The 114194-nt window shown below is 65.4% G+C and carries 105 protein-coding genes and 1 pseudogene (1 of these 106 only partly in view); 42 read left to right on the forward strand and 64 right to left on the reverse strand.

What is annotated here, in order from left to right:
* The first annotated feature begins 258 nt into the window (after positions 1–258).
* Positions 259–435, forward strand: a complete 177-nt coding sequence (locus BSQ44_RS27945; protein WP_418202146.1) for a DUF982 domain-containing protein — start codon at positions 259–261, stop codon at positions 433–435.
* A 347-nt stretch (positions 436–782) separates the two neighbouring features.
* On the opposite strand, the gene BSQ44_RS24640 is transcribed toward BSQ44_RS27945, so the two are convergent.
* Positions 783–1118: a DUF982 domain-containing protein gene (locus BSQ44_RS24640; protein WP_072607652.1), complete on the reverse strand. Its 336-nt coding sequence runs from the start codon at positions 1116–1118 to the stop codon at positions 783–785.
* A gap of 732 nt (positions 1119–1850) precedes the next feature.
* Here BSQ44_RS24640 and BSQ44_RS27095 point away from each other — a divergent pair.
* The gene (locus BSQ44_RS27095) at positions 1851–2009 is read left to right on the forward strand and encodes a hypothetical protein (protein WP_157894688.1); all 159 of its coding nucleotides are present in this window, start codon (positions 1851–1853) and stop codon (positions 2007–2009) included.
* A gap of 536 nt (positions 2010–2545) precedes the next feature.
* On the opposite strand, the gene BSQ44_RS24645 is transcribed toward BSQ44_RS27095, so the two are convergent.
* The 4 genes from BSQ44_RS24645 to BSQ44_RS24660 all read right to left on the reverse strand — a co-directional run bounded on the left by BSQ44_RS24645 (position 2546) and on the right by BSQ44_RS24660 (position 7184).
* A complete protein-coding gene (locus BSQ44_RS24645) occupies positions 2546–2965 on the reverse strand; it encodes a tripartite tricarboxylate transporter TctB family protein (RefSeq protein WP_157894689.1) in 420 nt (139 codons plus the stop codon).
* Between the two features lie 20 nt (positions 2966–2985).
* Positions 2986–4488 carry a tripartite tricarboxylate transporter permease gene (locus BSQ44_RS24650; protein ID WP_335622614.1) on the reverse strand — a complete coding sequence of 501 codons (1503 nt, stop codon included), beginning with the start codon at positions 4486–4488 and terminating at the stop codon, positions 2986–2988.
* Positions 4489–4506: 18 nt separating this feature from the next.
* The gene (locus BSQ44_RS24655; RefSeq protein ID WP_072607655.1) at positions 4507–6105 is read right to left on the reverse strand and encodes a thiamine pyrophosphate-binding protein; all 1599 of its coding nucleotides are present in this window, start codon (positions 6103–6105) and stop codon (positions 4507–4509) included.
* Positions 6106–6191: 86 nt separating this feature from the next.
* Positions 6192–7184: a Bug family tripartite tricarboxylate transporter substrate binding protein gene (locus BSQ44_RS24660; protein WP_072607656.1), complete on the reverse strand. Its 993-nt coding sequence runs from the start codon at positions 7182–7184 to the stop codon at positions 6192–6194.
* 316 nt (positions 7185–7500) lie between these two features.
* Between BSQ44_RS24660 and BSQ44_RS24665 the strand changes: the two genes are divergently transcribed.
* The 3 genes and pseudogenes from BSQ44_RS24665 to BSQ44_RS24670 all read left to right on the forward strand — a co-directional run bounded on the left by BSQ44_RS24665 (position 7501) and on the right by BSQ44_RS24670 (position 9725).
* Complete coding sequence (locus BSQ44_RS24665; protein WP_083534913.1) at positions 7501–8409, forward strand: TauD/TfdA dioxygenase family protein; 909 nt, start codon at positions 7501–7503, stop codon at positions 8407–8409.
* Positions 8410–8747: 338 nt separating this feature from the next.
* A pseudogene (locus BSQ44_RS27950) lies at positions 8748–8876 on the forward strand (LysR family transcriptional regulator); the annotation flags it as partial.
* A 39-nt stretch (positions 8877–8915) separates the two neighbouring features.
* Positions 8916–9725 (forward strand): LysR substrate-binding domain-containing protein, encoded by an 810-nt coding sequence (locus BSQ44_RS24670; RefSeq protein WP_235633306.1) that lies wholly within the window; start codon positions 8916–8918, stop codon positions 9723–9725.
* 140 nt (positions 9726–9865) lie between these two features.
* Here the strand turns inward: BSQ44_RS24670 and acnA are convergent, their stop codons facing one another.
* From acnA to tcuA (BSQ44_RS24690), 4 genes are all read right to left on the reverse strand, one after another.
* Positions 9866–12571 (reverse strand): aconitate hydratase AcnA, encoded by a 2706-nt coding sequence (gene acnA, locus BSQ44_RS24675; RefSeq protein WP_072607659.1) that lies wholly within the window; start codon positions 12569–12571, stop codon positions 9866–9868.
* Between the two features lie 15 nt (positions 12572–12586).
* Entirely contained in the window at positions 12587–13975 is a 1389-nt protein-coding gene (locus BSQ44_RS24680) for an MmgE/PrpD family protein (RefSeq protein ID WP_157894690.1), read from the reverse strand.
* Positions 13976–14123: 148 nt separating this feature from the next.
* Complete coding sequence (locus BSQ44_RS24685) at positions 14124–15086, reverse strand: LysR substrate-binding domain-containing protein (RefSeq protein WP_072607660.1); 963 nt, start codon at positions 15084–15086, stop codon at positions 14124–14126.
* Between the two features lie 161 nt (positions 15087–15247).
* Complete coding sequence (gene tcuA / locus BSQ44_RS24690; RefSeq protein WP_072607661.1) at positions 15248–16765, reverse strand: FAD-dependent tricarballylate dehydrogenase TcuA; 1518 nt, start codon at positions 16763–16765, stop codon at positions 15248–15250.
* Positions 16766–17191: 426 nt separating this feature from the next.
* Between tcuA (BSQ44_RS24690) and BSQ44_RS24695 the strand changes: the two genes are divergently transcribed.
* The 5 genes from BSQ44_RS24695 to BSQ44_RS24715 all read left to right on the forward strand — a co-directional run bounded on the left by BSQ44_RS24695 (position 17192) and on the right by BSQ44_RS24715 (position 21694).
* Positions 17192–18625: a serine dehydratase alpha family protein gene (locus BSQ44_RS24695; RefSeq protein WP_072607662.1), complete on the forward strand. Its 1434-nt coding sequence runs from the start codon at positions 17192–17194 to the stop codon at positions 18623–18625.
* 14 nt (positions 18626–18639) lie between these two features.
* Positions 18640–19287, forward strand: a complete 648-nt coding sequence (locus BSQ44_RS24700; protein WP_072607663.1) for a 4-carboxy-4-hydroxy-2-oxoadipate aldolase/oxaloacetate decarboxylase — start codon at positions 18640–18642, stop codon at positions 19285–19287.
* Positions 19284–19958: an RraA family protein gene (locus tag BSQ44_RS24705; RefSeq protein WP_210187905.1), complete on the forward strand. Its 675-nt coding sequence runs from the start codon at positions 19284–19286 to the stop codon at positions 19956–19958. Before BSQ44_RS24700 ends, BSQ44_RS24705 begins: the two co-directional genes overlap by 4 nt.
* Positions 19955–20617 carry an RraA family protein gene (locus BSQ44_RS24710; protein ID WP_072607664.1) on the forward strand — a complete coding sequence of 221 codons (663 nt, stop codon included), beginning with the start codon at positions 19955–19957 and terminating at the stop codon, positions 20615–20617. Before BSQ44_RS24705 ends, BSQ44_RS24710 begins: the two co-directional genes overlap by 4 nt.
* Before the next feature lie 93 nt (positions 20618–20710).
* Positions 20711–21694, forward strand: a complete 984-nt coding sequence (locus tag BSQ44_RS24715; RefSeq protein WP_072607665.1) for a MurR/RpiR family transcriptional regulator — start codon at positions 20711–20713, stop codon at positions 21692–21694.
* Here BSQ44_RS24715 and BSQ44_RS24720 read toward each other — a convergent pair.
* From BSQ44_RS24720 to BSQ44_RS24730, 3 genes are all read right to left on the reverse strand, one after another.
* Positions 21663–22649 carry an NAD-dependent epimerase/dehydratase family protein gene (locus BSQ44_RS24720; RefSeq protein ID WP_072607666.1) on the reverse strand — a complete coding sequence of 329 codons (987 nt, stop codon included), beginning with the start codon at positions 22647–22649 and terminating at the stop codon, positions 21663–21665. The genes BSQ44_RS24715 and BSQ44_RS24720 overlap by 32 nt on opposite strands.
* 83 nt (positions 22650–22732) lie before the next feature.
* A complete protein-coding gene (locus BSQ44_RS24725) occupies positions 22733–24241 on the reverse strand; it encodes an aldehyde dehydrogenase family protein (protein WP_083534914.1) in 1509 nt (502 codons plus the stop codon).
* A gap of 187 nt (positions 24242–24428) precedes the next feature.
* Positions 24429–25235 carry an N-acyl homoserine lactonase family protein gene (locus BSQ44_RS24730; protein ID WP_072607667.1) on the reverse strand — a complete coding sequence of 269 codons (807 nt, stop codon included), beginning with the start codon at positions 25233–25235 and terminating at the stop codon, positions 24429–24431.
* A gap of 171 nt (positions 25236–25406) precedes the next feature.
* Between BSQ44_RS24730 and BSQ44_RS24735 the strand changes: the two genes are divergently transcribed.
* Entirely contained in the window at positions 25407–26114 is a 708-nt protein-coding gene (locus tag BSQ44_RS24735; RefSeq protein ID WP_072607668.1) for a 4-carboxy-4-hydroxy-2-oxoadipate aldolase/oxaloacetate decarboxylase, read from the forward strand.
* Positions 26115–26153: 39 nt separating this feature from the next.
* Here BSQ44_RS24735 and BSQ44_RS24740 read toward each other — a convergent pair whose 3' ends face one another.
* The 5 genes from BSQ44_RS24740 to BSQ44_RS24760 all read right to left on the reverse strand — a co-directional run bounded on the left by BSQ44_RS24740 (position 26154) and on the right by BSQ44_RS24760 (position 31128).
* Positions 26154–27473, reverse strand: a complete 1320-nt coding sequence (locus tag BSQ44_RS24740) for a TRAP transporter large permease (RefSeq protein WP_072607669.1) — start codon at positions 27471–27473, stop codon at positions 26154–26156.
* Positions 27470–27964, reverse strand: coding sequence for a TRAP transporter small permease subunit (locus BSQ44_RS24745; RefSeq protein ID WP_072607670.1), 495 nt, complete (start codon positions 27962–27964; stop codon positions 27470–27472). Before BSQ44_RS24745 ends, BSQ44_RS24740 begins: the two co-directional genes overlap by 4 nt.
* Before the next feature lie 138 nt (positions 27965–28102).
* Positions 28103–29182 carry a type 2 periplasmic-binding domain-containing protein gene (locus BSQ44_RS24750; protein ID WP_072607671.1) on the reverse strand — a complete coding sequence of 360 codons (1080 nt, stop codon included), beginning with the start codon at positions 29180–29182 and terminating at the stop codon, positions 28103–28105.
* A gap of 227 nt (positions 29183–29409) precedes the next feature.
* Positions 29410–30147, reverse strand: a complete 738-nt coding sequence (locus tag BSQ44_RS24755; protein ID WP_072607672.1) for a cyclase family protein — start codon at positions 30145–30147, stop codon at positions 29410–29412.
* Between the two features lie 51 nt (positions 30148–30198).
* Complete coding sequence (locus BSQ44_RS24760; protein WP_210187906.1) at positions 30199–31128, reverse strand: LysR substrate-binding domain-containing protein; 930 nt, start codon at positions 31126–31128, stop codon at positions 30199–30201.
* Positions 31129–31246: 118 nt separating this feature from the next.
* Between BSQ44_RS24760 and tcuA (BSQ44_RS24765) the strand changes: the two genes are divergently transcribed.
* Positions 31247–32743, forward strand: a complete 1497-nt coding sequence (gene tcuA / locus BSQ44_RS24765; RefSeq protein WP_072607674.1) for an FAD-dependent tricarballylate dehydrogenase TcuA — start codon at positions 31247–31249, stop codon at positions 32741–32743.
* A 56-nt stretch (positions 32744–32799) separates the two neighbouring features.
* Here tcuA (BSQ44_RS24765) and BSQ44_RS24770 read toward each other — a convergent pair whose 3' ends face one another.
* The 5 genes from BSQ44_RS24770 to BSQ44_RS24790 form a co-directional block, all read right to left on the reverse strand.
* Positions 32800–34284 carry an aldehyde dehydrogenase family protein gene (locus tag BSQ44_RS24770; RefSeq protein WP_072607675.1) on the reverse strand — a complete coding sequence of 495 codons (1485 nt, stop codon included), beginning with the start codon at positions 34282–34284 and terminating at the stop codon, positions 32800–32802.
* A complete protein-coding gene (locus tag BSQ44_RS24775) occupies positions 34281–35702 on the reverse strand; it encodes an MmgE/PrpD family protein (RefSeq protein ID WP_072607676.1) in 1422 nt (473 codons plus the stop codon). The genes BSQ44_RS24770 and BSQ44_RS24775 overlap by 4 nt, the downstream gene beginning before the upstream one ends.
* A gap of 108 nt (positions 35703–35810) precedes the next feature.
* Complete coding sequence (locus tag BSQ44_RS24780) at positions 35811–37238, reverse strand: MmgE/PrpD family protein (RefSeq protein WP_072607677.1); 1428 nt, start codon at positions 37236–37238, stop codon at positions 35811–35813.
* Positions 37239–37385: 147 nt separating this feature from the next.
* On the reverse strand, positions 37386–38561 hold the full coding sequence (locus BSQ44_RS24785; RefSeq protein WP_072607678.1) for a mandelate racemase/muconate lactonizing enzyme family protein: 1176 nt from the start codon (positions 38559–38561) through the stop codon (positions 37386–37388).
* Positions 38558–40282 (reverse strand): GMC family oxidoreductase, encoded by a 1725-nt coding sequence (locus BSQ44_RS24790; RefSeq protein WP_162276753.1) that lies wholly within the window; start codon positions 40280–40282, stop codon positions 38558–38560. The genes BSQ44_RS24785 and BSQ44_RS24790 overlap by 4 nt, the downstream gene beginning before the upstream one ends.
* Before the next feature lie 316 nt (positions 40283–40598).
* Here BSQ44_RS24790 and BSQ44_RS24795 point away from each other — a divergent pair, with 316 nt between their 5' ends.
* The 4 genes from BSQ44_RS24795 (at position 40599) to BSQ44_RS24810 (ending at position 45440) form a co-directional block, all read left to right on the forward strand.
* Positions 40599–42086 carry an aldehyde dehydrogenase gene (locus tag BSQ44_RS24795; protein WP_072607680.1) on the forward strand — a complete coding sequence of 496 codons (1488 nt, stop codon included), beginning with the start codon at positions 40599–40601 and terminating at the stop codon, positions 42084–42086.
* Between the two features lie 125 nt (positions 42087–42211).
* On the forward strand, positions 42212–43825 hold the full coding sequence (locus BSQ44_RS24800) for a flavin-containing monooxygenase (protein ID WP_072607681.1): 1614 nt from the start codon (positions 42212–42214) through the stop codon (positions 43823–43825).
* Positions 43826–43852: 27 nt separating this feature from the next.
* Complete coding sequence (locus BSQ44_RS24805) at positions 43853–44626, forward strand: SDR family oxidoreductase (RefSeq protein ID WP_072607682.1); 774 nt, start codon at positions 43853–43855, stop codon at positions 44624–44626.
* 61 nt (positions 44627–44687) lie between these two features.
* Entirely contained in the window at positions 44688–45440 is a 753-nt protein-coding gene (locus tag BSQ44_RS24810) for an SDR family NAD(P)-dependent oxidoreductase (RefSeq protein ID WP_072607683.1), read from the forward strand.
* A 19-nt stretch (positions 45441–45459) separates the two neighbouring features.
* Here the strand turns inward: BSQ44_RS24810 and BSQ44_RS24815 are convergent, their stop codons facing one another.
* From BSQ44_RS24815 to BSQ44_RS24845, 7 genes are all read right to left on the reverse strand, one after another.
* Entirely contained in the window at positions 45460–46284 is an 825-nt protein-coding gene (locus tag BSQ44_RS24815; RefSeq protein WP_083534918.1) for an alpha/beta hydrolase, read from the reverse strand.
* A gap of 140 nt (positions 46285–46424) precedes the next feature.
* A complete protein-coding gene (locus BSQ44_RS24820) occupies positions 46425–48305 on the reverse strand; it encodes a flavin-containing monooxygenase (RefSeq protein WP_072608276.1) in 1881 nt (626 codons plus the stop codon).
* Between the two features lie 13 nt (positions 48306–48318).
* A complete protein-coding gene (locus BSQ44_RS24825; protein ID WP_072607684.1) occupies positions 48319–49638 on the reverse strand; it encodes a TRAP transporter large permease in 1320 nt (439 codons plus the stop codon).
* Positions 49635–50141, reverse strand: coding sequence for a TRAP transporter small permease subunit (locus BSQ44_RS24830; RefSeq protein ID WP_157894691.1), 507 nt, complete (start codon positions 50139–50141; stop codon positions 49635–49637). Before BSQ44_RS24830 ends, BSQ44_RS24825 begins: the two co-directional genes overlap by 4 nt.
* A 138-nt stretch (positions 50142–50279) precedes the next feature.
* Positions 50280–51380: a TRAP transporter substrate-binding protein DctP gene (gene dctP / locus BSQ44_RS24835; protein ID WP_210187907.1), complete on the reverse strand. Its 1101-nt coding sequence runs from the start codon at positions 51378–51380 to the stop codon at positions 50280–50282.
* Between the two features lie 372 nt (positions 51381–51752).
* Entirely contained in the window at positions 51753–52307 is a 555-nt protein-coding gene (locus BSQ44_RS24840) for a nuclear transport factor 2 family protein (RefSeq protein ID WP_072607687.1), read from the reverse strand.
* 213 nt (positions 52308–52520) lie between these two features.
* Positions 52521–53288, reverse strand: coding sequence for an SDR family NAD(P)-dependent oxidoreductase (locus BSQ44_RS24845; protein WP_072607688.1), 768 nt, complete (start codon positions 53286–53288; stop codon positions 52521–52523).
* 184 nt (positions 53289–53472) lie between these two features.
* Between BSQ44_RS24845 and BSQ44_RS24850 the strand changes: the two genes are divergently transcribed.
* Both BSQ44_RS24850 and BSQ44_RS24855 read left to right on the forward strand, forming a co-directional pair.
* Entirely contained in the window at positions 53473–54225 is a 753-nt protein-coding gene (locus BSQ44_RS24850; protein ID WP_072607689.1) for an SDR family NAD(P)-dependent oxidoreductase, read from the forward strand.
* Positions 54226–54346: 121 nt separating this feature from the next.
* Positions 54347–55084, forward strand: a complete 738-nt coding sequence (locus BSQ44_RS24855; protein ID WP_072607690.1) for an SDR family NAD(P)-dependent oxidoreductase — start codon at positions 54347–54349, stop codon at positions 55082–55084.
* Between the two features lie 330 nt (positions 55085–55414).
* Here BSQ44_RS24855 and BSQ44_RS24860 read toward each other — a convergent pair whose 3' ends face one another.
* The 3 genes from BSQ44_RS24860 to BSQ44_RS24870 all read right to left on the reverse strand — a co-directional run bounded on the left by BSQ44_RS24860 (position 55415) and on the right by BSQ44_RS24870 (position 58770).
* The gene (locus BSQ44_RS24860) at positions 55415–56683 is read right to left on the reverse strand and encodes an MFS transporter (protein ID WP_072607691.1); all 1269 of its coding nucleotides are present in this window, start codon (positions 56681–56683) and stop codon (positions 55415–55417) included.
* Between the two features lie 403 nt (positions 56684–57086).
* Complete coding sequence (locus BSQ44_RS24865; protein ID WP_072607692.1) at positions 57087–57509, reverse strand: FKBP-type peptidyl-prolyl cis-trans isomerase; 423 nt, start codon at positions 57507–57509, stop codon at positions 57087–57089.
* 283 nt (positions 57510–57792) lie between these two features.
* Complete coding sequence (locus BSQ44_RS24870; protein ID WP_072607693.1) at positions 57793–58770, reverse strand: calcium/sodium antiporter; 978 nt, start codon at positions 58768–58770, stop codon at positions 57793–57795.
* Positions 58771–58953: 183 nt separating this feature from the next.
* Here BSQ44_RS24870 and BSQ44_RS24875 point away from each other — a divergent pair, with 183 nt between their 5' ends.
* The gene (locus BSQ44_RS24875) at positions 58954–59928 is read left to right on the forward strand and encodes a L,D-transpeptidase family protein (RefSeq protein ID WP_072608277.1); all 975 of its coding nucleotides are present in this window, start codon (positions 58954–58956) and stop codon (positions 59926–59928) included.
* 4 nt (positions 59929–59932) lie between these two features.
* Positions 59933–60778, forward strand: coding sequence for an extensin family protein (locus BSQ44_RS24880; RefSeq protein WP_072607694.1), 846 nt, complete (start codon positions 59933–59935; stop codon positions 60776–60778).
* A 66-nt stretch (positions 60779–60844) separates the two neighbouring features.
* On the opposite strand, the gene ftsH is transcribed toward BSQ44_RS24880, so the two are convergent.
* The 9 genes from ftsH to ybgC form a co-directional block, all read right to left on the reverse strand.
* A complete protein-coding gene (gene ftsH / locus BSQ44_RS24885; RefSeq protein WP_072607695.1) occupies positions 60845–62779 on the reverse strand; it encodes an ATP-dependent zinc metalloprotease FtsH in 1935 nt (644 codons plus the stop codon).
* A gap of 115 nt (positions 62780–62894) precedes the next feature.
* Entirely contained in the window at positions 62895–64250 is a 1356-nt protein-coding gene (gene tilS, locus BSQ44_RS24890) for a tRNA lysidine(34) synthetase TilS (RefSeq protein WP_072608278.1), read from the reverse strand.
* Positions 64251–64341: 91 nt separating this feature from the next.
* Positions 64342–65328, reverse strand: coding sequence for a tol-pal system protein YbgF (gene ybgF, locus BSQ44_RS24895; protein ID WP_072607696.1), 987 nt, complete (start codon positions 65326–65328; stop codon positions 64342–64344).
* Positions 65329–65494: 166 nt separating this feature from the next.
* Positions 65495–66001, reverse strand: a complete 507-nt coding sequence (gene pal, locus BSQ44_RS24900; protein WP_072608279.1) for a peptidoglycan-associated lipoprotein Pal — start codon at positions 65999–66001, stop codon at positions 65495–65497.
* 239 nt (positions 66002–66240) lie between these two features.
* Complete coding sequence (gene tolB, locus BSQ44_RS24905; RefSeq protein ID WP_235633448.1) at positions 66241–67518, reverse strand: Tol-Pal system beta propeller repeat protein TolB; 1278 nt, start codon at positions 67516–67518, stop codon at positions 66241–66243.
* Between the two features lie 114 nt (positions 67519–67632).
* Positions 67633–68739 carry a TonB family protein gene (locus tag BSQ44_RS24910; RefSeq protein ID WP_072607698.1) on the reverse strand — a complete coding sequence of 369 codons (1107 nt, stop codon included), beginning with the start codon at positions 68737–68739 and terminating at the stop codon, positions 67633–67635.
* A gap of 5 nt (positions 68740–68744) precedes the next feature.
* Positions 68745–69200, reverse strand: coding sequence for a protein TolR (gene tolR, locus BSQ44_RS24915; RefSeq protein WP_072607699.1), 456 nt, complete (start codon positions 69198–69200; stop codon positions 68745–68747).
* 15 nt (positions 69201–69215) lie between these two features.
* The gene (tolQ, locus tag BSQ44_RS24920; protein WP_072607700.1) at positions 69216–69926 is read right to left on the reverse strand and encodes a protein TolQ; all 711 of its coding nucleotides are present in this window, start codon (positions 69924–69926) and stop codon (positions 69216–69218) included.
* A 218-nt stretch (positions 69927–70144) separates the two neighbouring features.
* Positions 70145–70609 carry a tol-pal system-associated acyl-CoA thioesterase gene (ybgC, locus tag BSQ44_RS24925; protein WP_072607701.1) on the reverse strand — a complete coding sequence of 155 codons (465 nt, stop codon included), beginning with the start codon at positions 70607–70609 and terminating at the stop codon, positions 70145–70147.
* Positions 70610–70638: 29 nt separating this feature from the next.
* Here ybgC and BSQ44_RS24930 point away from each other — a divergent pair, with 29 nt between their 5' ends.
* A complete protein-coding gene (locus BSQ44_RS24930) occupies positions 70639–71961 on the forward strand; it encodes a glycoside hydrolase family 5 protein (RefSeq protein ID WP_235633307.1) in 1323 nt (440 codons plus the stop codon).
* A gap of 117 nt (positions 71962–72078) precedes the next feature.
* Here BSQ44_RS24930 and BSQ44_RS27350 read toward each other — a convergent pair whose 3' ends face one another.
* The 6 genes from BSQ44_RS27350 to ruvC all read right to left on the reverse strand — a co-directional run bounded on the left by BSQ44_RS27350 (position 72079) and on the right by ruvC (position 76949).
* Entirely contained in the window at positions 72079–73860 is a 1782-nt protein-coding gene (locus BSQ44_RS27350) for a pentapeptide repeat-containing protein (protein ID WP_169858334.1), read from the reverse strand.
* A gap of 150 nt (positions 73861–74010) precedes the next feature.
* Positions 74011–75048: a Holliday junction branch migration DNA helicase RuvB gene (gene ruvB / locus BSQ44_RS24940; RefSeq protein ID WP_072607703.1), complete on the reverse strand. Its 1038-nt coding sequence runs from the start codon at positions 75046–75048 to the stop codon at positions 74011–74013.
* 37 nt (positions 75049–75085) lie between these two features.
* Positions 75086–75706, reverse strand: a complete 621-nt coding sequence (gene ruvA / locus BSQ44_RS24945; RefSeq protein WP_072607704.1) for a Holliday junction branch migration protein RuvA — start codon at positions 75704–75706, stop codon at positions 75086–75088.
* Positions 75703–76116: a type II toxin-antitoxin system VapC family toxin gene (locus BSQ44_RS24950; RefSeq protein WP_072607705.1), complete on the reverse strand. Its 414-nt coding sequence runs from the start codon at positions 76114–76116 to the stop codon at positions 75703–75705. Before BSQ44_RS24950 ends, ruvA begins: the two co-directional genes overlap by 4 nt.
* Positions 76097–76369: an AbrB/MazE/SpoVT family DNA-binding domain-containing protein gene (locus BSQ44_RS24955; protein WP_072607706.1), complete on the reverse strand. Its 273-nt coding sequence runs from the start codon at positions 76367–76369 to the stop codon at positions 76097–76099. Before BSQ44_RS24955 ends, BSQ44_RS24950 begins: the two co-directional genes overlap by 20 nt.
* 58 nt (positions 76370–76427) lie before the next feature.
* The gene (gene ruvC, locus BSQ44_RS24960) at positions 76428–76949 is read right to left on the reverse strand and encodes a crossover junction endodeoxyribonuclease RuvC (protein ID WP_072607707.1); all 522 of its coding nucleotides are present in this window, start codon (positions 76947–76949) and stop codon (positions 76428–76430) included.
* A gap of 41 nt (positions 76950–76990) precedes the next feature.
* On the opposite strand from ruvC, the gene BSQ44_RS24965 reads away from it, so the two are divergent.
* Positions 76991–77878, forward strand: a complete 888-nt coding sequence (locus tag BSQ44_RS24965) for a sulfite exporter TauE/SafE family protein (protein WP_235633308.1) — start codon at positions 76991–76993, stop codon at positions 77876–77878.
* On the opposite strand, the gene rcdA is transcribed toward BSQ44_RS24965, so the two are convergent.
* The 3 genes from rcdA to BSQ44_RS24980 form a co-directional block, all read right to left on the reverse strand.
* Complete coding sequence (rcdA, locus tag BSQ44_RS24970) at positions 77875–78402, reverse strand: protease adaptor protein RcdA (protein ID WP_072607708.1); 528 nt, start codon at positions 78400–78402, stop codon at positions 77875–77877. The two genes, BSQ44_RS24965 and rcdA, sit on opposite strands and share 4 nt — an antisense overlap.
* Positions 78403–78733: 331 nt before the next feature.
* On the reverse strand, positions 78734–79147 hold the full coding sequence (locus BSQ44_RS24975; protein WP_072607709.1) for a hypothetical protein: 414 nt from the start codon (positions 79145–79147) through the stop codon (positions 78734–78736).
* Positions 79148–79323: 176 nt separating this feature from the next.
* Complete coding sequence (locus BSQ44_RS24980; protein ID WP_235633309.1) at positions 79324–80994, reverse strand: acyl-CoA synthetase; 1671 nt, start codon at positions 80992–80994, stop codon at positions 79324–79326.
* Between the two features lie 100 nt (positions 80995–81094).
* Between BSQ44_RS24980 and BSQ44_RS24985 the strand changes: the two genes are divergently transcribed.
* Both BSQ44_RS24985 and BSQ44_RS24990 read left to right on the forward strand, forming a co-directional pair.
* On the forward strand, positions 81095–81379 hold the full coding sequence (locus tag BSQ44_RS24985; protein WP_072607710.1) for a hypothetical protein: 285 nt from the start codon (positions 81095–81097) through the stop codon (positions 81377–81379).
* Positions 81380–81465: 86 nt separating this feature from the next.
* Positions 81466–82203, forward strand: coding sequence for an undecaprenyl diphosphate synthase family protein (locus tag BSQ44_RS24990; RefSeq protein WP_157894692.1), 738 nt, complete (start codon positions 81466–81468; stop codon positions 82201–82203).
* Between the two features lie 20 nt (positions 82204–82223).
* Here the strand turns inward: BSQ44_RS24990 and BSQ44_RS24995 are convergent, their stop codons facing one another.
* Positions 82224–82991 (reverse strand): sulfite exporter TauE/SafE family protein, encoded by a 768-nt coding sequence (locus BSQ44_RS24995; RefSeq protein ID WP_072607712.1) that lies wholly within the window; start codon positions 82989–82991, stop codon positions 82224–82226.
* A gap of 168 nt (positions 82992–83159) precedes the next feature.
* Between BSQ44_RS24995 and BSQ44_RS25000 the strand changes: the two genes are divergently transcribed.
* The 5 genes from BSQ44_RS25000 to BSQ44_RS25020 all read left to right on the forward strand — a co-directional run bounded on the left by BSQ44_RS25000 (position 83160) and on the right by BSQ44_RS25020 (position 86898).
* Positions 83160–83822, forward strand: a complete 663-nt coding sequence (locus BSQ44_RS25000; RefSeq protein ID WP_378215127.1) for a thiamine phosphate synthase — start codon at positions 83160–83162, stop codon at positions 83820–83822.
* A complete protein-coding gene (locus BSQ44_RS25005; protein WP_072607714.1) occupies positions 83819–84811 on the forward strand; it encodes an SEL1-like repeat protein in 993 nt (330 codons plus the stop codon). Before BSQ44_RS25000 ends, BSQ44_RS25005 begins: the two co-directional genes overlap by 4 nt.
* A 106-nt stretch (positions 84812–84917) precedes the next feature.
* Positions 84918–85316: a VOC family protein gene (locus tag BSQ44_RS25010; RefSeq protein ID WP_072607715.1), complete on the forward strand. Its 399-nt coding sequence runs from the start codon at positions 84918–84920 to the stop codon at positions 85314–85316.
* A gap of 181 nt (positions 85317–85497) precedes the next feature.
* Positions 85498–86064, forward strand: coding sequence for an elongation factor P (efp, locus tag BSQ44_RS25015; RefSeq protein ID WP_072607716.1), 567 nt, complete (start codon positions 85498–85500; stop codon positions 86062–86064).
* 30 nt (positions 86065–86094) lie between these two features.
* Entirely contained in the window at positions 86095–86898 is an 804-nt protein-coding gene (locus BSQ44_RS25020; RefSeq protein ID WP_072607717.1) for an inositol monophosphatase family protein, read from the forward strand.
* Positions 86899–86928: 30 nt separating this feature from the next.
* On the opposite strand, the gene BSQ44_RS25025 is transcribed toward BSQ44_RS25020, so the two are convergent.
* Complete coding sequence (locus BSQ44_RS25025) at positions 86929–87723, reverse strand: 3-hydroxybutyrate dehydrogenase (RefSeq protein WP_072607718.1); 795 nt, start codon at positions 87721–87723, stop codon at positions 86929–86931.
* A 194-nt stretch (positions 87724–87917) separates the two neighbouring features.
* Between BSQ44_RS25025 and BSQ44_RS25030 the strand changes: the two genes are divergently transcribed.
* Entirely contained in the window at positions 87918–89546 is a 1629-nt protein-coding gene (locus BSQ44_RS25030; protein ID WP_072607719.1) for an MFS transporter, read from the forward strand.
* A gap of 68 nt (positions 89547–89614) precedes the next feature.
* Here the strand turns inward: BSQ44_RS25030 and BSQ44_RS25035 are convergent, their stop codons facing one another.
* Both BSQ44_RS25035 and BSQ44_RS25040 read right to left on the reverse strand, forming a co-directional pair.
* Positions 89615–92695: an efflux RND transporter permease subunit gene (locus tag BSQ44_RS25035; RefSeq protein ID WP_072607720.1), complete on the reverse strand. Its 3081-nt coding sequence runs from the start codon at positions 92693–92695 to the stop codon at positions 89615–89617.
* On the reverse strand, positions 92692–93819 hold the full coding sequence (locus BSQ44_RS25040; protein WP_072608283.1) for an efflux RND transporter periplasmic adaptor subunit: 1128 nt from the start codon (positions 93817–93819) through the stop codon (positions 92692–92694). Before BSQ44_RS25040 ends, BSQ44_RS25035 begins: the two co-directional genes overlap by 4 nt.
* 132 nt (positions 93820–93951) lie before the next feature.
* Here BSQ44_RS25040 and BSQ44_RS25045 point away from each other — a divergent pair, with 132 nt between their 5' ends.
* From BSQ44_RS25045 to BSQ44_RS25055, 3 genes are all read left to right on the forward strand, one after another.
* Positions 93952–94488: a TetR/AcrR family transcriptional regulator gene (locus BSQ44_RS25045; RefSeq protein ID WP_235633310.1), complete on the forward strand. Its 537-nt coding sequence runs from the start codon at positions 93952–93954 to the stop codon at positions 94486–94488.
* Between the two features lie 113 nt (positions 94489–94601).
* Positions 94602–95873: a flavodoxin-dependent (E)-4-hydroxy-3-methylbut-2-enyl-diphosphate synthase gene (ispG, locus tag BSQ44_RS25050; RefSeq protein WP_072607722.1), complete on the forward strand. Its 1272-nt coding sequence runs from the start codon at positions 94602–94604 to the stop codon at positions 95871–95873.
* Positions 95874–95904: 31 nt separating this feature from the next.
* On the forward strand, positions 95905–96747 hold the full coding sequence (locus tag BSQ44_RS25055) for a lytic transglycosylase domain-containing protein (RefSeq protein ID WP_072608284.1): 843 nt from the start codon (positions 95905–95907) through the stop codon (positions 96745–96747).
* A gap of 10 nt (positions 96748–96757) precedes the next feature.
* Here the strand turns inward: BSQ44_RS25055 and BSQ44_RS25060 are convergent, their stop codons facing one another.
* On the reverse strand, positions 96758–99286 hold the full coding sequence (locus BSQ44_RS25060; RefSeq protein ID WP_072607723.1) for a response regulator: 2529 nt from the start codon (positions 99284–99286) through the stop codon (positions 96758–96760).
* 95 nt (positions 99287–99381) lie between these two features.
* Positions 99382–100260: a polyprenyl synthetase family protein gene (locus BSQ44_RS25065; RefSeq protein ID WP_072608285.1), complete on the reverse strand. Its 879-nt coding sequence runs from the start codon at positions 100258–100260 to the stop codon at positions 99382–99384.
* Positions 100261–100445: 185 nt separating this feature from the next.
* On the opposite strand from BSQ44_RS25065, the gene mtgA reads away from it, so the two are divergent.
* The 5 genes from mtgA to BSQ44_RS25090 all read left to right on the forward strand — a co-directional run bounded on the left by mtgA (position 100446) and on the right by BSQ44_RS25090 (position 104736).
* Complete coding sequence (mtgA, locus tag BSQ44_RS25070; RefSeq protein WP_114580030.1) at positions 100446–101159, forward strand: monofunctional biosynthetic peptidoglycan transglycosylase; 714 nt, start codon at positions 100446–100448, stop codon at positions 101157–101159.
* A gap of 159 nt (positions 101160–101318) precedes the next feature.
* A complete protein-coding gene (gene rpmF / locus BSQ44_RS25075; protein ID WP_072607725.1) occupies positions 101319–101501 on the forward strand; it encodes a 50S ribosomal protein L32 in 183 nt (60 codons plus the stop codon).
* A 133-nt stretch (positions 101502–101634) separates the two neighbouring features.
* On the forward strand, positions 101635–102036 hold the full coding sequence (locus BSQ44_RS25080) for a hypothetical protein (protein WP_072607726.1): 402 nt from the start codon (positions 101635–101637) through the stop codon (positions 102034–102036).
* 44 nt (positions 102037–102080) lie between these two features.
* Positions 102081–103667, forward strand: a complete 1587-nt coding sequence (locus BSQ44_RS25085) for a gamma-glutamyltransferase family protein (RefSeq protein ID WP_072607727.1) — start codon at positions 102081–102083, stop codon at positions 103665–103667.
* 148 nt (positions 103668–103815) lie between these two features.
* On the forward strand, positions 103816–104736 hold the full coding sequence (locus tag BSQ44_RS25090) for a class I SAM-dependent methyltransferase (protein WP_072607728.1): 921 nt from the start codon (positions 103816–103818) through the stop codon (positions 104734–104736).
* Positions 104737–104921: 185 nt separating this feature from the next.
* Here the strand turns inward: BSQ44_RS25090 and phaR are convergent, their stop codons facing one another.
* Complete coding sequence (gene phaR / locus BSQ44_RS25095; protein WP_072607729.1) at positions 104922–105530, reverse strand: polyhydroxyalkanoate synthesis repressor PhaR; 609 nt, start codon at positions 105528–105530, stop codon at positions 104922–104924.
* A gap of 294 nt (positions 105531–105824) precedes the next feature.
* Between phaR and BSQ44_RS25100 the strand changes: the two genes are divergently transcribed.
* Both BSQ44_RS25100 and phbB read left to right on the forward strand, forming a co-directional pair.
* Positions 105825–107009, forward strand: coding sequence for an acetyl-CoA C-acetyltransferase (locus BSQ44_RS25100; RefSeq protein WP_072607730.1), 1185 nt, complete (start codon positions 105825–105827; stop codon positions 107007–107009).
* Positions 107010–107114: 105 nt separating this feature from the next.
* Complete coding sequence (phbB, locus tag BSQ44_RS25105) at positions 107115–107837, forward strand: acetoacetyl-CoA reductase (RefSeq protein ID WP_072607731.1); 723 nt, start codon at positions 107115–107117, stop codon at positions 107835–107837.
* 27 nt (positions 107838–107864) lie between these two features.
* Here phbB and BSQ44_RS25110 read toward each other — a convergent pair whose 3' ends face one another.
* From BSQ44_RS25110 to BSQ44_RS25140, 7 genes are all read right to left on the reverse strand, one after another.
* Positions 107865–108374, reverse strand: coding sequence for a hypothetical protein (locus BSQ44_RS25110; protein WP_072607732.1), 510 nt, complete (start codon positions 108372–108374; stop codon positions 107865–107867).
* Complete coding sequence (gene rlmN, locus BSQ44_RS25115) at positions 108371–109600, reverse strand: dual-specificity RNA methyltransferase RlmN (protein ID WP_072607733.1); 1230 nt, start codon at positions 109598–109600, stop codon at positions 108371–108373. The genes BSQ44_RS25110 and rlmN overlap by 4 nt, the downstream gene beginning before the upstream one ends.
* A 183-nt stretch (positions 109601–109783) precedes the next feature.
* A complete protein-coding gene (locus tag BSQ44_RS25120) occupies positions 109784–110287 on the reverse strand; it encodes an invasion associated locus B family protein (protein ID WP_072607734.1) in 504 nt (167 codons plus the stop codon).
* 278 nt (positions 110288–110565) lie between these two features.
* Complete coding sequence (locus tag BSQ44_RS25125; RefSeq protein WP_072608286.1) at positions 110566–110931, reverse strand: YkvA family protein; 366 nt, start codon at positions 110929–110931, stop codon at positions 110566–110568.
* A 56-nt stretch (positions 110932–110987) separates the two neighbouring features.
* The gene (locus BSQ44_RS25130) at positions 110988–111281 is read right to left on the reverse strand and encodes a 4a-hydroxytetrahydrobiopterin dehydratase (RefSeq protein WP_072607735.1); all 294 of its coding nucleotides are present in this window, start codon (positions 111279–111281) and stop codon (positions 110988–110990) included.
* A gap of 106 nt (positions 111282–111387) precedes the next feature.
* Positions 111388–111984: an RNA 2',3'-cyclic phosphodiesterase gene (gene thpR / locus BSQ44_RS25135; RefSeq protein ID WP_072608287.1), complete on the reverse strand. Its 597-nt coding sequence runs from the start codon at positions 111982–111984 to the stop codon at positions 111388–111390.
* Positions 111985–112111: 127 nt separating this feature from the next.
* Positions 112112–112747, reverse strand: coding sequence for an arylesterase (locus BSQ44_RS25140; protein WP_072608288.1), 636 nt, complete (start codon positions 112745–112747; stop codon positions 112112–112114).
* A gap of 87 nt (positions 112748–112834) precedes the next feature.
* Here BSQ44_RS25140 and BSQ44_RS25145 point away from each other — a divergent pair, with 87 nt between their 5' ends.
* On the forward strand, positions 112835–113533 hold the full coding sequence (locus BSQ44_RS25145) for an ABC transporter ATP-binding protein (RefSeq protein ID WP_072607736.1): 699 nt from the start codon (positions 112835–112837) through the stop codon (positions 113531–113533).
* A 10-nt stretch (positions 113534–113543) separates the two neighbouring features.
* Positions 113544–114194 carry the 5' end (the start) of an ABC transporter permease gene (locus tag BSQ44_RS25150; protein ID WP_072607737.1) on the forward strand. 1899 nt of this gene lie beyond the right edge of the window, so only the first 651 of its 2550 coding nucleotides appear in the window; the start codon lies at positions 113544–113546; its stop codon lies beyond the right edge, outside the window.

The raw sequence follows: 114194 nt of genomic DNA on the forward strand, positions 1-114194 counted from the left end.
TGCCTGCTTCTGACCATAGACGACTGACACGCGCCAGTAAGGCATACCGGCGAGCGCTGCCGATCCCGTATAGTATCTAGTTCCTAACGGTGCAGATAGTCGTCGGACGACCAAGATGCCCGACAATGGCAGACCACCAGACCATGCAAGCCTATGGCCGGCTCGTAACAGATCGAAAAGATGATATCTAATGGAGACAGGTTGGTTCGATATTCCGCGGTTATGATCGCGATCAAAGGTGTCGGCATTAGGTGTATCATGAGCGCGAGGGAGGCCGCTGTCATTCTTGGGGAACAATGGCCGGCGGAAAGCGGGCGGAAAAATGAAATCGCGCTGAAGGCATGCTACAGCGTCATACACGGCTACGTTGCACCCGTCATTTGCCGGCGCGCATTCGAAGCTGCCGCGCGAGAAGCAGGCTTCTTGCTGGAGTAGCGCCGATAGAGAGGGGTCAGGAGGCCTCCGGATGCCATTAGCAGCGCTGGCCGGCCGGAAGGTCGCCGTTCCTAACAATTCGTGTTATGATCGGCCATCGTCGGAAGTTGCGTTGGCAGCCGGCGATAGAGAGACGCCTTCATCCCTGTGAGCGCTCCCGCCGAACAGCCTGAGGAGCATCCCATGCTGGATATCAGGGCAAATTGCACTCATTGCGGAGCTAGCAACCATCTCACGGTGGAAGGCGCGATCTTCTCTATCGAGGAAGTATGTTGTTCGAGGTGCCTAGCGCCCCTTGAATCCTGGGGAAGCCTGAAGTTTGCGTGTGATGACCCTGGGCCTCAGGTCTATGGACCTGATACCGATCTTATTTTGCCCCCCTTAGGCCAGTTCTTCTTGAAGCCCTCTCGCGCTACTGACTTCGGCGGTTCGCTGAGAAGGATACCAGCTTCGTCTGCGGCATCTGCGAACGCCTTCCTTGCGCGTGTCAGGGTGCCAACGGTGAAGGCACTTTCCATGGACTGCAGGACGGCTTTGCGCGCGGCCAGGTGCTTTTTGGTCCAGTTGGTCGGCCAGTCGGTGAGAAGGATCTCCGCCGCCTTTTCTGGCGACGTTACGGCATGTGCGACGTTGCCGGCGCGGCCGAGAGAAACGCGGACGGGCGGTGAAAACTGGCCGGGCATACGCACACCTCACTAGACGGCGACTCAACCCGGCACGCGCCGCCGGGTTCCCGCCGATCGATTGCGATGGTCACATCCCCGCCGGGAAAAAATGCCCGCCGAGCGATGGCGAGCTCGGCGGGCGCAACGCAGACAACCTTTAGGGGGAGGTTGTTCGATCATGTTCGCTCGAGAAAGTTAAGCAATCGTTCGCAAGTCCTTTACCATCATCGCATGCGGCCTCTCGGAAAGCAGGAACGTTGATCTCGTCACCCTATTTCATTCTCTATCCATAGGGGTATGGAATGAACGTGCTTGCCGCCTTATCGCTGTCATTCGTCGTGGGCTTCCTTGTCATGTCGTCGCTACTGGGGTTTCCGTGAAGCCCGCTGGATCCTATGGGTTTGAGGCAAGTTAATGCCGGCCGTCGCTTGCGAACCTTAAGTGGGGAAACCACCTGATGCCCCATCAACTGGTGGGAGACTGGCGGCCTGCACGTGGTATGCTGCTGGTCGCTTGATTTCGCACCAGGCGCGCGTGACTTTGGCGCTCGGTGCAACCTCCATAACATCACGAAAGGTCCGCACGCGATCCTTGAGTTTACCCGCGCAATGCTTAACGACGCGGGCACTCTGGCGCCCGGCGACGTCTATCCGGACTATTCTGCGGCTATCGTGTACTGTTAGAAGAAGAGGTGGAGCTTTGTCCTCGAATATGTGATGTAGACACTGCCTTGCTAACGGGATTAAGAGGATGCTACGTTCCCTCGGCAACTTACTCTTTAAAGCGGTGGTCGGTCTTACTAGCGGCATAGCCATTTTATTGATGATCTTTTTGAACTACAGCGGAGAGCAGGCTACCCATACCGGCGGCGATGAGTCGGGCTCGGTCGCTCCGCAAGAAGGTGACTGAACAGCGCATCCGGTTCGTCGGGCGCTGCACAGAAGCGCGGGGGAGCCTCGTTCTGAAGTAGGGAAACGTGGTAGCGCTCTAACTTTGATCGTGGCTGACCCGCGCTGGCAGTGGCGTGCAGCACATATGTTCGTTGCGCCATCATGACACAGCTAAACCGGATTTAGCGATTGGTAGGGCTCCGCCAGCGGCCGGCGGTGAGAACCACTTTCCGAGGATAAGACTGTTCGAAGCTCGCTGTCAGCAATCTGTTAGACATCGCGCAAGAAAGCCCAATAAAGGCAAAACAGCCAGTATCGATGGTCAGACAACCTTCACCGTTGATTTCGCTGTAGAATGCTACTCCCCTTGGGCGTACCAATCTCCCGCTTTCACCGAATGACCTCGATGACTTTAAGCGAGTCCGTTTCACGGATCTCGTGTCGCCGGCAGTTTTCGCCCCTCGATGCGTACATCACCACATCCGCCCAACGCGGTGCCATGATCGGGCACGAGGTGCCGATGCGCCGATACTTCTCCGCCACGATGCCGTGCTGTCAATCAAGCCCTACGAAAGGGACGAACGGGAGGCCGAGCGCCTTGATGAAGATCAGGTAGCTGAACACCGATAGCACCGCGGCTGTCACGAGCAGCGGTACCGGGCGAAACCTCGCCTCGGCGAACCCTGCGATCAACACGAGCGCGAACGTGGCGGGGACCAGGCCGGCGCTACGGATGAGGACGGCAAATGCAAGAAGGCTTCCGAATATTCCCGCCAAGGCTTTCAGCGGCGCCGTCAGTTCGCCCTCCGGCGAGCTCTTCTCGATTCCGATGAAGATGCCGAAGCCGATCATCACTACACCGAGCAAGATTGGCAGGACCCCTGGTCCAACGCTCATGAGATTGCCGAGCTCGAATTGGCTGCCCTCGACGGCGGCGAAGAGGCCGATGGATCCGAGACACGCGCCCGCAGCCAAGCTCTGGCTTCGCTGATTCGTCATGCGCCTGCTCCAAGACGCCGCTCGCGCATACGCTGACGAGGCGCAGCCGTCAGGCTCCAGATTGTCAGGAAGATGGCCATGCATAGAAAGGCGCCGCTGACCGGCTGCGTGAAGAAAACCGACAGATCGCCCCGGGCGATCAGCAGGGCGCGGCGCAGATGCTCCTCGATGAGCGGGCCGAGAATGAATCCGAGCAGAACCGGCGCCGCCGGCAGGCGCATGCGCATCATGGCCACTCCGACTGCACCAAAGACGATGACGAGGAACACGTCGAAGGAAAGATTGCGGATGCTGAACGCGCCGATGCACATGAAGAAGAGGATAGACGGCGCCAGCACGTGGTAGGGAATTGACAGCATCCGCACCCAGATGCCGATGAGCGGGATGTTGAGTATCAGGAGCAGCAGGTTTCCGATCCAGAAACTCGCGATCAAGCCCCAGAAGAGTTCGGGATTGGACGTGATCACGCCTGGACCGGGAATGATGCCGTGGATCATCAGCGCGGCAAGCATGAGCGCCATGACCCCGTCCCCGGGAATTCCGAGCGTCATCGTGGGGATAAAAGCGGCCTGCGCGGCCGCGTTGTTGGAGGCTTCGGGAGCGACGACTCCTTCGATCGCCCCCCTGCCGAAGCGCGACGGATCCTTGGACACCCGCTTTTCCAGCGCGTAGGCGATGAAGGAGGCGATCGCGGAGCCGGTGCCCGGAAGTATGCCGAACCCCACACCCACGGCGGTGCCTCTCAGCGCCGGCCCCACCGACGATTTCATCTCGGATCTGCTCGGTACCATCGAGCGCCATGAAATCCTGCGCGCCGTCGCGGCCTCGCGCGGACGCGCATAGTTCGCCACGACCTCGGCGACGCCGAACAGCCCCATCGCGATGGGAACCAGGCTGATGCCGTCGAAAAGCGGCTGGAGGCCGAACACGAACCGCCGCTCGCCGGACATGACGTCGGTTCCCACCATGCCCAGCAACAGACCGAAGACCACCATTGCCAGCCCCCGCAAGGGCGATTCCGCCGATATGGTGGACGCGGCGACCAGCCCGAGCACCATCATCGAGAAATACTCGGGAGAGCCGAAACCCAGCGCCACACGGGCGAGCAGCGGAGCGCAGATGGTCATCACGATGATGGCGATGGTAGCTCCGAAGAAGGACGCTATCGTCGTGATGAACAGGGCGAGCCCCGCGCGGCCCTGCTGCGCCATGGGATAGCCGTCGAGACAGGTGACCACCGAGGTCGACGTGCCGGGCAGGTTCAGCAGGATCGACGCCGTCGAACCGCCATACTGCGTTCCGTAGTAGATGCCGGCCAGCATCACCAGGGCATCCGTCGGCTGGAGGTAGAAGGTCAGCGGCAGCAGGATGGAGATCGCCGCCATTGGACCCATGCCGGGAAGGACGCCGATGAAGGTACCGAGCAGGACTCCGGCCATGCAGGCCAGAAGCGTGCTCAGCCCCAGGGCGGTTTGGAAACCGAGCGCTATGTTTGCCATGCTGTCCATCGGCCCGGCTCAGCCTCTTAGCGACAGAAGCTGCTTGCGATAGCCATGCGGGTTCACAACGACGTCGACCACCGCCGGCCTGTCGCTCGCGAACGCCGCCTTAAAAGCACCGTCCAGTTCTTCGGGCGCCTCGACGCGGAACCCCGCACAGCCGTAGCCCTCCGCGACCTTCGCGAAGTTCGAGGGCGAAAAGTCCACGCCCTTGTTGGCGAACTGCCGGCGCTCCTGCTTTGCGCTGATCAGCGTAAGCGAGGAATCGTTGAAAACGACGGTCACGGGACGGCAGTCGTGCTGGACCGCCGTCGCGAGCTCACCTGCGCACATCATGAGGCCGCCGTCGCCGGTGAAGGCGATGGCACGGCGGGAAGGATCGACGAGGCACGAGCCGAGTGCGGCGGGCAGGGCAAAGCCCATCGTCGCGAGGCCGCGCGACAGAAGTGTTTGTCGAGGCTCGTCACAGACCCAGTGATGCAGGACCGGCAGCATGTGTGCCCCCGCGTCGAGCGCGATCCTGGAATTCGACGGCGCATGGCGCCGGGCGGCGTCGACCACCATCTGCGGCGAGATCGGCCCCTCCCCCGAGGAATCACCCGCGGCGTGGAGATGCCTCTTGGTGGCCGCCAAGGCGTCCGCGTCCCAATCGGCCGCAACGCGTTGACCGGAAAGTTCCTCGACGATGGCAGCGATGTCGCCGATCAGGCTGACTTCGGGCTCCACGACGCGCCGGTCAACCACGTAGCGCGCGACCTCGATCACGGGCGCGTCGTAGCGCCATCGCGCCGGCGGAAACTCGATGGCGTCGAAGCCTATCATGACCATAAGGTCGGCCTCTCGCAAAGCCGCCTCCTCCGCCACGCCGCCGATATAGTGGCCCATGGTCAGCGGATGGCTGTCGGCCACCACGCCCTTGGCGCGATAGGTGGTGTAGACGGGCACGTTCCAGGCGTCGACAAGCGAACGCACCGCGCGCGAAGAGCCGTCGTCGCAAGTCTGGGAACCGACGATGATCACCGGGCGCCGGGCATCGGCCAGGCGTTTGCGCGCGGCCTCGACGGCGGCTGCCTCCGCACGGACAGGAGCCGGCGGGGCCGCGGACGGCACGTCCCTCACCGGAGCGGTCATGCCCTTGTTCGTCACTTCCAGATAGATCGGGCCGTTCGGCTGTCCGAAGGCCCGGTCGAGAAGTGCCCGCAGGTCCGGCCGGAATCCGTCCCCGTCGAGCCGACCCGCGCCACGCAGAAGCGGCTGCAGGATCGCCGTCTGGTCGATACGCTGATGCGACGAGAAATCCATCTCGGGGTCGAAGTGATCGGCGATCAGCAGCAGAGCCGCGCGATCGAGATGGGCATAGGCCACCGCATTGACGGCGCTGGTGAGACCCGGCCCCCGGGTGGTCATGATGGCGCCGAGGCCGCCGGTGATCTCCGCCGTCACCGCGGCGGAGATACCGCCGGCATTCTCGGTGCGGCAAAGGACGAACCGGATCCCCGCCTTCTCGGCGGCATCGATGATGTCCAGCGCGCAATCGCCTCCAGGGATGCCGAAGATATGTCGAACCCCACGGTCTTTGAGGCCGCTGATGAGCGCACCCAGCCCTTGCTCGGTCATGAAACCTGCTCGAATGTTGAGAAATGAGGGAGAAAACCGACCCGCAACCGGTTGTAGGCGGCGGGTCGGCGCGATCCGTTTCCGACCTACTTCGGTTCGACGCCCGCGGCTGCGATGATCGCCTTCCAGCGCGTCGTCTCGTCGGCGATGAACGCTTTCGCGTCCTCTTGGCTGCCGCCCATCGGAATTGCATGGAGGTTCTTCATCTTCTCCGCGATGTCCTCACGCGACATGATCTCGTTCGTCGCCGCGTTCAGCTTGTCGGAGATGTCCTCAGGCGTTCCGGCAGGTCCTGCCAGCGCATACCAGACGATCGCCTGGAAGCCTTCGAGATTGCCGGCCTCCTCGATCGTCGGAGTATCCGGAAAGTCTTCCAGACGCTCACGCGTCCCGACACCCAGCATTTTGACGGACCCGTCCTCGAACGAAGCCATGTAGCCGGGAATGTTGTCCACGACCACCTGCACCCGTCCGGCGGAGAGGTCGACCCGCGTCGGCGCGGCGCCCTGGTAGGGCACGTGCACGATGTCGAGCCCGGCCATTGATTTCAGGAGTTCCAGTGACAGATGGCCGGAAGACCCGACGCCAGACGATGCGCCGCTGAGTTCCCCAGGATGCGCCTTGGCGTATTCGATGAATTCTGAGACCGTATTGGCCGGCACGTCCTTGTGTACGATCAGCGCGTTCGGGAACTTGGCCACGGTAACGATCACGTCCAGGTCGTCGGGCGAAAAGGCCATGTTCTTGTAGAGGAAGTGATTGGTAACGAAGGCACCGGGATTGGTCATCAGCAGCGTGTAGCCGTCCGCTTCGGCGTTCGCGACCGTCTCTGCACCGATGTTGCCCGATGCACCTGGCTGGTTCTCGACGACGAACTGTTGGCCGAAGGTATCCGAATAGGCCTGGGCCAGGATACGGGCGACCGTGTCGGTGATTCCTCCCGGCGACCACGGCACGATGATCTTCACCGGCTTTTCGGGCCACGCGGCCTGCGCCTGGCCGGCGCTCAATGCGGCGGGGACTGCAAGCGCGAGAGCCATCGTAGCCGATGCGAACCAGCCCAACATCTTCTTTTTCATGTGTATCCTCCCACTGTCGGCAGGTTGACCTGCCGGATTTCGAAGCAGCAACCCGGCCTGCTAGAAAGCTGACCGTGCCCTGTCTGCCGAGCGCTTCAGTTTTTAGTTCAGTCTCCTCCCAGGAAACTGAAGGGGCGTTGCTGAGAACGTGCACTTCGGCACTGCAAAGCCTAGTCCGGGGTGCTGGCTTAGGGAATGAAGATACCCAGAATCATCTGGAATGCTGCTATGGCCTATAAGCACTTCCAATCGTTATCCCGCCGCCTAACTTTTCCGCCCAGTTCGGCTGAATTGCTCGTCCCGGGAGGAACCAAAGATGAGTCTAAAGCTTCGCCCACTGTGTGATAGTTTCGGCGCGGAAGTGCTTGATATCGATCTCTCCAAGCCTTTGGATAACGAGACCTTCTCCGAGATCGAAAACGCCTTCGACTCGACGTCCCTGCTGCTGTTTCGCGGGCAGACACTGTCGGAAGACGACCATGTCGCCTTGAGCCGCCGTTTCGGACCGTTGCAGGCGCATGTGCTGAAGCCTTACCTTTCCAACACGCACCCGGACCTGCTTGTCCTGTCGAACATCAAGGACAAGGGCCAGGCGGCCGGTATCGGCGACGCGGGCCAGATCTGGCACTCCGACACATCATATACGGAAACGCCTTGCCGATGCTCACTGCTGCTCGGCCGCGAGATACCGGAACCGGATGGTGACCGGACGTTTGGCGACACGATCTTCCGCAGCGCCTGCGCCGCCTTCGATGCGCTCCCGGCCGACCGCCAGGCGCAGCTCGAAAAGCTGACGGCGCCTCACTCCTACATCCATTATTACAAGCGCAAACAGGCCGAGGGCTCGGCCCGGCCCGATCTCACCTCGGAGCAGGTGAAGGAGGTCCCACCCGTGGACCATCCCGTCGTGATGAAACACCCGATCACCGGTCGCAAGGCGATCTATGTCAATCCGGGCTACACGATGAAGATCAACGAACTGCCGGAGAGCGAAAGCCAGTCGCTGCTCGCCGAACTCTTCGACTACCTGAACGAGCCGAGATTCGTCTACCGGCACAAGTGGCGTCCGGGCGACCTCATCATCTGGGACAATTACGCGACGCAGCACCTCGCCGTCGGCGACTATGCCCTTCCGCAGCGCCGGCTCATGCACCGGACCACCGTACTTCTTGGCGAGGATGCCAGGCGCCGCTTGACGGAATCCCGCCAGCGCCAGGCCGCCTGATCAGCCACACCGTCGCCTGGACGAATGGCAAGCCGCGATCAGGTAGCGGGCGGACGTACCGGGCGATCGAAGCAGCACATCCGAGCCTGTTGCATGCGGGCGAAGGTGAACGCCGCTCGCGGCCGTGCCCCATGATATGCGGGCGGAGCGAGCGGCATCTCCGGGAGCACGAAACTTTCTGATCACGGATCCGCCTTTGCGAGCGGCCGAGGTGCCTCCGACCTCACGCGGCGGCATGCAAACAGCAGAGACGATCGCCGGTCGCAGCTGTTAAGGCTCGTTCCCGGGATCGGGCATACGACTGGCCCCTGGCGCCGACGGCCGCGATCGGATCAGACATGCAGCTTCATCAGTTGAGATACGTTCTCGAAGTGTATCGCAGGGGCAATCATGTCTCGTCCGCCGCGGAGGCGTTGAACACCTCTCAACCGGGCATCAGCAGACAGATACGCCAGCTCGAGACCGAACTCGGTTTCGATATCTTCGAGCGGAGCCGCAGCAGGATCGTGAGCGTCACCGTCGCCGGCCTGGAGTTCATCGGCAGCGCCGAGCGCATCATCCGGAAGATCGAACAGATCCAGAGGATCAGCGGGGACAACAGCAAGGAGAGGGAAGGCCACCTGACGATCTCCACGACCCACACCTTCGCACGCTACGTCTTGCCCAACGTGATCGCGGGGTTCCTTCGCAAGGAGCCGAACGTGCAGATCGGATTGCTTCAGGCCGTCCCGTCCGAAGTCTGCGAAAACGTTCAGCAAGGGCGCGCGGAACTGGGCGTGACCACCGAGCCGCAGAAGAGCTTCCTCGGGCTCGTGTGGCTGCCGATCCTGAAGGTCAGGCGCATCGTGATCGCACCACCGGATCATCCAATCTCGAAGCTCGACAGAATTACACTCGAAGAACTCGCGAGATTTCCCCTGATTGGCCACGACAGCTATCGCAGTGGGGGACGGACCATCATGGATACCTTCACGGAACGAGGGATCAAACCGCTGGTACCCTTCGCAGGCATCCATTCCGATGTAGCCAAGACTTATGTCGGCATGGGTCTCGGGATCGCGATCACAGCCTCAATGGTCTATGATCCCGAGCGGGACAGCGATCTTGTCTCCCGCGACGTAAGCGATCTGTTTCCATCGACGACCGCCTATGTGACGTTCCGTCGAAGCTCGTTCCTGCGAAAGATCGAAATCGATTTCATGAAACAGCTGTCACCCGGATTGACCCGGCAGCAGATACGCGAGAGCCGGGAGAAGAGCCGCTTCTATCCCCTGGAGGATTCCGGGGACCGTTCAGAGGGCCGCAGTACGACTTGAAGATGCTGATGACCCCGGATGGCGGGCGACAGCGATCAAGGTCGGACGGCGGCAGTGCTGGATTAAGAGGGGCTCTGGCCAGCCGGGATCAACACCGACCCACATTGGCTGAAAACGCAAGGCCTCGTGCCGTTCGAGAGCTACTGGACGCCGCCTACAGCAACGCTGCTCCCCTCCGTGTTCCGTACCAGGTTTCCGAGGATAAAAGGCATCATGCCGCCGGCGCGCAGATAGTCTATCTCGACCTGCGTATCGACGCGCAGGACAAGGGGGATTTCGCGGACCACACCATCCGCCTTTCTGACCACGAGGGTGAGGGATTGTCTTGGTCGGACGTCCCCCTCCACGCCTATGAGCGAGAACATTTCCGAACCGTCGAAGCCCAGGCTCTCGGCGGTCATCCCGGTGGGAAACTGGCATGGAAGCACGCCCATGCCGATCAGGTTCGAGCGGTGGATGCGCTCGAAGCTCGAAGCGACGACCGCGCGCACGTCGAGGAGCCGCGTGCCCTTCGCTGCCCAGTCGCGGGCGCTTCCGGTGCCGTATTCCTCGCCGGCCAGGACGATCAGCGGCACCCCCTCCGCGCGATAGCGCAGGGAGGCGTCGTAGATCGACATTTCCTCACCCGAAGGCTGATGGCGCGTGACGCTTCCTTCCTTGCCCGGCACCATCAGGTTGCGCAGCCGCACGTTCGAGAAGGCGCCGCGCACCATCACCTCGTGGTTCATGCGGCGCGAGCCGAAATTGTTGAAGTCCTTCGCCTGAACGTCGTGCTCCGACAGGTAGCCGCCGGCCACGGAATCGCGGCCGATGCTGCCGATCGGCGAGATGTGGTCGGTGGTGACGGAGTTGCCGAGGATCGCCAGCGCCCGCGCGCCCTTAATGTCGGTCAGCACGTCCCGGCGCATCGCGTCGTCCAGGAAGGGTGGCTCCTTGATGTAGGTCGAGCGGTCGTCCCAGGGAAACAGCCGCCCGGTCTCATTGGGGATGTCGGCCCAGTAAGGGTTGCGCGCGGTGAAATCGCCGGAATAGGTCTCGCGGTAGAAGCCGGGATCGGCGGCCTGGGCCATGGCCCCGGCCAGTTCCTCGCGGCTCGGCCAGATGTCCTTGAGATAGACGGCATGGCCGTCCGCCCCAGTCCCGATCGGATCGCGCGTCATGTCGATGTCGACGGTGCCGGCGAGCGCGAAGGCCACGACCAGCGGCGGGCTGGCGAGGAACGACGCCTTGACCATGCGGTGGATACGCGCCTCGAAATTGCGGTTGCCCGACAGCACCGCGCAAGCCACGCCGTCGGACGAGCGGATCTCTTCCTCCAGCGCCGCATCGAGCGGCCCGGAGGCGCCGACGCAGGTGGCACAGCTGTATCCGGCGACCGCGAAGCCCAATTCGTCGAGCGGGTCCTGCAGCCCCGTCTCCTCCAGGTAGCGGCTCACCACCAGCGAGCCGGGCGTGAGCGAGGTCTTGACCCAGGGCTTCGTCGTCAGCCCCGCCTCCACCGCCTTCTTCGCGACCAGCCCTGCGGCCAGCATGACGCTCGGATTGGAGGTGTTCGTGCAGGAGGTGACTGCGGCGATCACCACGTCTCCGTCGCGAAATCCGCCGTTGCGCGGTTGCGGCGCCGGGCGCGCATAGCCGCCTTCGCCTTGTGGCTTGACCAGCGTGTCCTCGAAGACGGACTTCACCTCCGACAGCCCGATCCGGTCCTGCGGCCGCCGGGGCCCGGCGACGCTCGGCTGCACGTCTGCGAGATCGAGCCGGAGCAGCCTCGTGTAGGCGACCTCGCCTTCCTTGGGCGCTCCGAACAGCCCCTGGGCGCGGTAGTAGCGTTCGGCCGCCTGCACCATGTGTTCGGTCCGGCCGGTCTGGCGCAGGTAGCCGATGGTCTGTTCGTCCATCGGGAAATAGCCGATGGTGGCGCCGTACTCCGGCGCCATGTTGGCGATGGTTGCGCGGTCGGGGATGCTGAGCGTCGACACGCCCTGTCCGTGGAATTCCAGGAACTGCCCGACCACCTTGGCTTTGCGCAGCATCTCGGTGACGTGGAGCACCAGGTCTGTCGCGGTGACGCCCTCGCCGAGTTCGCCGCTCACCTCGATCCCGACGACGTCAGGCATCAGGAAGCACACCGGCTGGCCGAGGATTGCGCCCTGCGCCTCGATGCCGCCGACACCCCACCCCACGGTCCCCAGTCCCGATATCATGCAGGTGTGCGAATCCGTCGCCACCATCGTGTCGGGCATGCACACGCCGTCCTTGACCAGGAGGCCGGGCGCCAGAAATTCGAGGTTGAGCTGATGCAGGATTCCCGCACCGGGCGGGAAGAGCCGGATACCCTCATAGGCCTGCACCGCCCATTTGACGAACTGGTAGCGCTCGTGATTGCGCTGGATGTCGAGTTCCATGTTGCGCAGCTTGGCGTCGGGGAAGCCGTAGAAATCGACCGTCAGCGTGTGGTCGAGCGCCATGTCGACGGGCACGGCCGGTTGCACGCCTTCGACCGGCAGGCCGAGCCGGTCCATGCTGGAGCGCATCGCAGTGAGGTCGCCGAGCAGCGGAATGCCCGCCGCGCAGTTGAGCGCGACGCGGCCGACGGTGAAGGGGATTTCCTCGGTGCGCTCGGCAACCGGCTGCCAATTGGCCAGCGCCCGCACCTGGTCCTCGGTGATGCGGCGGCCGTCGCAGTGCCGCACCAGCGATTCCAGCACGACGCGCAGCACGACCGGCAGGCGGGTGTGATCGCCGACGCCCGCCTCCTTCAGCGCCGCGAGCGAGTAATGGTCGGTCGCGCCGAGACCGGGCAGGTCGATCTCCCGTCGGGCGATCGCATCGAACGGATTGGTCATGGGGCTTTGCTCATCTCATGAGGCTTTCGGGGCGGCGCCCAGGAGTCGCGTCAGGTCCGCGAGGCTCTCCAGGCCATCGACCTGCGAGACCTTGCCCGCGAGCGCGCGTGCGTCGTCCTGGCCCAGTACCTTTCGCGCCAGGATCAGGAACTTCTGTTCAAGTTCAGCATCGCTGCAGGGATCGGCCGGCGTGCCGCGGCATTCCGGAACGAACATCCGCCGGACGCTCCCGTCGGCGAGCGTGAGTTCCACATCTGCGGCGAATTTTGCCGGATAGACCGCTTCGGCTTCCGGGCTGACATAAATCTCGACCTTCGACTGGATTTCGCGCATCGCCGGCTCCGACAGCCGGTCTCCTCCGTATTCCGCCGGGTCTTTCGGATCGCCGAGAAGCGCCAGCGCGGCGCAGAACGGGATCGAATACTGCGCGCCCATCGTATCGACCGGCGCGGGGTTGCCGTTGTTGGCGGCCGCATAGCTGCTGACGCCGACCTTCACGGACGCGACGTCTTTCGCCGCGAATGTCCGATCGCCGCGCATGTCGGACAGCACCTGCACGACCGGCTGGATCCAGCCGCAGATCGGATAGACCTTGAACCAGATGTCGCTGATCGCCCACTTCGAGCCCAGCCCATCGGTCAGGCGCTCCGGCGCGGCGGTCGCGCCGCCGAAAATCTCCAGCAGTCCGAACCTGCCGTCGATGGCGTAAGGCGGCCCCGAAAAGCCTCTCCGGACAAGCTGGCAGGCGCGAACGCCAGCCTCGGCGCCGCGCCCGAGATGCAGCCGCTTGACCATGCCGCCGCCGTCGCCCGAGGCAAAAGCCTTGATGCCGGAGGCCGCGGAGCAGGAAACGCCGATCGCAGAGGTCAGCTGCCCAAGATCCAGGCCCGTGACCTTGCCCGCCGCCATTGCTGCTGCGACGGGCGCCGTCAGGCTCGTGACGTGGAAGCCGAGCCGGGAGGGAGCGACCCCCATCGCGACCGCGACGCGGTGCATGATCTCGTATCCGGCGACGATGCCCAGTATCACCGCCTCGCCGGACGCACCGGACGCCTCGGCCGCGGCAAGCGCGGCGGGCACGACCGCGGCGGCCGGATGGATGATCGAGCTGGCGATCAGGTCGTCGAGTTCATAGCCGTGGATCGCCAGGCCGTTGCACATGGCTGCGGCCGGCGCCGAGAGCCGGGCGTCGTGGCCGATGACGGTGCAGTTTCCCGCACTCCGTTCCTCGATCATCTCGGCAGTCAGGATGCACGACCAGGGCTGGAGCGTCCCGAACAGCCCGCAGCCCAGCGCATCCAGCAGGCACTGCCGCGCCTTGGCGCGGACGTCTTGCGGCAGCTGGTCGTAGGTCAGGTCGTGGAGGAATTCGATGAGGCCCGTCGACCGATATGCTGTCGCCACTGTTCCCGCGTCCCGGAGTTGCACCGTGTCCATGCCCGCGCGCAGTTCCACGACGAGCCGGGGACGGACCTGCGTCCTCCCCGCAACACCGGCACGTTAGGGCCGAGGCCCCGGTCGGAACAACGCCGAAATGCTCATACTGGTATCGCTACTTTCCATCGCCGTCGTCCGGCTCGGCGCGGCTGTGCACCGTCTCCTCGCGGCTGGCGCGGATGCGCTGACGGGTCAGCTCCGGCGACAGCTTCAACATGAAATCGACCTCGATCTTCCGCAGGTACGAGCTCTTGCGGAACGCGACATACGCCATGCTCGACGGAAACAGATGGCTGACGTCGCGCGCGACGAGGTTCTTGTCGCGCTCGGGGTCGAAGGCGATGGAGGCGGTGATGGCGATACCGAGACCAATGTTGACGTAGGTCTTACCGACGTCCGAATCGACACCGGCGAAGGGAACGAGCGGCTTGATCCCTTCTTTTGCAAACGCGTCCATGATCGCCCAGCCACCGCTCCGGAAATGATCGTGGCCGATCAGGGGATGCTTTGCCAGTTCCTGGAGCGTGATGGTCTCGAGCTTGGCGATCGGGTGATCCTTCGGCGCGATGACCGAGCGCTTGATGCTCAGGATCGGCAGGCGCACCAGCCCGAGAAAGCTCTTCTGCGGCTCGGTCGACACGCCGAGATCGGCACTCCCCGCCTGGACGTACTCGCTGACTTCGGTGGGATTGCCCTGGAGCAGGCCGATGCGGACGTTGGGCTGACGGGCGAGGAACTCGCGGATCACGTTCGGCAGGACGTAGCGCGCGAAGGTGTGGGTGGTCGCGATCGTAAGCCGGCCGCCCTTCTCCTCGTTGTAGTCGTCGCTGATCTTCTGGATGTCGTCGATCTCGCGGAAGATTCGTTCCGCGTTTTCGATCAGTTCCAGCCCCGCGGCGGTCGCGCCGACGATGCGGTTGCGCGTGCGCTCGAAGATGTCGAAGCCGAGCTCGAGTTCGAGCTGGCGGATCTGCTTGCTGATTCCCGGCTGCGAGGTATTCAGCGCATCGGCGGCGGCCGAAATGTGGTTTCCCCGGCGATAGACCTCGAGGACGTACTTCAACTGACGAAGCTGCATGGATTGATCAATCTCGTGGCGACCGCCGGCATGAACGAACGCCAGCCGGTCGGCACTGCGGCGGTGGCGGTGCCGGAGTATCGCCACGGGCACGGAGAATTACAACCGATCGCCGATTGCGCGCGGGAAGCTCCCCTCCCCGCGCCTCCACCGTAGTGGTTTTACTCCGCCGCCTTTTCGACGGCTTTCATGACCGCCGCGGCGGCATGACGCCCGGCGAGGCGGCCAAAAACCGCGCCGCTGGTCAGGCCCGTGGAGCCGGGATAGTTGAAGTAGAACAGGCCTCCGACCATTTCGCCTGCCGCATAGAGCCCCGGTATGGGCCGATGGTTGACGTCCCTCACCTGCCCCTCGGTGGTGATGTTCAGCCCGCCGAAGGTGAAGGTGATCCCGCAGGTCACGGAAAAGGCCTCGAAGGGCGGGTTCTCCAGCGGGATGGCCCAGTTCGACTTCGGGATCGCAAGGCCCTCGGTGCCGCGCCCGTCCTTGACCGTGGGATCGAACGGCTTGTCGCGCTTAACCGCCGCGTTGAACGCCTTGATCTCCTTGATCAGCTGTTCGGAATTCACGTCGTCGAGCTTTTCCGCCAGTTCCTCGATCGTGTTGGCCGTTATCTTGGTGACTCGGCGCGCGCTGTATTCGGGACGCAGAAGGTGCGTCACCGACGAATCGAAAATCTGCCAGGCGAACTGACCCGGCTGCTTCATGACGATGTGGCCGTACTTGGCGTAGGTGTAGTTGCGGATGTCGGCGCCTTCGTCGAGGAAACGGCGTCCTTCCGCGTTGACCATGATGGAAAACGGGTAGCTGTCGCGTTCGTAGTCGTCGACGGTCGACATGTCGCCGAAGTCGCTTGCATAGCGCTCCCAGCTGACGGCATGGCAACCCGACCAGTGGCCACAGGGCTGCGCGCCGATCTTCAGCGCCATGTTCAGCCCGTCGCCGGTGTTGTATTTCGAGCCGCGAACCTTCGCCAGGTCCCAGCCCGGACCGAGATAGCGCGTGCGCCACTCGGTGTTGGCCTCGAAGCCGCCGCAGGCGAGAACGATCGACTGGGCGAAGATCTTCGTCGACTTGCCGGCAATCTGCACTTCGACGCCGTGGACACCTTCATCGGACGAGATCAGGTCGCGCACCCAGGCATCGTATACGATCTCGATGCCCTTCTGCTCCGCGGCCTTGAACAGGGCATCGACCATCCCGCGTCCACCGCCGGAAACCGCCAGCGTCGCGCCGCCCCAGAATTTGTAGCGGCCGTCGACCTTGAATGACTGGCGCCCGAATTGCGGCAGGAAGCGCAATCCCTGGTCCTTGAGCCAATGGACGGTCTCGTTGCTTTGACGCACGAGGATTTCGCAAAGATCGGGATCGGTGCGGTTCTCCGTCACGCGGGCCATGTCGTCGAAGAAATCATCCTCGGAATAGGTACCGAAGTCGCTCTTCTGTTCTTCCTCCGAGAGATCGGGCGACAGCGCGAGAATGTCTTCGGCGCCGTTGTAGACGAACCGCATCAGACCTTCGGTGTAGGCCGTGTTTCCGCCGCGCTCCTCTTCCGGTGCCCGCTCCAGGATGACGACGCTCACGCCGCGTTCAGCCGCGGACAGTGCCGCGCACAGCGCCGCGTTGCCGCCGCCGACCACGATCACGTCATAACTTTGGTACTTTTCGTCAGGGTGCATGTTTTGTTGTTCGCTGCATGAGGTCTACTGGAAGGCTGGAAAACCAATCTTCAGGTTCGTGCCTCGACGTAACATTCAACCGTTCGATGACGTTAGAACGCTTTGTCATCCTGGTATGGTGAAACAGCCTCGCATTGCGCATCCACGCGCTCCGGCCGCGAGGGCACTCCGGCGGCGGTGCCTTGGTTCGATCGGGATTTCCGGTGGAAACGCCGGTTTTCGCCTCCAAAGCCCAGCCCGCTGCATGAACTGAGGCAATTACGCTGCCAAAACGGCAGACCGCCAAAGGCGCTGATAGAGAAATGAAACATTCGTTACATCATTTGCCAAAATGAACGATCCGTGTATGTTGCCGCTACGACACCGTGCCGCCGATGCCCGACCCGACGCATTGCGCGCGGCACGCCCGATCGCCAGGAGGCTCCCATGTCACTCAGCTTGCTCACCCAAGACCATCTCGACCGCGTCGCCATCGAGGTCGAGAAAGGTTTTCTCACCATCGGTGAACTGATCGCGCTCGGCACCGAGCTCGACCTGCCCATCAGCCAGGTCGTGGTCGCCGAAGCCATGATCCGCGAAGACAAGGACTTCGATCTGGTGACCGAGGAGTGCTTCGCCGCCTTCGCCCACAACATGCGGGCGTTGGAAAAGGGAACAAAGGACGGCAACAGCTTCGTGCTCGGCACCGTGGCCAGCGATCTCGCCAAGCAGGACGTCGGCGTCCTGATCGGAGACGAATTGATCGACCGCGCGCTGGTCTATACGCTCGCCACCGAAGTCGGAAACCACGAGGTCGGCCTTTCGCCCTGCGCCGGCACCGGCGACAGCTGCCCCTATACCGGCCTTCTCAAGGCCCTGATGGAAACCGGCGTCGACCTCCCGCGCGTCAAGCTGACGGCGGCTCTGATCCTCAAGGTCGGCAGCATCTACCGCGCCGGCAAGGCCACCACGGGCTGCAACATGGAAGGCTACGGCGCGGGTTCGCCGGCGACCGCTGCGGCGCTGACCGACCTTCGCGGCGGCACGGCCGAGCAGGTCGGCAAGGCCATGGTTCTGGCCATCTCGCCGACGCTCGCGGTCCCCTGCACGCCGCGCGTCATCACCCGCGGCCTGTGCGGCGCGCATATCGGCAGCGCCATCCTGATCGGCAACCTCGCCTCCAACCTCATCCTGAAGAGCACCATCCCGGTCGACATCGACGTCGACGTCATGATCGCCATGGCGGCGCGCATCCACCGCGAGGCGGCGCCGGTGATCACGGCGGTCAACGTGAAGTACATGCGCCCCTATTTCTCCAAGCGGCCACAGGTCGAGGCGCTCCTGTCCAAGGAGCAGGCGGTCGGGCAGGACGACCCGTCCAACATCATCCTCGCCGAAGCACGCGAGGAACTGCACGCCATGCTGGAGAGCAGCCGCCCGCTGACGCGCACGATGGGCGAGATCGTCGTCGGCGGCAGCTCGATCGCCGTCGGCTCGCCGACCAACATGGCGCGGATCGCCCACGCCCTAAAGAAGGGCAGCATCAAGCAGGTCGACATCGAACTGACCAAGGATCTCTACAACCGCCGTTCCATCAACGTGCCGGCGATCCTCATGGGCGCGATGTTCGGATCGCACACGTCGGACGGCGACATGTACGGCAAGGTCATGGACCTGCCCGCCATCAAGAACATCAACATCACACTGTCGGAGATCGAGGAGCCGGAGGTGCAGCGCATCCGCCTCACCACCGACCAGGGCTCGGTGTGGATCGACTCGCGCAACCGAGGTGGCGCGCGGGTGGCGATCGTGGACTGCAATCCGTCGATCGAGGCCGCGCTCGCCGCTGCCAAGGATCTCGGCATCCAGGTCGTCAGCTGAGCCGACGCAACAGGATGTCGCTTTCCCATACCCGCGTGGGGGCCGAGCTCGTCTCGGCCTTCTCCACCATACAGGCCGCAACCATCCACGAGGCGCAAGGCGGGACCGGCGCCGTGACGGCAGAGATCCGGCCTCTCGACCGGGCGATGTCGCTCTGCGGCCCGGCGCTGACGATCAAGATGCCGCCGGCCGACAATCTGGCGCTCCACCAGGCGCTCTATCTCGCCGAGCCGGGCGACGTGCTGGTCGTCGACTGCGGACGCCACATGGAGGCCGGCCAGTGGGGCGGTATCCTGATGGAGGCAGCCAAGGCGCGCGGCATCGCCGGGCTGATCACAAACGGGTCGGTGCGCGACACCGACGAGCTGATTGAAGGGAACTTCCCGGTCTTCAGCCGCGGCATTTCCATCAAGGGTACGGCCAAGAACCCCGGCGCGCGCATCGGCGAGCCGATGATATTCGAAGGCGTGAACGTGGCGCCCGGCGACCTCGTCCGCGCAGACGCCGACGGGATCGTCTTCGTGCCGAAGGAGTCCGCCGCCGCCGTCCTCGAAAAATCGCGCGCGCGCATCGCCAAGGAGGACGATTTCACCCGTCGCATCCGCAACGGCGAGACGACGCTCGATCTCTACGGTTTCCCAGCCTATTCGAAAGCAGGATGATGGACAGCGCAGACTTCGATACGAGATTCCGCGCGCGGCTGCATGCGCTTTCGACCACCAATCTCTCCGACGCCATGGATTCGGTCGGCATCGCTGGGGCCGTGATCGGCGTACGGCCGATGTTCCACTCTCCGCGCGTCGTCGGGCGGGCCGTAACGATCAAGATCACTGCCGCGGGCGAAAAGAAGTCCGGTGCCCATCTGGGCGTCGAGGCCATCGCCTCCGCTCAAGGCGGCGACGTGATCGTGGTCAGCAACCATGGCGACGTGAAGAACAATTGCTGGGGCGAGGTCCTGTCCTGTGCAGCCAAGGTCAAGGGCGTCGGCGGCGTGGTCGTCGACGGCGCGGCGCGCGACATCGATGCCTGCGAGGAAATGGGCTTTCCCGTCTTCGCCCGCGCAGCCGTCCCCATCACCGCGCGCGGCCGGATCATGCAGGAGGCCTACAACGTCACCGTTCGCATGGGTGACGTCCAGGTCAGCCCCGGCGACGTGGTGGTCGCCGACATTAACGGCGTCGTCTTCATCCCTCCGTCGAAGCTCGAGGACGTGGTCGCCCGCGCCGAGACGCTGATGGAGAAGGAAGAGCAGATGAAGGCCGACCTGCTCGCCGGGATGGACGTCCTCGAGGTCGACCGAAAGTACAACTACGAGAACATGCTGAAGAAATGACCAGCCATCCGCACCAGACCCTCATCGACGCCTTCTCCGAATTCTCGACCTCGACGATATCGGACGCCTGCGACAAGCTCGGCATCGCGGCCGGCTGCCTCGGCATTTCGGCCGTCAGCAAGTGCCGCCGCATGGTCGGCACGGCCTATACGGTACGCTACGTGCCCGTCGGCGAGACGAAGGGCACCGTCGGCGACTACATCGACGAGGTCCGCCCCGGCGACATCGTGGTGCTCGACAACCAGGGCCGCACGGATTGCACGGTCTGGGGCGACATCCTGACCATCGTCTCGGGCGCGAAGAAGATCGCCGGCACGCTGATCGAAGGCGTCTGCCGCGACCTCGACGGCATCGACGAGAACGACTACCCGCTGTTCGCCCGCGGCGTCTTCATGATGACCGGCAAGGACCGGGTAATGGTGGACGGAACGCAGGTGACGGTCTCCGTCGGCAACCGCCAGGTTCGGCCCGACGACATGATCATCGGCGATGCGAGCGGCGTTGTCGTGGTGCCGAAGGAACGCGCGAAGGAGGTGCTGGAGATCGCTCAGTCGATCGAGGCGGCCGAAAGCGCCATCGTCGACGCCGTGCGTGGCGGCGCCAGCATAGCCGAGGCGCGCCGGGCGCACGGCTACCACACGCTCCAGACCAAGGGCTGAAACCTGGCGGTCGTGTTGTAAGCTATCTCGCGGCGGCTATACTCGCCCTCGTTTCGACATGGCCTGACGGCCGAAAGAGAAGAGCGCCGCGCATTGGCCAGATCAGGTGGAAAGCGGACGAGGTCCGATCCCCGCGACACGTTCGCATTCGCGCCCGAGCCGATCCGCCGCATCGGCGAGACGCTCGGCGACCTGACAATCAAGCAGAAGCTGTTGGCGCGTTTCATGCTCCAGCATCCCGAAAAGATCGGCTTCCTGTCCATCCGCGATCTCGCCGAACAGGTCGGTGTGTCGACCGCCACCGTGTCGCGTCTCTGCTCGCAGCTTGGCTATTCGGGCTACGACGAACTGGGACGCGAGGTGCAGCAGAGCCTGCAGTACGAGATGTCGACGCCCGCCCGGCTGCGCATGCTCAACGACGTCGCCGACCAGGCCGGCGATGCGCCGCAGACCGCCTTCGACCGGGTGGTCGACATGGAAACCCAGAACCTCCTGCTTTTGCGCCGCATGGCGGACCGCGACATGCTGCTTGGCTGCGTGGAAGAGTTGCACGACGCCGAGTGCGTGCTCGTCGTCGGCTCGATGGGATCGACAGCACTGGCGGAATACTTCGCCTACGCGCTCGGAAAGGTGCGCCGCTCTGTGCGGCTCGCAAGCTCGGGCACGGGTTCTTCCGACTGGCTGGCGATTTCCAATGCGGCCGCGGGCACGCTGGTCATCCTGATCGGATTTCCGCGCTATCAGCGCCGGACCATCGAGATCGGGCAGCACGCCAAGGCGCGCGGCGCGCGCATTCTCGCGGTCACGGACCAGGAAAGCTCGCCTCTCGCGCGCCTCGCGGACCTCGTCATCCCCGTGCCGATCAGCCTCTCGACGGTCGTCGATTCCTTCGCGGCCCCGGTCGTGCTGATCCATGGACTGGTGGTCGAATACGGCGAACGCTACCGGGCGGAGGTGCAACAGCACCTCCTCGGGTTCGAGCAGTATACCCGCGACCTGTCGGTCTGGCCCGAAACGCCGAAGCGCGACTCCGCCTTGCCGCCCGTTACGCCTGAGCCGAACCGGACCAGGCGATGATGCGGCGGATGCCCTCGTCGATGCCGATCGAAGGCTTCCAGCCGATCTGGTTGATGATCTTGTCGTTGGAGAAGTTCAGCCGGCTGGAGACCGTCGCGCGGATCTTGCCCTCGATCTTCTTGTGCTCCGGCTTCAGGTCGGAACCCATCTCCTTCAGGATGATCGCGACGAGATCGTTGAGCGACGTCGAGACGCCGGTCGCGACGTTGTAGGATTCGCCGGTGACATCGGCCTCCATCGCCATCACGTTGGCGCGCGCGATGTCATGGATGTGGATGTAGTCGTGGACCTCGCTGCCGTCATCGGGGATTACCGGCCGCTCCGACTTGCGGATGGCGTCGATCGTATCGACGATATAGGCCGAGTTCACCGCGCGGCGGTGCTGGCGCTCGCCGTAGACGGAGGAATAACGCAGCGACACGAAAGGCACGCCGTAGCGCTGCGAATAGAGGCGGCCGAGGTTTTCGCCGATGATCTTGGAGCCGCCGTAGAGCGCGGCGCCGGGCTGTTGTCCCGACCACATCCACGGCGCCTTCTCGGTGGTGACGTCCTCCTCCGTCTCGCCATAGACCGCGACCGACGAGGAGAAGATCACCTTCACCCCCGAGCGGTACCGCGCCGCCTCGCAGATGTTAAGCATGCCGGTGACGTTGACCGCGAGGCCGAGCGACGGGTTGAGCGACAGGGGCAGCGTGAGGAAGCCGGCGACGGCGAAGACGCCGGACGCGTCCTCGAAGGCATCGAAGAGTTCGTTGGTGCGCAGGATGTCGCCACGCACCAGCACGACGCGGGGATCGGACACCAGCCCGCTGACGGTGCTCTCGGTGCCGAGCGAATAGTTGTCGAACAGCACCACCTGGCGCGCGCCCGCTTCCAGCAGGTGCTGGGTGATCTCCGAGCCGATCTGGCTGAGCCCGCCCGCGATGACGAATTTGTTGCCTTCGATCCTTGCCATGACGTCCTTGCTTCGATGTTTTCAGCGAGGCCGCGCCAGAACGCAGCCACAGTTCAGTCGGTGCCGCGTCGGCCGGCTGGCCGTCACAGCATGATGTGGATGGATTTTTCTTCGGTGTAGGAGATCATCTCCTCGAGGCCCCGCTCGCGTCCGGTGCCGCTGTTCTTGTAGCCGCCATACGGCATGCCGCGGACATGTGCGCCGACGCCGTTGATCCAGACGTAGCCGTTTTCCAGCGCCCTCGCGGTCTTCATCGCCTTCGTGATGTCGTTGGTCCAGACGGCCGCCGTCAGCCCGAGGTCGACGCCGTTGGCCATCTCGATCATCTCCTCCTCGGTCGACCATTTCATGATCGACAGCACGGGTCCGAAGATTTCCTCACGGGCGATGCGCATGTCGGGGGTAACGTCGGCGAAGACCGTCGGCTCGACCCAATAGCCGGTCTCGAACTCCCTGCCCTCCGGCCGCTTGCCGCCGCACAGGAGGCGCGCACCGTCGTCGATGCCGGACGCGATGGCCGCCCTCACCTTGTCGAACTGCGCCGCCGAGTTGATCGGTCCCATCTGGCTGTCGTCGCGGAAGGGATCGCCGACGCGGATCGCACCGACGGACTTAGCCACTTCGTCGACAACCTCATCGTAGAGGTCGGCGTGCACCATCAGGCGGCTGGTGGATCCGCAGGACTGGCCCTGCCAGCCGAAATTCATGCCGCTGACGGCGGCCTTCGCGGCCTTGGCGGCGGGAGCGTCCGGATAGACGATGAAGGGGTTCTTGCCGCCGAGTTCCAGCGACACGTGCTTGACACAGACCTCCGCGGCGGTGCGCTGGATCGCCATGCCGGTGCGCGCCGAGCCGACGAAGGAGAGCCGCTTGATCCTGGGGTGCCGGACCAGCGCCTCGCCGGCCTCCTGCCCACCGGTCACCACGCTCACGATGCCGGCTGGCAGGACCTCCGCCGCCACCTCGCCGAAGATCGACGCCGACAGCGGGCTCTGCTCCGACGGCTTCAGGATGATGGCGTTGCCGGCCATGAGCGGCGCGCCGATGCCGCAGAGCGCGAAATAGATCGGGTGGTTGAAGGCCAGGATGCGCGCGCAGACGCCGTAGGGCTCGCGGATGGTGAAATGCAGGTTCTTCGCCGTCGACGGGACGCTCTGACCCTTCAGCTCGTAGGCGATGCCGACGAAGTAGCGCAGGCGTTCGAGGCCGTTGGCGAGGTCGTTGCGCATCGGCGTGATGGTGTTGCCGGTATCGGCGACCTCCAGGGCCAGAATCTCGTCCGAGCGTTCCTGGAGCCTGTCGCAGAACTTCAGGAGCAGCGCCGCGCGCCGGTTCATGTCCATCGCCGCCCATTCCTTCTGAGCGGTGAGCGCGGCCTCGACCGCGGCGGCGACGTCGGCGGTATCTGCCATCGGCACGCGGCCGATCGGTTCGAGGTTCGCGGGATTGTGGCTGTCCAGCCAACGGCCGCTGGCGCTTTCGACCATACGTCCGCCGATCAGCATGCGTCCGTCGTGGAAGGCGCTTCCCTTGGCCGCGCCTCTGGTTTCCGAAGTGACGTTCACCGCAAGCCCCTCCCCTGAAGCAGCCATCTAGTTCGTTCGCTACCGCCGGTCATGATCGCCCTTCTGGCCACGGGCGGGACCGGGATGCATGCACCATTGCCGGACATCGCTCCGGCTAAAACAAGGCCTCGTATCTTCCCGGACCCGCCATGCCGCAATGACCGATCGGACATACTGGTATGCGCCGCCCAGCCGGCGTATCGGATCCGGCCGCTCAAGATTCCCGCCCGTGCGGCGGCATGTCGACGCGGACGATCCATCCCTCCGTGCCTGCCCGCAGTTCCGGGTAGCGCTTCAAGACCTCGGGATCGTGTCCGGGGATGACGTGGTCGTCCGAATTCGTCAGCGAGCGCAGGCGCCGGAAGCCCCGCTGCATTGCCTCGAGGTCGAACACGGCCGGAAAGGGCCTGCCGGTCTCGAAATTGGCGAAGAAATGCGTGGCGTCCGATGCCAGCACCACCCAGCCTCGCGCGGTGCGCACGCGAACCACCTGCAGCCCGTCCGTATGACCGCCGATGTGATGCACGCTGATGCCCGGCGCCAGCTCCGAATCCCCCGAATGGAAGGCGACGCGTCCCTCGAAGAGGCTGCGCACCATCTGACCGACGTCGCCGGCCTCGTAGTGATGCGCATGATCGTGCGTGCACATGTGCGGTCCGGTGCAGAACGCCATCTCGCGTTCCTGGACGTGGTAGGTCGCGTTTGGAAAGAGCGGCGTGTTGCCTGCGTGGTCGTAATGCAGGTGGGTGAGGATCACGTGACGCACACTGTCAGGCTCGACGCCTGCGGCCGCGAGGCCTTGCCGCACCGGCGTCACGATATGGCGGGAGCGCTTTTGCGCGGTCTCGTCGCTGAAGCCGGTGTCGACGACGTAGGAACCCTCGTCGCCCTTGATCACCCAGACGAAATAGTCGAGCGGCATGTCCACGTCGTGGATGTCGCCGCCGATGAAGTTTTCCGTCGAGCGCCTGGCCAGATGGCCGTAGCGGATCGCGAAAATCTCGTAGCTGCCCCGCTCCATCCGCTACGCGTCCCGAACCTTCATCACTCGCGGCGAGCCGCCGAACCGCGACAGTCTAGCGCTCCCCTCCGGGCCGGTGCCAATCGCCGCGGGCCATAGCAGTATAAGCGTTCGGTTCTGACAAGCGCGGACGGAACCGTCTAGATCGTCCTGAATCGGGAGGGCCAGACCATGTATGGACACATTTTCCACACCGTGAGGCGTCCGGAACCGCGCCTGCTCGAGGCATTCGCCAAGCTGCCGAGCGCGACGATCTCGGATGCGATGGGTCGGCACGGGGCGTTGAACATGTCGATCCGGCCGCTCTACGAGAACATCTCGATGACTGGGTGCGCGCTGACGGTGTTGTGCTTCCCCGGCGACAACATCATGACGCATCGCGCGTTGCAGATGGTCCAGCCGGGCGACGTGCTGGTGATCGACGACGGCGATCACGACACGGGCTGTTTCGGCCACAAGAGCGCGATGCTGGCGCGGTCGCGCGGCGGGACGGGTGCGGTGATGAACGGCTCGATCCGCGACGCCAGGGAACTGCGCGCCGACCGATTTCCGATCTTCTGCCGCGGCGTGTCGCCCCGTGCGCCGCAGAAGAACACGCCCGGATCGATCAACGTCCCCGTCACGCTCGGCGGCATCGTGATCCAGCCGGGCGACATCCTCGTCGGCGACGACGACGGGGTGGTCGTCGTACCGCTGGCTTCTGCGGAGGACATCCTGGCCAAGGCCCAGGCGCGCGATGCGCAGGAGCAGAAGGGGCCGGCAAAATCCGGCGAACTGCCGCTCGATCCCGCGGGCGCCCGGCTCGATCTCGACAGGATGCTGGAAGGCAAGGTCGTCCATCATCACGACCTCGTCGACTGGGGTCTTGGACGGCGCTGACCAGCGACCGGTCGCGCTCCCGCCGTCTGCGGGCACCGGTCAGTTGCCGTAGAGAACCTGCGGCAGCCAGGTTGCGAGGCCGGGAAACAGGATCACCAGAGCCACCGTCGCGGCCTGCATGAAGATGAAGGGTATCACGCCCCGGTACATGTGCTTCAGCGTGATCGATTTCGGCGCGATACCCCGCAGGTAGAAGATCGAAGGCGCCATTGGCGGCGTCAGGTAGGCGGCCTGCAGCACGATCAGGAAAACCACCGCGAACCAGAGCGGGTCCACGCCCGATGCCTTGACCAGCGGCATGGCGATGGGGATGACGATCAGGATCACCGAGATCAGGTCGAGCACGAAGCCGGCGACGAAGGTCAGGAGCAGGATCAGCGCGATCGAGGCCCCGCCGGTAATCCCGTAATCGTTCAGCAGCGACTGCATCGCCCGCATCCCGCCGGTCGAATAGAAGACGGCCGAAAAGATGCTGCCTGCCAGCACGATCATGATGATCATCGCGGTGACACCGAGCGTGCGGAAGAGCGCGTCCTTCATCACCGCGAAGGTCATCCTCCCGTGCAGGACGGCCAGCACGAAACAGCCGGCCGCGCCGCACGCGGCGGCCTCGGTGGGAGTTGCCCAGCCCGCGAGAATGCTGCCGAGAACGACGACGATCAGGGCGACCGGGGGAAGCAGCGCGGTCGCCGTGATGAACAGCTTGGCGCCGAGGGAATGATCATCGTCCTCGTCGAATTCGGCTAGGGGGGCGAGTTCCGGCTTCGCGAAACTGATGACCAGGATGTAGAGCAGGAAGAAGCCGGCCATGACGAGACCCGGCATCATGATGCCCGAAAACAGGCTCCCCACCGGAAGCGAGGCGATCGGCGCCAGCACGATGACTGTGATCGAGGGCGGGATGATCGTGCCGAGCGATCCGCCGGCGCAGATGGTGCCGGAGATGAGTTCCTTGGAGTAGTTGTACTTGAGCATGGCCGGGATCGCGAGCAGGCCGATGACTGTCTCGGTCGCCCCGGCGACGCCCGTCGAGGCCGCGAAGATCGTGCTCATGACGATGGTGCCGATGGCGAGGCCACCCGGCAGCTTGCGGGTCCAGATGTGCACCGCATCGTAGAGACGCTCGGCAATGCCGGAGCGCTGCAGCAGCGCTCCCATCAGGATGAACAGCGGAATGGCACCGAGGACGTAGTTCGACCCGACCTCGTTCACCTTGGAGACCATCAGCGCGACGATCTTGTCGCCAAAGCGCAGGTAACCGAAGACGAGGCTCACGCCCAGCATCGAGAAAGCGATGGGAAATCCGAGCGCGATCAGGAGGAAGAGCGTCGGAAACATCCAGATCCCGAGAAAACTCATATCAGGCCGGCCTCGGCTCTTTCGGGTTCGTGCGATTGCCCGGTGACGAGCGTGCGCACGCAGCGGATCACCTCGACCAGCGCCTGGAGGGACAGGATCGCGAACCCCGTGAACAGCACCGCGCGGAGGGGCCATACCACCGGGTTCCAGGACGACACGCCGCTGACCTCGCCCGAGCGGTAGGCGCGTAGCGCGTACTGGAAAAGGCCGTTGCTGACGGCGATCGCACAGGGCAGGAAAATGGCGTAGCCGACCAGGTCGACGACGGCGCGCCAGCGCAGGCTCAGGCTGCCGTAGATGAAATCGACGTTCACATGCTGGCGGTACTTGAGCGCGTAGGCGAAACCGAGCGAGAAGATGCCCGACATCATCATGTAGCTTAGTTCGAAGGCCCAGATCGTAGGCGCGTCGAACACGTGCCGGCTCAGGACCTCGTAGACCATGGCCACCACGAGCGGCACCATGAGGGCCGCGCCGATCACCGCGGCCATGTCACTCAATCGTTCCAGTTTGCTCAGCACGTGCGTCGAACCATCTGTGGCCGGTGCGGTTGATCCGATCGAAACGGGGCGGGGCCGGTCATCGGATATGGCTCCGACGGCCGATCCCCGGTCCCCGTCTTGGTCGGCTCAGTCCCGCGTCTGCCCGATCGGCAGGCGGAACTCGCCCCAGACCGACAGATGCTTCTGTGTCTCGCGCTGGCTGTCGTAGGCCTTCTTGAACCACTCGTTGGTCGCCGCCTGCTTCTCCGCCCAGGCGAAGGACGCTTCCTTGGCCTTGGCGATGAAGGAGGGATCGAGTTCGACGAATTCGACGCCCTTGGTCTCGTGCAGCTTGCGCCAGGCGTCGAGGTCGTTGTCGCCGTAGGCCAGGAAGCTCTCGTAGGTGTTCAGCTTGCCGGCGAGCCTGATGGCTTCCTTGTCATGGTCCGACAGGGTCTCCCAGGCATCCTTGTTGAACATGCACTCGTTGAAGCTGGCGGGCTGATGGATGCCCGGCACGATGATGTAGGGCGCGATCGTCTGGAAGCCGGCGCTGAGGTTGATACCGGGGCCGCCCCACTCGACCGCGTCCACGACCCTGCGTTCCAGCGCGTCAAAGACTTCCGGTCCGGGCAGCACGACGGTCGTGGCACCCAGTTCTGTAGCAATCTCTGCCCAGGCTCCCGAGGTGCGCATGCGCAGTCCCTGGAAATCCTCGAGCGTGCGCACGGGCTTGTGCGAGTGCAGGAAGATCTCGGTCTCGACGATGTTGCAGGGGATCGAGACGACGCCGAACTTCTCCATGCGCCATTCGGCCAGCAGCTCCTCGCCGCCGCCCTTGTAGAGCCAGAACATGTATTCTTCCGGCGTCAGGCCACCCGACCAGCCGGCGAAGACGACGCCCGCCTTGTCGATGCCGATGTCGTAGGCCATCCAGTTGAGGCCGACTTCGGCGAGCCCGTTCTGCACCGTTTCGGTGACTTTCAGCGCCGGGCCGACCATCCCGGGTGCGGCGACGTCGATCTTGACGCGGCCCTCGGTCAGGAATTCGACGCGCTCAGCGAAATTCTTCGCGCCGACTTCCATCCAGATGCCGCCGGCATGCGCTGCCAAAGTCCACTGAACGTTCTCGGCCCGCGCCGCCGTCGCCCCCGCCGAGACCCCGAAACCGACGGCCGCGGCGGTCACAGCCGCGCGAACCAGTGACCCATGATTGAGATTGCCCATGATGCCAGTCCTCCCTTGAAAAGCGAACGCTAAGTTGGAAAGACAAGAGGGGCAAATACTGGAACTTCCTCCCAGAATGCCATTTCGGCATACTCAAGCCGTTCGCCCGAAACCAGGAATTGGCTCTGGGCGCCGGCGATCCACAGTCGTAAAAACGCGCCGCGGCGCTGCGTTTCAACGATGCTTTCGACTTCGAACTGCCCGGGTCGGCAGGCTGCCGGCCTGCTTCAGTCCTCAGTGACTGCCCTGAACAAGGCCCTGACCGGCGCGCCGTCGGATCCCTCAATGTTCAGCGCGTTGAACAGGAACTCCACGCGCCGTCCGGCCAGCGCGCCGTGGCCGCGCAGATGCTCGCAGATCAGGATGCCGCGGCTCAGCAGCGCCCGGTGGACAGGCCAGTCGAACCCTTCGGGACGCAGATCATAGACGAGGTCCGGCGTGGCGTAGTCGCAGGCGAAGAGCTTGATCTTCTGTTCCACCAGCCAGTGCGCCGCTTCGACCGACAGGCTCGGGTGGCGGTCGTAGGCCGGCGTGCCGAAGCGCCTGTCCCAACCGGTGTCGATCGCCAGGATGTCGCCCTCGCGCAGTTTCGGCGACATGGATGTCAGCCTCGCCAGCGCGATGACCTCCTCCGGCTCGCAGGAAACCGACCAGACGACGCCCGGCCCGTGCAGGCGGTCGAGCGGGATGTCCTCGAAGGCCGGACCGTCGAGATAGTAGTGCCGCGGGGAATCGATATGGGTGCCGGCATGCACCACCATCTTCAGTTCGGTCACGTTGAAGGGATGGTCCGGCATCTCGCGGACCCGCCGGAAGGAAGGCTTGTCGAAGATCGACGCACAGGGCATTCCCGGCTCGACACGGTAGGACAGGTCGATCCAGGGCCCCGCCGGCACCCCCGGCTCTTGCGCCGCGAACTCGTTCCAGCCGAGCCAACCGGTGCCCTGCTGCACCGCTTCACACATGATGGCCTCCCAGAGAGAAATCGGCGGACGGCGCGCCGCGAAAACCTGCCGTCAGTCGCGCGCGATCGCGCTCTTCAGCGCCGAGCGCACCGCCTTGAGGGTGAGCTTTTCGGAAAGCGAGGAGATGAATTCCAGCACGTAAGGCCGAATGTAGCTCGTCGGGCGCAGCGTGATGGTGGTCGTGCTCGGCGCGAAGAGGTGGCTGGCGTCGCGCGCTTCCAGACCGATGTCCTGTGCGGGATTGTAGGCAGCGTTGGTTAGGATCGCGAGGCCGAGATCGAGCAGCGCGTAGGTTTTCGAGACGTCGGCGTCGATCGCGCTCAGCGCGAACCTCGGCGTGCAGCCGGCGCGCTGGAATGCCTCCATCACCTTCCACCGGCCGCTGTAGCGGGCGTCGTAGGCGATGAGCGGATGGGCGGCGAGGTTCTCGTAGGTGAGCTCCGGCTCCGAGAAGATCGAGTGGCCTTTCGGGCCGACGACGATGCGGCTGATCTCGTTGCCCTGCAGGCGAAGCAGCTCGGGAAAGCTGCGCTGCGTCTCCGGCCCGACAGAAAAATCCGCCTCGCCGTCCTCGACCATGGCGCAGATGGTCTCCGGATCGCCCTGCTTGAGGATCAGCTCCACCTTCGGATAGCGCTTGATGAAGTTCACCACGATGTTGGGCAGCACGTAGCGCGCCTGCGTATGGGTGGTGGCGATCACCATCTGGCCCTGATCGAGCGCCTCCAGGTCCATCTTGAGTGAGCGCAGCGTGGCGACGTCCGCGGTCACCCGCTTGGCGATTGCCAGAACGTGCTCGCCCGGCTCGGTCAGCCCGATGATGCGGTTGCGCGTACGGCGGAAGATGTCGACGCCGAGCTCGCCCTCGAGCACCTGGATCTGGCGGCTGACGCCCGGCTGCGAGGTGTTCAGCGCCTCCGCCGCCGCGGACAGATGATTGCCCTGCTTGGCGATCTCGGCGACGTATCTCAGCTGCTGCAACTTCATCCGGGTATAACATCAGCAAATCCAAGAATGTCAACTCGTTCTTTGTATGCATACTCGGAGGCCCGTAACTGTCACGCTCGAAGAATGGTTCGAGACGGGGAAGAGCGCCTTTATGTCCGAGGACGCCAGGTACGACGTGATCGTGGTCGGTGGGGGAAACGCGGCGCTTTGCGCGGCCATTTCGGCCCGAAACGCGGGCGGCAGCGTCCTCCTTCTGGAGCGGGCGCCGGAGGAGGAACGCGGCGGCAACAGCACCTTCACCGACGGCAAGTTCCGAGCGGTCTACAACGGGCTGGAGGACGTCAAGGCACTGGTGCCGGACCTGACGCAGGCGGAGATCGACAGCACCGATTTCGGCGAATACACCGAGAACGACTTCTTCGACGACATGGCGCGCATCACCCAGATGCGGACCGACCCGGACCTGTGCGAAATCCTGGTGCGCAGCAGCCGTGACGCCCTGTTCTGGCTGAAGGATCAGGGCATCCGCTTCATGGCCAACTACGGCCGCCAGGCCTACAAGGTCGACGGCCGCTTCAAGTTCTGGGGCGGCACCACCCTGGTCGTCGCCGCCGGCGGACCGGGGCTGGTCGACGGCCTCTACAGGCGCGCCGAAAAGCTGGGCGTGGAGATCCGCTACGATGCGGCGGTGAAGAGCCTCCTGCATGCGGACGGGACCGGCGTGACGGGCGTGCGCGTCTTCATGGACGGCGAGATGAAGACGGTGCGCTCGAAGGCCGTCGTGCTCGCCTGCGGCGGCTTCGAGGCGAACGCCGAATGGCGCGCGAAATATCTCGGGCCGGGCTGGGACCTCGCCAAGGTGCGCGGCAGCCGCTTCAACACCGGCGACGGGCTGGCCATGGCGCTGCAGATCGGCGCGCAGCCGACGGGCCACTGGTCGGGCTGCCACGCCACGGCCTGGGAGCGCTACGCCGCCGACTTCGGCAACTCCTCCGACACCATTCAGTACCAGCGCCACAGCTATACGTTCGGCATCGTCGTGAACAAGAACGGCGAGCGCTTCATCGACGAGGGCGCCGACTTCCGCAACTACACCTACGCCAAATACGGCCAGGAAGTGCTGAGGCAGCCCGAGCAGGTCGCCTGGCAGATCTACGACGGCAAGGTGCTGCACCTCCTGACCGACGAGTACCGCTCGCGGCTGGTCACCAAGGTCAGCGCGGACACGATCGAGGGCCTGGTCGAACAACTCGACGAGGTGAACCAGGCGCGTCTGCTCAAGACGATCGAGACCTACAACGCCGCGGTGGATACCAGCGTGCCCTTCGACGCCAACAGCCTCGACGGCCGCGCCGCGAAGGGGCTGGCCGTGCCGCGTTCCAACTGGGCGAACCCCTTGGATACGGCGCCCTTCGAAGCCTACGCCGTCACCTGTGGCATCACCTTCACCTTCGGCGGCCTGAAGATCAATCTGGAGGGCCAGGTGCTGGACACGGACGGTAGGCCGATCCCCGGCCTGTTCGCGGCCGGCGAAATGGTGGGCGGCATATTCTATCACAACTATCCGGGCGCCAGCGGCCTGACCAGCGGCACCGTTTTCGGTCGCCTGGCCGGCGCAAGTGCGGCCGCGGCAGCATTGGCGGGGTAAGGAGGCGGCTCCGCCACCACGGCGGGGCGCACGGCGTGCCATAGCCGCTTCCGATATCAGTTGGCGAAGGGATCTTCGGGCACGCCGGTCGACAGGTCGACGACGATGGTCTTGGTCTCGGTGAATTGGTCCATGACCTGCATGGAGTTCTCCCGGCCGATGCCGCTCAGCTTATAGCCGCCATAGGGCAGCATCCAGTGCACGGGGCGGAAGGTGTTGACCGACACCAGCCCGCACTCGATCCGCGCGGCCACGCGGTGGGCGCGGGAAAGGTCCGACGTGAACAGGCCGCCGACCAGGCCGTAGTCGGTGGAGTTGGCAAGCCCGACCACTTCCTCCTCGGAATCGAACGGCATGACCGCCAGCACGGGACCGAACACTTCCTCACGCGCGAGCCGCGTCGAGGGATCGACATCGGAGAAGACGGTCGGCTGGACGTAGTAGCCGACATCCAGTCCCTCCGGCCTGCCGCCGCCGGTCATAAGGCGGGCGCCGCTCTCGATCCCCAGCTGGATGTAGCTCTGCGTCTTCGCCAGCTGCTCGGCCGAGGTGTGCGGCCCGATATGGGTCCTTCGATCGCTCGGCGCGCCGACGCGGATGCGCGCCGCCCGTTCGGCGATCGCCGCCGCGAACTTCTCGTAGACCGGGCGCTCGACGAAGACGCGCGAGGCGAGCGAACAGGACTGGCCGGTCGAGCGGAAGGCGCTGTGGACAGCGACCGAAAGCGCGCGGTCGATATCGGCGTCGGCAAAGACGATGTAGGGGGATTTGCCGCCGCATTCGAACGTGCAGCGCTTCAGGTTGTCCGCGGCCGACTTCATGATGCGGATCGCCGTGCCGTGGTGGCCGGTGAAGGAAATCTTGTTCACGCCGGGATGCGAGGCCAGCGCCTGGCCGGCGATCTTGCCGTAGCCCGGACAGACGTTGACCACGCCCGGCGGCACGCCTGCCTCCTCGGCCAGCCGCGCGATTTCCAGGATGCTCGCGGGCGTCTGTTCCGCCGGCTTGATCACCATGGTGTTGCCGGCGGCGAGCGCCGGGCCGAGCTTCCAGCAGCACAGGAGGATCGGCGAGTTCCACGGCAGGATGGCCCCGACGACGCCGACCGGCTCGCGCCGGGTGTAGGCCAGCATGTCGGTCTTGAACGGGATCTGGGCGCCGTTCACCTTGTCGGCGGCGCCGGCGAAGAAGGTCAGCCAGTCAGCCGCGCGCTGCATCTCGCCGAGCGTGTCCCTCACCGGCTTGCCGTTGTCGCGGCTTTCGATCTCGGCCAGCTGCCGCGCGTTCGCGGTGATGAGCTGCGCGAGCTTGTAGAGGATCGCCCCGCGCTTCGTCGGATCCATGCGCGACCATGGGCCAGAGAGCGCGTCGCGCGCCGCCTTGACCGCCGCGTCGATGTCGGCCTCGTCTGCCTCCGCGACATGGGCCCAAACCGTCTCGGTCGCGGGATCGATCGACTGGATGACCCTGCCGGAATGCGGAAGGACCCATTCGCCGCCGATATAGAGGCGGTCGCGGACGAAGAGGCCGTCGTCGCTCATTCGGCCGCCCTTGCCGTCCCTCCGGCAGCGGATTCGATCGCCGAAACTACCGCGGCGAACGTCGCGTCGTGCGGCGTTTTGGCGAGCTTCTGGCCGACCGCGCGGGCCGCGTCGCCGAAGTACCAGGACGTGTTGCGCTCGAACTTGTCGAGGACGTCATCCTCGAGCAGCGGCGCTTCCGGGCATCCGGGATGGTAGGGCACGTGGCAGTGATAGGTCTTGCCCTTGGCGGTCACGTCCAGGATCGCCGGGCAATGCGCGGGATAGTCGGAATCCGGGTCTTCCTCGGCCTCGATCTTGGCCGCCAGCTTCAGGATGCGCTCGTCGCGCAGCCGCTCTTCGGCAAAGGATTCCAGCCCGACAGTACCGAAGATCAGCGCGGACGCGACGCCGAAGAACAGGCTGAAGCGTCCCTCGTGCGGCGTCTGGGGGCGCTTCTTGCGGTCGCGCGGCTCGGTGACGAGCGTCAGGCCCGGCTCGGCCAGCTTGCAGTTGACGGCGGTTATGTCGTCGACCGTCACGCCGTCGGCCTCGAACTCCTTCAGGATCTGCTTGGCCGCCTCGATGAAAGCGTGGAGGAGCTGGCAGCAGGGATAGGGCTTGTAGGCCGTGTCCGGCAGGTACCATTTCGACCCGAAGCCGCTGCCGCCCGTGACGAAATCGAGTTTTCCGGTGATCGGCGTCAGATGGGTCTCGAAGAAGCCGAACTTGCCCTCGAAGACGCTCTCCGGACCGGTGATGCCGGCCTGCGCGAGGTCGATCGCGAGGATGCCGGCATGGGCGCCCCAGCCGCCGTGCAGGATCTTGGAGGTCGAGCCGGTGCGGGTCGATTCCTGTATGCCGGAGGCAAACGTCCCGGAGATGCCGAGCGCGTCGACGATCTTCTCCGCCGGCGCGCCGACCAGATTGCCGATGGAGACGGCCGCGCCAAAGGGGCCGAGCAGCGAACTCGTATGATAGCCGCGCGCCAGGAAGCGGTCCCCGCCCACGAAGCCCAGGCGGATCATCACCTCGTAGCCGGCGGTCACCGCAGCGATCATCTCCTTCAGCGAGGCGCCGCGCGCTTCGCCCGCCGCGAGCACGGCCGGCGTGACGGTCGAGCCGGGACGCGCCAGCGAGGAGCCGTGCTTGTCGTCCATCTCCAGCGCCTGCGCCAGCGAGCCGTTGAGAAGGGCGGCGAGCTCCGGCCGCGCCTGTCCGCCGACGCCGAACAGCGTGGCTCCGGACGATCCGCCCCAGCCGCGGGCAAGCGCCTGGGCCGCCCGCCCGCTTTCCTCCAACGGGCCGGCGCCGGCGATGCACACGCCGATGGTGTCCACCATATGCAGCAGGGCCGCATCCCGCACTGCTTGCGGGATATCGTCGTAGCTCAGATCGGCCGAGAACTCGGCGATGGTCCGTGCGAGCATCTTGCTCATTGTCTTCCTCGCTCTTTTTGACCGCGTCTGGCGGCAGCGGGTCCGCATCGCCGGGCGATCGAAAGATCGCGGCGGGACGGCCCCGAGCTAACCTTATGATCGGCCAGGCTAGGCCTTGACGTCCTGCAGCATGTGGCCGAGTTCCGGCGCCGGCTCGGCAGCCGTCTCCAGCCCTTGCACCATGGCGTTGATGCTCTCGACGGCGTCTTCCTTCAGGACTCTGCCCGCGAGGTTCTTGAACTTCGCCGACAGGTCCGCGTCGCTGATCGGGTTGCGCCAGTGGCCGCTGCGATAGGTCTGTTCCTGGTGATATTCCTGGCCCGACTTCATCGTCACCGTCACCCGCACGGCACGCATCTCGTGCGGCCCGCCGGCATCGAGTTCGGGATCGACGACGACCTTGAAGCGATTGGCGAGGTCGATGATCTTCGGATCGCGCAGCTTGTCGTCGGTGTACTGGTCGATGAAGGCGGTGCCTTCGAGCAGGGTGACCGCGCCCGTGTAGGGCAGGTTCATCTGCGCGGTGATCGTCTCCTTCGGCTCGTAGGGCCAGCCGCAATGGACGTAGACCATGTTGGTCGTCCGCACGAGAACGCTTTCCACGTCCTCGCCCCTGATCCCGTGATCGGCGCGGATGGCGCGCAGCGCATCGACGGTCGTCTGGCTGCTCGCCAGCGACGAGTACTGCTTGAACCCGTTCTTGCGGATCTCGAACTCCTCGCCGAGCTTGTTGGTGGCCCAGCTCAGATCGTACTTGTCGGCATAGGTGGAGCAGAACCCGCCATAAGGCGCTTCCAGCACGTCGCGGACGCCGGTCAGTCCCTCGCGGGCGCAGAGCGCGGCGATGATGCCGTTCTGCGAGGCCTTGCCCGAATGGAAGCGCTTGGCCATGGCGCCGAATTGCGAGGCCATGAGGCCCGCAGCCTGGGAGCCAGCGAGCCCCAGCGCGCTGACGAACTGCTCGACGTCGAGATTCAGCATCTTGCCGACGGTGGCGGCCGACGCGAAGGTGCTGGTCAGGCCGCAAGGGTGGAACCCGCGGTGGAAGGCGTGCGGGCTCACCGTGTTGCCGATGCGCGTCCCGAGCTCGAAACCGACGACGGTCGCCAGGATGAGGTCCTTGCCAGAGAACGGGCCGAACGCCTCGGCGCAGGCGAGCAAAGCGGGAACCACGCCCGCGCCATAGTGCGACATCGACTGGTCGTGACAGTCGTCGAGCTCGAAGCCCTGCGCGGAGGTGCCGTTGATGAAGGCGATGCCGAGCGGATCGGCCTTGACCTTCTGGCCCCAGGCGCTCGACTTCTGCGACTGGCCGAGGCTTTCCACGACACGCCGTACCGACTGCGTCCAGGGCGTCTGCGCGCCGAAGACGCCACAGCCCAGGCTGTCGAGGATACAGCGCTTGGCGTCGGAGATGACCTCGGGCGGCAGGTCTTCGTAGGTGAGGTTCACAGCGAATTCGGCGACCGCGCGCGTGGCGCCCTGCCCCATTTCGCTCTGCTTCAGGCTCTGCGTGGACGCGACGTCGATGTTCATGGCTTCATTCCCGTAATGATTGCGCGCGACCGGACGGCGCCATGGAAGCGCGCGCGGTCACCCGCCTTGCTGGCGCCAACTTCGCCAAATCCGGCCATACGGTCCAATTATTGTTTGACCGACTGGTATTACCCGATCGTATCCTGATCAGGTCCGAATCTCGAAGGTCTGCAGCGTCATGCGCTCGAGCGCGGCGAGATCGAGCGTCAGGCCGAGGCCGGGGCCCATCGGCACATCCACCGCGCCGTCCCTGATCGACATCGCGCCTTCGGCGACAAGCGGATCGGGTCCCTTGGGGCCGACGCCGAAGGCGAATTCGGCCGCGCCGAAGGTGCGGCGCGCGGGGATCGTCGCGCAGAAATGGCAGGACGCGGCGGCCTCGAACTGAGATGCCACGGCCAGCCCGCCGCTGTTGATCAGGATGCCATGCGCCTCCCCGAGCGCCGCGATCTTGCGGGCCGGCGTCAGGCCGCCAACCTTGTAGAGCTTGATGCAATAGACATCGACCGCGCGGGCGAGCGCCAGGTCCGCCGCGTCGGACAGGGTGAACAGACCCTCGTCGGCCATCACGGGAACGCCCTTCGCCTGCGCCCTGATCTCGGCCATGCCGCGAATGTCGCGCCTCAGCACCGGCTGCTCGACATAGCCGAGGTCGTGCGCGCCGACGGCGTGCATGAAGGCGATGGTCTCGGCGACCGTCCAGCCGGTGTTGGGATCGACGCCGATCACCACGTCGTCTCCGAGTGCTGCCCGCACCTTGCCGAAGTTTTCGACGTCGCGCCTCCAGCCGCCCTTGCCGGCCGCCTTCAGACAAAGCACCTTGATGCCATAGTCGTCGACGGCGGTCCGCGCCTCCTCGATCATCACGCCGACGTCGTCGGCCAGGCTCACCGACCATTCCAGTTCGATCCGGCTCTGCGAGCAGCCGCCGAGCAGCCGGTGCACCGGTACGTCCAGCGCCTTGCCCATCGCGTCATGCAGCGCGATGTCGATCAGCGCCCGCGCCGCCGGGTTTCCGGCAAGCCGCGACGTCAGTATTTCGTCGATGGCCTCGATGTCGAAGACGCTTTTGCCGATCAGCAGCGGCCCGTAGACCTCGCGAATGGCCGTGGCGACGCTCTCGGAGGTGTCGGCGACGAAATGGCCAGGACTGATAGGACGGATCTGCGCGTGGCCCTCGATCCCCTCGCCGATCAGCCGCAGGAAGACCGGCTTCCCCAGAAGCTGTCCCGCCGGACCGGAATCGTAGGAGCCGCTGGAGAAGATGCGCTTGATGCGGATCGGCATCTCGGTGATGCGGACCTCGATGCGCTCGATCTTCATGATGCGATCCTCATCGTTTCGCCCGGTCCAACCGGGCGCCGCCCGGTCGTATCCCCTCGCCGGGACGTGCCGGCCTTGCGCTCGGCAAGGATCATGTCCGAGGCCTTTTCGGCAAGCGCGATGGTCGGCGCATTGGTGTTCGAGGAAGGAATGGTCGGAAAGACCGAGGAATCGACGACGCGCAGGTTCTGCACGCCGTGGACCCTGAGGTCGGGCGCCACCACCGCGTCGTCGTCCGTGCCCATCCGACAGCTTCCCACGATGTGCCAGGTCGTCTGCGTTGTCTCGCGGATATAGGCCATGATTTCCTCGTCGGTGACCGTGGCATCGCTCGGCCGCGTCTCCTTGACGATCAGTGGCCGCATCGAGGGCTGCGCGGCCACCGCGCGGACCGCCTTGATGCCCTGAAGCAGGACCTGGGCATCGTCCGGGTGCTCCAGGTAGGCGGGGTCGATCTTCGGATACGCATAAGGATCGGGCGAACTGATGTGCACCGAGCCCCGCGACTTGGGCTTGAGGCCCATGACGCCGACGGTGAAGCCCGAATGCGGGTCGAGCCCGTCCTGCGGGCGACGCGCATAGCGGTCGCGCCCGGAAAACGGCTGCAGCTGGATCTTCAGGTCCGGAGAAGTCTCGTCCGGCCGGCTGTACATCACCGTGTGCGCGGTGGCCGAGCAGATCGACAGAAGCCCCTTGCCGAACATCATGAACTTCAGCCCCTGCTTCACCCGCACGACCGGGTTCTGGAGCACGTCGTTGATGGTGATCGGCTTGGCGCATTCGAAGGTCAGGCGCGTGTTCGGATGATCCTGAAGATTCTCGCCGACCCCCGGCATGTTGCGCTGAACCTCGACGCCTTGCGCGGAAAGAATGTCGGGATTGCCGAAGCCCGAAAGCTCCAGCAGCTTCGGCGACATGACCGGCCCGGCCGACAGGATGATCTCGCCCGACACGCCGGCGCGGGTCGCGACGCCGTTCCGCCGACATTCAATTCCGACGGCGACGCCGTTTTCCACGATAACGCGCGCCACCTCGGTGTCCGTCCAGACCTCGAGGTTGCCGCGGTTGCGGACGGGTCGAAGGTAGGACCAGGACGTGCTGGAGCGGAAACCCCGCTTCGTCGAATATTGCAGATAGGCGGTGCCCTCGTAGGAGCCATCATTGTAGTCGTCGACGATCCTGTGCCCGGCCTCCCCGCTGGCCGCGACGAAACCGTCGGCCAGTTCATCGAACCGGTCCAGCTTTACGGCGCCGATGGGTCCCTTACGCCCGCGATAGGCATCGTCGCCGCCGCTGACATAGGTCTCCATTTTCTTGAAGTAGGGCATCATGTCGTCCCAGCCCCAGCCCGGCGCGCCCATGCCGGCCCAGGAATCGAAGACCCATGGGTCGCCCCGGACATAGACGTTGCCGTTGATCGAGCTCGATCCGCCCAGCACGCGGCCCCGGGTCCACAATTGCGTGCGGTCGTTCAGCGCCTTCTGCGGCTCCGTCACCAGCGGCCAGGTGATGTCGGGGTTCTTGAGAAGGTTCACCACCAGCAGCGGAACGCGGAAATTGATGCTGCGGTCCTTGGGGCCTGCCTCGACGAGCAACACCCTGGTGCGGCCATCCTCAGACAGCCGGTTGGCCAGCACGCAGCCGGCCGAGCCCGCTCCGACCACGATGTAGTCGAAGGTCGGCGACGGGCGCCCTTCGCGCAACGATACGGTCCCGGACACGCATTCCCTCCCAGGCGATCGGCCCCGCCCCTTCCGGGCGAGCCGCAGACAGGCTCTGCCTAGCCGACCACGCTCGTCCGGTGAAAGACTTTGGCGGCGTGGCAGCATAACGTCCGGGCATACCGAACGTGCTTTGCCTCCCGCATGAAGCGGGTGAAAAATGACATCCGGGGCGACGTTCCGGGAATGATCGCTGGTTATGCTGGCCATCCCAAAAGTTATTTTCTTGTTCTTCTCGGCCTCCCCTATACAGTCCGCACTGGTCGCATGGCGTGCTTGCTCCGCATAGCCCGCGAAGCAAGAGGAGGACCGTCGGATGGCACATGCCGGGCAAAGCTACGATCTCTACATCGGCGGCCAGTGGGTGCCCCCGGCAGCCGGCGAGCGCTTCCCGACCTACAATCCCTTCACGCAGGAACCCTGGGCGACGGTCTCGCAGGCCGATGCCGACGACGTCGCTCAGGCCATCGCCACGGCGCGCAAGACCTTCAACGAGGTGTGGTCCCGCAAGACCGGGCTCGAACGCGCGACCCTGCTGTTCAAGCTCGCCGACCTCACCGAACAGTCGGCTGAACGCATCGGTACCTTGGAGACCACCGACAACGGCAAGGTCATCCGCGAGACGACGAACCAGGTCCGCTTCCTCGCCAGGACGCTGCGCTTCTATGCCGGCTATGCCGACAAGATCTGGGGCAAGGTCATCCCGCTCGACCGCAACGACGTGTTCGACTACGCCTCGCTGCGCCCGCTCGGCGTGATCGGCATCATCACCGCGTGGAACTCGCCGATGGCGCTGCTCGGCAACAAGCTCGCGGCATCGCTGGCGGCCGGGAACTGCGTCGTCGTCAAGCCGTCCGAGCATGCCTCCGTCACCACGCTCGAGTTCAGCAGGCTGGTCGAGCAGGCCGGTTTCCCGACCGGCGTCTTCAACGTCGTCACGGGAGACGCAAGGACCGGAGCGTCGCTCGCAAGCGCCGAGGGCCTCGACAAGATCAGCTTCACCGGCAGCGGGGCGGCGGGCCGCGCGATCGCGGCGGCGGCCGGGCGCACGCTCACCCCGGTGATCCTCGAACTCGGCGGCAAGTCGCCCAACATCATCTTCGCCGACGCCGACCTGGACAAGGCGAGCGTCGGCGCCTTCGCCGGCATCTTCGCGGCGACGGGACAGACTTGCGTGGCCGGCTCGCGCCTCTTGGTGCAGCGGCCGGTCTACGACCAGATCGTCTCGCGGCTGGCCGAGCGCGCACCGGCGATCCGCCTCGGAAATCCGCTCGACATGAAGACCGAGATGGGGACGGCGGCCAACGAGCCGCAGTTCGACCGGGTGATGAGCTTCATCACCTCCGCCAAATCGGAAGGTGCAAGGTTGGTCACCGGAGGCGAACGCGCCACCGGCGCAGACCTCGGCAAGGGTCTCTTCATCCAGCCGACGATCTTCGCGGACGTGCGCAACGACATGAAGCTCGCGCAGGAGGAAATCTTCGGGCCGGTGCTGGCGGTCATCCCCTTCGACACGGAGGAAGAGGCGATCGCGATCGGAAACGATACCCGCTACGGCCTGGCATCGGGCATCTGGACGCAGAACATCAACCGCGCTCACCGTGTCACGCGTGCCCTCAACACCGGCATGGTGTGGGTCAACACCTATCGCGCGGTCGCTGCCCAGATCCCCTTCGGCGGCGTCAAGGAAAGCGGCTTCGGGCGCGAACGCGGCGAGGAGGGCCTGATGGAGTTCCTGGCGCCGCAGAACGTCATGATCAATTTCTCCGAAGAGGAACGCGATCCCTTCGCCATCCAGACCTGACGCTCGCTCGACGATACGGCGGTCCGCGCCGCGGACCGGTTCGAAAGCGTCCGGAACCCGCACCATCCGATCCCGAGATCCGCGGCGCTCGTCCGCGCGATGGGCAATAAGGGAAGAAGCAAGAGATGACCGACAGCCGGAGCGACCAGACAAGCTTCGACGCCATCGTCGTCGGGGCGGGCTTCGCCGGCCTCTACACGCTCTACCGGCTGCGCGAACTGGGCTTTTCCGCGCGGGTGCTGGAGCGCGGAGCCCAGATCGGCGGCACGTGGTATTGGAACCGTTATCCCGGCGCGCGCTGCGACGTCGAGAGCCTGCAATACTCCTACTCGTTCTCCGACGAGGTGCAGCAGGAATGGCACTGGACCGAGCGGTTCGCCAGCCAGCCGGAGATCCTGCGCTACATCGAATTCGTCGCCGACAAGTTCGACCTGAAGCGCGACATCGAGCTGAACGCGGGCGTGAAATCGGCGGTCTTCGACGAAACCCTCGAGCGCTGGACCGTGGCGACCGAGGGCGGGCGGCAGATGGACTGCCGGTACGTGATCTTCGCCACGGGCGTCCTGTCGGTGCCGATCGAGCCGTCGATCCCCGGCCTCGATGCCTTCCATGGCAACGTCTACCGCACGTCGCAATGGCCGGAGCAGGCCGTCGACTTTACCGGACGGCGCGTGGCGGTGGTGGGCACCGGGTCCTCCGGCATCCAGGCCGTGCCCGCCATCGCGCCACAGGCGGAGCGGCTCTATGTCCTGCAGCGCACACCGAACTACTCCGTGCCCGGCTACAATGCCCCCATGGACCCCGACTTCGAGCGGGAGTGGAAGGCGAACTACCGCGAGCGCCGGCAGCAGGCCGCCGCGACGCGCAACAACAATCTGTTCCGGCCCGGCACCGTGGCCGGACGCGACACGCCGCCCGAGGAGCGCGAGCGCGAATTCGAGGAGCGTTGGAAGACCGGCGGGCTCGGCTTCACCTATGCCTATCCCGATCTCACGCTCGACGAGGAGGTCAATCGCCACGCCTCCGACTTCGTCCGGCGCAAGATCGCCGGCAAGATAGACGATCCGGAAGTGGCCGCCCGGCTGGTACCGACCGAATACGGCATCGGCGGCCGCCGCCTCTGCGTCGACAATGGCTACTACGAGACCTTCAACCGCAAGAACGTGACGCTCGTCGACCTTCGCGAGCAGCCGCTGGTCACGATGACCGAGCACGGGTTCATGACGCAGGGCGCCTACTACGCGATCGACGATCTCGTGCTCGCCACCGGGTTCGACGCCTTCACCGGCGCGCTGGCGCGCATCGACATCCGGGGCCGCGACGGCCTGCCGCTGAAGGAGAAGTGGTCGGACGGTCCCGCCAACTACCTCGGCCTGACGGTCGCAGGCTTCCCCAACATGTTCATGCTCGCCGGTCCAGGCAGCCCCTCGGTGCTGTCGAACATGGTGATCTCGATCGAGCAGCACGTCGACTGGCTGTCAGCCTGCCTCGGGTACCTGAAGAGCCGCGGTAACGCGTCGATCGAGGCGCGGGAGGACGCCGAGGCCAAATGGGTCGAACACCTCGTCTCGCTGGCCCAGAAGACGCTGATCTTCCGGACCAAGTCCTGGTACACGGGCGCCAACGTGTCCGGGAAGGACAACTCGTACTTCATGTACATGGGCGGCACGAACAACTACGTGCGCGAAATCACGGCCGCAGCCGATGCGTCGGACTACGGCGGCTTCATCATCAAATGACATTCGTCAGCGTTGCGGGAGGAAGACATGGCTTCTGAGCAGAAGGTCGCGGCGATCACCGGAGCGGCGAACGGCATCGGCTGGGCGCTGGCGCAGCAGTTCGCGGCAGCAGGCTATGCCGTATGCGCCATCGATCTCGATCTGGACGCGGCCCGCGCGCGGGCGAAGGAACTCTCCGGCGACCACGAGGGCTTCGCCTGCGACGTCTCGGACGCCGACGAGGTGGAAAAGGCCTTCGCGGCGATCGACAAGCGGTTCGGAAGACTGGACGTGCTGGTCAACAATGCCGGCATCGTCGGCTCCCAGGAAGCCTCCATCCATCAGGATATGGAGTATTTCGACCGCATCACCAAGGTGATCGTCAACGGCACCTTCCTGTGCTCCCGCGCCGCCTATCACCCGATGGCTGCCCGGCGCAACGGCGCGATCGTCAACGTCGGATCGATCGCCGGCCTGGTCGGCCTGCCGCGGCGAAACGCCTACGGCGCGGCGAAGGCCGGCGTGCATTCCCTGACGCGCGCGCTGGCTAGCGAATGGGCAGCGCAAGGCATCCGCGTCAACGCGGTCGCGCCCGGCTTCATCGCCACTTCGATGGTGCAGGGCCTCGTCGAACGTGGAATTGTCGACGAGGCGCGCCTGTCGCGGCGCATCCCGATGGGCCGGCTCGGCACGCCCGACGAGGTCGCCGAAGCCATCCTGTTCCTCGCCTCCGACAGTGCCCGCTACATCACCGGCTCGGTGCTTTCCGTCGACGGCGGCTGGGCGGCGTTCGGTGACGCCGGAAACGCCTCCGAGGCATAGCTCGCGGCGTCCCCGCGCGCGGACCGAGCCGCGCCGGTTCATGGAAACGGGAGGAGCTGAAATGCCGAGGCTGAAGGACAAGGTCGCGATCATCACGGGTGCTGCCGGCGGCATGGGATCGGCCGCCGCGCGGCTCTTCACCCGGGAGGGCGCAAAGGTTCTGCTGGTGGATCGCGAGGAAGAGGGGCTGGTGAAGCTCGCGAACCTCCTGCCACCCGAGCAGGCGTCCTATTTCGTCGCCGACGTTACCGACGAGGCGGCGACGAAGGCCTTCGTCGCAGCCGCCCTGAAGCGTCTCGGCGGGCTCGACATCGCTCTCCTCAACGCTGGCATCGAGGGAGAGATCGGCAGGATCGACGAAGTGCCGGTCGCCGCCTTCGACCGCGTGATGGCGGTCAACGTGCGCAGCGTCTGGCTGGGGCTCGCCTCCCTGATGCCGGCCATGCGGCCAGCCGGCGGAAGCATCGTCATCACATCGTCGGGCGCCGGCCTGCGCGGCTCGGCGGGGCTGGCCGCCTACAGCGCCAGCAAGCATGCAGTGCTGGGACTGATGAAGTCCGCCGCGCTCGAAGGCGCCAAGGACAAGATCCGGGTCAACGCCATCAACCCCGCACAGACGCGCACGCGGATGATGGAGGCCATCGACGCCCACCTGAACGCCGCCGGCCGCACCGGCGATCCGGCCGCGCGGATTCCGCTCGGGCGCTATGCCGAACCGTCCGAGGTAGCGTCGATGATGCTCTTCCTCGCCAGCGACGAAAGCAACTACTGCACCGGCGCGGCCTATCAGGTAGACGGCGGCTCGATGAGCTGAGCCGCGTATTGCAGCAGCCCTAGAGGAGCCTCTCGCGCAGCCAGGCGCAGGCCGGATCGAGACCCGCCTTAGACGGCTCGTCGGCGCCAGCCCAGGACAGGAAGCCGTGGTTGGCATCCTCCTTGTGCGCGTGGACGACGTCGACGCCGGTGTCCGCAAGCTTTCCGGCGAACGCGATGCCTTCGTCACGCAAGGGATCGAACTCGGCCGTGATCACATAGGTCGGCGGCAAGCCCGAAAGCTCCGTCGACCGCAAAGGCGCGACGTCGGGATCCGTCGCCCGCTCCGCATCGCCGACATAGTGATCCATGAACCAGATCATGGCCTGCGCCGTCAGGCCGAAGCCAGTCCCTCTTTCGGCGTAGGAACCGCGCGCGCGGTCGGGCGCGTCGGTCACCGGATAGACCGCGAGGATCGCGCGGAAGCGGTGCCCTTCCGTGCGCTTGAGGCGGATGGCGCTGACGATGGCGAGGTTCGCACCGGCGCTGTCGCCCGAGAGCGCCACCCGGTCTGGATCGCCGCCGAATTCGCCCGCGTGCTCCCGCACCCACCGGATCGCGGCGATGCAGTCCTCGAGCCCCGTCGGAAACGGGTGCTCGGGTGCGAGCGCGTAATCTACGGAGACTACGATGGCTCCGGCACCGTTGCAGAGCGCCCGGCAAAGCGCGTCGTGTGTGTCGATGTCGCCGGCGACGAAGCCGCCGCCATGGAAGAAGACCAGGACCGGCGCGGAAGCCCGGCCGTGGGGCCGGTAGATCCTCAGCCGGGGGCAGCCGTCGCCGGCCGCGCGATCGGTAACCTGGAAGACCGGCGGCATCGGCACCAGGCCGAAGCGGGCCTGCAAGCCTTGCCGGACGGTCTCGACCGGAAGGGTCTCGACGGGCGGCGCCCCTTGCGCTTCGGCCAGGCGCGCCCGAAGCGTCGGGTGAAGTGCGGTCGCGTTCAGCCGAGTGTCTCCTTCATGCGTGCGGCGGGCCGGTGCGCTCAGTCGACGTTGCAGACCGACGGATCGAAGCTGCGCGTCTTCTGCCAGTAGTCGACGAGCCGCCACGGGGAGTTGGTAGCGATGCGGCCGCGGCTGTTCTTGAACCAGTTGCTGACGCCGGGCGCGTTCCACACGGTGCGGTCCAGCAATTGGTCGAGTTCGCGGTTGTAGGCGTCGCAGGCTTCCTTGCTCACCTCGATCTCGTCGGCCCCGGTCGATGCCAGATGGCTGATCGCCGAGGCGACGTAGCGCGCCTGGCACTCGATCTGGAAGATCAGGCTGCCGCCGTGGCCCAGATTGGTGTTGGGGCCGTACATGATGAAGAAGTTCGGGAAGCCCGGCACCATGATGCCGAGATAGGCGCGCGGATCGTCACCCGACCAGACCTTTTGCAGTTCCATGCCGTCGCGCCCCTTGACCGGAACGGTCTGCAGCATGCGCGTCGCCTCGAAGCCCGTCGCCAGCACGATGAGGTCCACCTCGTGGCGGCGGCCGTCGGCGGTGACGACAGCATCGGACTCGATCCGGTCGATCCCATCGCTGACCAGCTCGACATTGTCGCGCTTGAGCATGTCGAACCAGCCGAAGTCGATCGGGATGCGCTTGGCCATCGGCGGATAGTCGGGCACGACCTTCTCCATGAGGTCGGGGCGGTCGGCCAGCTTGTCGCGGATGTAGTTGGTGAACAGTTCGCGCACGCCGTCGCTCTGCGCCGAGGCCCGCAGCCCGTCCGGTCCCTCTTCCATCATCAGCGTCGGGTAGAGCCGGTCGCCGAACTGCCAGAACAGCGTCATCCTGTACCAGTTCATGTAGGATTTGACGTTCTCGAAGAGCCAGAGATCCTCCTCGCGCACCGGCTGGTGGTAGAGCGGACGCGATGAGAGCCACTGCGGGGAACGCTGGAAGGCGGTGAGCTTCGCCACCGACGGGGCGATGCTGGGGCCGAGCTGCACCGCGCTCGCGCCCGACCCGATCAGGGCAACCCGCTTGCCGGCATAGTCTATCTCCGGGCGCCATTCCGCCGTGTGCACCACCTCGCCCTTGAACGTATCCAGCCCCTTCAGGCGCGGCACAGACGGCACGTTCAACTGCCCGACGGCGCTGACCAGGACGTCCGCGTCATGCTGCGTGGTCGCGCCATCGGCATCGATGGCAAAGCGCCAGCGGCGATCCTTCTCGTCGTACCGGGTGTCGCTCACCGTCGCGCCGAAGCGGATGTGCGGACGAAGGTCGAAGCGGTCGATGCACGTTTCGATGTAGTCGAGCAGATCGCCCTGCTTGCTGAAGTAGCGCTTCCAGGAGGGGTTGAGCGCGAAGGAGAAGGAATAGATGTGGCTCGCCGTATCGACACCGCACCCCGGGTAACGGTTGTCGTACCAGGTGCCGCCCGGCCTCGGGTTCTTCTCGTAGATGGTGAAGGGAATGCCGGCCTTCTTGAGGTAGACGCCGAGACCGATGCCCGAAAGCCCGGCTCCGACGATTGCCACTTCCGGCGTCCGCTTGACCGCGGCCGTCGGTATCTTCGACTGATAGAGGCGGCGCGGCCACAGGCTTGCCTCCTCCATCAGCATGTCGACGTATTCTTCCGGCACCGGCGCCCCGGCGGCGAAATCGACGATGCGACGCCATCCCGGGTCCGAAGGGTGAAGGGGCTGTGCGTTGCCGCGCGCGACGTGAGCCAGCGCGCGTTCGGTCAGCCGGGCGCGCAGGTCGGCCGGCAGGTCGGCGGCGGTCCGGTCGGCGATGCCGCGCATGGCATGGGGCATCGCCTCGTCCAGCAGCGTCCCCTCCGCGCCGTACGACGCGAGGGTGGCTATCAGCAGATAGGGATCGGCACCCTCGATCATTCGGCGCGCCGACTCGTCGGTCTTCGATGTCATCAGATCTTGCACGTCAGTTTCCGTAAAACATCCGGGGCAGCCACAACGCGACTTCCGGGAAGATGAAGACGATGAGGAAGGTCACGACCTGCAGGACGATGAAGGGAACGACGCCCCGGTACATGTCCGCCAGGCGCAGGTCGGTCGGGGCGATTGCCCGCAGGTAGAAGATGGAAGGGGCCATCGGCGGGCTGAGATAGCTCGTCTGCAGGACGATCAGGAAGAGCACGCAGAACCACACCTCGTTGACCCCGTAGCTGACCACCAGCGGCATCGCGATCGGGATCAGGATCAGCACGATCGAGATCAGGTCGAGCATGAAGCCGCCGAGGAAAGCGAGCACCATGACAAAGGCGATGGCCTGCCAGCCGGCGATGTCGTAGTCGGTGAGGATGGTCTTCACCTCGGTCATGCCGCCCGATGCGTAGAACACGGCGGCGAAGATGTTTCCGGCCAGGACGATCAGCATGATCATCGCCGTGATGGAGAGGGTCTGGTAAAGCGCGCCGACGACCATCCCGAAGCTGAGCTTGCGGTTGAGGGCCGAGAGCACCAGCGCTCCGAAAGCGCCGCAGGCCGCGGCCTCGGTGGGTGTCGCCACACCGGCGAGAATCGTCCCGAGAACGGTGACGATCAAGGCGACCGTCGGCACCAGGGCAACGAACGTCACCTTGATCTTCTCGAGGAAAGACGGCTGTTCCCCCTCGAGCGGGGTCGCAGGAGCAAAATCCGGACGCAGCCAGGATACGATCAGGATGTATGCCGTGAACAGGCCAGCCATCAGGAGCCCGGGCAACATGATGCCCGCGAACAGGTCGCCGACCGAGACGTTGGCGATCGGGGCGAGAACGATCACGGTGATGGAAGGCGGTATCGCCGTCCCGAGCGAGCCGCCGGCGCAGATCGTCCCGGAGATCAGCGACTTGTCGTAGCCGTGCTTCAGCATGGGCGGCAATGCGAGAAGCCCCACGAGCGTCTCCACAGCACCCGCTATGCCCGTCACCGCCCCGAAGACCGTGCACATCAGCATCGCGGCGAGTGCGAGCGAACCCGGCAATCGCCGCGTCCACATGTAGATTGCCTGGAACAGGCGATCCGCGACGCCAGACCCCTGCAGGATCGCTCCCATGAAGATGAAGAGCGGAATGGCACCCAGCACGTAGTTCGAGGACACGTCTATCGTCTTCGTCACGAAGAGCGACATTGCCGCATCGCCAAAGCGCATCAGGCCGAAGAGGAGTGCGACGATGAACATCGAGAAGGCGATCGGAATCCCGATCGCGATCAGCACGAGCAGCGCCGGAAACATGAAAAGTCCGATGAACTCGCTCATTTGGACGACACCGGACCCGCTCCGACGAGCGCCGTTCTGAGCGAGCGGATCAGCTCCGCGAGGAGTTGCAGCGCAAAGACCGTCAGGCCGACCGCAAGAGCGGTGCGAAAGGGCCACAGCACGGGGTTCCACGCGCTGACGCCGGAGACCTCGCCGCTGACGAATCCCGATAGGGCGAACAGTGCCATCTTGTAAGCGAGCCAGGCGATGCAGGGAAGCAGCAGAGCGAAGCCGATCGCGTCGACAAGTGCACGTTTGCGCAGTGACAATGCCCCGTAGATCAGGTCGACGGAAACGTGTTCGCGGCGCTTCATGGCGTAGGGCACGCCCATGATGAAGATGAACCCCATGAGCATCCAGCTCATTTCGAAGACCCAGATCGTGGGAGAGTTGAGGACGTAGCGGCTGAACACCTCGAACACCATGATGGCGATCAACGGCGGCACGCCGCAGATGCCGAGCAACGCCGCACCGCCTGTAATCCGGTCGACAATGTCAAGCACGCGCATTTCCGGTCTTCCGATAGAACTGCCCTGACCGCGAACGGCATCGCGGCAGTCGGTGATGGACGGTCGCCGGCGAGACTTCCGGCATCGGGAAGAAGGTGCGGCCAGTCAGGCCGCACCTGTAAGGTCCAAGGACTACTCGCGGACACCGCCGATGGGGAGGCGGAACTCGCCCCAGGTGTCGAGTTTCTTCAATGTGGCCCGCTGTGATTCCAGCATCTTCTTGAACCACTCGTTGTTGCCGGCCTGCTCGTCCGCCCAATCGTTGGAAGCCTTCTGGGCGGCGTCGATGAAAGACTGGTCGAGCTTGATGAACTCGTTCTTGCCGCCGGCGGCGGCTTCATGGAGCTTTGCCCAGCCGTCGATGTCGAGTTCGCCGTACCGCGCATAGGACTCGTACAGGTTCAGCCGGCCGGCGACTTCGACCATCACCTTGTCGTGCTCGGACAGCTTGTCCCAGGCGTCCTTGTTGATGATGCATTCGGTCAGGCCGGACGCATAGTGCACGCCTGGCGTGATGATGTATTTGGCGATCGTGTGAAAGCCGGACTTGAAGTTCTGTCCCGGCCCCGCCCACTCCAGAGCATCCACTACACCGCGCTCGAGGGCCGAGAAGGCCTCGTCGCCCGGTATGACCACCGTGCTGGCCCCAAGCTTGGCAGCGATCTCGGCCCAGGCGCCGGACGTGCGGACGCGCAGTCCCTTGAAGTCCTCGATCGTACGGACCGGCTTGTGGGAATGCAGGAAGATTTCGGTCTCGCCGGTGTCGCACGGGATGCTGACGACGCCGAACTTCTCCATCCGCCACTCTTTGATGAGGTCGAGGCCACCATCCTCGTAGACCCAGAAGAACCATTCCTCCGGCCGCAGGCCGCCCGGCCATCCGCCGACGATGGCGCCGGTCTTGTCGATGCCCTGGACATGGCCGCCCCAGGTGGTGGCTGCCTCGGCGATGCCGTCCTTCACCGTCTGCGTCGTGGTCAGCGGGCTTCCGAGCGTGCTCGGCTGGGCGACGTTGATCTTAACCCGGCCCTCGGTATAGAGCGCGACCTTGTCGGCAAAACCCTGTGCGCCATGCTCGAGCCAGTGGCCACCGGCATGGGTCGCCATCGTCCATGTCACGTCGTCTGCACGAGCCGGCAACGCGGCAAGACAGGTCGCGGCTACGAAGGCGGCGACGGAGGCTCCCATTGCCATCTTTCCCGTGCCGTCCCTCAAAACTCCCAGAATGTTCATTTCCTCACTCCCTTTGCCTGTTCGTTGGTATCCACTGCCAATCGGCGATTTACGGTGATCAGTTGATGGAGGGTATCGTCACGGGAAACCTCGACCGTCGGCCGGCCGAAGAGCGTCGGCAGAGATGCCGTTGGCGGTTTCCGCGGCACGGTTCGTCATGGCCCCACCCGCGACGATGAACTCCTCCCACCAATCGCGGCCATCCCTGTTCGCGGTTACGGGCGATCATCACGTCACGCCCTGCAAGCATTGAAACCGTAGTTGACGGGACGCATGCAGTCGCAGCTTTTTTCCAACTTCTAGAATTCCCGGCAAACATACTGGACGCCGCCAATCCTCCATTTTGCACATATCACGCCGCTCGCTCGGCCTTCACCGGCGATCCCGAAAGCCGGCATTCTCGTCGAATGGTGGATTGCTGTCGCCGAAGGGTGATGCGCTCGGCTCGTAGCCGTATGAGGTTCCCTGCCGGCGTTCGAAGTAGACCGTGAACCGGCGCCGTATCCGCCATCCTTCCGGCGTGCGCCGGTAGGCGATGTCGTAGTATCCCTGCACCTCGGTCGAACTCACCCGGCCGAAGTCATCGGTCCCGAAGGCGCGGAAGGTGAAGTTCGCGCGTCCCGTCGCGTCGTCGCCATCGATCTTGATGTCGGGCATGTTGAGATAGTGAATGCAGTTGACGGGGCTCGAAGCGCAGAATTCGGACAGAGCCTTGCGTCCCTGGACGAAGTTCTGCTCGCCCATGCCCGCCAGCTGACGGCCCTGATAGATCCCGTCCTCCGTGAACAGCGCAGCCCACTCGTCGCCCTTCGCACCGTCGTAGGCGCGGCTGTAGGCGCCTTCGATCTGGCAGATCTCTAGGCGATCTTCGACGGCGCGCAGGCGCCGGTCGAGAGCGGCGATCATGTCCCTGTCAGTCTCGTCCATCTTTCCCCCCAGATCCGGTTTCAGCATCGTTCGCTGCAGCGGACCGGCCGTTCGACGGCGCACCGCCGCGGTCAGGGCTCTCGCAACCCCGCGCGGCTATGTCCTGGCACCACTGCAAACGGGGTAGCGATAGGTCAATATGCCAGCGCGGACGAAGGACTTCCCAGACTGCTGGAATTCCCGCGCCGCATGCTGGACCAGTCCGGCGGATTATCAGCCGGAGCGGGTCAGGCGCCCGCCGTCGACGGCCAGCAGATGCCCGGTGACGTAGGCGGATGCGGGAGAGCACAAAAAGACCGCCGCGCCGACGACGTCGTCGGGACCACCCAGCCTGCCCATCGGAAGGCGCGATTCCGCCGAGGCGATCTTGTCGGCTGTATCGAGCGTCGCCCGATTGAAGTCCGTTACGATGGTGCCGGGCGCGAGCGCGTTGACGCGGATCCCGTGTGGCGCCAGTTCCGCCGCCGCCGAGATGGTCATCTGGCGGATGCCACCCTTGGTGACGTCGTAGAGGATCTCCGGCACCCTGGAGGCCACGAAGGCCGAGGTGGACGAGAGGGCCAGGATCGTCCCCTGCCCCCGCTCCACCATCCGCCGCGCCGCGGCCTGCAAGGTGAAGAAGGTCCCCTTCAGATTGACCTCGGCCATGAAGCGCCAGTCATCCTCGGTATGCTCGAGCAGAGGCTTGGCCCGCAGCACGCCCGCGGCAAGGACGACGATGTCCAGCGGCCATCCCAGATCGTCGATCTCCGCAAAGCCTCTGTCGATGTCTTCGACTTTGGAAACGTCGATCCGGAGACTGCGGGAAGCGATACCCTGGTCGGCGATCTCGCCGGCCACGATGGCGGCGTTGCCGGCGTCGATGTCGGCGACGAACACGCGGGCGCCGGCACGCGCCAGGCCAAGCGCGATCGCCCGGCCGATGCCGCGCCCGCCGCCGGTCACCAGCGCTGTTTTCCCGGAGAGATCGAATTCCGTCATGGCACGCCCACTGTCCCCCAGGCTGGTTCGCCCGGCCACTTGTGGCCGACATAAAGGCTGCGGATCGGCAAGTTGAATACGCGTCGCGCATACCAGCATGAGCAAACGATCTGATCCGGCCGCGGCGGCTGGGCTATCCTTTCATCGGCGCTCCTGCGCTTCATCCCATCCGGACACAGTGGAAATGACGACGGCCTTCGACCCCTCCCGCACCGCCATCGTCACGGGTGCCGCCGGCGGCATCGGGCGGGCGACGACGCTTCGGCTGCTCGCCGCCGGATGGCGCGTCGCGGGCGTCGACCGCACGCCGATAGCCGATATCCCCGAGGAATTCCGCGGCTCCTTCCTGGCAATCGAATGCGACCTGACGGACCCCGCCATCCCCGCCGACGTCGTCGCCAGGACGATCGAGCGTTTCAAGTCTCTGGAATTGCTGGTCAACAACGCCGGCATCTCCGGCGCTAGACCGGTTGCCGACACCGAAGACGCCAACCTGTCGCGCATCATGGACATCAACTTCACCGTTCCCTTCCGCCTCTCGCGCGAGGCTTTGAGGGTGATGCAGCCGGGAGCGGCGATCGTCCACGTCTCCTCGGTCCTGAACTTCCGCGCCACGCCGGCAACATCGGCCTATACGGCCAGCAAGGCCGCGCTCGCCGGCCTCACCCGGCAAATGGCGGCGGATTACGGCCCGCGCGGCATCCGCTGCAATGCGGTCGCACCCGGTCTCGTCGAGACCGAGCTGACGGCCGAGAAGCTGCGCACCGAGCCCAAATTCCAGCGCATCTGGATCGAGGGAACGCCGTGGCCACGCCTCGGGCGTCCCGACGACATCGCGGCGGCGATCGTGTTCCTCGCCTCCGCCGATGCGGAATTCATCAACGGCCATACGCTGGTCATCGACGGAGGCTGGAGCATTGGCGCTGCCGCCGCATAGGTTTCGGGCGCCTCATCGAGACCCGGCCTACCCTTCCGGATAAGGCGTCCGAGCAGCCGGAGCTTTTCAGAACAACGACAAGCCGTTCCGATCAGGACGGCGGTATCATTCGGAGGAATTCTTGCAGGACAGGAACAAGAGGCTGGACGGCCGCATCGTGCTCGTGACCGGCGCCGCCGGCGGAATCGGGGCGCAGATCGCGCGCCAGGCCGCAGCTGAGGGCGCCCGCGTGATCGTAAGCGACGTGCGTCGCGACGATGGACAGAAGCTGGTGGACGAACTGGGCGCGCCAGCGCGCTTCGTGGAGCATGACGTCGGCGACGAAGACGCATGGGACCGGCTCGCCGAGCTCTGCAAGGCGGAAGGCGGCGCCGGCGGTCTCGTCAACAATGCTGGCATCTTCGATCCCCGACCCATTGCGAAGACGGACGTCGCGTTCTTCGAACGCAACATGCGAATCAACGTGCTCGGCACGTTCCTCGGCTTCCGCTTCATCGAACAGGCCGCCACGCCTTCGGGTGCCTCGGTGGTCAACCTCTCGTCCTTCGCCGGCCTGCGCGGCACGAAAGGCATTGCCTACACCGCAAGCAAATGGGCGGTCCGCGGGATGTCCAGGACGGCCGCGGTCGAACTCGCGCCGCGCAACATCCGCGTCAACTCGATCCATCCAGCCTTCATCAACACGCCGATCCTCGAAGCCATGACCCCGGAGAACTTCGAGATGAGGCGCAAGAGCATTCCGCTCGGACGCGCGGGAACGGTCGGAGACGTGGCCGATCTCGTCATGTTCCTGCTGTCCGACGAAAGCGCCTTCATCACCGGCGCCGAGACCGCGATCGACGGCGGCCTGTCAGCCTAGGGTCCGGTTTGTGGGGAGGTGACGAAGCAATTCGCAGGTCCGATGCTCCGGGGGGGCCTCTTGGGTAAGTTGCCGATGCCGTCCGTCCAGCCGCTCAAGGCGCCGACCTGCAAGTCCTAAGTCTTGTCGGGAGACGCCCCGGCCAGCTTTTTGATGCCTGACGTTTTCACTGCGAGATGCAGCTCGAGTGAAACTGATGCTTCGTGGCCGGCTCCGAAATTGTCCGCCCGCCGAGGTTCGCTTCAAGCACACCCTTTGCCTTGAACTCCGCCGTGGACCTTTGGAGTGGAACCACGCTCAAAAGCGCCATTCAGATCACTGTTTGCCCAGTCAGGGGTGGGGGTCGTCGACCTCGCGTTCTGACTCCGCCTGTTCTGCGGCCCAGGCGCCTGCCGCCTCCACTGCCACGGGTGACGCCGTCGGCAACACGCCAAGATAGCTTTCGGTTTCCGTTACTGGAGTGCTTGCGCGCTGCGTCATGCGGTACAGTGCATAGAGCGCGATGCCGATGAAGGTTGCGCCGAGCACCGACCAGAAAGCGAACGGTCCAAGCGCTTGCATCGCCCAGCCTGTCCCCAACGGCCCGACAATCGCGCCGAGCCCGAAGGTGAAGACAAGCCCGCCGGAAGCCGCTGGCATGTCCTCGGCCGAAAGCGCGTCGTTGGTGTAGGCCAGCAGCAGGGCATATAGTGGCGTTGTCACACCTCCGGTGAAAAACGCGGCCGCCATCAAGGACCAAAAACCGCCACCGAACATCCACCCCAATGCGCAGGATGTCGCGCCGAACAAGGCCGCCCCAAAGATCAGCTTGCGTCGGTCCATCCTGTCCGACAGCCAGCCGATGGGATATTGAAGCATCAAGGCGCCGGCAAACAGCATCGCCACGAAGAGCGCGATCTGGCTTGGCGAAAGCCCGATTTGTGTGCCGAAGACGGCGCCCATGCCTGATTGCGTCGCGTAGACGCTGCCAAGCAGAAAGATCCCGACAGTTCCGAGAGGCGACCCCGAGAAGAGTTTACGCAAGGGCATCGGGCGCGCGACTTCGATCGTCGGAACCTGGGTTGCGGATAAAAGGATAGGCGCAAAGGAAATAGACACGAGGATCGAGGCTACAATGAAGAGCACGGAGGTTCCCGCGTCGCCAAGCGCCAGCAGTCCTTGCGCACCGATGATGCCCAGCGTCTGAGCGATCATGTAGGCCGACAGCACCTTTCCACGGGTCTCATTGGTGGCCGCGGCATTTATCCAGCTTTCGGCCGCGACGTAGATGCCGGACATGCAAAAACCCACCAACACCCGCAGTACCGTCCAAGCCCAGGGTTCGGCCAATAGAGGCAGGGCAATCAGACCCGCAGACATGAAACTGCCGAGCGCCGCGAATACCCGCACATGTCCAACCCTTTGGATCATCAAAGGTGTCATGCGGGCACCCGACAGAAAGCCAAGGAAATAACCCGAGGTGACGACGGCGAGCTCGGCGGCAGAAAACCCTTCGATCCCGCCACGCAGGCCGATAAGCGTAAAATGCATGCCGTTGCCGAGCATGATGAGCACAATTCCGAGAAGAAGAGGCCAAACGCCGTGCAGCACTTTGATCATGGGCGAGCTTTCACGCGATCGGGGTCTCCCCGTTTGTTCGACCTTCCATGATCGAACTTCGACGCCACTGAAGCGTCGGATCGATGTTCAATTGCGACACCGGCCTCATGCGGTGAAGGCCGGCACTCGATCGTGCCGAGCTTGCGTGCGGCGAGCTGGCGCCGGATCATATACGGCGAACGCCCTTACGGCGCCGAACCCGAAGGTGCGGCGCGATGGCGGCCGAAATCCAGCGAACGAATCCTCCACCCGTGCGGCTACGCCACCCGACTGGCGCGCGCCAACCCAGGCAGACGACGGACTTCGCCGCTCGCCTTCTTGCTCCATTCGGTTTCCGAGGCCCCATCGGCGGCGGTTCGGCCTCCTCCCGACCTTCGCTCAGGATGTCTGGGTACGCGCGCCTTTAGACGACCTCCAGAACCTCGATCTCGAAGACGAGATCCCGTCCGGCGAGCGGGTGATTGGCGTCCACGGTGACGTTTTCCTCGTCCATGCCCGCGACGGTGAGCGGGACCTCGCGGCCATCGGGCGTCTTGGCCTGCAGCCTGTCGCCGATACTCACCTCGGCCGGAATGGCCGAGCGCGGCACGGTCTGGACGCCGGCTTCGTCGCGGGGACCGTAGGCTTCCGCGGCGGGGACGGTGACGGTGCGCGTCTCGCCGACGGTCATCCCGTCCACCTGGCGCTCGACGCCGGGAATGATCTGGCCTGCACCGACCTGGAACTGGAGAGGGTCCTTCCCGCGCGAGGATTCGACCGGCGTGCCGTCGGTCAGGGTGAGGGTGTAGTGAACGCGTACGGTGTCGCCGCTATGAACATCGGTCATGATTGGGTATCCGTATCTGGAGGTGTGTTGCGGTCATGCGCCCGTGGCGCGGCACCGCGCGAAGCCGGCCTCGCCGACCCTTTCAAGATAAGGTGCCGTGGCGGCATGTAAACCCTGCCGCGCCGCTCAAAGCGGCATCGAGCCCGCATTCGGGCCTGGGGAGGCGCCAATTCGCACCGGCCGCGAGTTGGGCCGGTGACTGGCGGAATTCGCGTTCCGCTCGGCTCGTCCCAATCCTCGCGGCGTACCAGATCGGGGATAAACCCCTTTGCTTCCGGCCGAGCTACGGCCAGATCCAGGCGACGTAGCCTATATAGCCGGCAAACAGAACGCCGCCCTCGCCGCGGCTGATCCGCCTGCCGGTATAGGCGAAGCCGACGATCAGAAGGGAAACCGCGACCATCAGAAGGTTGTCGAACCCGACGATCTCGGCCGGCACCTGCGACGGCGCCGTCAAGGCCGTGATCCCGCCGATGCCGAGGATGTTGTAGATGTTTGAGCCGACGATGTTGCCGAAGGCGACGTCGGTCTGCTTGCGCAACGCGGCCATCACCGACGTCACGAGTTCCGGCAGCGATGTTCCGACCGCCACGATCGTCAGCCCGATGATGGTCTCGGATACGCCGAGTTCCCGCGCGATGGCGACCGCGCTGTCGACCAGCAGGTAGCCGCCCAGGACGACGATCCCCAGACCCGCGACGGCGGTCACGATCGGCAGCAGCATCGATCCCGAGACGGCGGCCTTGGGCGCGAGCGCAGGGTCCGCCTCCTGCACGGCGATGCTCTTGTCGTAGACCGCGCCATGGTCGACGTTGGCCGTCTTTTCCTGACGGAAGGCCAGATAGATGTAGCACGCCAGTGCCACCACGAAGACGGCCCCGACCAGACGGCCGGCCGGCATCGTCGCGGCGATGACGGCGAATGCCACCGCAACGGCGATCATGACGACCCCGTCGCGCTTCAATGTGCTCGACGCTACGGCAATCGGCAGGATCATCGTCGAGATCCCGAGGATCAGCAGGATGTTGGCGATATTGGAGCCGACGATGTTGCCGTAGGCAATGCCCGGAGAACCGTTGAGGGCGGCCTGGAGCGAAGTCACCAGTTCGGGGGTAGACGTGCCGAATCCCACCAGCGTCAGGCCGATGACCAGCGGGGAGACCCCCAGGCGGCTGGCGACGTTGACGGAACCGCGCACCAGCAGCTCGCCTCCGATGACGAGCAGGACAAGGCCGCCGATGAGAATGAGCAAGGTAATCATGAAGAGGGGTGTCCGATCTGGCGCAACTCAGCCGTCAAATGGTCCAACCTGAGACGGTTTTCCATGAGCAGGAGATAAAATTCCTCGCAATTCCCGCCTGACCGCCCCTTCGGCGGAACCTGCGGTGTGAACGCTTCCCCCATCGGCGCGTTCTTCCAGGAACCCGAAAGGAAGCACCGCTTCATGAAACACCTGGTCTCGACCATTCTGGCCTCCGGCCTCACGATCTCCGCTTCTGCCTGGGCGCAGCCGAACGATGAGATCGCGGCCGACGCGATCAACGCGGCCAGCTATTCGGAAGGCTCCTTGCCCGATGGACAGAGCGTGCTTGCCGCCCGCCTCCAGGTGCTTCTCGATCGGGCGCATGCCTCGCCGGGCGTCATCGACGGCTATGAAGGCGAGAACGTCGAGAAGGCCCTGATGGCTTTCGAGGAGATGAACGGGATGCCGGTGGACGGCAGGCTCGACCAGGAGGCCTGGGAAGCGCTCCAGGCGTATTCGGGCGACGCCTTCGTCCGCCATGCGGTTTCCGAAGACGACGTGTCGCGCATCGTGTCGTCGCTGCCGGAGGACTATGCGGAACTCGCCGAGCGGGACTGGCTCGGCTTCACCAGCGTCGCCGAGAAAATCGCCGAGCGCTTCCACATGGACATCGACTTCCTGCGCAAGCTCAATCCTTCAGCCGATTTCGAAGCCGTCGGCACCGAGATCTGGGTCGCCGCTCCCGGCGAGGATTCAAAACCCCAGATCGACCGCATCGTCGCCGACAAGTCGATGGCGCGGCTTCTGGCCTATGACGATTCGGACAAGCTCGTCCTGAGCTATCCGGTCACGATCGGCAGCGAGGCGCTTCCCTCCCCGACCGGCACCCACGAGGTGACGGCGATCGCCACGGAGCCGACCTACACGTACCGGCCCGACGAGAATTTCCAGCAGGGCGACAATGACGAGGTGCTGACGCTTCCGCCGGGGCCGAACAATCCCGTTGGCCTTGTCTGGATCGATCTCTCCAAGCCGACCTACGGCATCCACGGAACCCCGTATCCTGCCGAGGTCGACAAGACCAGTTCGCATGGCTGTGTGCGCATGACGAACTGGGACGCGAGGGAACTCGCCCATGCCGTCGAGACCGGCGTGCCGGTCGTGTTCGAGGAGTAGCGCTATGCGCAACCTGGTACTCCTCCCCGCCCTCCTTCTCCTTGCAGCCGCAGCCGACCTGCCCGAGACGGCACCGGCGCCGCCCGACAATCCGAGGGCGGAAGACTCAGGCGAGCCGGCGGAAAAAGCCGGAGAGACCAAGCCGGAGACCGCCGGCGACACCACCGGCGATGCGGCGATCGAAAGCGGCTCGGATGACGAGGCTCCGGCTGAGGACACAGATGCCGTTGGAGAGGAAGCCGCAAAGGGTCCCGATCCGGCCACGGCGCCGGACCGGTCGCCCGAGCCGGTCGACGGGGCGGAAATCGCGCAGTGCGAGGCGGAACTTCGTACACTCGGCGCGGTGTTCGAGCGGCGCGATACGATCGACGGCGAGGGGGCTTGCGGTGTCTACCGGCCCTACAATCTGCGCCAGGCGGCGCCGGGCATCATCGTCAAACCCGATACGGAGATGACCTGTGCTTCGGCGCTTGCGACCGCGCGGTGGGTGCACGACGAGGTGTTGCCGGCCGTCAGCGTGCTGGGCGCGGGCGTGGAACTCAGGGAAATCACCCACGCCTCCACCTATGTCTGCCGCACCCGGAACAACCAGCCGGACGCCAAGATCTCCGAACACGCCCGAGGCACGGCAATCGACATTTCCGGCTTCGGTCTGGACAATCACGATCCGATCCCGATCGTGCCGCGCGCCGGCAAGGGCACGATCGAGGAAGCGTTCCAGCGCGCCGTGCGCGCCGGCGCTTGCATGCACTTCACCACCGTACTCGGCCCCGGTTCGGACGAGTATCACGACAACCACCTCCACTTCGATCTGGCGGAGCGAAGCAGCGGCTACCGTCTCTGCCAGTAGCGGCCTCTCTACGGAAACGGCCGGAGCGATGCCCCGGCCGTTCCCGATGGAGTTCTCTGGACGCAATCAGCCCTGCGGCTGCGGCTCCATGCCGGCATCGGGCTCTTCGCCGCCCTTCTTCTTGCCGTGCACGCCCGCCTTCGGAACGGCCGAGCCGCGCGATGGCGGGGTGTCGTCGCCGACGTCGCGGTTCGGCTTCTGCCCGGCCATCACCTGGCGGATCTCGTCGCCGGAAAGGGTCTCGTACTCGAGAAGCGCCTCAGCCACCGCGATCCATTCGTCGTTCTTCTCTGTCAGGATCCGGCGCGCCTCGGAGTAGGCCTCCTCGATCAGCCGGCGCACCTCGGCGTCGATGATCTTCTGCGTCTCCTCCGACATGTGCTGCTGGCGCGCAACGGAGTGGCCGAGGAAGACCTCTTCCTGATTGTCTCCATAGGCAACCTGACCGAGCTTGTCGGAGAAGCCCCAGCGGGTGACCATGGCGCGCGCGAGCTTGGTCGCCTGGTCGATGTCGGAGGCAGCACCCGAGGTGATATTTTCCTTGCCGAACTTGATCTCCTCGGCGACGCGCCCGCCCATCATGATGGCGAGACGCGAGACCATGTACTTGTAGCTCATCGAGTAGCGGTCGCCTTCGGGCAGCTGCATGACCATGCCGAGCGCGCGGCCGCGCGGGATGATCGTCGCCTTGTGCAGCGGATCGGCCGACTGGACGTTCAGCGCCATGATGGCATGGCCGGCCTCGTGATAGGCGGTGAGCTCCTTCTCGGCCTGCGTCATCGCGGTCGAGCGGCGCTCCGCGCCCATCATGATCTTGTCCTTGGCGTCTTCGAACTCGGCCATCGTGACGAGACGCTTGTTGCGCCGCGCCGCCATCAGGGCCGACTCGTTGACGAGGTTGGCGAGATCGGCGCCGGAGAAGCCCGGCGTGCCGCGGGCCAGGACCTTGAGGTCGACGTTCGGCGCCAGCGGCACGTTGCGCGCATGCACCTTGAGGATCTTCTCGCGGCCGGTGATGTCCGGGTTCGGCACGACCACCTGGCGGTCGAAGCGGCCGGGCCTGAGCAGCGCGGGATCGAGCACGTCGGGACGGTTTGTCGCCGCGATCAGGATGATGCCCTCGTTGGTCTCGAAGCCGTCCATCTCGACGAGCAACTGATTGAGCGTCTGCTCGCGCTCGTCATTGCCGCCGCCGAGGCCGGCGCCGCGATGGCGGCCGACCGCGTCGATCTCGTCGATGAAGATGATGCAGGGCGCGTTCTTCTTGGCCTGGTCGAACATGTCGCGCACGCGGCTGGCACCGACGCCCACGAACATCTCGACGAAGTCGGAGCCGGAGATCGTGAAGAACGGCACGTTCGCCTCACCCGCGACGGAGCGCGCGAGCAGCGTCTTGCCGGTGCCGGGAGGGCCGACGAGAAGCACGCCGCGCGGGATCTTGCCTCCCAGGCGCTGGAACTTCTGCGGGTCGCGCAGGAACTCGACGATCTCCTCGAGATCCTCCTTGGCCTCGTCGACGCCCGCCACGTCCTGGAAGGTGACGCGGCCATGCGCCTCGGTGAGGAGCTTCGCCTTCGACTTGCCGAAGCCCATGGCGCGCCCGGAACCGGACTGCATCTGGCGCATGAAGAATATCCAGACGCCCAGGATCAGGATCATGGGCAGCCAGGAGATGAGGTAGCCGAAGATGGAGTTGGAACCGTCATTCTCGGGCCGGGCGTTGATCGTCACGCCGCGCTCCTCCAGCCGGCTCACCAGCGAGGGATCGCCGGGAGAGTAGGTCTGGAACCCGGCGCCGTTGTCGACATAGGTGCCGGTGATGCGCTCGCCGGCGATGGTGACCGACTTGACCCGCCCGGACGAGACGTCCTGGAGGAACTCCGAATAGGCGACTTCGCGCGCACTGCCGCGCTGCTGCGGCGTCTGGAACAGATTGAACAGCGCAATCAGGAGAACGGCGATGATCGCCCACAGCGCGAGATTGCGGTAATTTGGATTCATCTTCGGGTCCCGTGCGCATCCGGCTGGCGATGCGCGTCCATCGTGGAGAATTCAGGCTAACATAGGGTTCACGAAACCCAATGCCAAGCATTTGCCCGGCATTCGGTTAAGGACCTTATGCGGCATTGTGGCTGCGCAATGGCGGTTCGGGGACAGGTTCACCACCGAGCAGATCCGCCACGGCCCTGGCGGGCGCGAGATCGAAGCTCGGCAGGAACCGGATCCAGGGCGCTGGCAGTCGCCGCAACCGCTCGGAAAGCCCGCCCGGGCCGCTTCCTTCGCTGCCGGATTCGGCGTGCCGAACATGGACGAGAGGTTCCGCCGCCATCGCCGCGCGCATCAGGGCCTGCGGCGCGCCGTTGCGGTCGCGCACGCGCGCTTCGGCAAGCGTGCCGCCGAGCGCTTCGACCACGGCGTTTTCCGGCAGCCCGCCGCCGTTGACGCGGTATCGGCCATCCCACACGCCGCCGGCGGCCGCCTGCATGGCACCGGTCCAGCCCGCGCGCATCTCGCGGTGCAGATAGCCTACTCCCGCCTTGCGCAGATCGACGACCGCGCCGCCCAGGGTGCTCCGAAAGGCTGCGCCGTCGAGCCGCTCGTAGAGTTTTCGCGCCCGCGCCGCGTCCGGAAGGTGCTCGCGGCCGCCGACCGCGGCAAGCAGGATGCGCAGCGCCAGACGCGCACCCGGGCGGTCGTTCACCCGCGCGAAGGCCGGATCGAGCTTCACCAGGCCGGGAGAGACGATGCTGGCATATCGTGTGATGATTTCGGCCGCGCGTTCGCCCGTGGCGACACGATCCTCCGCCGCCAGACGTCCCTGCTCGATGAGGGCGGAGACGATCTCGTCCTCCTCGGGGCCGGCAAGCGCGCGTCGTGCGGAGACCCGCTCGTACTGCGCCATCTCGTTGCTGGGATCGTCGGCCCAGGAAATACCGGCATCGACCAGCACGTTCTTGAGATCGGCGCGACGGCAGGCCAGCAGCGGCCGCACGATCCACATCTTGCCGTCGTAAAGAGTGGCGGGCGCCATTCCCGCCAAACCACGCCCATCCCCGCGTTCCCGCCGCATGGCGATGGTCTCGGCTTGATCGTTCATCGTGTGTCCGGTCAAAACGACGGAAGCGCCAGCCTCCGCGGCCACCTCGGCGAGCAGCCGGTAGCGGGCTTCGCGCGACGCCGCCGACACACCGGTCGCCGGCTTCTCGCCTTCCCATTTGATCGTCCGGTGGGGAATTCCGCGTTCGGTGCACAGCCGCGCCACCATCGCCGCCTCATCCGCGGCTTGCGGTCTCAGGCCATGATCCACCGTGACGGCGAGGATTTCGCCGCCGCTGCCGTTTGCGCGAAGATGGGCCTCCAGCAGGATCAGCAGCGCGAGCGAATCGCTTCCGCCCGAAACGGCCGCCACGACCGGCCCCGAATCGGGCAGGCGTATGCGGGAAAAGATTGGGTTCGGGCTGATGTCCAGCATACGCTCCCCTGTCTGGCCGGCCACAACGGCGGCCCGGAACATCGGTTCCACGCGGCAGCGAAGCTGGAAGCGCGGAGCGAACGCGAATGCGTCAGCAGCCCGCGAGCGCCTGCTCTGCCTTCACCCGCTCCTTGAGGGCGGCGGAAACATCGCGGTAGCGGTTGCCGATCTCGGCATAGGTGGCGCAGGCGACATCGCGCTGGTTGAGCGCGGCGAGCGAGACGCCGAGCTTCAGGAGCATGTCGGGCGACTTGCCCGAATTCGGGTAGCTCTGGTTGGCGGCGAGGAACACTTCGGCCGCCTGCCGGTATTCCTGCATGCCGAGCAGCGCTTCACCGAGCCAGTAATTCGCGTCGGCGGCCTTCGGATCGTCGGGAAAGCGTTCGATGTGTTCGCGGAACCCGGCCTCGGCCGTCGCGTAGTCGCCCGACAGGATGAAGTTGTAGGCGTTGCGGTAGAGTTCGTCCGGGCTGTCGGTGGCGGGAAGCGCCGCGACCTGCGTGCCGTCCGTCGTACCACCGCCCGGCACCTGACTGCCACCCTCGGCGAACGCCGTGTCCTCCTCGCCCCCGCCGGCGCTGCCGCCGACGGAATTGCCGTTGGCGTCGAAGGTGATCGTGCCGAGCGTCTTGGGCATTTCGCCCGCCGGCTGCGCGGCTCCGGGAGCCTGCGCGCCCGCGAGGGTATCGGTACCGCCGGAGGCGTTGCTCGCCGTATCCTCCGAGGGACGGACCGACACTGCCCCCTGCTTTTCCTCGAGCTGCTGGAGGCGGAACTCGTTGTCCTCCTGCATCTTGCGGATCTGGTCCTGCGTCTGCAGAAGGAGGAAGTTCAGCTCCTCGATCTTGCCGTTCAACTGCCGGATCTGTTCCTCGAGCTGGACGACGCGGGGGTCGCCGGCCTGGGCGAGTTGGACGCGCGGCGCCTCGCCGGGCTGGCGCAACCAGTTCTGCGGCAGGAGACGCTGCAGAGTCCCGCCGTCGGCCGGCGACGGATTGTTGAGCGGAGCCGCGACCGCCATGCTCCCGACGAGGAGCGGCAGCGACAGGGCAGCGCAGAATATCGTGGTGGATTTCATCGACGATCTCGCTTTGGGAATTTCGAATGCCGGAGGCGCTGTCGCGCCTCGATATCGAATTTACCAAGCCTTGCGACTTCGGCCAAATTTTGTTTTGGCACAAAGCGAGATGGACGGCATCCGAAATCGGCGGGCCGCTATCGACCCGCCGGCTTCGATTGATGGATCAGCTGCCGGCGCCGCCGAGCACGGTCACCGCGCGGCGGTTCTGCGACCAGCAGGAGATGTTGTCGCAAACGGCCACCGGGCGTTCCTTGCCGTAGGAGATCGTCCTCAGGCGGGTCGCCGGGACGCCGCGGGCGACGAGGAAGTCGCGCGTGGCGGCGGCGCGCCTGGCACCGAGCGCGAGGTTGTATTCACGCGTGCCGCGTTCGTCGGCATGGCCTTCGATCGTGATGGCATAGTTCGGATACTGGTTCAGCCACTGCGCCTGCCGCGACAGCGTCGCCTGCGCATCGGCGCGGATCGAGGACGAATCGGTGTCGAAGAAAATCCGGTCGCCGACGTTGACGGTGAAATCCTGCTGGGATCCCGGCGTGGCCGAACCGGCGCCGTTGAGGCCGATGTCCGCCGCGTTGTTCGGGATCTTCTTCGAAGCACATCCGGTCACCGCGAGTGCCATCACCAGCGCGATGACGGCGGGATTCCTGGTAAGCGTTGCGATACGGCGCATGACCGCCACTCCTTCGCATTGTCGGGGTTACTTTGACTTTCCAGTAACCACCTTTCGGTTAACCGGCGAACAAGAAACACGGTTAATGTTTTCTTATTCCCCACTGGTCCGCCCCCTGCCTCGCGGCTGATTTGCGGTTTGCCGCACCCTAGGCGCGATTGCGGCCGAAACGCGACGCAAAGGCGCCCGCGGCGTGGTTTGAGCCCGCCGCGGACGCCTTTTCACGTCAATGTCACCGCCTATTCGAGCAGCGGCGACCAGGCAGGGTCGGAGGCGAAGTTGGGGCTCTGAATCGGCTGCTCGTTGCGGCCGGTCAGGTCCACCGAGTAGAGACGCGGACCGCCCGCGCCGGCCGGCTCCTTGAAGAACATCAGGACGCGTCCGTTCGGAGCCCAGGTAGGGCCTTCCTGGCTGAAGCCGGACGAAAGGATGCGCTCGCCCGATCCGTCGGTGCGCATGACGCCGATCTGGAACTCGCCGCCGGATTGCTTGGTGAAAGCGATCAGGTCGCCGCGCGGCGACCACACCGGGGTGGAGTAGGTTCCCTCGCCGAAGGAGATACGCCGCTGGTTCGTGCCGTCGGCGTTCATGACGTAGATCTGCGCGCGCCCGCCACGATCGGAGGTGAAGACGATCTGGCTTCCGTCGGGCGAGTAGGACGGCGAGGTGTCGATGGCGGTCGAATCCGTCAGGCGCGTCGTGGTGCGGCTCCTGAGGTCGAGCGTATAGATGTTGGAGTTTCCGTCGTCGCGCAGCAGGCTCATGATCACCTTCTGGCCGTCCGGCGAGAAGCGCGGCGCGAAGGTCATGCCCGGGAAGTTGCCGACGAGTTCGCGCTGCCCCGTCTCGAGCTGCAGCAGGTAGACCTGCGGCTGGCCGCTCTCGTAGGACATGTAGGTGATTTCCTGTCGGTTCGGCGAGAAGCGCGGCGTCAGCGAGATGGCCCGCCCGTCGGACAGGAAGCGGGCATTCGCGCCGTCCTGGTCCATGATGGCCAGCCGCTTGGTGCGCTGGTTCTTCGGTCCGGATTCGTCGATGAAGACGATGCGCGTGTCGAAATAGCCCTTCTCGCCCGTCAGCCGCTCGTAGATCGCATCGGCGATGATGTGCGCGATGCGTCTCTTGTTGGCCTGCGAGGCGAAGAACTGCTCGCCCGAAAGCTGCTGCCCGGCGAAGGTGTCCCACAGGCGGTACTCGGCGCGGATGCGGCCGTCCGGCTCCTGGCTTACGCGTCCCGTCACCAGCGCCTGCGCGTTGATGACCTTCCAGTCCTCGAAGCGCGGGGCGGCGTCCGGATTGGAGATCTTCTCGATGAAGGCGGCCCGGTCGATGGGCGCGAACAGGCCCGAGCGCTGCAGGTCGGCCGCGACGATGCCCGAAATCTCGGCGCCGAGCGCGTCGGCCGACAGGAAGTCGGTGATCGCGATGGGCAGCGGCTCGACCACGCCCTTGTTGACGTCGATCTCGACCAGGGCCCGCGCCGGGACGATCGTCCCGCCCGAGACGGCCGCGATCATGGCCGCAGCGACCAGAAGAGGTTTGAGGAGAGGTTTCATGCCGTGCCCTTCTTCATTCCGTAGCGCGGAGAAAACCGCGAAAATCCGTGTGTTGCCGGTAGCCGCGAACCATGATCAGAACATGTCGGTGGGGTCGAAATTCACCACGACCTCGGCCCAGACGTCCTCCTTGCCCTGCGGCAGGATAAAGCCTCTCTGGTCGCATTTCTGGACGGCGCGCACCGCGCTCTCGTCGAACTGGCGGTTGCCGCTGGAGGCGATGACCTCCGGCATTCCTTCCAGGCGTCCGCCGGGCGCGACGTTGAACCGGATGGAGGCGCGCAGGTCCGACGCGCCTTCGGCTCCCGCCGGTATGCTCCAGCAGCCGGAGAATTGGTTTCGCAGCGCGTCCAGTTCGCTCTGCGATAGCTTCTCGCCGGTCTTACGCTTGCCGCCGAGCGCGGCCTCCTGGGTCGACCGCTTCGCGCCGCCACCCGAGGCCTTGTCCTTGTTCAGGAGCGCGGCGACGTCCTGGAGAAGATCGTCGGACTTCTTTTCCTGCGCCGGCGCCTGGGCCTGCTTCTGGGCGGGCTCTTCGGCATCCTTGCGCTCGGGCGTCTTGGCGGTCTGCGCCTGCGCCGGCTGCGGCCTCGGTCGCGCCTCGGGACGCGGCGCGCTTTCGGGCAACGCGGCTTCCTGTGCTTCCTCGGCCTCGGCGGGAACGGGTTCCGGCGACGGTTCGGGTTCGGCTTCCTGCTGCGGCTGCGGCTCCGGTTCCGGCGCCGGGTCGGGCTCGACCTCCTGCGGCGGCTCGGGCTGCGGCGTCACCTCGGTGGCCGGCACGGGTTCGGGCTTCGGCTCCGGCTTCGCCGGTTCCGGTTCCGGGACGGGATCGGGGATCGGCGCGGGTTCGGGCGCGGGCTCCGGCAAGGCGGCCGTCTCGACGGGACGCGGCTTGGGATCTGGGGTCGGCGGCGCGGGGGTGTCCACCGTGTTGTCGCCCACCTGCTCGGCATTCTCCACCGGCTCGGGACGGGTCGTAGGCACCGGCGCGGGCGCCTCGGCGGCGGGCGCTTCCCTCTCGCCGACCTGCGCCTGGCTGATCTCCTCGATCGGCACGATCTCGACGGGGAAGGATTCGACGTCCATCACCTCGAAGGCGCGCGGCGCCGACAGCGAGAACAGCCCGACACCGAGCAGCACCGCATGCAGGATCGTCGATGTGACGAGACCGGCCTTCATCGCGGCTAGCTGTCCTGCTCCTGCAGGGTGACGAGGCCGAGATTGTGGAACCCCGCCGCCGAGATGCGCGCCATCACGCGCATCACCGTTCCGTAGTCGGCGCTCTTGTCGCCGCGCACGTATATCCGCTCCTCGTAGCCGGTTTTGGAAATGGCCTCGAGCTTCGCCACGATTTCCTCGAGCGGTATCTCGGTCTCCTGGAGGTAGATCTGCCCCTTGTCGTTGACCGACACGGTGATCGGCTGCGTGTCGGCATTCAGCGCCTTGGCCTGCGTCTCCGGCAGGTCGATCGGAACGCCGACCGTGAGCAGCGGCGCCGCCACCATGAAGATGATCAGGAGCACAAGCATCACGTCCACGAAGGGCGTGACGTTGATTTCGGATATCAGCCCGTGGTGCCGCCCCCGGCGCCTGTGGCCGCGCGTGCCCCGACCGCCGGATTGTCCTACAGACATGCCCATCGCAAACTTTCTCCCTCAGGCGCGCTGAGCGACCTTCTCATCGATCTGCCGCGACAGTATGGCCGAGAATTCGTCGGCGAAGCCTTCCATCCGCACCGCCAGCTTTCCGGCGTCGGACGACAGCTTGTTGTAGGCCACGACCGCGGGAATGGCCGCCAGGAGGCCGATCGCAGTGGCGAGCAGCGCCTCGGCGATGCCGGGCGCCACGACCGCGAGGCTGGTCGACTTCGACCCGGCGATCGCCTGGAAGGAGGTCATGATGCCGACCACTGTGCCGAACAGGCCGATGAAGGGCGCCGCCGATCCGATGGTCGCGAGGAAGCCGAGCCGGCCCTCGAGCCGCTCCATCTCGCGCGTCAGGGCGAGGTCCATGGCCTTGTCGATGCGCGTCTGCAACCCGAGCGGCGCGCGGGCGCCCTTCTCGAAGCTTTTCTTCCATTCGCGCATGGCAGCGACGAAGATCGAGCCCATGCCCGTGGTGTTGCGCTCCGACAGCGTGCGGTAGAGTTCTTCCAGCGACTGCCCCGACCAGAAGGTCTGCTCGAAACGGTTGAGCGCCAGACGCATGCGGCCATAGGCGATGATCTTGTCGATGATGATCGCCCAGGTCCAGATCGACGCCCCGAGCAGTCCGATCATGACCAGCTTCACGATCCAGCCGGCCTGCCAGAAGAGCGCCCATACCGATAGGCTTGCGGACGGCTCTGCGAGAGCGAGAGTTTCCATGAAAGTCCTGTCCTAGTGTGAACCGCCGGCCGGGTCGCCCACGCAACTTGCCCCTGCTCGACCGGAACCGCACGGTTTTCCGGCCATCGTTCCCGACGCTATCGCGGCCTTTTCCGCAGGAATCTTGGTGAAACGAAGGCGTGCGGCATCGTCGGCATTCTACCGATCCGATTCATGGAGGATTATGGTTAACGAGGCGTTAGGAACAGAGGCGCGGCTCAGCCGGCACTGCCCGGCATGAATGCCGCGGTCCACTCCCTAGGAAAGCGCCGCGGCCTGCCGCCCTCGCCCACGATCGCCGCCTCCACCTTCGCCCCGATCAGCACGGTACCGTCGCGCAGGATGCGCTGGCCCATGACGATGCGCGCCCCCGAAATGCTTTCGGTCCGCGTCTCGATGGTCAGCACGTCGTCCATTCTCGCGGGCGAGCGGAAATCGATCTCCATGCGCCGCACCACCCAGACGATCTTTTCGCCCTCGGCGCCGGCCGCCAGTTCGGTATGGTGGACGCCGCAGAGCCGCAGGAAATCCGACCTGCCCCGCTCCAGGAATTCGAGATAGCGCGCGTGGTAGACGAAGCCGGAGAAATCCGTGTCGGCGTAGTAGACGCGCGCCGACAGCCGGTGGCCGTCCGCAGTGATTTCGCCCGACAGGCCGGTCTCGCGTTCACCATGATCCGCCATCGCGCTTTCCTTCGGAGGTTCGCTCTGCCATGTCTCGCCGCATGCGGCACCTTGCGACCTCGATGGCATTTCGCCCCGCCTCGATCAAGGCCGGGCCGGGAACGGGCCAGATCGCCCTTGCGCTGAGGCTGGCCCGCTGGGCGCTGGCGATCGCGGTCGCGCTGACCGTTCTGCCCGCGCAGGCCGCGACCTTCCAGGCCCAGCGCGGCATCAATCTCGACATCTGGGTCACCTGGCCCGACGAGAGCCGCTGGGGCGAGGACGGCGTGCTCCTGCCCTTCCCGGAATGGCGCCGCACGCTCGACGCCGTCGGCCTCGAAGGATTGAAAGCCGACGGCTTGGACTTCGTGCGCATCCCGATCGATCCGCGCCCCTTCCTGTCTGACCGTTCTGCGCGGTTCCACGACCGGCTCTACGGCGAGGTGCTCGACGCCGTGCGCCTGGTGGAAGGCGCGGGGCTGAAGGCCATCGTCGACCTGCACCTCTTCCCGACCGGTTCAGGCGGATCGGTCGGCATGGGCCAGGTCATGGACGATCCGGCGCTGTTCGACCGCTACCTCGACGTGGTGCGGCGGATGGCAAGCACGCTGAAGGCCGAGGATCCCGAACGCGTCGCGCTGGAACTGATGAACGAGCCCGTGGCCGAATGCGGCCCGGGCGACGCCGCCTGGCCCGAGCGGCTGCAACGCCTCTACGCCGCCGCGCGCGCTTCGGCCACGCGGCTGACCCTGGTGCTGACAGGCGCCTGCTGGGGCACGGCGGAAGGGCTTGCCGTCATCGACCCGGCGCAGATCCCCGATGACAACGTCATCTGGTCCTTCCACACCTACGCGCCGTTCCTCCTGACGCATCAGGGCGCGACCTGGTCCGGCGACTTCATCCGCTACGTCACCGGCATCCCCTACCCGCCCCATGCCGTGCCGCGCGCCGAACTCGACGCGGCGGTCGAGCAGGCGCGTGCGAAAATTCGCGCGGAGGCGCCATGGCTGCGCCAGTCCGGCATGCTCGCCTATCTCGACGAACAGATCGCGGCCATCGATACGCGGGAGGAACTGGAGGCCGCCATGGCCGAACCCTTCGACACCGCCGCCGCCTGGGCCGCCCAACACGGCATCGATCCAAAGAACGTCATCCTGGGCGAATTCGGCATGATCCGCCAGGAATGGCAGAACGACTTCGTCATGCCAGCCAAATGGCGCGCCGCCTATCACCGCGACATGATCGCGCTTGCCGAGAAGCATGGCTTCGCATGGTCCATGTGGGGCTATGGCGGCGCGTTCGGCGTGGTGGAGGAGTTCGAGGGCCGACCGGCGGAGGGGGATGTGCTGGGGGTGGTGCGCGGGCTGCCGTAACGGCGAACGCGCACTGTGAGAGGGGACCAGTTTACTTAACTCGGCTCGCATCCCTCTCCCGTTCCGTACCCTAGGAGTTGCCGAACGAGGTAACCTATCTCCGGACCGACACCGGCGCTACTTACCCTCCCCCGCGTCATCTTGGGATATCCATGCCTGCCAGCGCGCGACAAACTCTTCCCATTCGAGCACCTCCTTTGGCCAGTGCGCCGGCCAGTCGGGGTGCTCCGGCGTGACACCGCCGGGCAGGTTAACGCTGGCGTCTCCGAACATCGCGACGATCTGCTCCCTTGACAGCGCCACCTCCGACAGGTCGACATCCTTCACGGTCGCTTTTGACGCCTTTGCGTTCGTGAAGGATGTCGACCTGTCGACCCCCGCCCCTGAGAGGTTCGCGCCATTGAGCCCCGCCCCTATGAGGTACGCGCCATTAATCCCCGCCCCTGAGAGGTTCGCGCCATTGAGCCCCGCCCCTGAGAGGTTCGCGTCATTGAGCCCCGCCCATGTGAGGTCCGCGCCATTGAGCCCCGCCCCTGAGAGGTTCGCGCCATTGAGCCCCGCCATTATAAGATTCGCGCCCTCCAGTCGCGATTCCGCGAAGTTCGCGTGGTCGAACCATCCCTTCGACAGATCGGCGCCCGCAAGGTTGGTCCCGCGCAGGTCGAGCCGGTAGGGGCGCGCGACATCGCGCCAGGCATACAGCTTTGTTCGCCAGCCCGCATTGTCCTCTCGCCATTTCTCGATGGCTGCGGCGTCCTCGCTGAGCGGATATGGCGGATACGCCCCGACGGCTTCTTCGTATGCCGGTGCGCCGCCGCTTTCGCGCGCCCGCTGCCGTTGGCCGCGTCGGCCGATGACGGTGAGCGCCACCTGGATGTCCTCGCGGGGCCGGACCGGACCGTCATCCGCGCCGCGAATGGCTAACGCCTGGCGGAGTTCTTCCTTCCAGGTTTCGAGCGCCTTCATCGACCCGTCGATGTCCCCGAGGTCGAACTCCGGCGGTTCCGGCAGCACCGGCGCCTGCGACGCAGGCGCGTTCTCGCGGATGTAGGCGCAGAGGATCTCCATGATCTGGATATGGTCGCGCAGGCTGTCCTGCGCGATCCGCTCCAGCGCGTAGATGGCGCCGATGCGAACCTCCAGGTTGGGGCGCGTGCGCTCGACCGTCTCGCGGTCGACGAGGTCCGCCCCGTCCGGCCCCTTGTCGACCACCAGCCGCCCCTCGGCGTCGCGCAGCCATCCTCCGTCGTCGCCCTTGCGGTAGCGTGGCGTCTCGATCACCTGCTTTACAGTCTTCTCCGCCCCCAGCCCCTCGACCGCCTTGTTGATGCGGTCGGTGATCATGCCTTGTTCGGCCACGTTCACCGTCTTCTGCGCCACGATCGCGCGCCAGATGACGAAGGGCGCGCCGAGGATCGCCACGACCAGCACGCCCGCCGCCGCCGCGCTGCTCGTGAGGCCCGACCCCTCGGCGGTCGCGACCGCCGGCCCGCCCCGGATCGCGACGAGGAGCAGCGAGAACGCCGCCCCGATGGCCAGCACCACCAGCGCAGCCACGACCGGGACGAGCGCGAGGAGAAGCCAGGTGAAAGCGTGCAGCACCGGCCGGTCGTCGGCGTCCCGCCGCGCCAGCCCGAGCCGGTCCATGCGTGCGACGAGGGCCTTGTGCCAGCTCTCCCGCGTCGCCCACAGATGCGCCAGCCACGCCGCAATGCCGATCAGCGCCGCCGCGAACAGGATCGCGCCGAAAAAGCTCCAGCCGTACAGCGAAAAGGGCAGCGTCAGCGTGATGCTGATCGGTTCCGAACCGCCCGCCAAGGGAACCGCTGGTGTCGTCATCCCCGGTTGCATCCCCCCTCGCCCACCACCGACTATCGCGGCGGGCGGAGACGCGGTCAAGCACGCGGGCCGCGAGGAGCGAGGAGCGAGGAGCGAGGGGCGAGGGGCGAGGGGCGAGGGGGACAGTTTACTTAATTCGGCAGTCGTCAACGGCATCGCAACCAGAGGCGCGAGCCGAATTAAGTAAACTGTCCCCGGTACTGCGCCCCCCTACTCCTCCTCGAACAGCCGCCCTTGCACTTCGGCCATATTCCGCGGTGGCACGAGACCCATGTGCTTCCAGGCGTTGCCGGTCAGCACCCTGCCGCGCGGGGTGCGCTGGATGAAGCCCTGCTGGATCAGGTAGGGCTCGATGATGTCCTCGATCGCGTCGCGCGGCTCCGAGAGGCCGGCGGCGATGGTCTCGATCCCCACCGGCCCGCCGCCGAAATTCCTCAGGATCATGGAAAGGTAGCGCCGATCGAGGCTGTCGAGCCCCAGCGCGTCGACTTCGAGCCGCGACAGCGCCTCGTCGGCGACGGTGCGGGTGACGCTCTCGGCGCCCGCCACCGAGGCGAAGTCGCGAACGCGCCGCAGCAGCCGGCCGGCGATGCGCGGCGTGCCGCGCGCGCGCCTTGCGATCTCCAGCGCGCCGTCGTCGCTCATCGGCAGCGCCAGGATGCGCGCGCCGCGCCGCACGATGAGTTCCAGTTCCTCGACCGTGTAGAAATCGAGCCGGACCGGAATGCCGAAGCGGTCGCGCAGAGGATTGGTGATCAGGCCGAGGCGGGTGGTGGCGGCCACCAAGGTGAAGCGGGCGAGGTCGATCTTGACCGAACGCGCCGCCGGCCCTTCGCCGATGATCAGGTCGAGCTGGAAATCCTCCATGGCAGGATAGAGGATCTCCTCCACGGCGGGGGAAAGCCGGTGGATCTCGTCGATGAAGAGCACGTCGCGCTCCTCGAGATTGGTCAGGAGCGCCGCGAGGTCGCCGGCCTTGGCGATCACGGGCCCGGAGGTGGAACGGAAGTTCACCCCGAGTTCCTTGGCCATGATCTGTGCCAGCGTGGTCTTGCCCAGCCCCGGCGGGCCAACGAAGAGCACGTGATCGAGCGCCTCGCCGCGCGACTTCGCGGCCTCCACGAAGACCTTGAGGTTGGCGCGCGCCGCCGCCTGGCCGACGAACTCGTCCAGCGACTGCGGGCGCAGAGTGACGTCGACGTCCTCGCCGCGCTTTTCCGGCGTGATCAGGCGGGGGGCGGTGGTCATCGTTGACCGGTATCCGATTTCACCGGCAATGGGTCAATCACCGCGCCAGTTCCTTCAACCCCAGCCGGATCAGCTTCGCCGAATCCGCGCCCTCGCCCGCCGCCTTCATCGCCGCCGCGATCGCGTTCGCCGCGACGTCGCGCGAATAGCCGAGATTGGTCAGCGCCGAGACCGCATCGGCCACCGGGGCCGGCGCCACGCCCTCGCCGAGCTCCTGCTTCAGGCCCATCGTCCCCGACGCGGCGCCCGTATAGGCCGGCGCCTTGTCGCGAAGTTCCGTCACGATGCGCTCCGCCACCTTCTTGCCGACGCCGGGCGCCCGCGCCACCATCGCGACGTCGCGCAGCGCCACCGCGTTGGCGAGTTCGGAGGCCGAGAGCGTCGACAATACGGCCAGCGCAACCTTGGCGCCGACGCCCTGCACGTTGTTCTGCAGCAGCCGGAACCATTCCCGCTCCAGGGCGGACCCGAACCCGTAGAGGCGGATCATGTCTTCGCGCACATAGGTCTCGATGAACAACGTCACCGCCTCGCCGACCCCCGGGAGAGCGGCCAGCGTGCGAGCAGGGCAGAAGGCGACGTAGCCCACGCCATGCACGTCCACGACGCAATGATCCTCTGAGATCTCGTCCAGCGTCCCCTTGAGCTTGCCGATCATGGATGCGTCTCTGGCGAAATGATCTCGAGGGATGGGAAGTAGGTGGCGTAGCGCCTGGAATCGCGGGTTAGCACTGCGTGTCCCTCCACTTCCGCATGCGCCCCGACCAGGAAATCGGGCAGGGTGCGCTCGCGCAAGCCGCCGGCGCGTCGATAAGCCCGATGGGCCTGCCCAGCGCGAAAGGCGACTTCGAACGAGAGAGACAGCTTTTCCAGAACGAGGCCGGAAAGTGCGCGGCTCAACGCCTCCGGCGAAGCGAAGCTGGCGCCGATCTCGGACCAGATGATGGGATTGACCACCAGCGGCCGCTTGCCGCCCAGTTCGACGAGCTTGCCCGCGGACCATTCCGCCGTGTCGCTTCCAAGCATCACGTCGAAGAAGATGTTGGAATCAACGAGAACCGAGGTCATCGCGCTCGCCCCGGACAGTATCGAAATACTCGTCGGCCGTCATTCCCCCCAAATCCAACGTGCCAGCCACTCGGGAGGTCCACTTGCGGATGGATTCGGCCCGTTCGACATCCCGCTCACCGGGGGGCGAGAGGCGAAGTATCACCTCGCCGTCATTGTCGTTGACGAACTCCACCTCCGAGCCCGGCTCGATGCCGAGCTGGTCGCGGATTTCCTTGGGAATAGTCACCTGGCCTTTGGACGTGACGCGCATGGTAATACCTCTTCGGTATTACCTACGCATCACGATAGAACAAGTCAAGAACAAACCGTCATGCGACGCGCGCGGCGGCGGCAGCCAGTCTCCCCGTCACGCTCTGCCGGTGATGCGCGTGGCAGATCGCGATCGCCAGCGCGTCGGCGGCATCGTCGGTATCGAACACGGCGCGCGGCATCAGCACCTTTACCATCATGTGGATCTGCTTCTTGTCGCCGTGCCCCACGCCGATCACGGACTTCTTCACCGCGTTCGGCGCATATTCGGAGACCCTCAGCCCCGCCTTCGCCGGAACCAGCATGGCGATCCCCCGCGCCTGGCCGAGCTTCAGCGTGGCGACCGCATCCTTGTTGACGAAGGTCTGCTCCACCGCCGCTTCGTCGGGCATCTCCGCGTGGATGATCGCGGCCAGACCGTCATGCAACGCGCACAGCCGGGAGGCGAGGTCTGCCTTGGCGTCCGAGACGACCGTACCGGCACCGACGAAGCGCAGCGTGTTCCCGCAGGTCTCCACGATGCCCCAGCCGGTGCGGCGCAGGCCGGGATCTATGCCGATGATGCGAATCGTTTCAGCCATGGACCTACTCTATGCGGGCGCAGGACCATTGCCATCCGGATGTGAACAAATATGAAACAAAACCGTGTCGCCCGATCGACCGGGCCGGCGCGGAACCATCTTTCCCGCAGCCCTCGCGGCCTGCTTACCGGGAGGCTCCCGCCCTGCTTCCGCCGCTCCCCGAACTAGAGACCGCCCTTATCCTGCTCCTCGCGACGGTCTTCGTCGCCGGCGTGGCGCGGGGGCTTTCGGGCTTCGGCACCGGGATGATCGTCGCTCCCGTGGCGGCCGCGCTCTACGGTCCGCGCGTCGCGCTGGTGGTGATCGTCATCATGGACTCGCTCCCGGTCCTGCCCATCACCCTGCCGGCCTTGAAGATCGCGCGATGGAAGGAGGTCCTGCCGGTGGCGCTCGGCCTGGCGCTGTTTCTCCCGGCGGGCGTCTACGTGCTCAAGCACGGCGACCCGGTCGCCCTGCGATGGTTCATATCGCTGGCGATCCTCGCCTGCGCGGCGGCGCTGTGGAGCGGGTGGCGCTATCGCGGGCCGCGCGGCGCGCCGGTTTCCTTCGCGGTCGGAGGCGTCGCAGGGCTTCTGTCCGGCATCGCCTCCATCCCCGGACCTCCGGTCATCATCTACTGGCTTGCATCGAACCTGCCCGCCGCGATCATGCGCGCGAACCTCCTGACCCTCTTCTTCGTCGGCGAGGGCCTCTCGATCGTCAATCTGTGGGCGGCAGGGCTCTTCGAAGCGGACGCCGTGATGCTCGGGGTCGTGGCGTCGCCAGTCTATTTCGCCGGCCTGGCGACCGGCTCGCGCCTCTACGGGCTGGCCAGCGACACGGTCTACCGCCGCGTCACCTTCCTTCTCATCGTCGCAGCCGCGATCCTGGCGCTGCCGGCGATGCAGCCACTTTTCGCCGCGATCGCCGGAGCGGTCGAGGGAGCCTAGGTCCGGCCGAAAGCCGTGTGCAGCAGCGTGATCTGGTCGGAAACGGGGTTTGGCCGCGGGGAGGTCTGGACCGGCTCGGCGCCGTGGCCATAGATCTCGTCGTCCATGCGCCGGACCAGCGACTGCAGGCTGAGCGAGCGATCCACCAGCGACTTGAACGCCGCGGGGAGCTCTTCCCATCCCGACGCGCCTTCCTGGGCCGACGCAGTGTCGAGCCGCACCTTGGTCTTTTCGGCGGCGACCTGCTCGCGGGTCATCTCGCCGGAATTGGCGGCGCGCTGGAGAAGGAGCCAGGATGCGATCTGCATGAGGCGGGTGGTCAGCCGCATGGATTCGGCTGCGTAGAGAGTGGCACCGATGCGCGACAAGCCCTTCGCCGCGGCGCGCCCGTCGCCATCGAGATATTCGGCGGTCTGCTCCACCAGCCCCATGCCCTCATCGTAGAGCGGCTTGAAGGAGGCCGAGAAGACGCGGCGCTCGGCGAGCTTGATCGTCGTTGCACTCTGTCTGACAGGCTCACTCATGACACCACCCCTGTTTGCCACCGGTCTCACCGACTGCTCAAACGCTATCACGCGTTCACTGTTCCCGCCCAACGACCGGCAGCGCGAAAATGCGACTTCTCCACGGCGGAGGCAAGCCGTTGTTTAACGAAGGGTTAACGCCGACGCCTTCGTGACGGCCGACGCGGGGCAAAAAAAAGAGCCGCGGAAAGCGGCTCTCAGGAGTTAAACAGGGAGGCGTCAAACAGAGCAGCCCAGCCGCTCGGTCAGAATCCAGAAGACTGGATGGACATAGTAAACACCCGTAAAGCTTAACGCAGGGTTAACGCCTCGAACGAAATCTTCATTCTCTTCAAGACGCCCGGGCCGCGACCATGTCACGCTGCCCGACCGAACCCCACACCACGGGAAGCGCGATCCAGGCAAACATCAGCATTCCCGCGAAGAAACCGAGCGAGGCGACGGCCACCACCGGCTCGATGGCCTCGTTGCCGGCCAGCAGGAAGTAGAGCCCGACGAGCAGAAAAATCCCGCTCACCGACTGGAGCCAGAAATGGACCCGGGCCAGCAGCGACCGGCCGACCGAGGGATAGAGGTGATAGAAGAACCCGAAGACCGCCGACATGAGCCAACCCGCCACCATGGCGTGGGCGTGAACCGGCATCTGGCCGTGGTCGTGGGTGATCGACATGTGCAGCCCCAGCGACATGCCGAGAATTCCGTAGACGATGGCGAGGGTGAAGAAGTTGCGTGCAGCGCCCTGCATTTCGAAAGTTCCTTTCCAGAACGAAGGTCCAGGCGACCGCGCGGCGCCATAGGGCGTCGGGTCGTCTCGGGCGGTCGGTTAGCATGGGATCCGTATCCGCCCCGTGTCTTGTGTACTCGGCTGCGTGACGGGAACTGTTACATTTTCCACAGGACGCTAAAATTCGTCACAGCCCCTCACAGACCCTTCGCCATCTCCCTCAGCCGGAACTTCTGGATCTTTCCCGTCGAGGTCTTCGGGATTTCGGAAAACACCACCTGGCGAGGCACCTTGTAGCGGGCGAGCAGGCCGCGGCAGTGCTCGATGATCTCGGCTTCGCTCGCCGTCCGGCCGGGCCTGAGCTCGACATAGGCGACCGGCGTCTCGCCCCATTTCTCGTCGCTCTTGGCCACCACGCCGCAGGAGGCGACGGCCGGATGCTTGTAGAGCGCGTCCTCCACCTCGATCGACGAGATGTTCTCCCCGCCGGAAATGATGATGTCCTTGGAACGGTCCTTGAGCTGGATGTAGCCGTCCGGATGCATGACGCCGAGGTCGCCCGAATGAAACCAGCCGCCGGCCAGCGCCTCCTCGGTGGCCGGCCGGTTCTTCAGGTAGCCCTTCATGACGATGTTGCCCCGGAACATGACCTCGCCGATGGTCTCGCCGTCTGCCGGCGTCTCGACCATCGTCTCCGGATCCATGACCGTGAGCCCTTCCAGCGCCGCATAGCGGACTCCCTGGCGTGCCTTGCGGGCCGAGCGCGCGCCCTTTTCGAGACCGTCCCATTCGCCCTTCCACTCGTTGACGACGGCGGGACCGTAGGTCTCGGTGAGACCGTAGAGATGCGTCACCGCGAAGCCGGCGTCCGCCATGCCCGAAAGCACGCTTTCCGGGGGCGGCGCGGCGGCGGTGTTGAAGGTTACGGTCTGCGGAAACTCTCGTTTCTCCTCGTCGGGCGCGTTGATCAGCGTCGACATGACCACCGGCGCACCGCAGAGATGCGTCACGCCGTGGTCGGCGATGGCGTCGTACATGGCCTTCGCCCGCACCCAGCGCAGGCACACATGCGCGCCCGCCTGCACGGCCAGCGTCCAGGGGAAGCACCAGCCGTTGCAGTGGAACATCGGCAGGGTCCACAGATAGACCGGATGACGACCCATGCCGGCGTGGATGGTGTTGGCATAGGCCATCAGCGCGGCGCCGCGATGGTGGTAGACCACGCCCTTGGGATTGCCCGTCGTGCCGGACGTGTAGTTGAGCGCGATGGCGTCCCATTCGTCGTCGGGCATCGACCAGGCGAAATCGGCATCGCCCGAACCAAGGAACGCCTCGTAGTCCAGCGTCCCGATGCGCTCGCCCTTTGGAAAGGGAGCGTCGGCGGGATAATGCTGGTCGTCGTAGTCGATGACCAGCGGCTTCACCTTGGTCATTTTCAGCGCCTCCCCGACCACGCCGGAGAACTCGCGGTCGACGATCAGCACCTTCGTCTCGGCATGGTCGAGCTGGAAGGCGATGATGGCCGCGTCGAGCCGCGTGTTGAGCGAATGCAGCACCGCCTTCACCATCGGCACGCCGAAATGCGCCTCCAGCATGGCCGGCGTGTTGGACAGCATCACCGTCACCGTGTCGCCCTTGCCGATGCCCTTCGCAGCCAGCGCGGACGCCAGTTGGCGGGTGCGGGAATAGAAATCACGGTATGTGAGCTTTGCCGACCCATGGATGACGGCAATCTGGTCGGGAAAGGTCCGCGCGGCACGCTCCAGGTAGGTCAGCGGCGTCAGCGGCTGGTGGTTGGCCGGATTTCGCTCCAGCCCCTCGTCGTACATGCCCCCCGCCGCGGCGCGGCCGGAATGCTCCGTGTCCATGCAACCTCCCTTCATTTCATATCCCGGCGCGCGTATATTGCCACTCGTGCCGGTGCCACAGTGACGTGCCGATGGCCGGCTCGCAAGCGGGAGTCTCGCAATGAAGGCGCAGGGATCGAAAGGGCTTTTCGAGAGCATGCCACGCGACACCGGTCGCCAGGCCGTCCTCAAGACCCTGCTCGCCAGCAAGGAACCGGTGAAGACGCGCGATCTGGTCGTGCGGACGCATGAAGCGCATCCGGAAATCCACCTGGACCCGAAGGCCGCATCCGAAATCGTCCAGAGCGCCGTACGCGAAGGCCTGATCGACGTCGCGGGCAAGGGCCAGGAACTGCGCATCCAGCTGACGCCGTACGGAAGCGACGTGGCGAAGAACATCGACTGACAATTGCCGTCATGCGCGAATTGTCCCGCCAAGAGGACTTCGCGCTACTTGCCGACTTGATCAGGGGCGTGGGGGAGTTGGTGGCGATGGATTACCTCGCCGTGTTCATCCTTGCCGCGATCGTCGCGATTGCGGAACTGGTCGCGCGCTACAAGGACAATCCGTCCCGGGCGCTGAGGACCGGGCCGGCGATGCTGTACATCGCCTTCAACGGCGCGATCGGCGTAATCGCGCTCTATCTCACCAAAGTCTTCGCGCCCGATCTCTTCGGCTATAGCGACTGCGTCGCAGCGACCCCGCCCGGCGATTGCGGCAAGGCTCGGTTGTCCATGGTGCTGGCGGCCAGTCTCGGATCGCTGGCGGTCATGCGTTCGGCCTTCGCGCGCGTGACGATCCAGGGCGAGGAACTCGGTGTCGGGCCTTCTGCGATCATCGAGATCTTCCAGCGGGCTCTCGACCGCGAGGTCGACCGGCAGCGGGCATTCCGGAGAATGGACGAACTGCCGCCGGCATTGCGCGACATGCCGCTCGACATCGTCAACACCACGCTGCCGGCTCTCTGCATAGAGTTGATGCAGAACCTCTCCGCCGACGAGAAGCAGGCGCTCGACCAGCGCATCAAGCTGGTTACGGAACTCAAGGTGCATGAGAAGATGCGGCCGCTGATCGTGGCGCTCATCCTGCAGGAGTACGTCGGAAAGGACGTGCTGGTGCGGGCGTTTACGAAGATCGCAGAGGACTACAAGGATGTGCTCGACGAGATACGTGACGCCCGCTCCAACGCCGCAGCACTCGTCAGCGCCGCCGACTTCGGCGGTTCATAGATGCAGTGCGCTGCGATCGATCAGAAGACCGCCACCGCGCCGTCCCACAGCAGTTTCACCGCGACCAGCCCGACCGTCACGTAGGTGAACGAGTAGAATAGCTCCGGCTTCATGCGCTTGACGATGAACACGCCGGCGAGCGTGGCGACGAAGGCCACCGGCATCAGCACGAACGATGCCGAGAGATTGGCTGTATCGAGCTCCCCGAGCGCGAAGTACGGGACGAGCTTCACCGCGTTCATCACGGCGAAGTAGATCACGCTGGTGCCGACATAGACCTTGGGGTCGAGCTTGAGTGGAAGGGCGTAGACCTGGAAGGGCGGGCCGCCGGCATGCGCGACGAAGCTGGTGAAGCCGCTGACAATGCTCCAGACGATCCCCCGCGGGACGCTGTGCGGACGCGCGCTCTCGGCGCGCGACAGCTTCTGCAGGAACCAGCGCGAGACGAAAAGCAGGGTGACGACGCCGAGAATCAGCCGCACCATGTCCGGCGTCACGATCGCGGCCGTCAGCCAGCCGATGCCGATGCCGACCATCGCGCCCGGGAGCATGATCACCAGTGTCCGTCGGTCGAGGAAACCTCGCCACGACCAGAGCGAGACCATGTCCATCAGGACGAGGATCGGCAGCAGGATCGCGGCGGCTTGCACCGGCGGCATGGCGAGCGCCATCAGCGGCACGCCGACCAGCGCCATGGCTCCGCCGAGCCCGCCCTTGGCCAGCCCGACGAGGGCGACTGCCGGGATCGCAACGGCATAGAAGAGGGGATCGGAGAGCAAGGGAGTTATGGGCCGCGCGATGGGAGGAGATGCCCGCTTAGCCGGTTACCGTCGGCATTGCGAGGAGAAACTCGGACGCGAATGCCTCGCCGCGTCTGCTGGCCAAGCGGCGGCATGTCCTTTATGCCCAATTGCCACCACGATCCCGCGCCATAGGCCTGCCGCAGAATGGACCCGATGCAACCGATAATCCCCAACCGCTGCCGGCTCGTGCTGATCGCGCCGCAGGAAGACGATGCGTCCGTGCTGGAAGCGAGCCTCCGCGCCGCGCTTTCGGGCGGAGACGTGGCATCGCTGATACTGCCGCAATACGGGCTCGACGACGCTGCATTCCAGAAGCTGGCGGAGCGGATCGTGCCCTTGGGCCAGGAAGCGGGCGCCGCGGTCATGATCGCCGGCGACACCCGGGTCGCGGCGCGCGTCAAGGCAGACGGCGTTCACGTCGAAGGCGGCCGCGCCGCGCTGGCGGATGCGATCGACCGGCTGCAGGACAAGATGATGGTCGGGACCGGCGGCGCCAAGACGCGCGACGACGCGCTTGAACTCGGCGAACTGCGCCCGGACTACCTGTTCTTCGGCCGCTTCGGCTATGACACGGATCCGCAGCCGCATCCGCGCAACCTGACGCTGGGCCGCTGGTGGGCGGAGATGATCGAGGTTCCCTGCATCGTCATGGGGTCAAGCGAGATCGGCTCGGTTCGTGAGGTCTCGGACACGGGCGCCGAATTCGTGGCCCTGTCGCGCGCCGTGTTCGGGGAAGGCGTCGACCCCGCCGCTGCGGTCGCCGAAGCCAATCGCCTGCTCGACGAGGCCGCCCAGGCACCCGGGAAGGAAACGTGAAGCCGACGGCCCTTCTCATAGCGGCGGCGGTCTGCGCCCTCGTGCCGTCGGGCCTCCTGGCGGCGGAACCCGCCGGAACGAAAGCCTCCAAGCCGGAGAAGGCACTGGAGCAACAGGCCGGCGGGGCGTCCGGTTCGGCCGTCGATCCGACGCGCTTCGGCAAGAAGACCTCCGATCCGGCCTTCGGCGCCTTCCAGCGCGGCCTCTACATCACCGCCTACAATCTCGCCCTTCCGCGCGCCGAGAAAGGCGATCCGGCCGCACAGACGCTGGTCGCCGAGATCCTGTCGCGCGGCCTCGGCGTGGCCCGCAAGCCGGCCGAAGCCGCGGAATGGTACGGCAAGGCCGCGGAAGCCGGCATCCCGGAAGCGCGCTTCCAGTTCGCGCTGATCCTGATCGACGGCAAGTATGCGGGCAAGGACCCGGACCGCGCCTTCGCGCTGATGGAATCCGCCGCCGACACCGGCCACCGGCTCGCCGCCTTCAACCTCGCCCAGATGCTGATCGACCGGGAGCCCGGTCCGCGGGGGCTCGAAAAAGCGATCCCCTGGTACGAGAAGGCCGCGAAGGCGGGGCTGGCCGACGCGCAGTATGCCATGGCGCAGCTCTACGAGAACGGTGTCGGCGGGTTGAACGACGACGCCAAGGCGCTGTCCTACCTCACGCTCGCCGCCCGCCAGAATTTCGACACCGCCCAGCTCGACCTCGCGACCTGGCTGGTCGAGGGCCGTCTCGGAAAGCCCGACTACGAGGCGGGTTTCGCGTGGATGAAGAGGGCCGCCGAAAGCGGCAACGTCGCGGCGCAGAACCGCCTCGCGAAGCTCTACGTCTACGGCCTCGGCACCGAGCCGGATCCGATCCTGGCCGCGGCCTGGTACATCATCGCGCGCCGGGTGGGCCTGCGCGACGTCGAGATGGACGATTTCCTCCAGGGTCTCACGCCCGAGGAGCAGAAGACGGCGATCGAGCGGGCGAACCGGCTGCGCTGACCCGGCGTGTCCCCGAGCAGGCGCTGATCCCTGCTGCCAGAACGGTGTCAGGAGGACCGTGCGATATGTCCCCCGGCCGCGACCCGGCACCACCGAGGGACTTGTCATGAAATTCGCTTCCGTGCGCCTGATCGCCGCCGATATCGAGAAGATGGTCGCCTTCTATGAAAGGGTGACGGAGACGGCCGCCGAATGGCTGGCGCCGCAGTTCGCCGAGATCGTCACGCCGTCGGCGACCCTCGCCATCGGCAGCTCCGAAACCGTGGCGATCTTCGCCGAGGGCAGCGCCGAAGCCTGCGCCAACCGGACCGTCATCATCGAGTTCATGGTCGACGACGTCGACGCCGCCTACGAGCGGCTGAAGGACGGCCTGCACCTGGTGCACCCGCCGAAGACCATGCCGTGGAGCAACCGGTCCGTCCAGTTCCGCGATCCTGAAGGCACGGCGGTGGCCTTGTTCATGCCGCAGACGGATGCGGCCAAGGCGCGTTTCGCCGCGCGGTAGGTTCTTTCGATCGATCTCCGGCCGGGCGGCACGCGCCGCGCCTTGCCGTCCCTGGCGACCTGCTCGGTCGTCCAGGCCCGCGATCCGATAATGGAGGCTCCCTTGCCTCTCCGGGCGATTTGTGGTCTTGGGAGCGCCGAACTGCGCGGCTTGCGCGAAATCCCATTTCCGGAATACCCCAATGGCCAAGATCAACGGCAACGAAATCCGTCCCGGCAACGTCATCGAGCACAATGGCGGCCTGTGGGTCGCGGTGAAGACCAACGCGGTGAAGCCCGGCAAGGGCGGCGCCTACAACCAGGTCGAGCTGAAGAACCTGATCGACGGGACCAAGCTCAACGAGCGCTTCCGCTCCGCCGAGACGGTCGAGAAGGTGCGCCTCGAGCAGAAGGACTTCTCCTACCTCTACGAGCAGGGCGAAGCGCTGGTCTTCATGGACACCGAGAGCTACGAGCAGCTCGAACTGCAGAAGGATTTCGTCGGCGACCGCGCCGCCTTCCTGCAGGACGGCATGATGGTGACGGTCGAGCTCTACGAGGAAAAGCCGATCGGCATCTCGCTGCCCGACCAGGTGGCGCTGACGATCACGGAAGCCGATCCGGTGGTGAAGGGCCAGACGGCGGCCTCTTCCTACAAGCCTGCGATCCTGGAGAACGGCATCCGGGTCATGGTTCCGCCCTTCATCGAGTCGGGCGAGAAGATCCTCGTCGACACGAACGAGATCACCTACATCCGCCGCGCCGACTAGCGGCATTCTCGACAAGGCAGGTTCCGGCTTATGGCGTATTCCGCGCTGATGAGGGTCATGGTGGAGGCCGCGCGCAAGGCGGGCCGCTCGCTCGCGCGCGATTTCGGCGAGGTGCAGAACCTCCAGGTCTCCATGAAAGGCCCGGGCGACTACGTGAGCCAGGCCGACCGCAAGGCCGAGGAGATCATCTACACGGAACTGGCCCGTGCGCGCCCGGGCTACTCCTTCCTGATGGAAGAGCGCGGCGTGGTGGAGGGCGAGGACGCCCAGCACCGCTGGATCGTGGATCCGCTCGACGGCACCACGAATTTCCTGCACGGCATCCCGATGTTCGCGATTTCGATCGCGCTGGAACGCCAGGGCCAGTTGACGGCGGGCCTCGTCTACAATCCCGCCATGGACGAACTCTACACCGCCGAACGCGGCGGCGGAGCCTTCATGAACGACCGCCGGCTGCGCGTCGCAGGCCGCTCTAAGCTTTCCGACTGCGTCATCGGCAACGGCATCCCCCATCTCGGCCGAGGCCACCACGGCAATGCGCTGATCGAACTGCGCAACGTCATGGGCGAGGTCTCGGGCATCCGCCGCATGGGCTCGGCAGCCCTCGACCTCGCCTACGTCGCCGCGGGCCGCATGGACGGCTTCTGGGAGAACGGGCTCTCGCCGTGGGACATGGCGGCCGGCATTCTGATCATCCGCGAGGCGGGCGGCTTCGTCAGCGACAGGGACGGCGGTGCCGCCATGCTGGACACAGGCGGCATCGTCGCCGGCAACGAGGCGATCCACCGGGCGCTGCTCAAGCAGCTCAAGAAACCGGCGACCGCGGCGCGCTAGCCGCCGGGCTCCTCGCTCTTTTCCCTGACCTCAGGCCGCGGTCCAGCCGCCGTCGACCGACAGCGTCGTGCCGGTGATCTGCGCGGCATCCTCCGAACACAGGAACGCGGTCGCTCCGGCGATCTGCTCGACCGTCGCGAACTGCTTCGACGGCTGCTTTTCGAGAATGATGTCGCGGATCGTCGTCTCCCGGTCCAGCCCGGCCTCGCGCGCGCGGTCGTCGATCTGTGTCTCGACCAGCGGGGTGAGCACGAAGCCGGGGCAGACGGCGTTGCAGGTCACGCCCTCGCCGGCGAGTTCCAGCGCGATCGTCTTGGTCAGACCGACGACCCCGTGCTTGGCCGCCACGTAGGCCGACTTGTTGGGCGAGGCGCGCAGTCCGTGCGCGGAAGCGATGTTGACGATGCGCCCCCATCCGGCCGAACGCATCGCCGGGATCGCCGCGGCCGAGGTGTGGAAGGCCGAGGACAGGTTGATCGCTATGATCGCGTCCCACTTCTCCACCGGAAACGTCTCGACCGGCGACACATGCTGGATGCCGGCATTGTTGATCAGGATGTCGACCGCGCCGAACCGCTCGATGCTCTTCTCCACGAGCGCCCGGCATTCGTCGGGCTTCGACATGTCGGCGCGCATGTAGATTGCGTCCACGCCGTGTTTCTCGGCCAAGCCGGAAGCGATCGCATGATCCGCCTCGGTATCGGTGAAGGAGTTCACGACGACGTTGCAGCCGCCGGCGGCGAGGCGCTCGGCGATGGCCAGACCTATCCCCGATGTCGAACCGGTTACGACGGCGGTCCTCCCGGCTTGGCGTGGCGCTGTCATGGTCGGCATTCTCCCTGCGTTGCGCCGCCATATTGCGTCGCGGCAGAAAGAACGCAATGCAGCAGAAACACTTACCGCTCCGGTCGCCGCTCGCGATTGCTCGGAAAATGGCCTACCCGGGCTTGGCGGGACGCTCCAACCCGCTATGACATGGAGGAGGAGAGATTTCAGCGGTCAGGAAGGACATCGTCGCGGTGCCGGAACGGACATCCTCGCTTGTGCCGTTCGAGCACTCCGTTTTCAGGAACGTGTGGGTGGCGAGCCTCGCGTCGAACCTCGGCGCGCTGATCCAGGCGGTCGGCGCGGCGTGGCTGATGACCTCGATCGCGGCGTCGGCCGACCTCGTCGCGCTGGTCCAGGCCTCCACGACGCTGCCGGTGATGATCTTTTCGCTCGCATCCGGCGCGCTCGCGGACAGCTTCGATCGCCGCCGCGTCATGATCGTGGCGCAGCTGTTCATGCTGGTGATCTCGGTCGCGCTGGCGTTGTTCGCGTGGCTCGGCACGATGTCGCCCTGGCTTCTGCTCGGCTTCACCTTCCTCATCGGCTGCGGCACGGCGCTCAACAATCCGTCCTGGCAGGCGTCCGTGGGGGACATGGTGCCGCGCTCGGCGCTGCCGGCGGCGGTGGCGCTCAACAGCGTCAATTTCAACCTGACGCGCAGCGTCGGCCCCGCGATCGGCGGACTGATCGTGGCAACGGCGGGGGCGGCCGCCGCCTTCGCGATCAATGCCGTGAGCTACCTGCCGCTGATCTTCGTGCTGTCGCGCTGGAAACCCGACGTCCAGCCCAACACTCTGCCGCCGGAACGCATGTGGACGGCCATGACCGCCGGGCTCCGATACGTGGCGATGTCGCCGCATATCGAGAAGGTGCTGCTGCGCGGCTTCGTGTTCGGCTTCACCGCGGTCGCCATGCTGGCGCTGCTGCCGCTGGTGACGCGCGACATGCTGGACGGCGGAGCGCTGCTCTACGGCCTGATGCTCGGATGTTACGGCATCGGCGCGGTCGGTGGCGCGTTCCTCGGCGGCCGGCTGCGGGAAGTGCTGTCCAACGAGACGATCGCGCGGATGGCCTTCATGGGGTTCGCCGTCTCGGCCTCGGTGACCGCGTGGAGCAGCCATGCCTGGCTGACCGGGCTCGCGGTCGCCCTCGGCGGCGCGTGCTGGGTCCTGGCGCTTGCGCTCTTCAACGTCACCGTCCAGCTTTCGACGCCGCGCTGGGTCCTCGGACGCGCGCTGGCGCTCTACCAGACAGCGACCTTCGGCGGCATGGCGCTCGGAAGCTGGGTCTGGGGCCTCGTGGCGGAGGAATACTCCATCTCATCGTCGCTGCTGGCGGCGGCGACCTTCATGGTCGTCGGGGCTGGGATCGGGCTGCGCCTCGCCCTCCCCGACCGCTCCTCGCTCGACCTCGACCCGCTGAACCGCTGGAAGGCGCCGCCGCTGGCGCTCGATCTCCAGTCGCGCAGCGGCCCGATGGTGATCCTGATCGAATACGTCATCCGGGAAGAGGACGTCCCGGCCTTCCTCGACGCCATGGCCGAGCGTCGTCGCATCCGGCGCCGCGATGGCGCGCGGCAGTGGGAACTGATGCGCGACACCGAGAAGCCGGAGCAGTGGATCGAGAGTTTCCACGTCCCGACCTGGCTCGACTACGTGCGTCACAACCAGCGCACGACCAAGGCAGACGCGTCCGTCAGCGACACGATCCGCGCACTCCACAGCGGCGCCGAGCCGCCGAGGGTCCACAGGATGGTGGTGCGCCCGGCGACCCGCCAGCGCGCCGCGAGGGATCCGAAGCCGCACGACGATCTCCACTGACGCGGCAAGGTATGGGCCGACCTGCCGTCGGCCGTCTCTGTGTCAGTTTCGGCCAGACATCCGCCGGATCACTCGGCGGGTGCGGCATGCGACTCGAAGGACGGCATCTCCGGTTCGGGCGGCAGGTCGCGCGAGGCCAGGAAGGTGTAGAACATCGGCACCACGAACAGCGTGAACATGGTTCCGACGATGAGGCCGGTGAAGATGACGAGGCCCATTGCCGAGCGCGCGGCCGCACCCGCGCCCGAGGCGGTGATGAGCGGCACCACGCCGAGTGCCATGGCGGCGGTGGTCATCAGGATGGGGCGCAGCCGCGTCTTGGCCGAGGCGATGATCGCCTCGCGCCGGCCGAGCCCGTGCATGTGACGCTGCTGGTTGGCGAACTCCACCAGAAGGATTCCGTGCTTGGTGATAAGGCCGACGAGCGTGATCAGACCGACCTGCGTGTAGATGTTCAGCGTGCCAATTCCCAGGTTCAGCGGCAGGATCGCGCCGAAGATCGACAGCGGCACCGACATCAGGATGATCAGGGGATCGCGGAAGCTCTCGAACTGCGCCGCCAGAACGAGGTAGATGACCACGACGGCGAGCGCGAAGGCGATGATGATGGTGTTGCCCTGCTGGCTCTCGATGCGCGACTGGCCCGAATAGTCGATGAAGAAGCCGTCCGGCAGAAGCGGCCGGGCGATCTCCTCGATCGTCGTCAGGCCGTCGCCGCTCGATACGGTCGGGATCGGCAGGGCCGAAATGGTCGCTGCGTTGAGCTGGTTGAACTGCTCGATGGAGGCCGGCGAGGCATTGGTGGAGATGGAGACCACGGCCGAGAGCGGCACCATCTCGCCGGAGACCGAGCGGATGAAGAAATCCCCCAGCCGCTCGGGATTGTTCCGGAACGCCTGCGGCACCTGCATGATGATGTCATAGCTGTTGGAATCGCGGTCGAACTGGGCGACGGACCCGCCGCCGACGAGCAGCGCCAGCGTCGACCCGATATCGCTGATCGGCAGGGAGAGCGCAGCGGCGCGGTCGCGGTCGATCGTCACCGTGATCTGCGGCGCGTCGAAGGAAAGCGAGTTCTGAACGACGATGAAGCGGCCGGACTGCTGCGCCTCGAGGCGGATCTTTTCCGCCACCTCGTAGACCCGCGCGGGATCGCCCGTTGAGCGGATCACGACCGAGATCGGCAGCCCGCCCCCGGTGCCCGGCAGCGAAGGCGGGGCGAAGACGAGCGCCTGGACGCCCGCCACCTTGGAGAGCCGCGCCTGGATGTCGGCCTGTATCTCCTTTTGCGAGCGGTCCCGCTCCGACCAATCCTTCAGCGCCCAGACGGAAAAGCCGGAATTCGTCTGCCCGCCCGAGCCGACGATGGAGAAGTTGGCCTTGACCTCCGGGACGTCGCTGGTCAGATCGCGGATCTGGTCGACATAGAGCTGCGTGTATTGGGTGGTGGCATAGCGGGGCGCGGTGATGAGCGCGAACAGGGCACCCGAATCTTCCTCCGGCGCCAGTTCGGTGGTGGTCTTGAAGAACATGAAGCCCGTGACCGAGACGAGGGCGATGACGACGAGCAGCGTGACCGGCCGATACTTCAACGAGCCGCCGACCCAGCGCTCGTAACCGTTGGCGAAGCGGTCGAAGAAGCGGTCGACCGCCTTCTGGAAGCGGCTGTGGTTGCCGGCCTTCAGGATGCGTGCCGACATCATCGGCGTGATGGTCAGCGCGACGATGCCCGAGATGATAACCGAACCCGCCAGGGTGAACGCGAATTCGCGGAACAGAGAGCCGGTGAGACCGCCGGTGAACATCAGCGGAGCGAACACTGCCGCGAGCGTGATCGTCATGGCCACGATCGAGGATGTGATCTCCGCCATCCCCTTGTAGGCGGCCTGGAAGGGCGGCAGTCCCTCCTCGATGTGCCGGTGGATGTTCTCCACCACCACGATCGCGTCGTCGACGACGAGGCCGATCGCCAGCACCATCGCGAGCAACGACAGGAGGTTGATCGAATAGCCCATCATGAACAGGAGGAAACAGACGCCGACCAGCGACAGCGGAATCGTGATTACCGGCATCACCACCGAGCGGAACGATCCCAGGAACAGGAGGATGACCACGACGACGATCGCGACCGCCTCGGCGATCGTCTTGAAGACCTCCTCGATGGAGGCGCTGATGGTTTCCGTCGAATCGTAGACCAGCTCGATCGTCATGCCGTCGGGCAGGCTGGCGCTGATCGCGGGCAGTTCGGCGATCACGTCGGCCGACGTGTCGAGCGGATTGGCGGAGGGCGTGGGGAAGATGCCGATGAAGGTGCCTTCCTCGCCGTTGAAGTTGACGACCGTATCCTCGCTCTCCGCCGCCAGTTCGACATCCGCCACGTCGAAGAGCCGCACGATGCCGTCCTCGTCGGATTTCAGCGGCAACTGTCCAAAAGCCTGCGGGTCCTGCAGCGTGGAGCGGAGGGTGATCGAGTTCGAAACGAAGGCGTTCTGGGTCTTGCCCGGCGCGGACAGGAAGTTCGAGGAGCGGATGGCGGCCAGGACGTCGGACGCCGTGAGCCCACGCGAGGCGAGCTTGATCGGGTCGATCCAGACCCGCATCGAGTATTCCTTGGCGCCGAGCACCTGCACGTCGGCGACGCCCTCGATGGTCGACATGCGCGGGCGGATGACGCGCTGGATGTACTCGGTCAGTTGCTCGGCGGTCATGTTCGGGTTCTGCATCGCCATGTACATGATGGCGAACTGCTGGCCCGTTCCCTTGACGATGACCGGATCGTCGGCGTCGGAAGGCAACTGGCCGCGAACCTGGTTGACCTTGGCGATCACCTCGGTCAGCGCGGCGTCGGGATTGGCGCCGAGCTGCATCTGCACGGTGACCACTGAGGCCGAGGGACGGCTCTGCGAGGTCACGTAGTCGATGTTCTCGGTGGTCGAGACGGCGGCCGAGATCGGCGCCGTGATGAACCCCTGGATGAGATCGGCGCTCGCGCCCGGATAGGTCGTCGTGACGGTGATCACCGTCTCCTCGACCTTCGGGTACTGCCTGACCGACAGGCTGAAGATGCCCTGCGCGCCGAGAAGCAGGATCAGGAAGGCGAGCACGGTCGACAGGACCGGCCGGCGGATGAACACGGTGGATATATTCATTGCGCGGGCGCCTGCTCGGCCGTCAGCTGCGGCTGGACAGTGTTGTCGACGACGACGGGAGAGCCATTGTTGAGCCGGTTCTGACCGGCCGTCACGACGAGGTCGCCCGTGTTCACCCCCTCGGTGATCTCGACCCGGCCATCGGAACGTCGTCCGGTTTTCACGAAGACCTGGCGCGCGACCAGGCCGTCCGCCGCCTCACCGGAAGCATCTTCGGCGGGCCGCACGACATAGACGTAATCGCCATAGAGACTGACGACGACCGCCGTCTGTGGAATGGCGATGACGTCGTCTTCCTGCGGCAGCACCACGCGCACCTGCACGAACTGGCCGGGCGCCAGCTTGCCGTCGGGGTTCGATATCTCGGCGCGGATCAGCACCAGCCGGGTCGACGGGTCCACCTTCGGTTCGATGCCGGTGATCTTGCCGGTGAACGGCATGTCGTTCTCGGTCACCCCGAAGCGGACCGGCTGGCCGATCTCCACCTGGTCGAGGCTCTGCTCGGGCACGGAGAAGTCCGCGCGCAGGACGTCGAGGTTCTGCAGCGTGGCGACCACCGTCCCGGGCGCGATGTACTGCCCGACGTCGATCCGCGGAATACCGAGCGTACCGCCGAACGGCGCCACCAGGCGCTTCTGCTCCAGCACCGCCTCCAGCTTGTCGACCTGAGCGGCCGAGGCCGACGCGGACGCCTGCGCCTGTTCGACCGACGTTTCCGAACCGACGCCGCGCTTCTGGAGCTCCTGCGCGCGCGTCAGGCTCTGCTCATCGAGCGCCGCCTGCGCGCGCTGGGCCGCCAGATCGGCCGCCTGCTGCGTGTCGTCGAGCTGCACGAGCAGATCGCCCTTCTCGACCTTCTCGTTGGCCTCGAAGTTGATCTCCTCGACGACGCCGGCGATCTCCACCGAGAGATCGACGCCGCGCGAGGCGCCCACGGTCCCGATCGCCTGGATGCCCGGCGTCCATGTCGCCGGCTCGACCTCCACGGTGGACACGGTCGTCGGGGCGACGGGCATGTCGGCGAAGAACTGATCGATCGCGTTGTCGCGGAACATGTTGAAGCCGACGATCCCTCCCACGACGATAACCAGCAGAACGATTGCGATGAGAAGACGTTTGATCACGAAGGGCTCCGCGACGGGATTCGAGCGGCGGGACACATGCCGGTGCGGCATCATCCCACAGAGGAGGCGCTTGATAACTGTACCGTCTGGACGGTAATGTCAATCACGACCACGCCTGAGGGAGGACGCAGGTTGAGCACCACCAAAGCAAATTCGCGTGAACGGATCCTTGCGGCAGCTGCGGAAGTTGCGCGCAATGCGGGTCCGGGGAGCCTTTCCCTCGACGCCATCGCGCACCAGGCCGGCGTGTCGAAGGGAGGGCTGCTCTACAACTTCCCGAGCAAGGCCAAGCTCCTTCAGGGGCTGGTGGAAAAGCACCTCGCAGAGATGGAGCAGTCGCTCGATGCCGCGGCGGCTCGTGGGGAACCGCTGCTTGCAGCCTACATGCGCCTGATGAAGAGCAGTTCGGTGGAGGACCGCCCGCCGGCCTCCTGGATCTTTTCCGCCATCGCCGAGGATCCGGAGTTCCTGGCGCCGATCAACCAGTTCCGGCGGCGGCTCCTGGCGCGGCTTCGCGCCGAGACGGACGATCGCGCCGGCGTCCTCGTCGCCTTCTTCGCCATGGAGGGCCTTCAGTGCATGAAGCTCTTCGACGACGAACTGCTCGACGCCGAGGACCGCCGCCTTCTCATCGAACGGGCGCACGAAGTCGCCGGCGGCGGGTCCTGATGCCCATGACGACGCCGTGCCGACACAGGATCGTCGTCATTCTGCTTCACGCTTGACATGGCGGAGGTGCTCCGCCACCTGAATTGCATCCCGAACCGTCGCGGAGCCGACAAATGAACGCCATTGCGCCGATCCAGAAGGCCGCCGGGCAAGGTCCCGCGCCGCGCCGCCAGTCCGTCGGCGTCGATGTCGCCGGCGTCCTGGTCGGCGGCTCGGCACCCGTCGTCGTGCAGTCGATGACCAACACCGACACGGCCGACATCGACGCGACCGTCGCGCAGGTGGCGGCTCTCCAACGCGCCGGATCGGAGATCGTGCGCATCACCGTCGACCGCGACGAGAGCGCGGCGGCCGTGCCGCGCATCCGTGACCGGCTGGGGCGGCTCGGCATCGACGTGCCGCTGGTCGGCGACTTCCACTATATCGGCCACAAGCTTCTGGCCGACCATGCCGCCTGCGCGGAGGCACTGGCCAAGTATCGCATCAATCCGGGAAACGTCGGTTTCAAGGAGAAGAAGGACCGCCAGTTCGCGGCGATCGTCGAAACAGCGATCCGGTACGACAAGCCGGTCCGGATCGGCGTGAACTGGGGGTCGCTCGACCAGGACCTGCTGACGCGGCTGATGGACGAGAACCAGAACGCCGGTTCGCCGCTGACGGCGGTGGAGGTGATGCGCGAGGCGATCGTCCAGTCGGCTCTGCTGTCCGCCGAACTCGCCGAGGAGATCGGGCTGCCGCGCAACCGCATCATCCTGTCCGCCAAGGTCAGCCAGGTGCAGGACCTGATCGCCGTCTATGCCGAACTCGCCCGCCGCTCCGATCACGCGCTGCATCTCGGCCTGACGGAGGCCGGCATGGGCACCAAGGGCATCGTCGCCTCGTCGGCCGCCATGGGCATCCTCTTGCAGCAGGGCATCGGCGACACGATCCGCATCTCGCTCACGCCCGAGCCCGGCGGCGACCGCACGCGCGAGGTGCAGGTCGCCCAGGAACTGCTCCAGACCATGGGCTTCCGCCAGTTCGTGCCGATCGTCGCCGCCTGCCCCGGCTGCGGACGCACCACCTCCACCGTGTTCCAGGAACTCGCCCAGAATATTCAGGACGATCTCCGCCGCAACATGCCGGTCTGGCGCGAGAAGTATCCGGGCGTCGAGGAACTCAAGGTCGCGGTGATGGGCTGCATCGTCAACGGACCGGGCGAATCCAAGCATGCCGACATCGGCATCTCGCTTCCCGGAACCGGCGAAACGCCGACCGCTCCGGTCTTCATCGACGGCCGCAAGGCCGCGACCCTGCGCGGCCCGGCGATCGCGGCGGAGTTCCAGCAGATGGTCGCCGACTACATCGAACAGCGCTTCGGCACCGGCGGGCGCGCTGCGGGGTAGAGCCGTGCGGTCGCGGACCGTATGGGCGCGGATAGTCCTGGCCGCATCCGCCCTCGTTTCGCCGCCGGCATGGGCCGATCCTCCCGGACCGCGTCCGAAGGGGCCGCAGCCGGTCACCGTCGAGCGCATCTGCGACCTGATCGAAACGCACGCGAAAAGCAACGAGCTTCCCCCGGATTTCCTCGCGCGGCTGATCTGGAAGGAAAGCCGGTTCGACCCGAACGCGGTCAGCCCGGCCGGAGCGGAAGGGATCGCGCAGTTCATGCCCGGAACCGCGCAACTGCGGGGCCTGGCAGACAGCTTCGACGTCGAACAGGCGATCCCGGCTTCCGCCGCCTACCTGGGCGAGCTCAAGACAGGGTTGGGCAATCTCGGCCTCGCCGCGGCCGCCTACAATGCCGGCGAAGGCCGCGTCGGACGCTGGCTCCGGCAGGGCGGATTCCTGCCGCTGGAGACGGAGAACTACGTCCTCGACATTCTGGGCGAGCCCGCCGAGAACTTCATCGGCCGCACCCAGCCCGTGGTCGTCCCGCCGCTCCAGAAGGAAAAGACTTTCGAAGAGTCCTGCGAAGCGCTTCCGGTCACCATGAGCGCCACCGTGCCGATGGCCTCGGTGCACGTGAAGCCATGGGGCATCCAGGTCGCCGGGAATTTCCGGCGCGCGGCAGCCGTGAGGCAATACCAGCGGGTGAAAGCGCGCTTCCCGGCGCTGCTTTCGGACCACGAACCGGTGGTGAGCCGCATACGCAGCCCGATCGGCCGGCGCGGCATCTATGCGGTGAGGATCGGCGCCGACGACCGCGCAGAGGCGAACGCGATCTGCCGTCAGTTGCGCGGTGTGGGCGGTTCCTGCGTGGTGCTGCGCAACCGGTAGAGGCAGCCGCTCAGGCCGTGCGCGCCATCTCGCCGCCGCCGATCCAGGTTTCCACCTTCAGCGACAGCTTGTTGGGAGAGACCGGCTTGGAGAGGTAGTCGTCCATGCCCGCTTCCAGGCATTTCTCCTTGTCGCCCTTCAGCGCATGGGCCGTGATTCCAATGATCGGGGTGTGCACGCCGGTCCCCCGCTCCGCCTCGCGGATCGCGCGGGTGGCTTCCAGCCCGTTCATCTCCGGCATCGAGACATCCATGAGGATGATCTTCGGCTTGAGCAGCCGATGCATCTCGACCGCCGACCGACCGTTGCCGGCGATGCGGTAGCTCAGCCCCAGGCCTTCGAGAATCTGGCGGAGCACCAGCTGATTGACCTCGTTGTCCTCGGCGACAAGGACGTCCAGCTGCCCCGGCTTGTTGATGGTCTGGGCGGAGATTCGCCGCTCGGTCGGCTCGACCAGCCGTACGCGGGAGGGAAACGGAACCGTCTCCGAGTTCCGAGGCGGCAGGATCTCCGTCCTCGCCCTCTGCATCACCGACACGAGCGTCTCGAGCAGCGCCGAGGAACGCGCCGGCTTGTGAAGATGCGCGGCGATGCCGAATTCGATGGCCAGGCGCGCGGTCTGTGCCTGGTCCACCGACGTCAGAAGCACGACCGGAACCGGAGCAATCTTCGGATTGTCCCGGATGGACTTTGCCACCTCACCGCCGTTCATGCCCGGCATCTGATAGTCCAGGATGACGCAGTCGACCGGGATGCCGAGCTGCCGTGCACGCTCCAGGAAGGCGATGCCGACCGCTCCGCTCTCGACAGCCGCGCAGTCGAAACCCCAGCTCTTGAGCTGTTCGACGAGAATGTCGCGATTGACCGGGTTGTCGTCGATCGCAAGCACCCGCGCACCTGTGACGTCGACCGGGACGACCGGTCTGGACGCGACACCCGAATTGTCGACCGGCAGCGAAATGGTGAACGAGAAGGTCGATCCCTCCCCGACCGAGCTCTCCACCGCGATCTTCCCGCCCATCAGTTCCACCAGCCGCGAGGCGATGGCGAGCCCCAGCCCGGTTCCCTCGTGCCGGCGGGTCGACGAGGCATCGACCTGTGCGAACTTGTCGAACACCGCGGACAACTTGTCCCGCGGAATGCCGATGCCGGTGTCCTCGACGCGCAGCGTGATGTCCACGGTCTCTCCGCGCACCGTGCCGGAGATATCGACCAGGACATGTCCCTTCTCGGTGAATTTCACGGCGTTGCCGACCAGGTTGGTGGCGATCTGGCGGAAGCGGCCGACGTCTCCGACGACCGAAACCGGCAGCGCTGGATCGACCCGGACGATGAGTTCGAGGTCCTTCTCCGCGACCTTTGCCGAAACCAGCGTCGCGACGTCCTCGATCGCCTCGCCGATGCGGAACGGCGCGGGATCGAGTTCCAGCTGCCCGGCATCGATCTTGGAGAAGTCGAGGATGTCGTTGATGATCGTCAGCAGCGAATTACCCGACTTCAGGATGACGTCGACGAACATCGACTGCCGCTTGTCGAGTTCCGTACGCTCCAGCAGTTCCGCCATGCCCATCACCCCGTTCATCGGGGTGCGGATCTCGTGGCTCATGTTCGCCAGGAATTCCGACTTGGCCCGGTCGGCGGCCTCGGCCTTCAGCTTGGCGCCTTCCACGGTTTCCTTCGCCCGGCGCAGGTCTTCGTGCGATGCATAGATGTTGCGCATCATCGGCTCGAAGATACGCAGCCCGACGAGCCCGCCCGCCGCGATCATGACGATCGCCACGACGAGCAGCGACAGCTGAAGCGTGCCATATCGCGAGATCATGTCAGCGTTGAGCTGGTCGAGGGAACGCGACAGGTTCGGGCGTAACCGGTCGTTGGCGAACTGCTTCAACTGGAGGAACACCCGCTGGGCGGCGGGCTGCGAATTGTCGCGGAAGATGTCGAGCCGGTCGGCGTGGGTGAGAACTTCGCGAATGTCGCGTTTCAGGGAGGCGGTGCCGTCTCCCTCCCAAATGTCGCGGACGGCCTTGGGTGCATCGATACCGATGATGGCATCGAGCAGCGTGTCGCCGCCCCCGATATTGCCGTCGGACTGGTTCCCCGCCTCCCCCGCAGTGATAGAGCGGCTCTCGCCGACCATGACGTCTCCTTCGATCGCATGCTCCAGCGCCTCGTAGGCTGACTGGAGACGATCGAGCGCATCGCGAAGATCGGCGCGGATCAGGGCGACTTCGGGAGGCGTTTCCAGAGACCCGTCCCTGTCGATTGAAGAGGGCGCCGCCATATCACCTGAAACCGTCGTGGAGGCGGCGGATGCCGATTTGCGGATGCGCGTGTTGTCAAGGCGCATCGTCTGGTAGAGCACGTCGCTCGTGGCATCTGCCATCGACGTGATGACCGCGCCGAATTTCACGTTCGTCTTTGCCAGTTCCGACTGCCACATCATGAAGCCGGTTCCGGCGGAGACCACCATCACGAAACCGGCCAGAATCGCGTAGATCCGGCCGCGCATGTAGGAGCGCGTGATGACTGGAGACATGGCGTACCCGAAAAACTGAAATCGCCCGAATGTCCGTAAACATCGAGCAATCGCGTTAAACCGGGCTTAACGCTCAGCTTTTCCGCCTGATCGGGTCAGTGGTCGCGCTCGATCACGAACCGCGCGGCCGTGCGAAGCATGGTCCCGGCCTCGCCGAACGGCCGCAACAGGTCGTTGGCCTGGTCCATCAGCCCGGACAATTGCCGGCGCGTCCACTCGATGCCGTGCAAGCCGGCGAGCGTCGCCTTGCCCGCCGCCGCGTCCTTTCCCGCCGCCTTGCCGAGCGTGGCGGCATCGGAGGTCAGGTCGAGGAGGTCGTCGGCGAGTTGGAAGGCGAGGCCGATCGCGGAGCCGAATTCCGCCAGCCGCTCGCGGTCGGCGGGACTCGCCTGCCCGACGATCGCGCCGGCCTCGCAGGCGAAGCGGATAAGCGCACCGGTCTTCATGGCCTGGAGCCGGAGGATCCCGTCCTCGCCGGGCGTCTCTCGCTCGGCCGCGAGATCGAGAAACTGTCCGCCGGCCATGCCGCCCAGTCCCGCCGCCCGCGCCAAACGGGTGACGAGTTCGACGCGCCGCTCGGCCGGGAGTTCCGTCTCTTCGCTGGCGATGACGTCGAAGGCGTAGGTCAAGAGGCTGTCGCCTGCGAGGATCGCCGTCGCCTCGTCGAACGCCCGGTGCACGGTCGGCCGCCCGCGCCGCATGTCGTCGTCGTCCATGGCGGGCAGGTCGTCGTGGATCAGCGAGTAGCAATGAATGCATTCCAGCGCCGCCGCGACCCGCAAGGGGGCGGTACCCGTCGCGCCGAAAAGGGCGGCACTCTCCAGTAGCAGGAACGGCCGTAGCCGCTTCCCGCCGCCGAGCGCCCCATGGCGGATCGCCTGCAAGAGGCCGGACGGCCGCGCCACCTCGCCGTCGCGCGGGCGGTCGTCCAGAAGCGCCCGCAGCATGGATTCCACGGCATCGGCATGCGCCATGCGCGTTGCTTCGAAGAGGGTTTCGACATCGGCTTGCATGCGGGCGAGCGATGGCCGCAAATTCCCCGGTGGTCAAGCGCGGCGTTGCACCTGGTGTTCTCGCGCTTTATGTCCACGATAGGTGAAGCGAATGCATGCCCGTTGTGGAAACACCCGAAGTTGACCCCGAGCCCGCGGAGGGCCCAATGGCGCGCCGCGCGGCGAAACAGAGACGATCCCGGTTCAGATTGCGCAGGTGGCTGGGGGTCCTCCTGGTGGCGCTGGTCGCGCTCGCCCTGATCCCGGCGGCATTGACGCTGCTCTATCTGCTCCCCTTCGTCCATCCGATCTCCACCCTGATGGCGAAGGACCTCGTCACGCTCGAGGGCTACGAGCGCGAATGGGTTCCGCTGGAGGAGATCGCACCCGTGCTGGTTCACTCCGTCATCATGTCCGAGGACGGCCAGTTCTGTTCGCACCGGGGCATCGACTGGGGCGCCCTCAACCAGGTCATCGACGGCGCACTGGCAGGCGAGGAGACGCGCGGCGCCTCGACGATCCCCATGCAGACGGTCAAGAACCTGTTCCTGTGGCAGGGCCGCTCCTTCGTGCGCAAGGCGCTCGAAGCTCCGATGGCGCTCGCCTTCGACGCCATCGTGCCCAAGAAACGCATCATGGAGATCTATCTCAACATCGTGGAGTGGGGCCCCGGCATCTATGGCGCCGAAGCCGCTGCGCAGCACCATTTCGGAGTATCGGCGGCCAAGCTGTCGCGCCGGCAGGCCGCCCTCCTCGCCGTGACGCTCCCCAACCCGATCGCCCGTACACCGGGGCGGCCGACCTCCGGGCTGAACAAGCTCGCCAATGTCATCGAGAAACGGGCACAGCAGGCCGGCTCCCACATTCGCTGCGTGAAGTAGGACGCCTCGGCGCGGCCGTGCGACAAAAATTTGGCGACCCCGCTGGCCAAAGCGGGTTCCAGCGTGTATAGGCACGCGACTTTCAAAAAACAGCCTGTCGCGACTGGCTCTTCGAAACGAGGGCGCGGCGGGCTTTGACCGATCGATGGAGCAGGTTCCATGGCTGTACCCAAAAGAAAAACCTCGCCGTCCAAGCGCGGCATGCGTCGCGCCGCCGACGCGCTGAAGGCCCCGACCTATGTCGAGGACAAGAACTCGGGCGAACTTCGCCGTCCGCATCACATCGACCTGAAGACCGGCATGTACCGCGGCCGTCAGGTTCTCGAATCCAAGGAAAGCTGAGCCGCCTTCAGGCTCTCTTTTCGTGACGCATCGACCGGCCCCGTGCCGGTCTTTTGCGTTTGTGGCCTGGCATCATCTTGACGCTGCGCTCCGGCCCGCTACACCGGTGCGGACCTGACAAAGCGAGTGCGCAATGGCCTCCATCCCGCTGCTGATCGTCCCCTTCATCATCTTCAACCTCGGCCTCGCCGGGATGCTCGGCGGCGGTCCAGCCGGACCGTGGGAGCAGGTGCTCTTCACCATCCCGATGATGTCAGGCGGCGACTGGTCGATGACGCTGGGCGACCTCACCATCCTGATCGCGCTCATCCTGCTCTTCGTCGAGATCATGAAGTCGACCCGGACCTCGAATGCCTCCGTCGTCGACCATCTCCTCTCCACCTTCGTCTTCGTCGCCTATCTCGTGGAGTTCCTCCTCGTGCGCGGCGCCGCGCATTCGGTCTTCTTCATCCTCCTCGTCATCGCGCTGGTCGATCTCGTGGCCGGCTTCTCCGTCTCGATCCGCTCGGCGGGGCGCGACGTCAGCTTCAACTGATCGCTCCCGTCGAACAGACGCGTAACCGCCGCCACGGAGGTTCCTTGCGCAATTTCGATCTGCCGGGCCGCTCCCCCGTGATCGCCGAGAACGGCATGGCGGCGACTTCGCACCCGCTGGCGACGGCCACGGCCCTTTCGGTCCTGAAGGACGGCGGCAACGCTGTCGATGCCGCCATCGCCGCCGCCGCGACGCTGGCGGTGGTCGAGCCGCACATGACGGGCATTGGCGGAGATTGCTTCGTCATCCTGGCCGAGCCGGACAGCTCGCTGCATGGCCTCAACGGCTCCGGCCGCGCGCCGGCGGGAGCGAATGCGGCGTGGTATCGCGAGCGCGGCTTCACGGACATGCCCGCCACCGGCCCGCACAGCGTGACCGTCCCCGGCGCGATCAAGGCCTGGGAGGTGCTGTCGCAGCGTTTCGGAACCCGCGGCTTCGACCGGCTCTTCCTCGACGCCATCCGCTACGCGGAGGAAGGGTTCGCGATCCACCCTCGAGTCGCGCGCGACTGGGCGCGTTATGCCTCGGAACTCGCCGCCGACGAAGGCGGCGCGATGCACTATCTCCCCAATGGACGCACGCCCCCGGTCTTTGCCCGCCACCGGCTTCCGGCGCTCGGCGCGACCTTGCGCCAAATCGCCGAGCGCGGCTCCGTCGCCTTCTACGAGGGAGAGGTCGCCACGGAAATCGCCAGGACCGTACGCGAAAAGGGCGGATTCCTGACCGAGGAGGATCTGGCGAAAGTCTCCGCCGACTGGGTCGATCCCATCACGACCGCCTACCGCGGCCACGACGTGTTCGAGATCCCGCCGAGCGGCCAGGGCCTCACCGCCCTGATCATGCTGAACCTGATGAAGCAACTCGGCGCCGATCGCACTTCCGTCGACGGCACCGACCGCTGGCACCTGATGATCGAGGCGGCGCGCCTCGCCTATGCCGTGCGTGACAGCCACATCGCCGATCCAGCTTCGATGAACTGCGACACCAGGGATTTGCTCGACCTGGCCTACGCCAGGGCCCTCGCCGGTGGCTTCCTCCAGGAGCGGCGCAACGACAGGATCGTGCTTCCCCCGGTTCCAAACTCCGACACGGTATACCTGTGCGTGGTCGACCGCGACCGCCGCGCCGTCTCCTTCATCAATTCGCTCTACTCCGGTTTCGGCTCGAGGATCGTCACGCCGAACTCCGGCGTCGTCCTGCAGAACCGCGGCGCTTGCTTCACGCTGAAGAAAGGCCACCCCAACGAACTCGCGCCGGCCAAGCGTCCAATGCACACCATCATCCCCGGCATGGCGATGAAGGCCGGGAAGCCCTCATACGCGTTCGGTGTCATGGGCGGAGCCTACCAGCCAATGGGCCATGCGCTGGTGCTTTCCAACATGCTGGACTTCGGCATGGACCCGCAGCAGGCGATCGATTTTCCGCGGCTGTTCTGGGGCGAGGACGGCACGCTGGAAGCGGAGGCCGGCATTCCGGCCGGTGTCCGCGAGGGACTGGCCGCGAAAGGTCACACCCTCCGCGACGCCCTCGGCCCCTGGGGCGGCGCCCAGCTCATAGCGATCGACCACGAGAGCGGGTTCCTCATCGGCGGATCGGATCCGCGCAAGGATGGGTGCGCGCTGGGGTGGTGAGCGGCAGGCTCAGACTGTGTCGGCCCGTCTCTGCCGTAAGTCTTCAGACGCGTCGGCGTCACAGCAACAGTGGTGAAAGTCAGATTGGTGATTGAAATCAACCCCCATGATATGCGAAGTACTTCGAGGACTGAGCGGGAACCAACTGATGAAAACCGAGGACGAATATCTTAAAATGATAAAAGCCTCGGAGTGGAACCGCACGGTTCCACCTTGGGTCGAAAACACTTTCTCAATGATGCGGCCCCCTGAGAAGGCGATGCTGTGGCATTTGACCAAGGATTTCCACCGCCCGCTCGATTGCATCGTGGATGCAGGGTGCTGGACCGGAGCATCCACCTTGGCTTTCTGCCTTGGAATCAAGGATGGCGGCCATCCGGCGCGCAGCGGCATGGTGGCATCGTTCGATTTGTTCGTCGCGGATGAACACACCCGGACGATTTATCTCCAGCGAAAAGGTCTCGATGTAAAAGTTGGCTCCTCACTTATACCCATTTTTCTGAACAACATTTACGGTCACGAAGATCTTATATCAATCGTTAAAGGCGACCTCCTCGATCACAGCTGGAGTGGCAGGCCTATCGACATTCTTTTCCTTGATCTTTTGAAGACAAAGGCGTTGAACACGCAGGGTTCAAAGATATTCTTCCCCCATCTCCGACCTCAATCGATTATTATTCAGCAGGATTATGTCTTTGATCATCTTCCATGGATTCCGCTGACGATGCAGATGTTCCGCGATCATTTTGAGGTTGTCGGATATTGCCTTTCAAGTGCATTGTTCATGGTGAGGTCGACGCCATCCGAGTCCGAGGTGAGCGAGCGACTTGCCGAGATGGATGAAATGCCTCTGGAGGCGAAACTGGTCGCGTTCGATGAGATCATTTCGCAAATGCCCCACCCCGTGCAGCGTACTCAACTGGAATTGTCTCGCATGTGGTGCGCTCTTCATTATGGGGGACCGGATCGCGCAAGGCACGAACTGTCACTCTTCGAGTACGACGAGAAAATGAATTGGGTCGCGTTGAAGCTACGTCAACTGGAGCACTCGATCGCGCGAGCAAGATAGAAATGATGGTCCATGCGTCGTGCAGGCTCCCTCCTCTCGGGTGTTAGATAGTCATCCAACACCTCTCAGGAGAGTGAGCAATGCTTGGGCGGCGCCAGTAAGTCATGCTCGCAATTGGGCTATACTTGCGTAACTGGACAAATCAGCAACCCGGCTATCAGGCGATAGGGGAAGTTCGGCCCTTCTCACCCCATCCGGTCGATCTTGCGCTGCATCGCGGCGATCTGTTCCTTGAGTTCCTTCAGCTCATCGCCGCTCTGGGCGGCCGGTGCAGGCTGTTCTTCCGGCTCCGGGCTGGCCGCCGCGCCGCCTTGCGGCGGAAAGGGCGTGAACATGCGCATGGCGTTCTGGAACATCTCGATGTTGCGCCGCGTCTGCTCCTCGAGCGCCTTGATCGGGGTCGCGACGTTCATCATCTCCATCGGCGACTTCGCCATGGTGGATTTCATCTGCTCGCGGAACCGTTCCTGCTCCTTGGCAAAGGCGATCATCGACTGTTCGAGGAAACTCGGCACGACCATCTGCATCTGGTCGCCGTAGAAGGAGATGAGCTGTCGCAGGAAGGGCACCGGCAGCATGTTCTGCCCGTCCTTGTTCTCCAGCTCGAAGATAATCTGTGTCAGCACCGGATGGGTGATGTCGTCCCCGGACTTGGCATCCTGAACCTTGAAGTCCTCGCCCTTCTTGACCATCTCGGCCAGGTCCTCGAGCGTGACGTAGGTTGATGTGCCGGTGTTGTAGAGGCGGCGGTTGGCATATTTTTTTATGACCACCGGATCGTCTTTGACAGGCACGCGACCCTCCCAGACATTTGGAATATGAAGCGCGATCGGTCGAACGCGCCATGCCATGCGATGAGGATATGCCTAAATCATCGCCGATTGAAAGCGCTTTGTGCAGTGCACGAAGCCGCGGCGGGCAGACGGCCTTTCTCCTTCGGATGGCAACGAGCCTGCCCGCACGTCGGCGCAAGGGTCCCCCGGCACCGCCGATTCCGGTTTGACACAGGTCATGGAAAGGGCAAGAAAAGTCGCCACCGTCCGGCCCGGGAGCCGGTTCGAGCGATCCGTCCTTCAGGGAGATACACAATGGCCGCCCCCAACAGCATCGTCGTCGCCAGCGCCGCGCGGACCGCGGTCGGTTCCTTCAACGGGGCCTTCGCCACCGCGCCGGCACACGAACTCGGCGCTGTCGTCGTGAGGGAGGTGCTTGCGCGCGCCGGCGTGGAGGCTTCCGAAGTCGACGAGGTCATCCTCGGGCAGGTTCTCACGGCCGGAGAGGGCCAGAACCCCGCGCGTCAGGCGGCGATCGCGGCCGGCATTCCCGAAGGCGCGACCGCCTGGGGCCTCAACCAGGTTTGCGGTTCGGGCCTGCGCTCGATCGCCATCGGCATGCAGCAGATCGCAACGGGCGACGCCAGGGTCATCGTCGCTGGCGGGCAGGAATCCATGTCGATGTCGCCGCATTGCGCCCATCTGCGCCAGGGCGTGAAGATGGGCGACTACAAGATGGTCGACACCATGATCAAGGACGGGTTGTGGGACGCCTTCAACGGCTATCACATGGGCAACACGGCCGAGAACGTGGCGCGGCAGTTCCAGATCACGCGCGAGACGCAGGACGCCTTCGCGCTCGCCTCGCAGAACAAGGCCGAGGCGGCGCAGAAAGCCGGAAAGTTCAAGGACGAGATCGTCTCGGTCACGATCAAGGGCCGCAAGGGCGACACGGTCGTCGACCAGGACGAGTACATCCGCCACGGCGCCACGATCGACGCCATGCAGAAGCTCCGTCCGGCTTTCGACAAGGACGGCTCGGTGACGGCAGCCAACGCTTCGGGCATCAACGACGGCGCGGCCGCCGTCCTTCTCATGACGGAGGCGGAAGCCGAGCGGCGCGGCATCAAGCCGCTGGCGCGGATCGTCTCCTGGGCGACCGCCGGCGTCGACCCCAAGATCATGGGCACCGGCCCGATCCCCGCTTCCCGCAAGGCGCTGGAGAAGGCCGGCTGGAGCGCCGCCGACCTCGATCTCGTGGAAGCCAACGAGGCCTTCGCCGCCCAGGCCTGCGCGGTCAACAAGGACATGGGCTGGAACCCGGACGTCGTGAACGTCAACGGCGGCGCCATCGCCATCGGCCACCCGATCGGCGCCTCGGGCGCGCGCATCTTCAATACGCTGGTCTTCGAGATGAACCGGCGCGGCGCAAAGAAGGGTCTTGCGACGCTCTGCATCGGCGGCGGCATGGGCGTGGCGATGTGTGTGGAAGCGGTTTGAAAGGCGATAGGGGAAAAGGGCAGTAAGGCAGTAGGAAAAAAATAGGCAGATCGGCAGCCGCCTACTGCCTTGCTACCTTACTCCCACAATCTGGGAGGAGAATTCATGCCAAGGACAGCAATCGTCACGGGTGGAACGCGCGGGATAGGGGCTGCCATATCGATCGCGCTCAAGGAGGCCGGCTACACCGTCGCCGCGAACTATGCCGGCAATGACGATGCCGCGCGCAACTTCAACACCGAGACCGGAATCCCGGTCTACAAATGGTCCGTCGCGGACTACGATTCCTGTGCGAACGGCATTGCGCAGGTCGAGGCCGATCTCGGCCCGGTCGAGGTGCTGGTCAACAATGCCGGCATTACGCGAGACGCGCCCTTCCATCGCATGACGCGCGAGCAATGGACCGACGTGATGCGGACCAATCTCGACGGCGTCTTCAACATGACGCATCCGCTGTGGAACGGCATGCGCGAACGCAAGTTCGGCCGTGTCATTACGATTTCCTCGATCAACGGACAGAAGGGCCAGTTCGCGCAGGCGAACTATTCCGCCGCCAAGGCCGGCGACATCGGCTTCACCAAGGCGCTGGCCCAGGAAGGCGCGCGGGCCGGCATAACGGTCAACGCGATCTGCCCCGGTTACATCGCCACCGACATGGTCATGGCCGTGCCGGAGAAGGTTCGGGAAGGCATCATCGCCCAAATTCCGGTCGGAAGGCTCGGCGAGGCTGCCGAGATTGCCCGCTGCGTGGTCTTCCTCGCGTCGGACGATGCCGGCTTCATTACCGGATCGACGATCACTGCGAACGGCGGGCAGTACTTCGTCTGAATTGGTCCGGCCTGCTTCGACCGCGCGTCACTTTGGAAGACGGTCGTCAGGCGGGCCCCGGTCCGGAAGACCGGCGGAGCGGCCGGCGACCAGCCAGTATGCCGTGGCGCCGACCATGCCCGCCGTGATCGCCGCGGTCGCGACCTCAGGCATCCAGAGCAGCGGAAGTCCGGCAACGAGATTGACGACCTCGCCAGGATAAGGCACCGGTCCCTGCGTGCGGCGCGCAATTGCGATTGCGACGAACCCCGCAGCGCCACCCGAGAGCACGTGATAGAGCCAGCTTCTGTAGCCGAGGATTTCCGCGATACCAACCGAGACGGCGAACGGGATGAACGCGAAATACGCGACGAAAAGCCCCACCAGCGGAATCGACACGAACAACCCGCCCATCAGGAGCCACGGCGCTTCCTCTCCCGGCGTCGCGAACATCGGCCAGGCGACCAAATGCAGGAAGGCGCTCGCCGTGAGCGCCGCTACCGCGTAGCCGACGATGATGAGAAAAAGCCGGACGAAAATCAGCCCGACGCGGCTCAAGCCTCGCCGTGCCCCGCGATCATCATGGCCTCGAGCGCCAGGCGCTCGCTCTTCTTCATGCGCTCCGATTCCGACTTCAGCTGCCCGCAGGCGGCGAGGATGTCGCGGCCGCGCGGCGTGCGGATCGGCGAAGCGTAGCCGGCCGCGTTGACGGCATCGGCGAACTTCTCGATCTGCTCCCAGTCGGAGCACTGGTAGTTGGTGCCCGGCCAGGGATTGAACGGGATCAGGTTGATCTTGGCCGGGATGCCCTTGAGGAGCCGCACGAGTTCCTTCGCGTCGGCCAGGCTGTCGTTGACGTCCTTCAGCATGACGTATTCGAAGGTGATGCGCCGCGCGTTCGAGAGCCCCGGATAGGCGCGGCAGGCGGCCATCAGCTCCTTCAGCGGATACTTCTTGTTGATCGGCACCAGCATGTCGCGCAGATCGTCGCGCACCGCGTGCAGCGAGATCGCCAGCATGACGCCGATTTCCTCGCCGGTTCGGAAAATCTCGGGCACGACGCCCGAGGTCGACAGCGTGATGCGGCGCTTCGAAAGCGACAGCCCGTCACCGTCGGACGCGATCAGCAGCGCCTTCTTCACTTCCTCGAAATTGTAGAGCGGCTCGCCCATCCCCATCATGACGATGTTGGTGATGCGGCGGCCTTCCGCCGGCACGATGGCGCCGGCCGGCGTGTCGCGGTCCGGGAAATCGCCGAGCCGATCGCGCGCGGTCATCAGCTGGGCGAGGATCTCCTCCGCCGTCAGGTTGCGCACCAGCTTCTGCGTGCCGGTGTGGCAGAAGGAACAGGTGAGCGTGCAGCCGACCTGGCTGGAGATGCACAGCGTCCCGCGCCCTTCCTCGGGAATGTAGACCGTCTCCACCTCGACCGGCCGCCCCGCACCGCGCGGCGGAAAGCGGAACAGCCACTTGCGCGTCCCGTCGGACGAGATCTGCTCCTCGACGATCTCCGGACGCGCGATCGTGAACGTCCGGTCGAGTTCGGCGCGAAGCTCCTTGGAGATGTTGAACATCTCGGAGAAATCGGAGACGCCGCGCACGTAGAGCCAGTGCCAGAGCTGGCTGGCGCGCATCTTCGCCTGGCGTTCTGGAACGATGCCGCTCTCGACCAGCGTCCCGGCGAGCGCGGCGCGCGAAAGTCCCACCAGCGGCGGTTTTTCCTTAACCGCGGGACGGAGCGCGTTCCGCGTCTCGGCGGAGGTGATGTCGAACGATAGGGCCATGGTCGGGGAGATATGATCGGCCGCGGCCGATTGCCAATGTTGCGCGCGACATAGCAGAAGTTTGCGCGTCAGTCACGCGATGGCTCGGCGACAGGCCCGATCCGGCCCGTAGAAGGCCACCCGCCTCGCGAGACCGCCGGCCTGACCGAGAGCCAGGCCGGATATTCGTCTCGAACCCGGGTGCTACTTGCAGGCCGAGATCGAATCCAGCGCGGCGGTGATCCCGCGCAGGGAGAAGTTGTAGCTCGTGTCGTTGCCGCGGCCGGACTTGGCGGCGACCGACATCACCGAGCCGGCCTTCATGGCGGCGACGAGTTGCGGCTCCTCGGCGGCGTTCTCCAGCCAGGCGGACTTGCCCTTGGTGAACAGCGAGAACGAGCGGTCCCCGACCTTCACCGCAACCTTGGAGTTTTCCTGGAAGGGATAGGAGGCGATGAACTGCGGCTCGAACGCGACGTTCTGGCCCGGCTTCTGGCTGACGAAGAAGAAGATGTCGCCATGATCGAGCGCTTGCGGCTGCTTTTCGGTCGGCACCGAGAGAACGTAGCAGACCTTTCCGGAATCGCCCTGATAGGAATAGGTCCCCCAGGCGTTGTACTGATTGATCTTGGTGGCCGATTGCGCGGCGGCTGGGCCGGCGATCGTCACGGCGATGGCGCTTGCCAGGAATAGAATCAGTGCACGCATTGTTTCCTGCCGTTCTTGTGTGTCCTGATCGAAGATCGATGCCGGCCGCTACGGACCGGGATTCGCTTCAATTTAAGTTAATCGGGGTTACCAAAGGATGAACTTCGCTTCGGCCCCGGCGCCCCGATGTGCCTTGGGCTCCCGCCAACCCGCCGGGCGCGCCTGCCACGAACCGGGCACATCACGGATCAATTCTCAACGTCACGAAAACGGCGAGAGTTTGTCGCTCGCATCCGCGGCCGAGGGAACGGCGCCGGCGGATATGGCTGCGTCGAGGGCTATTCCTGCAGGAAGCTGCGTGCCGCCGCGCGGTGGGCGGGCGTAATGTGCGACCGGATGGCCCCAAGAGCCGCGGTGAGCACCGCGACGTCGTCGGTGAAGCCGAGACCGACGAGAAAATCCGGCACGAAATCGAGCGGAACGACGAAATAGGCAAGCGCGGCCAGAAGGATGCCGCGCAAGCGCATGGGCGTCTTCTCGTCCATGGCGCAGTAATACGCCGCGACCACCTCGTCCATGAAGGGGATCCGTCCGGCGGCCCGCCGTGCCGTGCGCCAGAAATCCCGGCGCACACGCTTTTCCCGGCGCCGGTTCACATCCGGCGGAACGGGGGCGAGCACTTCCTCGATCTCGGCGTCGTCGATGGTCTTCTTCATGTTCGTTTATCTGGGTCGCGCGACGGAGAGTCGCAAGTCCCCGCTCAGCGGGCGAATGCGTCCATCTTTCGCGCGAGCTTGAAGTCGAGCTCGGTCAATCCGTCCGCGTCATGCGTCGACAGGGTCACGTCGACGGTCTTGTAGACGTTGAACCATTCGGGATGATGGTCGAGCTTCTCGGCGGCGAGCGCGACCCTTGTCATGAAGCCGAAGGCTTCGCTGAAATTGCGGAACGTGAAGGTCTTGCCGATCGCCTCGCGGCCGTCCTGCAATTCCCAGCCGTCGAGTTCGGCAAGGGCGTCGCGTACCGCCTGTGCGTCGAGCTTCTGTTTCGCCATGCGACTTCCCCTTCCGGATTGGCTTCATCCGCTGAAACTGGAGCACGACGCGAAGAAATCGACCCGAGCGGGAGACCCGGCAACCAGACGAAGCCGCCGGAAGGGTCTATCGCGACATGCGGAAGGCATCCGCGGCGGCGGTCGATGCGCCGGTGTAGGCTGTCCTTTCCACGTCCAGCGGCCACGCCTCCTCGACGATGTAGGGTCCGCCGCCGACCGAATCCCGCGATGACATCAGGACGAAGCGGCCGACACGGAAGGGCGCGGTGGAGAAGCCGCCGTGACCGGAGAGATACGATGCCAGGTCGAGCGGGCTCGCATTGCGCAGCCGCGCGATCGTCACGTGCGGCACGAACTTGCGCGGATCGTAGGGCGCGCCGTTGCGCGAGCAGATGCGGTCGATCTCGCCCTGCAGGGCAGTGAGTTCCGGGCAAGGCGAGACGCCGGCCCAGAGCGCGTGCGGCTTCTTTGTGCCGAAGGCGCCGACGCCGGAGAGGCGGATCTCGAAGCCCGGCTTGCGGACCCGGTCCAGGCCGCTGACGATGTCGTCGGCGACCCGTCCTTCGACATCGCCGATGAAGCGCAGGGTGATGTGGTAGTTCTCGACGTCGATCCAGCGCGCTCCGGGCAGGCCGCCCCGAAGCAGGGACAGGGAGAGCGTGGCGTCACGCGGTACCTCGAGGGCGGTGAAAAGTCGCGGCATGGCTACCTCCTCGAATCGCTCCGTCTTTCGCAGCGAACCATCGTTCCTCGCCTGCGGCAAGCCCGATATGTTCCGCGTCGTCCTTTCGTTGCAGTATGCGGCACTGCGTCCACACCCACCGGCGCCGTCAATCGAGCTGCGAAATCGCCTCCTCGACATATGGCAAGGCCTCCGCCACCATGCGGTCGACGCCTTCGGCATTGGGGTGCAGGCCATCGTCGAGCAGCAGCTGCCCGTTCGTCGCGACCCCTTCCATGAAGAACGGGAAGAAGGTGACGTCGTACTTCCCGGCAAGGCGCGGGTAGAGGCCATTGAAGGCCTCTGCGTAATCCGCTCCGAGGTTCGGTGCGGCCAGCATCCCGGCAAGAACGACGTCGATGCCCCGCTCCTTCAGGCGCGCCAGCATCGCGTCGAGGTTGCTTTCGGTGATCGAGGGCGAGACGCCGCGCAGCATGTCGTTCGCGCCGAGTTCCAGAATGACGAGGTCCGTCCCGTCGGGAACCGACCAGTCCAGCCTGCCGAGCCCGCCGCTGGTCGTGTCCCCCGATACGCCCGCATTGGCGATGGATACGTCATGGCCTTTCGCCTCGAGCGCGGCTTCGAGCTTCTCCGGGAAGGACTGCCCCGGTTCGAGCTGGTAACCGGCCATCAGGCTGTCGCCGAACCCGACGATGTCGATCTTCTCCGCGAGCGCCTGGCCCAGAAAGGCGAAGAAGACCAATCCGGCGACCGATATTGCACGTATCCGTGGTTTGAAACCCATCTTGCAGAAACCCATATGAACCCGGACCGAAAGCAGCCTGCCGCCGTCCATCCCAACAATCTCCGAACCATATAGGGCCCATTCCCGGTGACAGAAACAGTGATCGACCTGAAGAATGTTTCGCTGACACTGGGACAGGGGGCCACGTCGGTCCATGTCCTTAAGGATCTAAGCCTGGAGATCTTCGCCGGCGAGGCGACCGGTATCGTCGGGCCTTCAGGTTCGGGAAAATCCACGCTGCTGATGGTGATCGCGGGCCTGGAAGGCGTCGATTCCGGATCCGTCACGATCGCTGGCAAGCGCATCGACGGGCGCAGCGAGGACGAAGTCGCTGCCTTCCGCGGCAGCAACATCGGCATCGTCTTCCAGTCCTTCCACCTCATCCCCAACATGACCGCGTTGGAGAACGTCGCCGTTCCGCTGGAACTTGCCGGCCGCGGCGACGCATTCGGCATCGCGGCACGCGAACTCGAGGCCGTCGGCCTGAAAGACCGGGTGACCCACTATCCCGGCGAACTGTCCGGCGGCGAGCAGCAGCGGGTGGCGATCGCCCGCGCCCTCGCCCCGGAGCCGAAGATCCTCATCGCCGACGAACCGACCGGCAATCTCGACCAGGCGACCGGCCGCCAGATCTCGGACTTGCTGTTCTCCAAGGCGACGGAACGCGGCATGACGCTGGTGCTGGTCACCCACGACTCCGTGCTCGCCGGCCGCTGCGACCGGCAGATCGCAATGCGCTCGGGCCGCATCGAGAGCGGCCGCCTTCACACCGCCGTTTCGGCCTGAGGGTCCGGTCATGCGAACCGGACGAATGCTCGATCTTGCCGTCCGCTTCTCGCTGCGCGAGATGCGTGGTGGCCTTTCCGGGTTCCTGATCTTCATCACCTGCATTGCGCTCGGCGTCGCGGCAATCGGTGGCGTGAACTCGGTCGCGCGCTCCATCACCTCCGGCGTGGCGAACGAAGGCCAGACGTTGCTCGGCGGCGATATCCGCTTCGAACTGGTCCACCGCCAGGCGAGCGATGCCGAAGCGGCTTTCCTCCAGGATCTCGGCACGGTGGCCGAAAGCGCCAACATGCGGTCGATGGCGCGTCTCGAGGATGGCTCCGACCAGACGCTCGTCGAGGTCAAGGCCGTCGACGGAGCGTACCCGCTCTATGGTGCGCTGGGGACGACCCCATCGCTCGACCACGAGGCGCTGTTCGGCCGCCGGGATGGCGCCTTTGGCGCTGCCGCGCCGCAACTGCTGTTCGACCGGCTGGGTCTCGAGCCCGGTTCGCGACTGAAGCTGGGCGGCGAGGTATTCGAACTGCGCGCGGTGATCGATGACGAACCCGACCTCGTGTCGGATGGCTTCGGCTTCGCACCCCGGCTGATGGTTTCAATGCCGGGGCTCGAAGCTTCCGGCCTCGTGCAGCCCGGCAGCCTCGTGGAGTACGCCTACAAG

Origin of the sequence: Aquibium oceanicum (assembly GCF_001889605.1) — a bacterium.
Taxonomy (GTDB): Bacteria; Pseudomonadota; Alphaproteobacteria; order Rhizobiales; family Rhizobiaceae; genus Aquibium; species Aquibium oceanicum.

Coding starts and splice junctions, on each gene's coding strand:
- BSQ44_RS24740 (WP_072607669.1), bottom strand. CDS start 27,473: ATGAGTTTTCTCGGGATCTGGATGTTTCCGACGCTCTTCCTCCTGATC.
- BSQ44_RS24770 (WP_072607675.1), bottom strand. CDS start 34,284: ATGAGCGACGACGGCCTCTTCGTCCGCGACCGCCTCTATATCGGCGGC.
- rlmN (WP_072607733.1), bottom strand. CDS start 109,600: ATGGCCCTATCGTTCGACATCACCTCCGCCGAGACGCGGAACGCGCTC.
- tolR (WP_072607699.1), bottom strand. CDS start 69,200: ATGGGCATGTCTGTAGGACAATCCGGCGGTCGGGGCACGCGCGGCCAC.
- BSQ44_RS25100 (WP_072607730.1), top strand. CDS start 105,825: ATGGCCGCCCCCAACAGCATCGTCGTCGCCAGCGCCGCGCGGACCGCG.
- thpR (WP_072608287.1), bottom strand. CDS start 111,984: ATGCCGCGACTTTTCACCGCCCTCGAGGTACCGCGTGACGCCACGCTC.
- BSQ44_RS24725 (WP_083534914.1), bottom strand. CDS start 24,241: ATGGCTGCTTCAGGGGAGGGGCTTGCGGTGAACGTCACTTCGGAAACC.
- rpmF (WP_072607725.1), top strand. CDS start 101,319: ATGGCTGTACCCAAAAGAAAAACCTCGCCGTCCAAGCGCGGCATGCGT.
- BSQ44_RS24955 (WP_072607706.1), bottom strand. CDS start 76,369: ATGCGCGTCACGTCCAAAGGCCAGGTGACTATTCCCAAGGAAATCCGC.
- BSQ44_RS25140 (WP_072608288.1), bottom strand. CDS start 112,747: ATGGGTTTCAAACCACGGATACGTGCAATATCGGTCGCCGGATTGGTC.
- ftsH (WP_072607695.1), bottom strand. CDS start 62,779: ATGAATCCAAATTACCGCAATCTCGCGCTGTGGGCGATCATCGCCGTT.
- BSQ44_RS24860 (WP_072607691.1), bottom strand. CDS start 56,683: ATGATCAAAGTGCTGCACGGCGTTTGGCCTCTTCTTCTCGGAATTGTG.
- BSQ44_RS24745 (WP_072607670.1), bottom strand. CDS start 27,964: ATGGCCGCGGTGATCGGCGCGGCCCTCATGGTGCCGCTCGTGGTGGCC.
- BSQ44_RS24990 (WP_157894692.1), top strand. CDS start 81,466: ATGGATTACCTCGCCGTGTTCATCCTTGCCGCGATCGTCGCGATTGCG.
- BSQ44_RS24825 (WP_072607684.1), bottom strand. CDS start 49,638: ATGAGCGAGTTCATCGGACTTTTCATGTTTCCGGCGCTGCTCGTGCTG.
- BSQ44_RS24695 (WP_072607662.1), top strand. CDS start 17,192: ATGTCACTCAGCTTGCTCACCCAAGACCATCTCGACCGCGTCGCCATC.
- BSQ44_RS24975 (WP_072607709.1), bottom strand. CDS start 79,147: ATGCAGGGCGCTGCACGCAACTTCTTCACCCTCGCCATCGTCTACGGA.
- BSQ44_RS24820 (WP_072608276.1), bottom strand. CDS start 48,305: ATGACATCGAAGACCGACGAGTCGGCGCGCCGAATGATCGAGGGTGCC.
- BSQ44_RS24775 (WP_072607676.1), bottom strand. CDS start 35,702: ATGAGCAAGATGCTCGCACGGACCATCGCCGAGTTCTCGGCCGATCTG.
- tolQ (WP_072607700.1), bottom strand. CDS start 69,926: ATGGAAACTCTCGCTCTCGCAGAGCCGTCCGCAAGCCTATCGGTATGG.
- BSQ44_RS25120 (WP_072607734.1), bottom strand. CDS start 110,287: ATGCGTGCACTGATTCTATTCCTGGCAAGCGCCATCGCCGTGACGATC.
- BSQ44_RS25065 (WP_072608285.1), bottom strand. CDS start 100,260: ATGGCGCATGCCGATGCCGTGGAATCCATGCTGCGGGCGCTTCTGGAC.
- BSQ44_RS24800 (WP_072607681.1), top strand. CDS start 42,212: ATGACCGACAGCCGGAGCGACCAGACAAGCTTCGACGCCATCGTCGTC.
- BSQ44_RS24710 (WP_072607664.1), top strand. CDS start 19,955: ATGACCAGCCATCCGCACCAGACCCTCATCGACGCCTTCTCCGAATTC.
- rcdA (WP_072607708.1), bottom strand. CDS start 78,402: ATGAGTGAGCCTGTCAGACAGAGTGCAACGACGATCAAGCTCGCCGAG.
- ispG (WP_072607722.1), top strand. CDS start 94,602: ATGAACGCCATTGCGCCGATCCAGAAGGCCGCCGGGCAAGGTCCCGCG.
- BSQ44_RS25025 (WP_072607718.1), bottom strand. CDS start 87,723: ATGACAGCGCCACGCCAAGCCGGGAGGACCGCCGTCGTAACCGGTTCG.
- BSQ44_RS25020 (WP_072607717.1), top strand. CDS start 86,095: ATGGCGTATTCCGCGCTGATGAGGGTCATGGTGGAGGCCGCGCGCAAG.
- BSQ44_RS24840 (WP_072607687.1), bottom strand. CDS start 52,307: ATGGACGAGACTGACAGGGACATGATCGCCGCTCTCGACCGGCGCCTG.
- tilS (WP_072608278.1), bottom strand. CDS start 64,250: ATGCTGGACATCAGCCCGAACCCAATCTTTTCCCGCATACGCCTGCCC.
- BSQ44_RS24910 (WP_072607698.1), bottom strand. CDS start 68,739: ATGAAGGCCGGTCTCGTCACATCGACGATCCTGCATGCGGTGCTGCTC.
- BSQ44_RS24655 (WP_072607655.1), bottom strand. CDS start 6,105: ATGACCGAGCAAGGGCTGGGTGCGCTCATCAGCGGCCTCAAAGACCGT.
- BSQ44_RS25080 (WP_072607726.1), top strand. CDS start 101,635: ATGGCCTCCATCCCGCTGCTGATCGTCCCCTTCATCATCTTCAACCTC.
- BSQ44_RS27095 (WP_157894688.1), top strand. CDS start 1,851: ATGCTACGTTCCCTCGGCAACTTACTCTTTAAAGCGGTGGTCGGTCTT.
- BSQ44_RS24785 (WP_072607678.1), bottom strand. CDS start 38,561: ATGAAGATCGAGCGCATCGAGGTCCGCATCACCGAGATGCCGATCCGC.
- BSQ44_RS24750 (WP_072607671.1), bottom strand. CDS start 29,182: ATGGGCAATCTCAATCATGGGTCACTGGTTCGCGCGGCTGTGACCGCC.
- phbB (WP_072607731.1), top strand. CDS start 107,115: ATGCCAAGGACAGCAATCGTCACGGGTGGAACGCGCGGGATAGGGGCT.
- BSQ44_RS24795 (WP_072607680.1), top strand. CDS start 40,599: ATGGCACATGCCGGGCAAAGCTACGATCTCTACATCGGCGGCCAGTGG.
- BSQ44_RS24640 (WP_072607652.1), bottom strand. CDS start 1,118: ATGCCCGGCCAGTTTTCACCGCCCGTCCGCGTTTCTCTCGGCCGCGCC.
- ruvB (WP_072607703.1), bottom strand. CDS start 75,048: ATGACCACCGCCCCCCGCCTGATCACGCCGGAAAAGCGCGGCGAGGAC.
- ruvA (WP_072607704.1), bottom strand. CDS start 75,706: ATGATCGGCAAGCTCAAGGGGACGCTGGACGAGATCTCAGAGGATCAT.
- BSQ44_RS24780 (WP_072607677.1), bottom strand. CDS start 37,238: ATGAACATCGACGTCGCGTCCACGCAGAGCCTGAAGCAGAGCGAAATG.
- BSQ44_RS24980 (WP_235633309.1), bottom strand. CDS start 80,994: ATGGACACGGAGCATTCCGGCCGCGCCGCGGCGGGGGGCATGTACGAC.
- BSQ44_RS24700 (WP_072607663.1), top strand. CDS start 18,640: ATGTCGCTTTCCCATACCCGCGTGGGGGCCGAGCTCGTCTCGGCCTTC.
- BSQ44_RS25035 (WP_072607720.1), bottom strand. CDS start 92,695: ATGAATATATCCACCGTGTTCATCCGCCGGCCGGTCCTGTCGACCGTG.
- BSQ44_RS24875 (WP_072608277.1), top strand. CDS start 58,954: ATGAAACACCTGGTCTCGACCATTCTGGCCTCCGGCCTCACGATCTCC.
- tcuA (WP_072607661.1), bottom strand. CDS start 16,765: ATGCACCCTGACGAAAAGTACCAAAGTTATGACGTGATCGTGGTCGGC.
- BSQ44_RS24755 (WP_072607672.1), bottom strand. CDS start 30,147: ATGTGTGAAGCGGTGCAGCAGGGCACCGGTTGGCTCGGCTGGAACGAG.
- BSQ44_RS24735 (WP_072607668.1), top strand. CDS start 25,407: ATGTATGGACACATTTTCCACACCGTGAGGCGTCCGGAACCGCGCCTG.
- BSQ44_RS27945 (WP_418202146.1), top strand. CDS start 259: ATGAGCGCGAGGGAGGCCGCTGTCATTCTTGGGGAACAATGGCCGGCG.
- ybgC (WP_072607701.1), bottom strand. CDS start 70,609: ATGGCGGATCATGGTGAACGCGAGACCGGCCTGTCGGGCGAAATCACT.
- BSQ44_RS24985 (WP_072607710.1), top strand. CDS start 81,095: ATGAAGGCGCAGGGATCGAAAGGGCTTTTCGAGAGCATGCCACGCGAC.
- BSQ44_RS25060 (WP_072607723.1), bottom strand. CDS start 99,286: ATGTCTCCAGTCATCACGCGCTCCTACATGCGCGGCCGGATCTACGCG.
- BSQ44_RS24805 (WP_072607682.1), top strand. CDS start 43,853: ATGGCTTCTGAGCAGAAGGTCGCGGCGATCACCGGAGCGGCGAACGGC.
- BSQ44_RS24870 (WP_072607693.1), bottom strand. CDS start 58,770: ATGATTACCTTGCTCATTCTCATCGGCGGCCTTGTCCTGCTCGTCATC.
- BSQ44_RS24705 (WP_210187905.1), top strand. CDS start 19,284: ATGATGGACAGCGCAGACTTCGATACGAGATTCCGCGCGCGGCTGCAT.
- ybgF (WP_072607696.1), bottom strand. CDS start 65,328: ATGAAATCCACCACGATATTCTGCGCTGCCCTGTCGCTGCCGCTCCTC.
- tolB (WP_235633448.1), bottom strand. CDS start 67,518: ATGATCGCGGCCGTCTCGGGCGGGACGATCGTCCCGGCGCGGGCCCTG.
- BSQ44_RS25130 (WP_072607735.1), bottom strand. CDS start 111,281: ATGGCGAAACAGAAGCTCGACGCACAGGCGGTACGCGACGCCCTTGCC.
- BSQ44_RS24850 (WP_072607689.1), top strand. CDS start 53,473: ATGACGACGGCCTTCGACCCCTCCCGCACCGCCATCGTCACGGGTGCC.
- BSQ44_RS24810 (WP_072607683.1), top strand. CDS start 44,688: ATGCCGAGGCTGAAGGACAAGGTCGCGATCATCACGGGTGCTGCCGGC.
- BSQ44_RS24720 (WP_072607666.1), bottom strand. CDS start 22,649: ATGGCAAGGATCGAAGGCAACAAATTCGTCATCGCGGGCGGGCTCAGC.
- tcuA (WP_072607674.1), top strand. CDS start 31,247: ATGTCCGAGGACGCCAGGTACGACGTGATCGTGGTCGGTGGGGGAAAC.
- BSQ44_RS24880 (WP_072607694.1), top strand. CDS start 59,933: ATGCGCAACCTGGTACTCCTCCCCGCCCTCCTTCTCCTTGCAGCCGCA.
- ruvC (WP_072607707.1), bottom strand. CDS start 76,949: ATGGCTGAAACGATTCGCATCATCGGCATAGATCCCGGCCTGCGCCGC.
- BSQ44_RS25010 (WP_072607715.1), top strand. CDS start 84,918: ATGAAATTCGCTTCCGTGCGCCTGATCGCCGCCGATATCGAGAAGATG.
- BSQ44_RS24685 (WP_072607660.1), bottom strand. CDS start 15,086: ATGCAGCTTCGTCAGTTGAAGTACGTCCTCGAGGTCTATCGCCGGGGA.
- BSQ44_RS24650 (WP_335622614.1), bottom strand. CDS start 4,488: ATGGCAAACATAGCGCTCGGTTTCCAAACCGCCCTGGGGCTGAGCACG.
- BSQ44_RS24665 (WP_083534913.1), top strand. CDS start 7,501: ATGAGTCTAAAGCTTCGCCCACTGTGTGATAGTTTCGGCGCGGAAGTG.
- efp (WP_072607716.1), top strand. CDS start 85,498: ATGGCCAAGATCAACGGCAACGAAATCCGTCCCGGCAACGTCATCGAG.
- BSQ44_RS24730 (WP_072607667.1), bottom strand. CDS start 25,235: ATGGAGCGGGGCAGCTACGAGATTTTCGCGATCCGCTACGGCCATCTG.
- BSQ44_RS24865 (WP_072607692.1), bottom strand. CDS start 57,509: ATGACCGATGTTCATAGCGGCGACACCGTACGCGTTCACTACACCCTC.
- acnA (WP_072607659.1), bottom strand. CDS start 12,571: ATGACCAATCCGTTCGATGCGATCGCCCGACGGGAGATCGACCTGCCC.
- BSQ44_RS25090 (WP_072607728.1), top strand. CDS start 103,816: ATGAAAACCGAGGACGAATATCTTAAAATGATAAAAGCCTCGGAGTGG.
- mtgA (WP_114580030.1), top strand. CDS start 100,446: ATGGCGCGCCGCGCGGCGAAACAGAGACGATCCCGGTTCAGATTGCGC.
- BSQ44_RS25000 (WP_378215127.1), top strand. CDS start 83,160: ATGCAACCGATAATCCCCAACCGCTGCCGGCTCGTGCTGATCGCGCCG.
- dctP (WP_210187907.1), bottom strand. CDS start 51,380: ATGAACATTCTGGGAGTTTTGAGGGACGGCACGGGAAAGATGGCAATG.
- BSQ44_RS24950 (WP_072607705.1), bottom strand. CDS start 76,116: ATGACCTCGGTTCTCGTTGATTCCAACATCTTCTTCGACGTGATGCTT.
- BSQ44_RS24930 (WP_235633307.1), top strand. CDS start 70,639: ATGTCTCGCCGCATGCGGCACCTTGCGACCTCGATGGCATTTCGCCCC.
- BSQ44_RS24845 (WP_072607688.1), bottom strand. CDS start 53,288: ATGACGGAATTCGATCTCTCCGGGAAAACAGCGCTGGTGACCGGCGGC.
- pal (WP_072608279.1), bottom strand. CDS start 66,001: ATGCGCCGTATCGCAACGCTTACCAGGAATCCCGCCGTCATCGCGCTG.
- BSQ44_RS24660 (WP_072607656.1), bottom strand. CDS start 7,184: ATGAAAAAGAAGATGTTGGGCTGGTTCGCATCGGCTACGATGGCTCTC.